The organism is Blautia pseudococcoides (assembly GCF_001689125.2).
Taxonomy (GTDB): domain Bacteria; phylum Bacillota; class Clostridia; order Lachnospirales; family Lachnospiraceae; genus Blautia; species Blautia pseudococcoides.
Genome location: NZ_CP015405.2, coordinates 4,242,501 through 4,357,843, shown reverse-complemented (window position 1 = coordinate 4,357,843; position 115,343 = coordinate 4,242,501). Strand labels below are relative to the sequence as shown.

85 protein-coding genes and 1 tRNA gene (2 of these 86 cut by a window edge) are annotated in these 115,343 nt (G+C 45.2%); 17 read left to right on the top strand and 69 right to left on the bottom strand.

The features are described 5' to 3' along the window. From rsmA to A4V09_RS20505, 9 genes are all read right to left on the bottom strand, one after another. Positions 1 to 376, bottom strand: the start of a protein-coding gene (gene rsmA / locus A4V09_RS20545; protein ID WP_065544893.1) for a 16S rRNA (adenine(1518)-N(6)/adenine(1519)-N(6))-dimethyltransferase RsmA. Its footprint begins 506 nt before the window's first position; the window shows 376 of its 882 coding nt (coding positions 1-376); it begins with the start codon at positions 374 to 376; the stop codon falls past the left edge of the window. A gap of 62 nt (positions 377 to 438) precedes the next feature. Next, positions 439 to 3,276, bottom strand: a complete 2,838-nt coding sequence (locus A4V09_RS20540; RefSeq protein WP_242963879.1) for a hypothetical protein — start codon at positions 3,274 to 3,276, stop codon at positions 439 to 441. A 605-nt stretch (positions 3,277 to 3,881) separates the two neighbouring features. Next, on the bottom strand, positions 3,882 to 6,344 hold the full coding sequence (locus tag A4V09_RS20535; protein WP_065543958.1) for a glycogen/starch/alpha-glucan phosphorylase: 2,463 nt from the start codon (positions 6,342 to 6,344) through the stop codon (positions 3,882 to 3,884). Positions 6,345 to 6,382: 38 nt separating this feature from the next. Further along, positions 6,383 to 9,499 (bottom strand): isoleucine--tRNA ligase, encoded by a 3,117-nt coding sequence (gene ileS, locus A4V09_RS20530; RefSeq protein WP_065544892.1) that lies wholly within the window; start codon positions 9,497 to 9,499, stop codon positions 6,383 to 6,385. Between the two features lie 433 nt (positions 9,500 to 9,932). After that, positions 9,933 to 10,160, bottom strand: a complete 228-nt coding sequence (locus tag A4V09_RS20525; protein ID WP_065543957.1) for a hypothetical protein — start codon at positions 10,158 to 10,160, stop codon at positions 9,933 to 9,935. Positions 10,161 to 10,170: 10 nt separating this feature from the next. Next, positions 10,171 to 10,881, bottom strand: coding sequence for a hypothetical protein (locus A4V09_RS20520; protein WP_065543956.1), 711 nt, complete (start codon positions 10,879 to 10,881; stop codon positions 10,171 to 10,173). 12 nt (positions 10,882 to 10,893) lie between these two features. Further along, entirely contained in the window at positions 10,894 to 11,553 is a 660-nt protein-coding gene (locus A4V09_RS20515; protein WP_065543955.1) for a hypothetical protein, read from the bottom strand. A 2-nt stretch (positions 11,554 to 11,555) separates the two neighbouring features. Beyond that, complete coding sequence (locus A4V09_RS20510) at positions 11,556 to 12,437, bottom strand: ABC transporter ATP-binding protein (protein ID WP_065543954.1); 882 nt, start codon at positions 12,435 to 12,437, stop codon at positions 11,556 to 11,558. Then, the gene (locus A4V09_RS20505; RefSeq protein WP_065543953.1) at positions 12,434 to 12,811 is read right to left on the bottom strand and encodes a GntR family transcriptional regulator; all 378 of its coding nucleotides are present in this window, start codon (positions 12,809 to 12,811) and stop codon (positions 12,434 to 12,436) included. The genes A4V09_RS20510 and A4V09_RS20505 overlap by 4 nt, the downstream gene beginning before the upstream one ends. Positions 12,812 to 12,992: 181 nt before the next feature. Between A4V09_RS20505 and A4V09_RS20500 the strand changes: the two genes are divergently transcribed. Next, entirely contained in the window at positions 12,993 to 14,489 is a 1,497-nt protein-coding gene (locus tag A4V09_RS20500; RefSeq protein WP_065543952.1) for a D-alanyl-D-alanine carboxypeptidase family protein, read from the top strand. 128 nt (positions 14,490 to 14,617) lie between these two features. Here A4V09_RS20500 and A4V09_RS20495 read toward each other — a convergent pair whose 3' ends face one another. Next, entirely contained in the window at positions 14,618 to 15,574 is a 957-nt protein-coding gene (locus A4V09_RS20495; protein WP_065543951.1) for a 3'-5' exonuclease, read from the bottom strand. 364 nt (positions 15,575 to 15,938) lie between these two features. On the opposite strand from A4V09_RS20495, the gene A4V09_RS20490 reads away from it, so the two are divergent. Next, on the top strand, positions 15,939 to 17,270 hold the full coding sequence (locus A4V09_RS20490; protein ID WP_065543950.1) for a uracil-xanthine permease family protein: 1,332 nt from the start codon (positions 15,939 to 15,941) through the stop codon (positions 17,268 to 17,270). Between the two features lie 76 nt (positions 17,271 to 17,346). On the opposite strand, the gene ftsH is transcribed toward A4V09_RS20490, so the two are convergent. The 24 genes from ftsH to recQ all read right to left on the bottom strand — a co-directional run bounded on the left by ftsH (position 17,347) and on the right by recQ (position 52,052). Then, complete coding sequence (ftsH, locus tag A4V09_RS20485) at positions 17,347 to 19,209, bottom strand: ATP-dependent zinc metalloprotease FtsH (protein WP_065544891.1); 1,863 nt, start codon at positions 19,207 to 19,209, stop codon at positions 17,347 to 17,349. Between the two features lie 163 nt (positions 19,210 to 19,372). Beyond that, complete coding sequence (locus A4V09_RS20480; RefSeq protein WP_065543949.1) at positions 19,373 to 20,152, bottom strand: hypothetical protein; 780 nt, start codon at positions 20,150 to 20,152, stop codon at positions 19,373 to 19,375. Between the two features lie 154 nt (positions 20,153 to 20,306). Continuing rightward, on the bottom strand, positions 20,307 to 21,755 hold the full coding sequence (gatB, locus tag A4V09_RS20475) for an Asp-tRNA(Asn)/Glu-tRNA(Gln) amidotransferase subunit GatB (RefSeq protein ID WP_065543948.1): 1,449 nt from the start codon (positions 21,753 to 21,755) through the stop codon (positions 20,307 to 20,309). After that, positions 21,755 to 23,224 carry an Asp-tRNA(Asn)/Glu-tRNA(Gln) amidotransferase subunit GatA gene (gene gatA, locus A4V09_RS20470; protein WP_065543947.1) on the bottom strand — a complete coding sequence of 490 codons (1,470 nt, stop codon included), beginning with the start codon at positions 23,222 to 23,224 and terminating at the stop codon, positions 21,755 to 21,757. Before gatA ends, gatB begins: the two co-directional genes overlap by 1 nt. Before the next feature lie 27 nt (positions 23,225 to 23,251). Further along, positions 23,252 to 23,548: an Asp-tRNA(Asn)/Glu-tRNA(Gln) amidotransferase subunit GatC gene (gene gatC / locus A4V09_RS20465; protein ID WP_065543946.1), complete on the bottom strand. Its 297-nt coding sequence runs from the start codon at positions 23,546 to 23,548 to the stop codon at positions 23,252 to 23,254. Between the two features lie 19 nt (positions 23,549 to 23,567). Next, the gene (gene aspS / locus A4V09_RS20460; RefSeq protein ID WP_065543945.1) at positions 23,568 to 24,899 is read right to left on the bottom strand and encodes an aspartate--tRNA(Asn) ligase; all 1,332 of its coding nucleotides are present in this window, start codon (positions 24,897 to 24,899) and stop codon (positions 23,568 to 23,570) included. Between the two features lie 85 nt (positions 24,900 to 24,984). Further along, complete coding sequence (locus A4V09_RS20455; RefSeq protein WP_065543944.1) at positions 24,985 to 26,199, bottom strand: LL-diaminopimelate aminotransferase; 1,215 nt, start codon at positions 26,197 to 26,199, stop codon at positions 24,985 to 24,987. A 52-nt stretch (positions 26,200 to 26,251) separates the two neighbouring features. After that, positions 26,252 to 26,803 (bottom strand): ANTAR domain-containing response regulator, encoded by a 552-nt coding sequence (locus A4V09_RS20450; RefSeq protein ID WP_065543943.1) that lies wholly within the window; start codon positions 26,801 to 26,803, stop codon positions 26,252 to 26,254. 18 nt (positions 26,804 to 26,821) lie between these two features. Then, a complete protein-coding gene (glnA, locus tag A4V09_RS20445) occupies positions 26,822 to 28,153 on the bottom strand; it encodes a type I glutamate--ammonia ligase (RefSeq protein ID WP_065543942.1) in 1,332 nt (443 codons plus the stop codon). 166 nt (positions 28,154 to 28,319) lie between these two features. Next, positions 28,320 to 28,517, bottom strand: coding sequence for an isocitrate/isopropylmalate family dehydrogenase (locus A4V09_RS26230; protein ID WP_157123564.1), 198 nt, complete (start codon positions 28,515 to 28,517; stop codon positions 28,320 to 28,322). Continuing rightward, positions 28,514 to 29,704 (bottom strand): type II secretion system protein, encoded by a 1,191-nt coding sequence (locus A4V09_RS20440; protein WP_065543941.1) that lies wholly within the window; start codon positions 29,702 to 29,704, stop codon positions 28,514 to 28,516. Before A4V09_RS20440 ends, A4V09_RS26230 begins: the two co-directional genes overlap by 4 nt. Positions 29,705 to 29,726: 22 nt before the next feature. Continuing rightward, a complete protein-coding gene (locus A4V09_RS20435) occupies positions 29,727 to 30,104 on the bottom strand; it encodes a type II secretion system protein (protein WP_065543940.1) in 378 nt (125 codons plus the stop codon). A 13-nt stretch (positions 30,105 to 30,117) separates the two neighbouring features. Then, a complete protein-coding gene (locus A4V09_RS20430; RefSeq protein ID WP_065543939.1) occupies positions 30,118 to 30,795 on the bottom strand; it encodes a hypothetical protein in 678 nt (225 codons plus the stop codon). 24 nt (positions 30,796 to 30,819) lie between these two features. Further along, positions 30,820 to 41,253, bottom strand: coding sequence for a prepilin-type N-terminal cleavage/methylation domain-containing protein (locus tag A4V09_RS20425; RefSeq protein ID WP_065543938.1), 10,434 nt, complete (start codon positions 41,251 to 41,253; stop codon positions 30,820 to 30,822). A gap of 131 nt (positions 41,254 to 41,384) precedes the next feature. Continuing rightward, positions 41,385 to 42,449, bottom strand: a complete 1,065-nt coding sequence (locus A4V09_RS20420) for a type IV pilus twitching motility protein PilT (protein ID WP_242963878.1) — start codon at positions 42,447 to 42,449, stop codon at positions 41,385 to 41,387. 80 nt (positions 42,450 to 42,529) lie between these two features. Next, on the bottom strand, positions 42,530 to 44,215 hold the full coding sequence (locus A4V09_RS20415) for a GspE/PulE family protein (protein WP_242963877.1): 1,686 nt from the start codon (positions 44,213 to 44,215) through the stop codon (positions 42,530 to 42,532). An 8-nt stretch (positions 44,216 to 44,223) separates the two neighbouring features. Further along, positions 44,224 to 44,940 (bottom strand): hypothetical protein, encoded by a 717-nt coding sequence (locus tag A4V09_RS20410; RefSeq protein WP_065543937.1) that lies wholly within the window; start codon positions 44,938 to 44,940, stop codon positions 44,224 to 44,226. Next, on the bottom strand, positions 44,937 to 46,418 hold the full coding sequence (locus A4V09_RS20405) for a type IV pilus biogenesis protein PilM (protein WP_065543936.1): 1,482 nt from the start codon (positions 46,416 to 46,418) through the stop codon (positions 44,937 to 44,939). The genes A4V09_RS20410 and A4V09_RS20405 overlap by 4 nt, the downstream gene beginning before the upstream one ends. 14 nt (positions 46,419 to 46,432) lie before the next feature. Continuing rightward, positions 46,433 to 47,632, bottom strand: a complete 1,200-nt coding sequence (locus A4V09_RS20400) for a type II secretion system F family protein (protein ID WP_065543935.1) — start codon at positions 47,630 to 47,632, stop codon at positions 46,433 to 46,435. A 55-nt stretch (positions 47,633 to 47,687) separates the two neighbouring features. Beyond that, the gene (locus A4V09_RS20395; protein WP_065543934.1) at positions 47,688 to 48,467 is read right to left on the bottom strand and encodes a prepilin peptidase; all 780 of its coding nucleotides are present in this window, start codon (positions 48,465 to 48,467) and stop codon (positions 47,688 to 47,690) included. A 170-nt stretch (positions 48,468 to 48,637) separates the two neighbouring features. Next, positions 48,638 to 49,081, bottom strand: a complete 444-nt coding sequence (locus tag A4V09_RS20390) for a hypothetical protein (protein WP_157123536.1) — start codon at positions 49,079 to 49,081, stop codon at positions 48,638 to 48,640. Positions 49,082 to 49,114: 33 nt separating this feature from the next. Next, positions 49,115 to 49,537 carry a prepilin-type N-terminal cleavage/methylation domain-containing protein gene (locus A4V09_RS20385; RefSeq protein WP_065543932.1) on the bottom strand — a complete coding sequence of 141 codons (423 nt, stop codon included), beginning with the start codon at positions 49,535 to 49,537 and terminating at the stop codon, positions 49,115 to 49,117. Between the two features lie 518 nt (positions 49,538 to 50,055). Then, positions 50,056 to 50,184 carry a hypothetical protein gene (locus tag A4V09_RS25815; protein ID WP_274537179.1) on the bottom strand — a complete coding sequence of 43 codons (129 nt, stop codon included), beginning with the start codon at positions 50,182 to 50,184 and terminating at the stop codon, positions 50,056 to 50,058. Beyond that, positions 50,181 to 52,052, bottom strand: a complete 1,872-nt coding sequence (recQ, locus tag A4V09_RS20380; RefSeq protein WP_065543931.1) for a DNA helicase RecQ — start codon at positions 52,050 to 52,052, stop codon at positions 50,181 to 50,183. Before recQ ends, A4V09_RS25815 begins: the two co-directional genes overlap by 4 nt. A 324-nt stretch (positions 52,053 to 52,376) precedes the next feature. On the opposite strand from recQ, the gene A4V09_RS20375 reads away from it, so the two are divergent. Next, on the top strand, positions 52,377 to 52,787 hold the full coding sequence (locus tag A4V09_RS20375; RefSeq protein ID WP_242963876.1) for a uroporphyrinogen decarboxylase family protein: 411 nt from the start codon (positions 52,377 to 52,379) through the stop codon (positions 52,785 to 52,787). 446 nt (positions 52,788 to 53,233) lie between these two features. On the opposite strand, the gene A4V09_RS20370 is transcribed toward A4V09_RS20375, so the two are convergent. The 4 genes from A4V09_RS20370 to A4V09_RS20355 form a co-directional block, all read right to left on the bottom strand. After that, positions 53,234 to 54,718: a glutamate synthase subunit beta gene (locus A4V09_RS20370; RefSeq protein WP_065543930.1), complete on the bottom strand. Its 1,485-nt coding sequence runs from the start codon at positions 54,716 to 54,718 to the stop codon at positions 53,234 to 53,236. 3 nt (positions 54,719 to 54,721) lie between these two features. After that, positions 54,722 to 59,263: a glutamate synthase large subunit gene (gltB, locus tag A4V09_RS20365; protein ID WP_065543929.1), complete on the bottom strand. Its 4,542-nt coding sequence runs from the start codon at positions 59,261 to 59,263 to the stop codon at positions 54,722 to 54,724. A 2-nt stretch (positions 59,264 to 59,265) separates the two neighbouring features. Continuing rightward, positions 59,266 to 60,882, bottom strand: coding sequence for a CTP synthase (gene pyrG / locus A4V09_RS20360; protein WP_065543928.1), 1,617 nt, complete (start codon positions 60,880 to 60,882; stop codon positions 59,266 to 59,268). 280 nt (positions 60,883 to 61,162) lie between these two features. Next, entirely contained in the window at positions 61,163 to 62,164 is a 1,002-nt protein-coding gene (locus A4V09_RS20355; protein WP_065543927.1) for a hypothetical protein, read from the bottom strand. A gap of 537 nt (positions 62,165 to 62,701) precedes the next feature. On the opposite strand from A4V09_RS20355, the gene A4V09_RS20345 reads away from it, so the two are divergent. The 3 genes from A4V09_RS20345 to A4V09_RS20335 all read left to right on the top strand — a co-directional run bounded on the left by A4V09_RS20345 (position 62,702) and on the right by A4V09_RS20335 (position 68,148). Then, positions 62,702 to 64,801 carry a glutamine synthetase III family protein gene (locus tag A4V09_RS20345; RefSeq protein WP_065543925.1) on the top strand — a complete coding sequence of 700 codons (2,100 nt, stop codon included), beginning with the start codon at positions 62,702 to 62,704 and terminating at the stop codon, positions 64,799 to 64,801. 13 nt (positions 64,802 to 64,814) lie between these two features. Beyond that, positions 64,815 to 66,230, top strand: a complete 1,416-nt coding sequence (gene purF / locus A4V09_RS20340) for an amidophosphoribosyltransferase (protein WP_065543924.1) — start codon at positions 64,815 to 64,817, stop codon at positions 66,228 to 66,230. 166 nt (positions 66,231 to 66,396) lie between these two features. Then, positions 66,397 to 68,148: an ammonium transporter gene (locus A4V09_RS20335; protein WP_065543923.1), complete on the top strand. Its 1,752-nt coding sequence runs from the start codon at positions 66,397 to 66,399 to the stop codon at positions 68,146 to 68,148. Positions 68,149 to 68,225: 77 nt separating this feature from the next. Here the strand turns inward: A4V09_RS20335 and A4V09_RS20330 are convergent, their stop codons facing one another. Next, positions 68,226 to 70,532, bottom strand: a complete 2,307-nt coding sequence (locus A4V09_RS20330) for an InlB B-repeat-containing protein (protein WP_065543922.1) — start codon at positions 70,530 to 70,532, stop codon at positions 68,226 to 68,228. A 293-nt stretch (positions 70,533 to 70,825) separates the two neighbouring features. Here A4V09_RS20330 and A4V09_RS20325 point away from each other — a divergent pair. Further along, positions 70,826 to 70,899 (top strand) — tRNA-Arg (locus A4V09_RS20325). A gap of 362 nt (positions 70,900 to 71,261) precedes the next feature. On the opposite strand, the gene A4V09_RS26225 is transcribed toward A4V09_RS20325, so the two are convergent. From A4V09_RS26225 to A4V09_RS20245, 16 genes are all read right to left on the bottom strand, one after another. Continuing rightward, entirely contained in the window at positions 71,262 to 72,746 is a 1,485-nt protein-coding gene (locus A4V09_RS26225) for a helix-turn-helix domain-containing protein (RefSeq protein ID WP_330396463.1), read from the bottom strand. Positions 72,747 to 73,138: 392 nt separating this feature from the next. Then, positions 73,139 to 74,425 (bottom strand): ABC transporter substrate-binding protein, encoded by a 1,287-nt coding sequence (locus A4V09_RS20310; protein ID WP_084043698.1) that lies wholly within the window; start codon positions 74,423 to 74,425, stop codon positions 73,139 to 73,141. 31 nt (positions 74,426 to 74,456) lie between these two features. After that, complete coding sequence (locus A4V09_RS20305; RefSeq protein WP_065543918.1) at positions 74,457 to 75,110, bottom strand: GDSL-type esterase/lipase family protein; 654 nt, start codon at positions 75,108 to 75,110, stop codon at positions 74,457 to 74,459. A 198-nt stretch (positions 75,111 to 75,308) separates the two neighbouring features. Further along, a complete protein-coding gene (locus A4V09_RS24675; protein ID WP_065543917.1) occupies positions 75,309 to 75,512 on the bottom strand; it encodes a hypothetical protein in 204 nt (67 codons plus the stop codon). 392 nt (positions 75,513 to 75,904) lie between these two features. Continuing rightward, positions 75,905 to 76,747: a carbohydrate ABC transporter permease gene (locus A4V09_RS20295; RefSeq protein WP_065543916.1), complete on the bottom strand. Its 843-nt coding sequence runs from the start codon at positions 76,745 to 76,747 to the stop codon at positions 75,905 to 75,907. Then, the gene (locus tag A4V09_RS20290; RefSeq protein WP_065543915.1) at positions 76,744 to 77,640 is read right to left on the bottom strand and encodes a carbohydrate ABC transporter permease; all 897 of its coding nucleotides are present in this window, start codon (positions 77,638 to 77,640) and stop codon (positions 76,744 to 76,746) included. Before A4V09_RS20290 ends, A4V09_RS20295 begins: the two co-directional genes overlap by 4 nt. Before the next feature lie 113 nt (positions 77,641 to 77,753). Further along, positions 77,754 to 79,076 carry an ABC transporter substrate-binding protein gene (locus A4V09_RS20285; RefSeq protein WP_065543914.1) on the bottom strand — a complete coding sequence of 441 codons (1,323 nt, stop codon included), beginning with the start codon at positions 79,074 to 79,076 and terminating at the stop codon, positions 77,754 to 77,756. 105 nt (positions 79,077 to 79,181) lie between these two features. Then, entirely contained in the window at positions 79,182 to 79,901 is a 720-nt protein-coding gene (locus A4V09_RS20280) for a response regulator transcription factor (protein WP_065543913.1), read from the bottom strand. Continuing rightward, the gene (locus A4V09_RS20275; RefSeq protein ID WP_065543912.1) at positions 79,873 to 81,642 is read right to left on the bottom strand and encodes a sensor histidine kinase; all 1,770 of its coding nucleotides are present in this window, start codon (positions 81,640 to 81,642) and stop codon (positions 79,873 to 79,875) included. Before A4V09_RS20275 ends, A4V09_RS20280 begins: the two co-directional genes overlap by 29 nt. Before the next feature lie 82 nt (positions 81,643 to 81,724). After that, a complete protein-coding gene (locus tag A4V09_RS20270) occupies positions 81,725 to 82,576 on the bottom strand; it encodes a sensor domain-containing diguanylate cyclase (RefSeq protein ID WP_065543911.1) in 852 nt (283 codons plus the stop codon). Next, positions 82,573 to 82,695, bottom strand: coding sequence for a hypothetical protein (locus A4V09_RS25810; RefSeq protein WP_274537178.1), 123 nt, complete (start codon positions 82,693 to 82,695; stop codon positions 82,573 to 82,575). Before A4V09_RS25810 ends, A4V09_RS20270 begins: the two co-directional genes overlap by 4 nt. Positions 82,696 to 82,897: 202 nt before the next feature. After that, complete coding sequence (locus A4V09_RS20265) at positions 82,898 to 83,773, bottom strand: DUF3881 family protein (RefSeq protein ID WP_065543910.1); 876 nt, start codon at positions 83,771 to 83,773, stop codon at positions 82,898 to 82,900. Positions 83,774 to 83,823: 50 nt separating this feature from the next. Further along, on the bottom strand, positions 83,824 to 85,101 hold the full coding sequence (gene serS / locus A4V09_RS20260) for a serine--tRNA ligase (protein ID WP_065543909.1): 1,278 nt from the start codon (positions 85,099 to 85,101) through the stop codon (positions 83,824 to 83,826). A gap of 87 nt (positions 85,102 to 85,188) precedes the next feature. Further along, a complete protein-coding gene (locus A4V09_RS20255; protein ID WP_065543908.1) occupies positions 85,189 to 85,716 on the bottom strand; it encodes a DUF4446 family protein in 528 nt (175 codons plus the stop codon). A 54-nt stretch (positions 85,717 to 85,770) separates the two neighbouring features. Further along, positions 85,771 to 86,694, bottom strand: a complete 924-nt coding sequence (locus A4V09_RS20250; protein WP_065543907.1) for a ParB/RepB/Spo0J family partition protein — start codon at positions 86,692 to 86,694, stop codon at positions 85,771 to 85,773. Then, a complete protein-coding gene (locus A4V09_RS20245; RefSeq protein ID WP_065543906.1) occupies positions 86,685 to 87,461 on the bottom strand; it encodes a ParA family protein in 777 nt (258 codons plus the stop codon). Before A4V09_RS20245 ends, A4V09_RS20250 begins: the two co-directional genes overlap by 10 nt. A 570-nt stretch (positions 87,462 to 88,031) precedes the next feature. Here A4V09_RS20245 and A4V09_RS20235 point away from each other — a divergent pair. Further along, on the top strand, positions 88,032 to 88,988 hold the full coding sequence (locus A4V09_RS20235; protein WP_065543904.1) for an alpha/beta fold hydrolase: 957 nt from the start codon (positions 88,032 to 88,034) through the stop codon (positions 88,986 to 88,988). Positions 88,989 to 89,129: 141 nt separating this feature from the next. Here A4V09_RS20235 and A4V09_RS20230 read toward each other — a convergent pair whose 3' ends face one another. Genes A4V09_RS20230 through A4V09_RS20215 form a run of 4 tightly spaced genes read right to left on the bottom strand, consistent with a single transcriptional unit; the run spans position 89,130 to position 94,056 of the window. Next, positions 89,130 to 90,713: a DUF4340 domain-containing protein gene (locus A4V09_RS20230; RefSeq protein ID WP_065543903.1), complete on the bottom strand. Its 1,584-nt coding sequence runs from the start codon at positions 90,711 to 90,713 to the stop codon at positions 89,130 to 89,132. Further along, positions 90,714 to 92,213, bottom strand: a complete 1,500-nt coding sequence (locus A4V09_RS20225) for a GldG family protein (RefSeq protein ID WP_242963875.1) — start codon at positions 92,211 to 92,213, stop codon at positions 90,714 to 90,716. 33 nt (positions 92,214 to 92,246) lie between these two features. Beyond that, positions 92,247 to 93,110: an ABC transporter permease gene (locus A4V09_RS20220; RefSeq protein WP_065543902.1), complete on the bottom strand. Its 864-nt coding sequence runs from the start codon at positions 93,108 to 93,110 to the stop codon at positions 92,247 to 92,249. Beyond that, positions 93,094 to 94,056 carry an ABC transporter ATP-binding protein gene (locus tag A4V09_RS20215; RefSeq protein WP_065543901.1) on the bottom strand — a complete coding sequence of 321 codons (963 nt, stop codon included), beginning with the start codon at positions 94,054 to 94,056 and terminating at the stop codon, positions 93,094 to 93,096. Before A4V09_RS20215 ends, A4V09_RS20220 begins: the two co-directional genes overlap by 17 nt. Positions 94,057 to 94,516: 460 nt before the next feature. Between A4V09_RS20215 and A4V09_RS20210 the strand changes: the two genes are divergently transcribed. Next, positions 94,517 to 94,873 (top strand): MGMT family protein, encoded by a 357-nt coding sequence (locus A4V09_RS20210; protein WP_065543900.1) that lies wholly within the window; start codon positions 94,517 to 94,519, stop codon positions 94,871 to 94,873. Between the two features lie 32 nt (positions 94,874 to 94,905). Next, entirely contained in the window at positions 94,906 to 95,304 is a 399-nt protein-coding gene (locus A4V09_RS20205; protein WP_084043696.1) for a hypothetical protein, read from the top strand. A gap of 131 nt (positions 95,305 to 95,435) precedes the next feature. Here A4V09_RS20205 and A4V09_RS20200 read toward each other — a convergent pair whose 3' ends face one another. From A4V09_RS20200 to rpmH, 10 genes are all read right to left on the bottom strand, one after another. Further along, positions 95,436 to 97,190, bottom strand: a complete 1,755-nt coding sequence (locus tag A4V09_RS20200; protein ID WP_065543898.1) for a cobaltochelatase CobT-related protein — start codon at positions 97,188 to 97,190, stop codon at positions 95,436 to 95,438. A gap of 44 nt (positions 97,191 to 97,234) precedes the next feature. Continuing rightward, positions 97,235 to 98,122: an AAA family ATPase gene (locus A4V09_RS20195; protein ID WP_065543897.1), complete on the bottom strand. Its 888-nt coding sequence runs from the start codon at positions 98,120 to 98,122 to the stop codon at positions 97,235 to 97,237. A gap of 10 nt (positions 98,123 to 98,132) precedes the next feature. Then, on the bottom strand, positions 98,133 to 98,882 hold the full coding sequence (gene rsmG / locus A4V09_RS20190) for a 16S rRNA (guanine(527)-N(7))-methyltransferase RsmG (RefSeq protein ID WP_084043695.1): 750 nt from the start codon (positions 98,880 to 98,882) through the stop codon (positions 98,133 to 98,135). Then, positions 98,879 to 100,783, bottom strand: a complete 1,905-nt coding sequence (gene mnmG / locus A4V09_RS20185; RefSeq protein ID WP_065543896.1) for a tRNA uridine-5-carboxymethylaminomethyl(34) synthesis enzyme MnmG — start codon at positions 100,781 to 100,783, stop codon at positions 98,879 to 98,881. Before mnmG ends, rsmG begins: the two co-directional genes overlap by 4 nt. Before the next feature lie 163 nt (positions 100,784 to 100,946). Beyond that, positions 100,947 to 102,320, bottom strand: coding sequence for a tRNA uridine-5-carboxymethylaminomethyl(34) synthesis GTPase MnmE (gene mnmE / locus A4V09_RS20180; protein ID WP_065543895.1), 1,374 nt, complete (start codon positions 102,318 to 102,320; stop codon positions 100,947 to 100,949). Positions 102,321 to 102,467: 147 nt separating this feature from the next. Next, the gene (gene jag, locus A4V09_RS20175) at positions 102,468 to 103,301 is read right to left on the bottom strand and encodes an RNA-binding cell elongation regulator Jag/EloR (RefSeq protein ID WP_065543894.1); all 834 of its coding nucleotides are present in this window, start codon (positions 103,299 to 103,301) and stop codon (positions 102,468 to 102,470) included. Between the two features lie 18 nt (positions 103,302 to 103,319). Continuing rightward, complete coding sequence (locus A4V09_RS20170) at positions 103,320 to 104,591, bottom strand: YidC/Oxa1 family membrane protein insertase (RefSeq protein ID WP_084043694.1); 1,272 nt, start codon at positions 104,589 to 104,591, stop codon at positions 103,320 to 103,322. 106 nt (positions 104,592 to 104,697) lie between these two features. After that, complete coding sequence (gene yidD, locus A4V09_RS20165; RefSeq protein WP_081960513.1) at positions 104,698 to 104,907, bottom strand: membrane protein insertion efficiency factor YidD; 210 nt, start codon at positions 104,905 to 104,907, stop codon at positions 104,698 to 104,700. Further along, on the bottom strand, positions 104,888 to 105,250 hold the full coding sequence (rnpA, locus tag A4V09_RS20160; protein ID WP_065543893.1) for a ribonuclease P protein component: 363 nt from the start codon (positions 105,248 to 105,250) through the stop codon (positions 104,888 to 104,890). Before rnpA ends, yidD begins: the two co-directional genes overlap by 20 nt. Before the next feature lie 191 nt (positions 105,251 to 105,441). Continuing rightward, positions 105,442 to 105,576: a 50S ribosomal protein L34 gene (rpmH, locus tag A4V09_RS20155; RefSeq protein WP_065543892.1), complete on the bottom strand. Its 135-nt coding sequence runs from the start codon at positions 105,574 to 105,576 to the stop codon at positions 105,442 to 105,444. Between the two features lie 733 nt (positions 105,577 to 106,309). Here rpmH and dnaA point away from each other — a divergent pair. The 7 genes from dnaA to A4V09_RS20120 all read left to right on the top strand — a co-directional run. Next, positions 106,310 to 107,665 (top strand): chromosomal replication initiator protein DnaA, encoded by a 1,356-nt coding sequence (gene dnaA / locus A4V09_RS20150; protein ID WP_065543891.1) that lies wholly within the window; start codon positions 106,310 to 106,312, stop codon positions 107,663 to 107,665. Between the two features lie 310 nt (positions 107,666 to 107,975). After that, positions 107,976 to 109,088 carry a DNA polymerase III subunit beta gene (gene dnaN / locus A4V09_RS20145; RefSeq protein WP_065543890.1) on the top strand — a complete coding sequence of 371 codons (1,113 nt, stop codon included), beginning with the start codon at positions 107,976 to 107,978 and terminating at the stop codon, positions 109,086 to 109,088. Between the two features lie 32 nt (positions 109,089 to 109,120). Beyond that, positions 109,121 to 109,330 carry an RNA-binding S4 domain-containing protein gene (locus tag A4V09_RS20140; RefSeq protein ID WP_065543889.1) on the top strand — a complete coding sequence of 70 codons (210 nt, stop codon included), beginning with the start codon at positions 109,121 to 109,123 and terminating at the stop codon, positions 109,328 to 109,330. Positions 109,331 to 109,391: 61 nt separating this feature from the next. Next, a complete protein-coding gene (gene recF / locus A4V09_RS20135; protein WP_065543888.1) occupies positions 109,392 to 110,471 on the top strand; it encodes a DNA replication/repair protein RecF in 1,080 nt (359 codons plus the stop codon). A 50-nt stretch (positions 110,472 to 110,521) separates the two neighbouring features. Next, the gene (gyrB, locus tag A4V09_RS20130; protein WP_065543887.1) at positions 110,522 to 112,450 is read left to right on the top strand and encodes a DNA topoisomerase (ATP-hydrolyzing) subunit B; all 1,929 of its coding nucleotides are present in this window, start codon (positions 110,522 to 110,524) and stop codon (positions 112,448 to 112,450) included. Positions 112,451 to 112,484: 34 nt separating this feature from the next. Beyond that, positions 112,485 to 114,989 carry a DNA gyrase subunit A gene (gyrA, locus tag A4V09_RS20125; protein ID WP_065543886.1) on the top strand — a complete coding sequence of 835 codons (2,505 nt, stop codon included), beginning with the start codon at positions 112,485 to 112,487 and terminating at the stop codon, positions 114,987 to 114,989. Position 114,990: 1 nt separating this feature from the next. Next, positions 114,991 to 115,343, top strand: the 5' portion of a protein-coding gene (locus A4V09_RS20120; RefSeq protein ID WP_065543885.1) for an LptM family lipoprotein. 235 nt of this gene lie beyond the right edge of the window; 353 of the gene's 588 nt are visible here — the first part of the coding sequence; its start codon is at positions 114,991 to 114,993; the stop codon falls past the right edge of the window.

Genomic DNA, 115,343 nt, shown 5'->3' with positions numbered 1-115,343 from the left:
CTACAACTTTGATGGGTTTTCCTGCGTTGTGTTCCTCTGCCAGTTTTTTGATATCGACTTTCAGAATGTCTTCATTTAATATGGTCACATTCGGAAATTCCTGAAGCGTGTCTTCCAGAATGGGAATCAGCGTCTTGTCGATTTCAACCGCATATACCTTTCCCGCCGCCTGTGCCAGGTATTGGGTCATGGTTCCGATACCGGGGCCGATCTCCAGGACGAAGTCCTCCTTCGTGATATGTGCAGCATCTATTATTTTGTCGAGTACATGGGTGTCGATCAAAAAGTTCTGCCCGTATTTCTTTTGAAAAACAAAGTCATATTTCTGCAGGACTTCAATCGTCCCTTTTGGGTTTCCCAGATATGGGGCTGTCATCTTTTCATCTCCCGTCATAATTAAGGTTCCCCGGCAGGCATGTGCGCCTGCCGGGGATATTTTTATACATCAAAGTCTTTTTCGTAAAGCATAATGCGTCCGCTCTCATCCAAATGGCGCTTTGCCACTTTCTTGCCTGGGCGCCTTCCGCCTCTGGAGGCGCGTTTGATCGCGTTGTCCATCATCTCTTTTACCTGTCCCACAGATACGGGATCGTCTTCATCCTGGTTGTCGCCAATCAGGGTATACAGGGCCAGAACAGCCATGTCATCAATCTTATATCCCATCTCTTTGGAGTATGTCTTAGCAAAGGATACCAGCTCGTCATTGGTGAAGACCGGAATGACCACACGGGAATCGAATTTTTCCATAAAGTCAGGATATGTCTTTTCCAGACTCTGAATGCCGGGTTTTAAATCTTCCAGAATAACAGTCAGACGGTTTGTCCTGAACTCCATTGCCTTGGAGAGTTTTTCTATTACATCTTCCTTCAGGGATGAGGCATTCTCTACCACCAGAAATCCGCCTGCAAGCTTGTCTACCACATAGGCCGGGTCTTTTGCGTTCATCTTCTCTGCATCCAGATAGGCGATCTTGGCACCTTCCATGTGGCGTTCCTTACAGATGGCTTTTATAAGGCCTTCGGACAAGCGGGTTTTGCCTGCGCCTTCACGGCCTGTAATAACTATATTTCCGGATTTTGATGTCCTCTCACATGCCGATTCCTGGGCAATGTCAAGGGCTTCTGTGATCTGCTGGGTCAGCCCGGGTATGGGAGCAAAATAGGTGAAGAGACGTTTCTGTTCCTCCGGGGTAAGGTGATGTCTCAGAATGGACGCCGTGGCTGTTCCAGCCGGAGACAGGGACGCCTCTGCCGGCATGCGCTTATCCTCGGCAACCGTATGGATATATTCATTCTCTGACTCGTCAGGCTCAGACTGTACAGGACTTTCCGGTTCCATTACAGCTGATTCCAGTGCCTTCTGAAGGTCAATGGTCATTCCTCCAAGTCCTGCCCGTACCTCTTCCACAGGTATCTCAATGGTTCTGCCGTCCAGGTTGTCCGGTTCTGTGGTTATGGCAGCCTCTGCCATGATAGCTTCCATGGAAAGCTGCTGCAGAAGTTCCTCCTCTTCCGCTTCCCCGGAAATCGGCTGTGCAGATTCCTGATGCGCTTCCTCCGCCTGTGTGTATCTCTCCTCTGTCTCAGAAACAGACGGCAGGGCGCCGACTGTATATTCTTTGACGGATTCTTCAGCAGCTTCCGAAACCGGCTTTGGTTCCCGGTCATGCTGGTATATGGTCTGAGGTTCAATGCTGCCGGCTGAGGCTGTATCCGCATCATCACTTCTGACCGTGGCTGTTTCCGTCTCACTGACTTCATTCGCTGTAGCGGCCTGCACAGCAGATCCTCCCGGTGCATCCTCCGGCACAACAGCTCCTGCTTCCACCACTGACGGCATACCTTCTGATGCAGCGGCTCCCGCTTCCACCACTGACGGCGTACCTTCTGATGCAGCAGCTTTGTTCTCCGTATCTGACGGCGTACCTTCTGATGCAGCAGCTTTGTTCCCCCCATCTGACGGCGTACCTTCCGATGCAGCAGCTTTGTTCTCCGCCACTGACGGCGTACCTTCTGATGCAGCAGCTTTGTTCCCCCCATCTGTCGGCGTATTCTCTGCCGCAATTGTTTCCGCTGCGCTGATCGGCGTCACTCCACTGGAAACCTTGGCAACAGCCTGGGCCAGCTCTCCGGCTGTCTCAGCCAGGATGGCATCCAAATCCACCTCCGGAGCAGGTTCAGCGGCGGCCTGTACTGCCTGAGGCCTTGGCGCCTCAACCGGCCTTGCTGCCGGCTGCCTTATAGCTGCGGCTGCGATGCTTCCGGATGCGGGATTGTCCGGTTCCAGTTCCTTCACCACGTAATCCTCAGTGTCATCCTCCATGCTGTAGTCCCGGGTATCTTCAGCAGCGGGATCTGCTGTCTCCTCCGCCTGGGCTTGGGTCTCTTCCTCTTCCTTCGGTCCTCCGGAGAATACATCCCGGATGCCCTTCGCAATTTTATCCTGTAAAACCCCTGTAGTCTCAAAAATCGGTGAAAATACGGATACTTCCTCCGGTGCCTTTCCAGTTGCCCTGGAGCGGACTGACTCGATATGGGGCATTTCATCTGTAATTTGTTCCGACACGCCTGCGCCGACGGACTGACTGACAAGCTTTGACGCTGCCTGAGTGGCTGCGGTTATTGTGGCTGCTGCCGCTGCCGCTGCGCTCTCCGGTGACGGTTCCACATAACGGTTTCTGTACTTTTCCTCCTGGCTTGGGGAAAGCGGAGCATATTTCATTTTCAGCTCCATGGCTTTTATCACGTATTTGCCTTCACTGAACCAGAGAATCAAGTCATCGCATTCTTCCACACATTTGTCCTTCATGCCGGCCTTGGCATACAGCCTTGCCAGCTCATAGGACCAGCGCTCCGTATACTCACGTCCCTTGTACTCTTCCAGAATTGCCATCTGTTCCTGGATGGGTGAACGTCTTCCTCTGTAAATCTTGTACTTTAATATGTAGCGTGAGTTATCATTCGGGGAAATCTCTACAAACTGATTGTAATATTCCACTGCCTCATCAAAATCCCCCATTTTGACCGCCAGCTCAACCAGCCGGTATATTACTGTTTTTCCTATAGGTGCCCTCTGATGTGCCAGTATGAGCAGCCTGCGGCTGTCTTCATACCGTTTATTCGCCTCATAAATCTCGCCGACCATACAGAGTGTTCTTGCACTTCGCACCCTGCGCCAGTCAATCGTATCGACAATCTCCAGAGCCCCCTTATAGTCCTGCCTGTCAACCAGATCGTTGATCACGTCCAGTTTGGCACGGTATTCGTTCTTGTCCACTGTTTTCACCTCTGTTAGTATATTCTTCCATTTCGAGTAGTCTTCAGACATTATTACGGTAGGGTATATTTCTCCATAATTATTTTCAGTGTACCATAGACCAAAAAGGATGTCAAAAGAAATGATTGGCACGTAGTTTTGACAAATACACCAATTATTACATGTCAGATATATTTTAACATCAAATTCAGAAATCATTTTAATAATTTCTATTCTGTCGGTATTTTAAGCCAATAACGGCAAGTAGAAATCTGACATAAACAGAACCCTCTACTGTATCCACGTCGAACTGCTTACCCTTCCCGCATAAACGCACAGCCGGGTCTGGCCATAAGCTTCCCTGTACGGACGTTTAGGAGCGCTTAGAGAATCTTACGAGATCCACACGCTAGTAAGCACTTAGTGAAGAACCCTAAGGCGATGAACTTCGTGCGGGTTGCGTGTTAGCTCGGAAGTTCTCTGCTCCCGTCCGTACAGGGAAGCTTATGGCCAGACCCGGCGTCCGCATACACCAATACCAAAAGGGAGCCGTCCCATGAACCTCTCAATTCATCAGGACAGCTCCCTCACATCATCACCCTGCACTCACCAGGATAACACTATCTCTATTTATCAATCGTAACCTTATCCAGATGCCAGATCTCATCCACATACTGCTGTATCGTCCTGTCAGATGTAAACTTACCGGAGCATGCTGTATTCAGCAGTGCCTTCTCAGCCCATCCCGCTTCATCCTTATAAGCCTCTTCCACACGCTTCTGTGCTTCCGCATAAGCCTTAAAGTCAGCCAGAATAAAGTAAGTATCTGCCCTGTCACTGCTCTTTGTATTCAGCAGTGAATCATAGATATCACGGAACAGCTCAAAGTCACCATTGGAATACGTTCCGTTGATCAACTGCATCAGCACATTACGGATATCCGGGTCGTTGTTAAAATACTGCATAGGATCGTATCCGCCGTGGTTCTCAAAGTTGATAACTTCATCTGAGGACAGACCGAAGATAAATGCATTCTCCTGGCCTACTTCCTCCACGATCTCCACGTTGGCACCGTCCATAGTACCGATGGTAACCGCTCCGTTCAGCATAAACTTCATGTTTCCGGTTCCAGACGCCTCTTTACTTGCAGTAGAAATCTGCTCAGATACATCTGCTGCCGCAAAGATCATCTCCGCATTGGATACGCGGTAGTTCTCAATAAATACAACTTTCAATTTGCCATTGATGGATTTATCGTTGTTCACCACATCTGCAACTGCATTGATCAGCTTGATAGTCAGTTTTGCGCGCACATATCCTGCTGCGGCTTTTGCGCCGAAAATAAAGGTTCTGGGATAGAAATCCATTTCCGGATGCTCTTTGATCTGGTTGTACAGATACATAACATGCAGAATATTCATAAGCTGGCGTTTGTACTCATGCAGACGTTTTACCTGTACATCAAAGATGGAACGTGGGTCAACCTCAATGCCGTTGTTCTCCATGATGTATTTTGCAAGGCGCACTTTGTTCTGATATTTAATGTTCATGAACTCCTGCTGTGCCCTCTTATCATCTGCATATACTTTCAGCTTGGAAAGCTGTGCCAGGTCGGTGATCCAGCCGTCTCCGATATGGTCTGTCACCCAGTCTGCCAGCAGCGGGTTGCCATGGAGCAGGAAACGTCTCTGTGTGATACCGTTGGTCTTGTTGTTGAATTTATTGGGATACATCTCATAGAAATCCTTTAATTCCTGCTTTTTCAGGATTTCCGTATGGAGCCTTGCAACACCGTTCACAGAGTATCCGCCTGCGATAGCAAGGTGTGCCATCTTCACCTGTCCGTCATAGATGATGGCCATTTTGCGGACTTTTTCCTGATTTCCCGGATATTTGTTGTTGATTTCCTGGATAAATCTGCGGTTGATCTCCTCAATGATCTGATAAATACGGGGAAGCAGTTTGGAGAACAGCTCAATAGGCCACTTTTCCAATGCTTCTGCCATAATGGTGTGGTTGGTATAGGCACAGGTATGGGTTGTGATCTCCCATGCCTCCTCCCAGGTCATCCCTTCCTCGTCCAGAAGGATACGCATCAGCTCCGCCACAGTCATGGTCGGATGGGTATCATTTAACTGGAAGGTGACTTTCTTCGGCAGGTCATGCAGGTCATTGTGAGATTTTTTATATTTCTCAATGGCAGCCTGGATACTTGCGGAGATGAAGAAATACTGCTGTTTCAGACGCAGCTCTTTACCTGCATAGTGATTGTCATTGGGATAAAGGACATCACAGATGTTCTTTGCAAGGTTCTCCTGCTCAACTGCTTTTCTGTAATCGCCCTTGTCAAACAGGTCAAGCTGGAATTCGCTGATGGCCTGTGCATCCCAGATCCTCAGGGTATTGACGATCTTATTGTTGTAACCCACGATAGGCATATCGTAAGGAATAGCCAGTACGGACTGGTATCCCTCCTGTACGAAATTGTTTCTGCCTGTGGCAGGGTCATATACTACCTTTACATATCCTCCGAATTTTACTTCTTTGGCGTATTCCGGACGGCGAAGCTCGAATGGGTAGCCGTCTTTCAGCCAGTTATCCGGTACTTCCACCTGGAATCCGTTCTCTATCTTCTGTTTGAACAGACCATAATGGTAACGGATACCGCAGCCGTAAGCACAGTAGCCAAGGGTTGCCAGGGAATCCAGGAAACATGCTGCCAGTCTTCCCAGACCGCCGTTTCCAAGAGCCGGGTCCGGCTCCTGGTCCTCGATCACATTTAAATCAAAGCCCAGTTCCTCCAGAGCTTCTTTCACTTCATTGTATGCGCACAGATTGATCAGGTTGTTGCCCAGCGCACGGCCCATAAGAAACTCCATGGACAGGTAGTATACAATCTTCGGGTCATCCTTCTCATACTGTTTTTGTGTCAATAACCAGTTGTCAATGATAACGTCTTTGACCGCAAGGGAAACTGCCTGGAAAATCTGCTCCTGGCTTGCCTCCTCAATGGTCTTTCTGTAAAGCATCTTTACATTTTCCTTGACGCTTTTCTTAAATTCTTCTTTTTTAAAATTATTATCTAACATTTTCTCCTCCTCCGGAACTGACCGGCCGGGAAGATTCCTTATGAAATCTTCTCCACGCCTAATGTCACGCTTTCAGAATTGATCTTCCAATCCTTTGTATAGCCGCTTACTTCATTGTAGTTGACGTCTTCTGCCAGTACCTCTGCCTTGATGTCCGCCTCGTGAGCGCGGAAGATGCCCTCAATCACCTGGTTTCCTGTAAGGGAGATCCTGATTTTATCCATTACCTCGAAACCAGCCTCTTTACGCATGGTCTGGACTTTGCTGATGATCTCTCTCACAAAGCCCTCTTCAATTAATTCCGGAGTCAGGTTTGTATCGAGTACAACCGTGATGTCATTGTCTGATTCGGAAACATATCCTTCCATCTGCGCAGTGTCAATGAGTAAGTCACTTTCTAATAATACTATTTCCTGACCGTCTATGTCAAGTTTCAGCTCACCGCCGGCCTTCAGCTCATCCATGGCTGCATTGCCGTCAATGGCTGACAGGGCTGCCCTGATACTGTTCAGATGCTTGCCGTACTTAGGTCCCACGGTCTTTAACTGCGGCTTGAAGCTGTAGGATGTGAAATCCCTCACATCGTCTGTGAAGCTCATTTTCTTCACATTCAGCTCATCCTCTATGATCTCCTGATAGAAGCCAGAGAGCTGGAAGGCTGCCTTCACGAACATTTTACCGATTGGCTGGCGGTTCTTGATGTTTGCCGCATTTCTGCATGCACGGCCCATGACTACGATCTCCAGAAGATTTTCCATGTCCGCTTCCAGTTCTTCATCAATCCATGCCTTATTGGACTCCGGGAAATCACACAGATGGATACTTTCCGGTGCATCCTTATCAATGCTTCTCACAAGGTTCTGGTAAATATCCTCTGTCATAAACGGAATCATAGGCGCTGCAGCTTTCGCAACAGTCACAAGGGCTGTGTACAGGGTCATATAAGCATTTATCTTATCCTGCTCCATACCTTTTGCCCAGAAACGCTCACGGCTCCTTCTCACATACCAGTTACTCATCTCATCCACAAACTCCTGCAGCGCGCGGGCTGTTTCAGGGATGCGGTAGTTTGCCAGGTTGTCATCCACGGTTTTCACCAGGGTATTCAATTTTGACAGCAGCCATTTATCCATGACCGGAAGCTTGTCGTATTCCAGTTTGTATTTTGCAGCGTCGAAGTTGTCGATATTTGCATACAGCACAAAGAACGCGTAGGTGTTCCACAGTGTTCCCATGAATTTACGCTGTCCTTCCTGTACAGCCTTTCCGTGGAAACGGTTTGGCAGCCAGGGTGCGCTGTTTACATAGAAATACCAGCGGATGGCATCAGCCCCGTAAGTATCCAGAGCCTCAAACGGGTCTACGGCGTTGCCCTTTGATTTGCTCATCTTCTGTCCGTTCTCATCCTGCACATGGCCCAGAACGATAACGTTCTTAAAGGGAGCCTTGTTGAAGATCAGGGTGGAGATAGCCAGCAGGGAGTAGAACCATCCTCTTGTCTGGTCCACAGCCTCGGAGATGAAATCTGCCGGGAACTGCTGCTCAAACAGGTCTTTATTCTCAAATGGATAGTGATGCTGTGCAAAGGGCATGGAACCGGAGTCAAACCAGCAGTCGATCACCTCAGGCACACGGTGCATCTCTTTGCCGCATTTCGGGCAGCGGATGGTGACATTGTCAATGTATGGCCTGTGCAGCTCAATGTCATCCGGACAGTTGTCGGACATTGCCTTTAACTCTTCTTTGCTTCCGATGGAGTGCATATGTCCGCATTCACATTCCCACACATTCAGCGGGGTTCCCCAGTAGCGGTTACGGCTGATACCCCAGTCCTGTACATTCTCCAGCCAGTCTCCAAAACGGCCCTTGCCGATGCTCTCCGGAATCCAGTTGATGGTGTTATTGTTGCGGATCAAGTCCTCCTTCACGGCTGTCATGTTGATGAACCAGGACTCTCTCGCATAGTAGATAAGCGGAGTGTCACATCTCCAGCAGTGAGGATAGCTGTGTTCAAATACAGGCGCGTCTAAAAGCAGACCGCGTTTTTCCAGGTCCACAAGCACTTCTTTATCTGCTTTTTTGCAGAAGGTGCCTGCCCATGGGGTCTCCTTTGTCATCTCACCTTTTTCATCTACTAACTGTAAGAACGGCAGGTCGTATGCTCTTCCCACCTTGCTGTCATCTTCACCAAAGGCAGGTGCAATATGGACCACACCGGTACCGTCTGTCAGCGTTACATAAGTATCGCACGTTACATAATATGCTTTCTTCTTCAGTTCTACGAAAGGGAAGAGAGGTTCATACTCTTTGTACTCCAGATCTTTTCCTGTATAGTGCTCCAGGATTTGGTGATTTCCCTCGCCCAGAACTTTATCAAGAAGCGCCTCTGCCATGTAATATGTGTATTCACCGGATTTTACTTTTACATAAGTCTCGTTTGGATTCACACACAGTGCCACATTGGACGGAAGTGTCCATGGTGTTGTGGTCCATGCTAAAATATAGGCATCCTCGCCTTTTACTTTGAAGCGGGCGATCGCGGAGCGTTCTTTTACGTCCTTATATCCCTGGGCAACCTCATGGCTGGAGAGGGGGGTTCCACAGCGCGGGCAGTAAGGAACGATTTTATAGCCCTTGTACAAAAGACCCTTGTCCCAGATTTGTTTTAATGCCCACCATTCGGACTCAATAAAATCATCGTGGTAGGTGACATACGGATTGTCCATGTCTGCCCAGAATCCTACGGTACCTGAGAAATCCTCCCACATTCCTTTGTATTTCCAGACAGACTCTTTGCAGTGATTGATGAACGGCTCCAGGCCATACTCCTCAATCTGCTCCTTTCCGTCCAGTCCCAGCATTTTTTCCACTTCCAGCTCCACCGGAAGGCCGTGGGTATCCCACCCTGCTTTTCTCGGCACCATACAGCCTTTCATGGTGCGGTATCTGGGGATCATATCTTTGATAACACGTGTCAGAACATGGCCGATATGGGGCTTTCCATTGGCTGTGGGCGGGCCGTCATAGAAAGTGTAGGTCTCACCTTCTTTTCTGTGTTCCATGCTCTTTTTAAAAATTTCGTTGTCTTCCCAGAATTTCTCGATGTTTTTTTCTCTTTCCACAAAATTCATGTTCGTGGGGACTTTCTGATACATGTTTAATTCTCCTTTCTCTGTGCCTGGGGGATTTTTATATGAACCCTGCCCGGAGGGCTTTATTGTTGGATCGGGATGTCCCTGGACTTCCCGGTACAATAATAAAAGGCCTCCGCCCTGCAACAGGACGAAAGCCTCAGCTATCGTTTAACCACCTCTCACACATACTATCATACGCGTTCCTTTTAACGGGGGAAATCCGGCATCCCTTACTTATATTTCAGGCAGCGGCTCCGGAGTGATATTCTTCTGCTGATACTCATACCGGGCTTGCACCTTCCCCGGCTCGCTGTGGTTTTCTCATGCAGAACACTGTCTCCATCATCGTCTTTGTCGTTATCAAATTTCATTATAAATAGATAGGGAAGAAAATGTCAAGGGATATGGGAGAATTTCTAACATTTTGTCTTTCCGTCATCTCCGCCAATGGCTATTATTTCAAATCCTCCGGATCAGCATTATAAATAATCTCTGTTGCATCAATATCCATTCGTTCTGCATTATTGGTCAACGTTGCCCATTCCTCTTCGCTGCCGCCATAATAAATTTTTTTAACATCGTGTAAATATGTATAGAAACCATTATTCTCATCTGTAGTTTTCAGCGATTTTGGAAGATATAGATATTCTGCTCCACAGCTATTGAATGTATTCTTAGGCATAGTAACAATCCTACCACTGCACTGCCTGTTTCCGAAACAACAGATAAGCGGTCACAGTGAAAATAACCCCTGCCCCCACCAGCATACTGATCTGTACCGGAAGCTGGAAACCCGCGAACCATTGTCCCCATGCATTCCCTATGCGGTCCAGGATATTTCTGTCCCTGCTGTCTGTGGCACCCGGTATGGTCCAGCAGCCGAGAAGCCAGGCTGCCAGGATAATGATCTTTCCTCTTCTGAACTGTCTGACTACCGCAGCCCCCAGTACTCCACATCCGGTCAACACTGCAGACAGGCCCACGACCCAGGGCAGTGTGAATTTTGTCAGCACGGGGATGCTCTCCTTTATTTTTTCCGGGAACAGAATGGCGTACACCCCTGTCTCCACCCTAATGAGCACAAACAGCCCAGCCACCAGCAGCAAAGTCATCATAAAGTAAGTGATCACCGCTGACGGCACATAATACCGTCTTGTCTTTCCCATACTGACTGCCACATCAAATCCCATACACATGCCGAATATATTTCCAAACAACACCATGAACAGCACTCCTAACGTGGCTATCATGCTGCCTATCAGAAAATAACTTTTCTCATGACCAAAAATCTGTATACAGATCATAATCGCCATACCCAGTACACACAATCCAATCTCCGTGGCAAGATAAACACTTATGTCACAAAGCTCCAGTTTTACCTGGCCTTTTATTGATTTCCACATAATTCTCCTCCTCTACCGGACCTCAAGACCTGCAAGCAGGCGCCTTGAAATGAAAATATCCAATACCCATACCACTGCCGCGGCTATGGCTGCGTATAAAAGAATGTTGGCAAACTCAAAATTAAAAGAAATGCTTTTCTTGAGATCCATGGCTACAAATACCCCAAGAGCCCCACCGCCTGCCGCGAAAAACATTACCATGATCATCATGCCTATCTTGTGAAACCGCAGATAAATAAGTCCCACAACCTCCCCCAGAGACACAACGAGTATCATAGCACAGAATGCGATCGCCACCAGTTCCAGTCTCACATCCCCATTCATAAACTGCCAGCCGCCAATCTGGAACAGCAGTATAGTGATGACAGCCATAAGCACGGCAATTATAAACTTCATGGTCTGCATTCCTATCAATACATCTATACGCCTGCAGTTCAGGCACATGGCGGCAGGTATATAGCTTGAATAGACACTGGAGGAAGTTACTGACCCGATAAAGATACTGACAAAGATCATTTTGGCAGGCAGATCAGAAACCACCTGGCCACCCGATGAATCAGAAAGCCCCATGTGGATCTGCCCTCCGGTCAGCAGTGTGATCCCCAGCACTACCACAATGGACATTCCTATAACCTGTAACGCTGATTCAATGAACATTCTCCATTTTTTCATTGCTACACCTCCCCGCCGCACATTGCCACAAATATTTTCTGGAGATTCATAGGCTGTACCGTAACATTCTCCGTGCTCTCCAGCCTCTGTCCCGGCTCCAGCTTTACAGTCACACTTTTACTCCTTCCGATGCTCTCCTCCCTGTATTTGACAAGCCCTGCTGTTGCCCCATCCACATCCTCCCCTTTCCCGCTGACATGCACACAGCTTTCCAGAAGTTCCTGGGTGTTTTCCTTCAGAAGCATCCTGCCGTTGTGCAGGATAATAACCTCCTCAAACAAGTCTGCTGCCTCCTCGATAATGTGGGTGGATATGACAAAGGTACGCCCTGTCTCTGTATACTCCTCCAGCAGGATTCTGTAAAACTGCTCTCTCGCCACCACATCAAGTCCTGCCACGGGTTCATCCAGCAGAGTAAATTCCGCCTTGCTGGCAAGCGCCACAATTATGGTGATCATAGAGGTCATGCCCTTTGAGAGCTTGGAAATTCTTTTTTTCCTGTCCAAATGGAAAATGTCCAGCAGATGTTCCGCCATCTCCTTATCCCAATGAGGCATATATGTCTCTGCCATTTTGAGATAATCTTTTATCTTCAGCCCGCCGATCCCGCCGGCATTCACATTTGCATTTATCTCCCTTGAAAAGCAAAGATGAGAAAGGGAGGACTCATTCTCCCAGACCGGCTGTCCGGCCAATGTGACCGTTCCGTGTGTGGCCGGATTCTGAGCCGTCAGAATAGATAAAAGTGTTGTCTTGCCCGCGCCGTTTCTTCCGATCAGTCCATATATCTTCCCTTTCTCCAGGGTAAGGCTTACGTTATCCAATGCCTTTTTATCTTTATACCGTTTTACCAGATTCTCACATTTTAAAACCATCTCACTCATTTTACTTCCTCCCCTTTTCCAGCTGCTATCATATCTATCAGCTCCTCCTTGGTAATTCCCAGGCTTGCTGCTTCTGTCAGAAGGCTCCTGATATAGTCATCAAAAAACCTGTTTTTTCTTTTCTTTACAATACTCTGCTTTGCTCCCGCTGCAACAAACATTCCAATCCCCCTTTTCTTGTACAAAGTACCTTCATCCACCAGAAGATTCACACCCTTAGCCGCCGTTGCCGGGTTAATGGCGTAGAGCTTTGCCAGCTCGTTGGTACTGGGCACCCGCTCCTCTTCCAGCAGGATGTCACGGATAATGTCATTTTCTATCATCTCCTTGATCTGTAAATATATGGACTTTTCCTGACTCAGTAATTCCTGCAAGTATCCCACTCCTCTCTTTCAAGAATATGTATCGTGCATTGGTCATATGGTTCATTACTTGTGTAATTAACCATAACACTAATACACTATTTTGTCAATAGCTTTGTTTGGGAAAAGGGCTTGTAACCGGGGAAAAAATCTCTTATAATGATTAAAGCCTTTAAGAAATGAGGATTTTATTGTGAAAAGACCCAGATTATGGATAAACGCCCTGGTCCTGTCCTCCTGCCTGCTCCTTGGCAGCGGCCGGACCACCATATACGGAGCACAGCAGAACACAGCGCAGGCTCCTGCCGGCCCAAATGCGGCTGAAACGCCAAAGGACCCAAACGCCCCGCCTGACAGCTACAACTGGGAAGTCCAGTCCGATGCCACTCCCGGTTGGCCCACAGGCCCTCAGGTAGCGGCGGAAACTGCCATCCTCATGGATGCAGAGACAGGTGAGATACTCTATGCCAAAGGTATTGATGAAAAACGCTATCCGGCCAGTACCACAAAAATCATGACCGCCCTGGTGGCAATCGAAAACAGCGCCCTTACAGATCAGGTCACCTTCTCAGCCGAAGCTGTAAACGGCATTGAACCCGGCAGCACACATATCGGCGTCAAACCGGGTGAAATACTTACAATGGAACAAAGTCTGTACGCCATCCTTCTGGCTTCTGCCAATGAAGTCTCCTCCGGTGTGGCAGAATTCGTGGGCGGCAGTATCCCTGACTTTGTAAATATGATGAATGCCAGGGCTGAGGAGCTGGGCTGCAAAAATACCCATTTTGTCAACGCCAACGGCCTCCACGACCCGGAACATTACACCACAGCCAGGGACCTCGCCAACATTGCCAGGGAAGCGTTCAAGAATGAAACCTTCCGCAGTATCATTGGCGAAGAATACTACATTGAACCCAAGACAAACATCACAGATGAAGAACGCTGGCTGAACAACCATCACAAAATGCTGGTAACAGGGGATCTGCATTATGACGGCTGCCTGGGAGGGAAGACCGGATATACCAGTGATGCGGGAAATACCCTGGTGACCTATGCCCAGAGAAACGGCATGTACCTTATCTCCGTTGTTCTGGCCGACAATGCCGTCTATCAATACCCGGACACTGCAGCACTGCTCGACTATGGCTTCTCCAATTTTCACAAGGCGGTTCTTGCCCAGAAGGGGGAAGTCCAGTGCCTGAAGCCTCTGCCCATTGAACGCTATCTATATAACCTGACAAAATCCAAAATGATGACGCGCTTTACAGATACCGTGACGGTAGACCTGCCCGCAGACCTGCCTGTTGAGGATCTGACCAGGAAGACCAGCTTAGATAAGAAGAACCAGACCACAGAGTACTATCTGGGGGAACAGCTCCTGGCTGTCAGCCATGCGGAAGTCTGTCCAACCCTTACACTGTCGGAATTTCTGGAAACAGCCAAAAGTTCCCCTGCCAATACAGCCAGGGCGGCAGCTCAAAGCAGCGCCTCTGCCGGCCGAACGCCTAAGACCTCATCCTCTTCCCTGGGCGATTTTTTTCAGGAACTCAAATATAATTTCCAGAACATGCCCAAATGGAAATATCCGGCGCTTATTTTCCTGGTAACTGCGGTGATCTTCTATATTGTGCTTCTAATCATAAAAATCAAGAGACACCGGAGAAAGAGAAGCAAAAAGAATAAAAAATGATGAGTGATGTGAAGACAGGCACCCACATTCTACTGGGCAAAGGCCCGGAGATGCCGGACAATGACCAATAGCAAAACCCCATCGGAAGGCCGCCGATTCCCGGCAGCTTTCCGATGGGGTTTTTCCTTCTAATAATAATCCTGATGTCTCTTTGCGCGTCTCTTTTTTCTCAGCACATCCCGTTTCTGTCTTACTTCCTCTGCCTCTTCCTCGCTGATCTTCTTTACGGTCTTGACCACATAATAGTTCCCCTCATCTGTCCTTTTTAGTCTTGCCTTGCCGCGGAAGTAACCGTGTTCAGGGCAGAAGGCCAGGCACATGTGGGTCTTGGGATTAAGGGAAAACCAGCGAATCTTCTTCTTGGCGGTTTTTCCGCAGAAAAAGCAACGTGTACTCACCACTTCACGGTCTTTCATGGTCTCCTCTTTTGTAGGAAATTCCCTGGAGATGTATTTAGAATAGTCATCAAATACCGTGTGGATCTCCTCGCTTTTTGACTTGGGATTCTGATAGCAGTCAATAGAAAAGAACTTTCTCACTGTGTCCATGGGCAGACGTGCGAATATCCCGGCGGTGTAGACAGCATCGTTCAGGGCCCTGTGGAAGTTTTCTCCTTTGCTAAGCTCCATATAGTCAATGGCGTATTCCAGGGAACGGCTGGTCTTGTCACCCTCACATGCAATGCCGAACAGCTTCTGCACATCATAATAGCGGAGAGGACCTTCCAAAAGGTAAGTCAGCCTGTAGTATTTCATATTACGCTGCAGCTCCACCAGATCGGAGGGGCCCCAGGTACAGAACATCACATCTTCTCCACACCAGTTCAGGAACCTGCGGACCGCCTTTGAGAATGGTACCCCGTTTTCCAGTGTCTGTTTATCAATATGTAGTATTTCTTTTGTGCGGTAGTGCAGCCTGTGGTACACAGAAGGCTTGACAATCTCATGAAACTGGTCCGTCATATTTCTGTTCTCATCCAGCTTCACCGCTCCTATCTCGATAATCTCAAAGGGCAGCCGTTTATTCTCCCTGTCCTTTCCGTAGGGGCACTGATTCCATTCCAAATCAAATACAATATAGTTCATAATTAAGTCCTGCAGCTCTCTTTTATATTTGTTCCTGTCTCTTGGAAAGCGTTACCGTCCACTCAGTGTCCGGTAACCGGAAAGCATCTTTTTTGATTTTACCATTATTCTCTGTAAGGTGCAACATGGCATTCTCAATCATATTATACAAAAATTTTTAGATTATCTAAAATATTTTGTATTTTTCCATTGACTATAGTCCGCCCATTTGCTAATATTATAGTAATCTAACATATCGTGTTTCATAAAATGTTTCCAGGGACAGCAATTTGACCACAAGAGTGGGGCGGACAGATAACAGGAAGGAAATTTCAAACACTCCGGGCCATGATGTTTCGGAAAATCAAATGGGGGTAATTACATAATGAAAGGAATGGAAATCGGTAAAGGAAGTATCTTTGAACTGGAAGGCATTCCCGCGTTCCGGCAGGTACTGCCGCTGGCACTGCAGCATGTAGTCGCCATGATCGTTGGCTGTGTTACACCGGCCATTATTGTTTCAGGTGCTGTTAGCGGAGGAGGTATGTCTCAGGGAGACAAGGTCATCCTTATCCAGGCAGCTCTTTTTGTGTCCGCAATTTCCACACTGCTCCAGCTTTTTCCTCTGGGCACCAAAAGCGGATTCCACATCGGTTCCTCCCTGCCGGTCATCATGGGCGTCAGCTTTGCCTATGTGCCCAGTATGCAGGCCATTGCCGAGGGGTATGGTGTTGCGACCATACTTGGATCTCAGATCGCGGGCGGCTGTGTAGCTATTGTTGTGGGACTGCTTGTCCGGAAGATCAGGGTGTTCTTTCCACCTCTGATCACCGGGACTGTTGTGTTTACCATCGGCCTGTCCCTGTATCCCACTGCCATCAACTATATGGCAGGCGGTACCAGCAGCGAGACCTACGGTTCCTGGCAGAACTGGGCAGTAGCCATATTTACTCTTGTGGTCGTAACTGTACTGAACCACTTTGGAAAAGGCATTGTGAAGCTGGCTTCTATCCTGATCGGTATGGTTGCCGGATACGTGGTCTCCGCCTTTTTCGGCATGGTCAGTTTCAGCAGCGTGGCATCCGCCAGCGTGTTCCAGCTCCCGCAGGTTATGCATTTCGGCATTAATTTTGAGGTGTCATCCTGTGTAGCCATCGGCCTTCTCTTTGCCATCAACTCCGTCCAGGCCATCGGTGACTTCACGGCAACGACTGTGGGCGGGCTTGGCAGACAACCCAGTGACAAAGAGCTGCAGGGCGGCATTGTGGGATACGGGATTATGAATATTATCAGTGCCGTGTTCGGCGGACTTCCCACAGCTACCTACAGCCAGAATGTAGGTATTGTGGCAACCACGAAGGTGGTGAACCGTTGTGTTCTGGGGCTGGCAGCCATTATCCTGGGTGTGGCGGGACTGATTCCCAAGTTTTCCGCACTGCTCACCACCATTCCCCAGTGCGTTCTGGGCGGCGCTACTGTATCTGTGTTTGCCTCCATTGCAATGACAGGTATGAAGCTCATCACCTCTGAGGATATGAACTACAGGAACACTTCCATTGTAGGCCTGGCAGCTGCACTTGGAATGGGAATTTCCCAGGCAGCTGCAGCCCTTGCCACCTTCCCAAGCTGGGTAACCATGATTTTCGGCAAATCTCCGGTTGTGCTGGCGACCCTGATCGCTATACTGCTGAATATCATCCTGCCCAAAGAAGAATAAGTAAAACCGGCCCCTGTTGTTATATACCGGACAGCTATATTCGCTGTTCCGCGTATAACAACAGGGGCCGGTTTATTTATTCTGCTGCCTGTGGTTCCCGGTTTTCCTCTATTTGAGGAAGCGGGGTATGGAGGATCCTCATAAACTCTTCTCCTGTTATGGTCTCATTCTCAAACAGGTGTTTTGCCAGCTCATGCAGTTTTCCCATATTCTCCTGCAGGATCTTATATGCCTTCTCATGCTGTTCTCTCACCAGTTCCACCACCCTTTTATCAATGAGGGTCTGGGTTTCAAAGGAACATGCCAGGGAGGTATCACCACCAAGATACTGGTTTGTCACATTTTCCATGGCTACCATATCAAACTCGTCGCTCATACCAAACCGGGTGATCATGCCTCTTGCCAATTTGGTCGCCTGCTCGATATCATTGGACGCACCCGTTGTAACGGAATGGAAAATCAATTCCTCCGCCGCACGCCCGCCTGTAAACGTAGCGATCTTATTTTCCAGTTCCTCTTTTGACATAAGGAAATGTTCCCCATCCTCCACCTGCATAGTGTATCCCAAGGCTCCCGAAGTTCTGGGTATGATGGTGATCTTATGGACAGGTGCGGAATCTGTCTGCATGGCAGCTACCAGCGCATGGCCAATCTCATGGTAGGAAACGATCAGTTTCTCTTTCTCGGAAAGCACACGGTTCTTCTTCTGGTATCCTGCAATGACCACCTCAATGCTCTCCTCCATATCTGCCTGTGTGGCAAACTTTCTTCTGTCACGAACAGCCCTCAATGCCGCTTCATTTACAATATTAGCCAGTTCCGCTCCCGATGCGCCGGATGCAGCCTTGGCAATTTCACGGAAATCCACGTTGTCGGATATTTTGATTTTTTTGGCATGGACTTTCAGGATCTCCTCACGCCCCTGCAGATCAGGAAGTTCCACAGGGATACGCCTGTCAAAACGACCCGGACGGAGCAGAGCCGCATCCAGGGAATCGGGACGGTTCGTTGCCGCCAGGATCACGACACCTTTGGAACCGTCAAATCCGTCCATCTCGGTCAGAAGCTGGTTCAGTGTCTGCTCACGCTCATCGTTGCCGCTGATGTTGCCGTCACGCTTCTTACCAATGGTATCAATCTCATCAATAAATACGATACAGGGTGCTTTTTCATTGGCCTGCTTAAACAGATCACGTACTTTGGCAGCACCCATACCAACGAACATCTCCACAAATTCAGAGCCCGATATGGAGAAAAAGGGAACGTTGGCCTCGCCTGCCACGGCTTTTGCCAGAAGCGTCTTACCTGTTCCCGGAGGGCCTACCAGAAGGGCGCCTTTCGGCATGGATGCACCGATTTCCCGGTACCTTTCAGGGTTATGGAGATAGTCCACGATCTCTGTCAGCAGATCCTTTGCCTCGTCCTCCCCGGCTACGTCTGAGAACATAATGCCATTGGTAGATTTTACATAGACCTTGGCATTGCTCTTTCCAAAACTCATGGCCCCGGCTCCCCCGCCCATGCCTGACATCATCTTCTTACTCAGCCAGTTACCGATGAATAAGAAAATAGCAATGGGGATGATCCAGGACAGCAGGAAGGTGAGGATTGGGGACTGCCTTGTGGGAATCTCCTTGGCGAATTTCACATCCGCTTTATCCAGCCGTTCAACCTCCTGCAGATCATTAATTCTTCCCGTCTTGTAAACCTGTGTCTTATCGCCGTCTTTCACGGTATAATAAATGGTGTCATCATCCAGTTTTACCTCATCTATCTTGCCGCCGTCCAAATCATTTAAAAATTCATCATATCTGACTTCCTTGATACTCCGCTCCGCGATCGAGGGCACAAGCAGGGTATTCAGCAGAATCAGAACGACTATGACAATGGCATAGTAGAACATAATTGGTTTTTTAGGTTTTTTGTCTTTCACTTCCATCTGTTTTTCCTCCATGATTTCCTGATCCATTGGGAAATCTATGGTTTAAGTATGCCACTTTTTTGTGAATTATTCAATGAATTGGCTATGTTTATTCTATAAAAAATATATGAAGTGCTGCTGTTCACCGTTTCCACACAGCACAGTCCCTTGTTCCGCCCTCCTATTTATCGTCACCGGTCAGCCGCAGCACAGCCTGTATTTCATCCACGTCCATGTCCAGAAAGGCAGCCAGTTCATCCACACTGTATTTGACCTCCTCGTCTTCCAGAAGTTCTTTGATCTTTGTCTCCAGATCACGTACTTTCTCCACAAGGATATCATCCCCCTGCTTCCGGTCCGTCTGCTCTTCCAGCATGAGCAGAATGGCATTTCTGATCTCCCCGCAGAGGAATGCGTGGATGTCCTGGGCCTCATGAAGCATTTCAATGGCACTCAGCAGACCGATATTTCCCTCTGCTATCATATCACCGATAAAGACTTCCCTGTGTTTCAGCTCTCTTGCCGTTGTTACTACCTGAGACATATACAGCTCTGCCAGACGTTTTTTTGCCGCATCCTCATGGTTCAATACCCCTTTATAAAGGCTTTCCCTCTCCCCGGGCTTCTCTTTGGGTATATCAGAAAGTATGCTCTCGTAATCCTCCAGATATTCCAGTTCTTCCTGGGATAACGCAGCTTTTTCTTCTTTTTCCCCACTGTCCTCATTCCCGCCTGGATCAATTTCTCCTTGTTCCGAAGGTGCGTCTGCTGTCTGCCTCTTCTTTCCCTCCACCTGGATTCCCTGAACAGCCAGGTATTCATATACTTTCTGTATCTGACCTTCTGTGAGCCCGTTTCCGGCAAAAAGTTCTTCCACTGTATCTGCGTGTATCTTTTTTCCGTTTCTTACAGCCAGCTCCAGTGTTTCTTTGAGCTTTTCCTGAAATTCCCTGATCTCCATAACTGTCTCCTTTTCTTTCCGTCCACATGCCGCGTTCAGAATACAAACGCGGAATGACTGCAGCGGCTGTGCTGCTGTTTTATCCTATTACCCGGATAGTCTTAAAGACAGTATAAGCGATTAAAAATAAGTTGTAAAGTTCTACTCTGCAGGATCACAGTTTTTCACTCAAAAGCCGGTTCACCGTCTGTGGGTCTGCCTTTCCTTTCATCTCTTTCATAACCTGGCCTACAAGAAAACCTAGAACCTTTGTTTTCCCGGTTTGGTATTCCTCCACTGTCTTGGGATTCCCGGCCAGCACTTTATCCACCACACGCTCCAGCGCGCCTGTGTCTGTGACAGACTTCAGACCGTTTTCTTCTATATAAGAAACCGGGTCTATATCTTTGTCAAACATGATCTCAAACACCTTTTTTGCCGTCCGGTTGTTCACCTCCCCCTTTTCACAGACTGCGATCAGGCCCGCCAGATGCCCGGGTGTGAAGCGGATCTCTTCTGTTTCCATTCCTCTGTCTTTTAATAGCCTCAGGGTCTCACCGATAAACCAATTGGCTGCCTTTTTAGGCCCGCCGGCAATCTTTTTCTCTTCCAGAAGGCTGACTGTCTGTTCAAACAAATCTGCCAGGTATCTGGACTGTGTTAAAAGCCAGGCGTCATAGGCAGACAAACCCAATTCTTTCTCATAGCGCCCTGCCTTTTCCTCCTGAAGCTCGGGCTGCCGCTCTTTTATCCGTTTTGTCCACGCCTCACTGATCACAACAGGAGGCAGATCAGGGTCAGGAAAATACCTGTAATCCTTGGCATCCTCTTTTGAACGCATAGCATAAGAATATTCCTTATTGTCATCCCATCTTCTTGTCTCCTGCTGCACGCATTTCCCCTCTTCCAAAAGCTCAATCTGGCGTTCACGCTCCCCTTCAATAGCTCTGGCAATGGCCTTAAAGGAGTTTAAGTTCTTCATCTCCGTTCTGGTGCCCAGTTCACTGCTCCCGGCCTCCCGCACAGACAGATTCACATCCGCCCGCATAGATCCCTCCTGAAGTTTACAGTCCGAGACACCAAGGTACTGGCAGATCAAGCGCAGTTTTTCCAGATAAGCAATAACCTCCTCAGAACTCCTCATATCCGGTTCAGATACGATCTCCACCAACGGTACACCGCTTCTGTTGTAGTCCACAAGGGAACAGTCTTCCCAGGCATCATGGATCAGCTTTCCGGCATCCTCCTCCATGTGCATCTCATGGATCCTGATCTTTTTCTTCACGGATGCCGTCTCAATTTCCAGAAATCCGCCGTAACAGATGGGGAGATATAACTGGGAGATCTGGTAGTTCTGTGGATTGTCCGGGTAAAAATAATTCTTACGGTCGAATTTACAGGTGCGGTTTACCCGGCAGTTGGCAGCCAGCCCAAGGGCCAGGGCATACTCTACCACCTGTTTGTTCAGGACAGGCAGGGACCCGGGCATTCCGGTACATACCGGACAAGTATGGGTATTGGGCGCCCCACCGAATTTTGCAGAGCACCCGCAGAATATTTTTGCAGCCGTAGCAAGCTCCACATGCACCTCCAGGCCAATGACTGTCTCATATTGCTTTCCCATTATTTTACCCCCTTTCCGTGTGCTTTGGGAAACTCTCCCCTGATCTGTTCATAGGCATATGCGGCCTGTATGATTTTTTTCTCCTGAAAACAATCCCCGATAAACTGCAGTCCCACAGGCATGCCACTGCTGTCCCTGCCGCAGGGAACACTTATGGCAGGAAGGCCTGCCAGATTAACCCCTGCTGTATAAATGTCACTCAGATACATGTTCAGCGGTTCCGAAAGGCTGCTCCCAACCTTTGGCGCGGTAGAAGGAGCCGCAGGCGCAAGCAGCATATCATACTTAACAAAAGCCTGGTCAAACGCTTTCTTTATCATTGCCTTTACTTTCAGGGCTTTCAGGTAATACGCATCATAGTAGCCGGAACTCAGCACAAAAGAACCAAGCAGGATCCGGCGCTTCACCTCTTCCCCGAAGCCCTCAGCCCTGGTTCTTTTATACATGTGGTGAAGTCCCTCAAACACCTCTGTCCTGTAACCATATTTTACGCCATCGAAACGGGCCAGGTTGGAGCTTGCCTCCGCTGAGGCGATAATATAATAAGCAGGGATCACATAATCCACCAGGCCCAGGGAGAAGAATTCCACAATGGCACCGTTTCTTGTCATCAGGTGCACCGCATCCACAAGCGCCCTCTTCACATCCTTCTCCAGACCTTCCGCCAGATATTCCCTGGGAATCCCAATCTTCATTCCACGCAAATCCTTTTTCAAATATCCGGTAAACTGCAGATCCTTCCGCATCACGGAAGTGCTGTCTTTTGGGTCATACCCTGCCACAGTCTCCAGCAGTGCCGCACAGTCGGACACATCCTTTCCCACCGGTCCAATCTGGTCCAGGGATGAGGCATATGCTATAAGGCCATATCTGGATACGGTTCCGTAGGTGGGCTTTATTCCCACCACACCGCAGTAAGCGGCCGGCTGACGGATAGAACCGCCTGTATCACTTCCTAATGCGGCGAACACTTCATCCGCTGCCACCGCCGCGCAGGAGCCTCCTGACGAACCGCCCGGCACTTTGTCTGTATCCCAGGGATTTCTGGTAATGCCATAGGCTGAGGTCTCTGAGGTGCTGCCCATGGCAAATTCATCCATGTTGGTTTTGCCAATGACGATCATTCCCGCATCTTCCATTCTGCGTACAGCCTCCGCATCGTATGGCGGAACAAAATTTTCCAGAATCCTGGACGCGCAGGTGGTCTTTCTGTCCCTGGTACAAATATTGTCTTTTACCGCCACAGGAACACCGGCGAGAGGGCCTGTATATTTTCCTGTTTTTATACCGCTCTCTACCTCTTTCACCCTGTCATATATTTTCTTTTCATCTGTCTCCAGAAAGGCGTGGAGTGTGCTGTCCACCTTTCCGATCTGGTCCAGAGATGCTTTCACCGCTTCCCTGACGCCTGCCTCTCTGCTCTTAATGGCCCGGCCCAGAGTGAGGGCTGTCATTTCTTTGATCTCCATATCCCTAACCTCCATCTTCAACCGCTGTCACTGCACTGTTTTCGGTACCTGGTACTGGCCGTCCTTGCTCCTGGGCGCATTTTTTATCATGGCCTCACGGTCGTTCCCGTTTGTTACAATATCCTCCCGGAAAACATTTTCCACCGGAAAGGTGTGGGAAAGCGGTTGGATTCCCTCTGTGTCCAGCTCATTTAATTTATCTACATAATCCAGCATCTCCTGCATTTTTTCCCTGGCGGCTTCCCGCTCCTGGGGTTTGAGGGCCAGTTTTGCCAAAATTTCCACATTTTCCATAACGGTATCATCTATGATCTGTTTTGCCATAACAATATTCTCCTTTTCTCTACGGTTCCAGCCGGTTCATATCTCTTGGGAAAAGACAGGCTTCCCTCACGTTATCTTCACCTAAAAGCTGCATGGTAAGCCTCTCCAGGCCAATACCCAGGCCCCCATGGGGTGGCATACCGTACTTGAAGGTATCCAGATACTGCTCCATCCCCTCCCGGCTCATGCCTCTTCTCTCCAATTTCCCGGTCAGCATATTGTAGTCATGGATACGCTGTCCCCCGGTTGTCACCTCCAGACCTTTAAACAGCAGATCAAAGCTCAGGGTAAACCGTTCATCCTCCGGGTCATCCATTGCATAAAAGGGCCTTTTTTTGGAGGGATAATGTGTGACGAACACAAAATCCGAATCATATTCCTCTTTGAAGTACCGACCGATCAGTTCCTCCTCCTCCGGCTCCAGATCAAACGGATTTTTAATTTTCCTGCGGTATTTTTCAGACACCAGCTCTTTTGCTTCGGTAAAACGGACACAGAGAATTTTATCGGTTCCCGGCAGCCTGATCCCCAGAATCTTCAGCTCTTTGGCGTATTCTTTTTTCAGCAGCTCCATTGTATACCGGAGAAACCCTGTCTCCATGGCACAGATATCCATAAAGCTGTCAATATACCCCATTTCAAGATCCAGGCTGGTATATTCGTTCAGATGCCGCCTTGTGTTATGCTTCTCCGCACGGAACACAGGGCCCGTCTCAAACACCCTGTCAAATACCCCCACCATTATCTGTTTATAAAACTGTGGGCTCTGCTCCAGAATGGCGGGCTTGTGGAAATAACTGAATTTAAAAAGGCTGGAACCGCCCTCCGCCCCTTTTGATCCTATTTTCGGAGTATGTACTTCCGTAAATCCCTGGCTGTATAAAAATTCACGAAAGGCCCTGCACACACCCTCCTGAATCTTAAAACGGGCCCTTTCCTTTATATTCCGCAGAGATATGGGGCGCAGGTTCAGTTTAGTCTCCAGAGATGTGTTCAGCTTCCATTTGTCTATGGCAAGCGGAAGAGGCGCGGCGGGAGATGACAGGATCTCAACCTTTGAAAGCCGCAGTTCCTTTCCATGCGGCGCTCTTTCCTCCTCATGAATGGTACCTGAGACACGGACACAGTCTCCTTCCTTCAAATGGCAAATGGAAAGATCTGTCTTCCCCTCCTCCCATACCGCCTGCAGCAGACCGTCTCTTTTTCTCAGGATCACAAAGGCGATCTCTCCCATATTTCTGATACTGTGAACAGTTCCCTCCACCAGGATTTCCCGGTCTGATTCTTTAACTTCCAGTATCTGCGGAAGCTCCAGTGTTTCCTTTTTTAAAATACCTGCTGCAAATTCCATATCACAGTTCTCCTTTTTCTATAAATTAAAAAAGTCCCGGGGATATCCAGAAAAATCCAGATACCTGGGGACAGGATATTATTGATCACATCTTTGTGATCCGTTCGATCGCTTTCACTGTATTTTCATAGGTTCCGAAGGCTGACAGTCTAAAATAGCCTTCTCCGTGTGCTCCAAAACCGCTGCCGGGTGTTCCCACCACATTTGCTTTGCTGAGAAGTTCATCAAAGAACTCCCAGGAACTTAACCGGCCGGGTGTTTTCAGCCACACATACGGGGCATTGATGCCGCCGGATACGGAGTATCCTGCATTTTTCAAGCCTTCGCAAATCACCTTCGCGTTTTTCATATAATAGTCCACCTGGGCTCTCAACTGCTCTTTTCCTTCCGGGGAGTAAACAGCTTCCCCGGCCCGTTGTACAATATACGGCGCGCCATTATACTTGGTCCCATGCCTTCTGGACCAGAGGTCATGCAGGGATACACTGCCGCATTTCAGATCTTTTGGCACTACTGTGTAGCCAAGACGGACTCCGGTGAACCCGGCATTTTTTGAAAAACTGTGAAGTTCGATGGCACAATGTCTCGCACCTTTGCATTCATACACGCTGTGAGGTACGTCTTTTTCTGTTATATATGCTTCATATGCTGCATCGTAAATGATCACCGCGCCCACGCGGTTGGCATAATCCACCCATTCCTGCAGCTCTGCTCTTGTGATCCCTGCTCCTGTGGGATTATTCGGGAAACACAGATAAATAATATTCGGAGTTTCCTTTGGAAGTTCAGGGACAAAATGATTGTCCTCCACACAGGGCATGTAGATCATACCGTCATAATTCTGTGCGTCCGGATTATAATTACCTGTTCTGCCTGCCATGACATTCGTGTCTACATACACAGGATATACCGGGTCGCAGACAGCGATCTTATTATCCGGTCCGAAAATTTCCTGGATATTTCCGGAGTCACATTTTGCTCCATCTGATACAAAAATCTCATCTGCTTCAATATCACAGCCACGATTTCGGTAATCATTGTCCGCAATGGCATTTCTCAGAAAATCGTAACCTTTATCCGGAGCGTAGCCATGGAATGTCTCCGCATTTGCCATATCATCCACTGCGCTGTGAAGTGCCTTTATAATAGCCGGTGCCAAAGGCTGTGTGACATCACCGATCCCCAGCCGGATCATGTCTGCATTAGGGTTTTGATGCTGATAGTCAGCCACTTTTTTTGCTATATTGGAAAACAGGTAGCTGCCCTGAAGTTTCAGATAATTATTGTTGATCGTAAACATATCACATTTCTCCTTTATGACGATTTGGTACAGGCTTTGCTGCCGTTCCTCTTTATACTTCATCGTAGATAAGCGTCAGTATCATCTGCGCTGTCTCTACCATGCCGGTAGCACTGTCCATGCTGCATTTTTGTATATAACGGTATGCCTCTTCCTCTGTGAGATGGTTTCTGTCCATCAGAAGGAGCTTCGCGTTTGTAATATAGTTCTGGTCCCGCTCACACCGCGGTTTTGGCTTTTTCTTTACTTTTTTTTGTCTGCGCTCAATCTGGTAAAGCTGCATTTCCACAGTGTTTACCAGTTCATAAATACGGATAGGCATGGTGACTGCCATGATCCCTGATCCTGCCGAGCTGACCACATTTGCAGAACCGATAAGCAGCATTTCAAAAAATCCGGGCAGACATTCTGCCAACTCCCGGTAATACATGTCGGGCAGCTTATAACCGCTGATCACCAGTCCTGCGGGATGTTTGTTCACTTCGATCAAAGCCTGGGCGGCAGTTGTACATGCTACGGTATTTTCAAATCCATGCTGTATGAGGATTTTCCGTATTTTCTTTGCATCTTCCGGTTTCGGTAACACGATAATGATGATGCTCATGCACTGCCTCCTGTTCCTTTATACACGGTACAGATATTGTTCGATCTCCCACTCAGAAACCTGTTCCATGTAACTCTCCCACTCTTTTTTCTTCGCTTTCACATAGCACTTTGTAAAAGTATCGCCCAACACGGCTCTCATGAGAGGGTCCCTGTTAAATTCCTCCAGTGCCTCGCTGAGATTTTCCGGCAGGGTATCAATGCCTGCGTTCTCCTTCTCCTCCCTGGAGAGTTTCCGGATATTTTCTTTCAGCTCTTTTGGAGCCTGCAGGTTCTTTTCGATCCCATCCAGACCTGCCGCCAGACACAGTGCAAATACCAGATATGGATTGGAGGAAGAATCCGGGCTTCTCAGCTCCAGCCTTGCTCCTTCGTCCCGCTGGGTCTGTACCCGTACCAATGCGGTGCGCTGCTTGGATGACCAGGTAATGTCTGAGGGTGCTTCAAAACCGGGGGCTAATCTTTTATAGGAATTAACAAGCGGGTTACACAGGGCGGTCATACCTTTGATATGCGCAAAAATGCCTGCCAGGAAGGAATATCCCCCGCGGCTCAGTCCCAGGTCATCAGACGGGTCTGAAAAGATGTTCTTTCCGTCTTTCATCAGGTACATGTTCACATGCATACCGGAACCGTTGACGCCTGCTTTTGGTTTGGGCATGAAGGTGGCGTGAAGGCCGTGGCGCTTTGCTATGGTTCTCACAGCCACCTTGAAGGTCATTACTTTATCGGCGGTCTCCGGGGCATCGGAGAACCGGAAATCAATTTCATGCTGTCCGGGGGCTATTTCGTGGTGGGAGGATTCAATTTCATATCCCATCTCCTCAAGAGTCAGCACCATGTCTCGTCTGGCATTCTCACCCAGATCCACAGGACTTAGATCCATGTATCCCGCCTTTTCATGTGTTGTGGTTGTGGGCATACCGTTATCGTCTGTGTGGAAAAGGAAAAACTCGCATTCCGGGTTCACCATAAGGGAATATCCCATCTCCGCGGCTTTCGCTGCAACACGGTTCAAAATGAATCGGGGGCTTTCTTTATAGGGTGTACCGTCTTCCTGATAAATATCACAGATAAACCGGGCCACTTTTCCCTGCTGGGGGCGCCAGGGAAGGATTGTAAAGGTGGACAGGTCGGGATGCAGATACATATCTGCCTCCTCGTTCCGGATAAAACCTCCGATGGAGGACGCGTCTATGACGCAGCGGTTATCCATGGCTTTTTCTAACTTGCTGGATGGGATCGCAATATTTTTTAATGTCCCGAACATATCGGTGAACTGCAGGCGGATGAATTCTACGTCCTCTTCCTCTGCCATGCGCAGGATTGCTTCCCTGGTGTAGTTTTGCATTGTATTATCTCCTCTCTTGATGGATGATAGGAATGGAACCGGATACGGGTGCTTAGGAGGCGGGCGATGGGTCCGGTTTTGGTAAAATTGTCTGGTTTGTGATCTTTGGATAAAAAATGGGCGTGCTTATCCAGAGTACCCTCCGAATAAGAACGCCCTTGTTCTTTCATTTATGGTTGGTATTATAGCAAGGGAAGTTAGAATTGTCAATATAAGGATTTAATCTTCTCTCCCCCAGATAATCCAGCATCTGACTTCCTGACCAGACAGCCGCGGCAGGGTTCGCCACATTTTTCCCCGCAACATCCGGTGCTGAACCGTGAACGAGAGGACTCCAGGAGGCGCCAAATGCTTCAGGTTCTATTCCCGTGTCCGGATCGCGGGCCCATCTTTTATCCTGTCATTGACAATTTTTATCCAGGACTCTGGTTGGATGCCGGGGTTTTTCACTTCTTCATCATATCCTTTATAAGCATAATATTCCCCGCCCCATATACATAGATCACCATGCTTCACATTAGTTTTAATATCATCGTCACTTGAATACTCATGGATCGTCCCTGTCAATTCAAACTCTAAATTATTACCGTTGGCTATGTAATCCGCAGGTGTCTTATAATTCCAATTGTTCAGGTCTCTTTCTCCTACCATGACATAATACTTATCAACATCACCATATGAATACTTGAAAATATTACCCGGCTTAAGAACTATTATTTTATTTTCATTATCTGCAAAATCTTCCGCTGTCGGCCAATAATCATTTTTCACTACAATATCTGTATCCGGATAAGTTTGGCTATTTTCTGGTGGGTCTGGTGTTGGCGTCTCACCACCCGATTCAGCTTTCCCAGGACCTTTAATTTTCTCAAAATCATCTTTATCCTGGAAGTTATAACACTCCACATATCTTGTAGTCGAATAACTGCCAAACTTTTTGTGGTCTATCTCTAAATGAATTCTAATTACATTTTCGGGATATATTATACCATCGGGATCCGCTAATGAAAATTCCAACTTAGTAATTTTATAATCAAGATACATTTTTTTATCAAAAGTCCAGTCTATCGGCTCATAAACTAATTTCTTATTACTATCATTCAAAACAGATTCAACCCGGTAATAATGAATAACCAATTGCTTATCACCACCTGTATCTGGCTTTGTATTTGTTATGTAGATGTGACTCCCACTTCCATTATACAAATCTATCTTGGACATATCGTCCTCGATCTGCAATGTATATTTTGTATTTAATTCCTCATTTTCAATGTTCACTCGTTCGATATTCACCTGAGCTGCAGATATAGTTCCGGCTATTTTATCCATAAGTGTATCCGATACCTGCCTGCCATAATTAATGCTTTGGATTTTATAATAAACGTTCATAGCAGAGGAAATAACTTGGGTGGAAAGCAATATAAATAAACTGATAAGCGCAAATGTCACTATCAATTCAATTAATGTAACCCCCTTTTTACTATTGAAGGTCTTTTTTAATTTTAGTACCGTATATTTATTATATCTTTCTTTATGTCTGCCGCGGTTCATATCAATCCCCTATGAATACTTTTTATTTCCCAGTTGACGCTTCTGGCACTTCAAACGTGTACATTACAAACCCTGTACCCCAATCGTTTACGTTATATTTTAATCCGGATTCTCTGCTCAAGTTGAGTTCTACATAAGATGCACCATTTAGTACAGTTGCCTGCTCCTTGTCAATCTCCAAATATAAGTCCATAGAAGAGGTTTTCATATTGTTTAAATTTTCATATTTATAATATTGTTCATTAAACTTTTCTGTATTAGCCAACACCTTCCGAGAAGAATTTAACATATGCACTGAAACTGATACCACCTTTGAAAACATTGCAGTGATCAATACAACAACTAAAAATGCAACTAAAGTCTCTATCATTGTCGTTCCGCTCTTTCTGTTCTTCATCATTTCATCACACCTTCTACTCCCGCTCACTTAATTCCCAGCTCCATATCTCACCTTCATCAATTGTATTTCCGTCCGGATCAATATTCTTTTTTTCAAATTCCTGCCCACCGGAAAGTGCATCATAATCATCCTCATCTTCCTTTGGTAATTCTTTACTGTCTGTGACATTAAGTTCAAAATAGGAGGTAATTGTTGTTTTGGCTTTTCCCTTTTCACTTGTAACAGATACTACCAGTTGAGTTCCATTCTTATCACTGACCTCATCTTCACTTATCCAATACATTAATACAGACATCCCATCTGTCAGTTCCTTGTTTAAATTAGCTGTAAATCCTACGTTAAAATGCCGATAAGCATACTCCGCCATATGCCCTCTCTCATCATTGTTAAAATATTTCCAACTATTTTGCCATACATTAAATCTTAAATAAAACCACAAAGGGTATTTTTCTGCCGCTCCGCTCTTGTAGGCCTCTGTTGACGGGATTGTAATTTCATATTCTAATTCCTTGCTCAGAGATTGGGCCAGTTCGCGGCATTGGGCGGAATCCTGCTGTCTTCTGGCTGTAGAATACAGAGAAAAAGACACCAGCAGCAAGGCCAGGCTAAGCATCATAAGTACCGCCATTATGGCTATGGCAATAATAAGCCCAGAACCATTTTTATTATTTCTTAACGACCTCTTTTTCATAGCTGGTGTCCTTTCCTAATAAGCTTATATTGGCAATATAGATACAGAAGAGTCAAAAACAGCCTCTATCTGTTCATGATTAAACGTAAACAAAACATTTGGGAACGGAGTTGTAACCGTAAATTCCATTCCATTCTCTGTCGCTGTTGCTGTTAAGTTTATATCAGTTGATAGTTCATAAGATGATTCATTTATTGTCACCTGTGAGACAAGCGTTATAAGTCTGGCAGGTTCTCCCTTACGGATATACTCCTGTCCACCATCCCCTGTCTGATAACACCAGGATCCACTCGAATCCCTCCATATCTTTATTGATGCAGGACCGGTTCCAATCTCTATTTCATATCCCTCTAACTTAGCATCGGTCTCCTGATCATACGTCCAGCATAGTTTTGTTGCCTGGATAGAAACCATCCCACGGTCTTCAAAACCACTGCTCTCCGTTACATATGCATCCATACTGCTGTCCTGTTGTTCCACTTCCGGACGCGGTATTGTTAAGTCAGGCAATATTGCAGGCTGTGTCCATTCACTCCATCTGCCCAGCCCTTGTTCTGATACAATTTCTGCAGCCCGCACAGAAATATATTTCCCTGCATATTGGGCATATATGTCCTCCCGGAGAGGCAGAAGTATACTTACAGGATCAATACCTGCACCATAAGCACTTATATACCTCTTATCAAGAACTGAACCATCTTCAGGGTTCGTGATCTCTATCTGATAAACCCTTCTGTTTTTTCCCGTATCCGTAATTTGGTATGCGATATCCCTGTAGGAAGAAACTTCGCATAACAAATCTATCATTGGTTCCGGCGCATAATCCGTTAATGTGGTGGTGTCTGTAAGCCAGAGATCCGGCTCCTGTTTATAACGGAACCAAAGTGATATCGGTGAGTTTTCATACCTTGTAAGATTTCCATCATCCTCAGACCCTGAAACTACAGCCTGTACGGATACCTGTGATGTAAATAAATTCTTATCATATACAGATCCATTGATTTTTTCAGCATCTAAAAGGACAAATGTAAATACCGGAATATTCTCCTCTGTGCTTTCTTCCCATTCTATAAAGGAACGAACCTCAATAGGCTCTGTGGCATCCGAAGATTCCCATGCATTTTCTGTAAATGGAAGTTCCGCAAAATCCCCTTTATAAATGGTAGTCCAATACACAGCCGTATCATCTTGCCAGCAGGCCGGGGCTTCATTTTGAATATTCCCTATCCCAACATCCTGTGCCGATGAGTTACAGTACACATGATATCCTCCATCACCTGACGGCTCCAGGTAAATCCAATCTACTCCATATGCGGTATAATGAACATCCTGATCAATATCAGTATCAGAAGCAGCCCTTATTCTTTGTATACGATATCCATCTGCAAAAAGGCGCCCCTCAAACTTTAACGATTTGTGTTCCACGGGAATATGTGTCACAAGATTATCCAGTGTCCATCCTCCGTGATTATCATAATATATTGTTTTTATCCCTTCAGACTGCTGTGTTTCTTCCACCTGAACCCTTGGTATATGAATCCATTTGTAATTTACAGTTTTTTCTGTGGCATCATCCTCATCAGACCACCAGGAACTAATATTACTTTCCGATATACTCCTGAGTGCTATTTTCAGCCATTTCCCTGCATACTCAGTATTAATTCCTTTTAATACATATGAAGAACTGCTGAAATTTCCATTCATAACTGTCTGTGACTCTTTCGTGACCAGCGTTTTGATCAATCCGCTGCCTGAATTCCAGTAATCCGAAGTACTGTCTCCCTGAGGTGCATCTCCTGGTGTTTTTGCGGATGTATCTGCTATATCCTCCTCAACAGGTTCCTCATATACAGCCATTGCAATCTGATATTTTCCTTGATAGAGATTTTCATGCTCATCCTCTAAAGATAAAGAAATCCCTTCTTCGGTAAATTGGTTCTTCGTCATATATGTATCTGTTTTTCCATCCTCATGTTTTTTATATTGAGGCGTAGATTCTATCCCGGAAACGTCAGGCACTATAAGACGGCTGGGCAATGTCATTTCTCTCACTACACCATCAGGACCATTTCGATAAACAGTATTGCCAAGCGCTGACAATGCACGGACAGAAATTTCCAATAATTCGCCCCTCTCATAATCATTTAAATCCAGCATTCTGGTTATAGTATTTTTTTCCTTATCTCCTTCTTCCATATTGAATGTCCATATCTCTGTAAGATTTTTTGATATGGTAAGTTCAGGTGTTTGCGTCCAGCCCAATTCCATTCTTTTTTCTACTGTCCCACCGTTTTTATTTTCCTTCCACACATAAACCGCGTTTTGGTTTCCAGCCTCCTCTGTTACATCTCCGCCTTTGCTTTCATATGACTGCTTATACTTTTCAAGGTCTTTATCAAAGTCATCTTTTTTATCATACTTTGATGTAGCTTCATTATCCCTACTTGAGCGGTTGACCGTTATCTCATATCCACCTATATGCCCGCGTTCTGCAGTAGGTACCTGATTCCAGGTAATATCATAACTAAGAGAGTTTTTCTCTACCTCACTATCATTTTTATGAAGAAGGACTGTGGGCCTTGATACTTGTGAAAGTTTCAAATGTATATCAAATGATTGTTCGCTTCTGGAAGGAAATTTCAGAGTCTTATTATTTCCGTCAGTGGCACCCACGTGTGCTACTGATAATACAATATTTGGATAATTCCACACCTCCTCGTTGTCCTGGAATGTATAAGTCCAGTAGGCGTTCCCTTCTGCATGATAACTGTCCGGTGTTTCACTATTTACAGTGACTGCCTTTAACAGTACCTTTGTTCCATCATTCGTAACACCCCGCAACTGCAGATCATATATTGCATTTTTATCTGCTTTTCCTTCATCCCATACAAAATTATATGATTTCCCATCGCTCCTAAGAGGATATATTTTACTTATAACAGGGGATGGCTGGATAGCTCTGTCATATGCCGGATTTGCTGCCGTTACCTTGCTCTTATCATCTGAAACAACGTAATTACGGCTCTTAACCTGCCTGCTGTAATCATTGTTGGCAAGAATAGCACTATAGATCACTTCATATGTCCCATCACTATTACGCCTTATAACATATCCTGCTTTTAAAGAAATCTTTGTATTATCTGAACCTGTTGTAAAAATAGGACTATTCTGTCTTTCTTTGTCCAGAAGATCACCGTTTTTCATATAAGATATCAATTCGGTCTCAGTTATTCCATTTTTCACCGGGTGGCCATACCAACAGACATATGACTGGTTCTGCCAGGGATATGTACGCACCGTTATATTTTTATAGTCCAATAAATCTTCCGGTAGATTATTCAGATTACTCGTCATAGTTCCTGAATTCTGTGTTACATGGGAGACGCCTGCTGCAACTGCAATATCGCAAGTTAATACTTGGTTCTCTGCCATATCATTAAATCTGTAATCCTTTACTACTAATTCGGAATTCATATATAATTCTGTCACATTATTTGCTTTTGTCATATTTATCTGGTTGTATAAATTTCCGGTCCTATCTCCATAGAATTCCGAAAAAACAGATGTCACATAATTATTATTTTTCAGCGCGTTTACTCCATAAAACGCACATTGCAAAGTTACACGACCGGATTCAGAATAATCACCTGCAGCCACCGCATATGCAGTTATTATCTGATTTTCATTTATATTTTGCAGAGATGTATTTGCTACAGATTTTCCATTAGCAGTGTTAATTGAAAAACTATTTCCATTAGATAAACTTATATTTATCTTTGTAGCTTTGCTTCCTGAATAATCCTCCTTATTATCCAGAACAGCCACAAAACTCTGGGCATTACACCCACCGTTTTGTCCGTATGCAGCCAGCTCTATATGTATTTTAGGCTCTGGTAATGGTTCTTTTACAGACGTCTCCGCCTTCACCCAGGCAGATGCCCCTGGCTGACGCCTGCCACTGTCCGGTCCGTATATTTCTTTTTTATAATCCTCTTCATTATATTTTCCACTGACCGTTCTTACATATGCCTCCATCTTATATCCATAATATTCAACAGGAATCTGCATACCGTAAAACTCAATACCATAAGAAATATCCATAGGATCTTCAAAATTGCTGAAAACTTCCCGGTCATTATCCTTTGTATCAATCACCCTGTATACCAATTGATCCTTATCATAAGTGCTGTTTTTGTGTCCCCATTTCACTACTAAAACACCTGACTTATTCTGCATTGTCAGACCTGTCGGTGAATCCGGTGAATCTAATGCTGCAGTCTTACCTCTATAATACTCAACAATTTTAGGGTCTATTTCCTCGTAAATAAGCTGACGTGGACCTTTTTCTTCCTCAATAAAAGTAAACTTGGAAGCGTCATTAAAGCTATTTTGAGGGTTATTCACTAATCCTGTCAGTTGAAATTTTTTATTAGAATTGTAAATAGTATATAACCCCGATTGGGCATTTACAGTTAATTTAACTCCAGCGGATGATCTCCCAGAGAAATAATAAGATTCTTCAATGGTGCCACCGCTTTTTGCCAAACCACCCTTATTTGTGATACTAAAGGCATCCTGTATTCTCTTGTAACTTGTCTGGGGTACAATACCATAAAAACCGGAATCAGAACTATTACCATAGTTTCTGCAGCGATAAAAATATGTATTTGCACTGTTTATTACCGCCCCTATTCCTCCTGCTGTGCTGCCTTTTATACAGCCTTCATTAACACAGTCAGAATATTTAATAGTAATTGTCTTTAATGGATTGGTATGTCCCGTAATTCCTCCTGCTTGGTCAACACTTGTAATATCACCGAAATTTTTACATGCTGTAAATATAGAGATTGGCATATCCATGGTTATATCATTTGCATAAAATGAGGCAACTAAACCTGCCGCTATAGATGTACCACCCACTTTACCGGCCTCTATATCCCCATAGTTTACGCACTTCTCAAAAGATGCCCCTTTATATTTTACACGCCCAATAGCGCCCCCAACGAGAATCCCTTTTACATCACCGTAATTCTCATAATAAGCTATTTTCATGGCTCCATTCTCGTTGTTTTCCATTCGGCCTATTAAGCCGCCACCAGTGACATTTGAACTGTTTTTATTAACACTGACATCCGCATAATTAGCCACATAACTTATGTCTCTGCCAGAGGAACTGTATCCCATAATACCACCGGTTCCTGCATCATTAGTATAGTACGTGGATTCTACAGACCATTTCTTTCCTGTAGACAGCAATTCCTCTCTGCTTCCGGTAACCACGGCGCCTTTTACATTATTGCCGACAATACCACCGGTATGGCCTGCACGATTAATCACTTTTACTTCTTTCTGAGACATGCTAGCGTTATCGCAATCCATGATCTTACCATAATTCCATCCCACCAGGCCGCCTACATATCCCATAGCCACGTTGCCATTTTGAAATCCCGATTCAATTGTGGTGTTCTTTGCCAAACCTATATAAGAATAACTAATATTACCGTTCTCATTATTCTTGCCGGTTATCCCTCCCATGTTTACCAAATTGTCTGCAGAACCATTGGCCTTTAACATCCCATCATAACTGCATTTTAAAATACTCGATTCATTCACTCCGGCTATACCGCCATACCCCGTATCCGTACTGCCCATATTACCGGTTATATCTGCAGCCACAGTGCATTTTTCAATAAAACCATAGTTAGCCCCTGTAATACCTCCCATATTAGCATAGGTGGCATTGTTACCGGCAAATCCTATCATAACATCTGCCAATTCCGCACCACTGATTTGGCTTTCCGTGTTGTTGATCCCTGCTACTCCCCCTAAATTACTTTTAGAAGTATAGGAATACACGTTTGCATTTTGAACTGCGTTACTGCCTAACCTGATTTCCCCGCTGTTGATTCCTGCTATTCCGCCTATATTGCTGGAACCGCTGTTATCCATATTCTCAACGGTAATATCACGTATTGTACAGTTTTCAATTAAACCTTTTTTATTATTTCTCCCTACCAACCCACCGATATTTTCATTTCCACTGAATGTGATCCTGCCTTCTACTTTACTCCCCGTAATCTTTCCATTGTTTTCCGCGGCAATGCCTCCGCAGTCTCCATTAGATGCTGTTACAATCTGGGTATCAGTACAATTTTTTATACTACTATTATTAAATGAAACGATACCACCTGCTACACCTGACTTTGTAGACGATATGATGCCGTTATTCCAGCATTCCTCTATGACCCCTGATGATTCACCACCGATTCCACCTACGGTTCCGTTAACAGCAGTAACCGACGCATTATTTGTAAGCCCTTGCATGGGGTGATCCATATTACTACCTGCAAATCCTCCTACAACTTTGTTGCCATTTACACTGCCGGATAGAGCAAAACTATAGTCATTATTCAGGTTTCCATGGTTTTTACCCGTAACGCCGCCAATATAATCACCTGATGAACTGACACTGGCAATAGCCAGATCATTGATCTTTACATCCTCAGGCCTTCTCTCATTAAGCAAGATAACACCACTATCATAATTATAACCAGCCACACCACCTACATAATCCCCAGTGGCAACTACATTGGCCTGGAACAGGTATGGTGTCTTAATGGTGCCATAATTTTCTGATACAATCCCACCTACATAATCTTTACCTGTAATCGTCTTATCCGTAAATCTACAATCCTCCACAGTTCCCTTATTTAATCCTGCAATGCCTCCAACATAACTACGATCAGCACTTCCAATACTGGATACACTGCACTTCTTAATTAAGCCCTCATTAACCTCACAGATACCTCCCAGATATGTTCCCTGCGCTGTCACATCCCCCACATCCTGATTACTACAGTTATCCACTATCACATACTTTTCGACCTTACCAATAACCCCTCCAGCATAAGAAAATGAAAATTCTTCCTCTACAGATTCGTTGCCTTCAGGCCTCTTCTCAGAGTTTGTAATCCCTTTTCTTGCTGTCACCGGTGTCTTATTTACAACATTAGCGATCGTAAGCCTGGTATCCGGAGTATTATACCCTACTACACCTCCCACATAGATATCCGCATTTAGACTTCCAAATTTGATCAATTGATCGGAGTTATCCTCCAAACCTTCTATCGTAAGGCGGTTCTCCGTTTCTTCGCCTGATACATCGGATATTTCTTGTACAACCTCTTCTAAAATATTCCCAGACGCTTCCATCTCCTCTATAATCTCTTTTGCTAAGGCTCCAGTCTTATCCCTATCTTTTTCCTCATCTGCATTGCCCTGTAAAAGCTGATTATAACCTATAAACCCACCTGTAAAAGCGGTTGCGTCTACATTCCCCAAAAAATTGTCTGAATTAAATTCAGCCCGGATGTTTTCATTTGATGCTACAATATTTCCTCCTATTATGCCACTGACACAATAATTACCTGTAACTACATTCGGGTTCGATACTAATACCTGATCCTCCAACAACGCTTTAGATGCATTCAGCCCCACGTATCCGCCTACAAAAGTACCCGACCCTTTAATATATCCTCCTGCAAGTGTATAGTCTTCCACTCTTGCTTCCACATCATTATATCCTACAATTCCGCCCACATAATTGTTTCCTGCAATATAACTGACTAGCGGAATTGTTTTCCTGAAATAGTCCTGACCCGGTTCTGCTGCCCTGATACTTCCATTATTATAACCTGCAATTCCACCTGCATAGTCGCCATGCAGGGTCTGTGCATCCGTGATCTTCCTTGCTGTATTATCTGAGGTTACCTCACTGCTGCAATTCTCAATGATGCCTGTGTTGACACCTGTGATACCCCCCACATAATCTCCACTGGCGGCAATAATTCCTTTATTTATCCAATTTGATATTTTTTTACTTTCATCTCTCTCAAGATCGGGGATTTGAATGCCGGCGTTTTCGCCTAAGCTGCCGCTGTTACATCCACTTATTCCACCCACATAGCTGTTACCAATTACATTTGCTTCGTTTACATTTTCTTTTCCATCCAGCGATACAGCCTTGCTTTCATTATATCCAACGATTCCACCCACAAACTGAAATCCAAAGATAAATCCTTCTCTGTTTTTTTCCTGTTCCGTATTGCAGTTTTCTATCAGGCTGTTTCTGTTATATCCCGCAATCCCTCCAACGTACACTCCGTTTAATTTTGCAGTAAGAATCTCTTCATTACCCTTTTGAAGCAAATTCTCTATTTCTAAAGATGTATATTGGGGCGAACTGGTACAATTCTTTATTTGCAGCTGCTTCTCATCGTCAGTCTTATTATCGCATAGTCCTGTGATCCCCCCGATATACTTAGCTGTAGCCGCATTAGTCTGACCTTTTTCATTAAACGGCACAGCTTCCACAATTCCATAATTGGTGCAGTTTTTGACCAAAATGCTGTTAGTTTCATCTGCCTGAAAACGACCTGCAATACCACCGGCGTACGTGACTCCTGTCACAGCTGCACGGTTGACAAGCGCCTTAAGTTCTGCTGGACCAGCATTGCTTTTTGTTATCTGTTCTCCTGTGATTCCACCAACATTAGATACACCTGACACAATGCTTGGACTTTTCTCCTCTTCACTATTATTGACTGTAAGCTCTGATAACTGCCCTGCATTTTTTCCAGAAAAAGTCCCTACTGAATTTGTGCCATTCACTGTAATTTGATCCAATATAAGCTTATGTATTGCCCCGTTATTTTGAATAAATAAACCGACAGGCCCATTTTTTACATTTTGGATCGTTCCTGCAATATCTGTTGTACCATAAGAACCCACTTTACTATTAGAACTTTCCAGCAGCGTCATACCGCTTATAGAGTATGCTTTATCCCCTTTACTTTCTAAGGTTGATGTAGACTTTAATTGTATAATGGAAGGGAACGCCGTATTTGCCTCCTTTATGGGAGAAACAGATGATAATTTTCCTTCTTTTTTCTCTTTCTTATAAACCCGGTCTGTATCATACAGATTTCCTTCTGATATAAATTTTTTCCAGTCAATATTATTGGCAAGCTGATATACATTATGTATCACTTGCATTTCTTTTTTTTCCTCTGTTTTATCTTCCAGATAACGAATATTATATAAATGTCTTATACTTGTTAAGGAATATGTATATGTACTGCTGTCGTCATTATTTTCTGTGTCTTTATAAGAAGCAAAATACGTGTTTGTACTATTGCTCTGCTTCTTTGCTGTCGGTTTATAGTAAGCACCTGAACCTTTAACCGTACAGAAAATGTCTTCCGTATTTACACCAAAACGATGAAAGCTGTAGGAATTCTTAAATGTCTCATAGACATCAGACGTACCCTTAGGATCTTCCGCGTTAATTAAATCAATTGCATAATTATAACATGCACTGGACGCACTCAAGTCCACTGCATCTAAAATCACTCTTACAGTCTCATTTTCCTCCAGCCAGGCCAAAACAGGGAATTCCCTGGATTCCAGCCGCTTCCCGGTATTATTGTATTTACTCACTTTACATATGACCGGTTCCCTGCTCTCAGCATCTTTTCTCTGCAGCTTTGTTCCGTCCAGCTGGATGACCAGCTTTTTATCTTTAGTATCCTTATGGCATATTGTAATTTCATATGTCATTGCTGTAAGAGCTTCTTTTACCTTGCTGAGCCTGAAGGACAGGTTCAAAGTATCCCCGTTATTTAACTTAACATCAGTCAGTGATGGCTTCTGCGCTTTTGTACTAGTAGCTTTTGACAATGTGTCAACACCATAATACCCCACTAGATTCTTTTTACGGACACTATATTCCCGGTTAGTAATATCAACGGTTCCCTTTTTATTTACATTGCCATATTCAAACTTTTCATTTTTATTACTATACAGAACAGAAAAGACCTGTCCGTCTTCCGGAGTGAATTCCACACAAACAGCCGCATTCAGTATAGAAGAATCATATACATATGGTAAAAGCAGATCGTATAATGCAATAATTTCAACATCTGGTTTATCTCCATTGCCAGTCTTGTACTCCTGATATTGTCTGAATGTCTGAGCATCGCCTTTAAGATAACAGATCTCACCTCTGTATTTCTCTTTGTCAGTTTTTCCCTGGCTGGCTGGCCATAAGGAATCAAGGCTATATTTCCCGCCCTCGTCATTCACTAATTCATTCACCTTTACCTGATTTCTATAGTCTTCATTTTCATATAGAACTTGCTGCAGCACGCCAAGCTGCCCATTCTCACTATATTCCGTCAAATGATTCTGCGCTGCACTAAACAACGTCTTCGCATACTCATTCTGCTCCTTAAACTGCGACCACCGGATCCACGTCATCACGCCAAACACTGCCCCTCCAGCCAGTATCAGCACAATACAAATGACCACAATAAGTTCAACCAGCGTATATCCACCCTGGTTTCTGTTCCTGTCTGTTCTATTTTTGTGAATTTTCCTGTACAATACCCCTTTTTCCATCTGATCCACTCATTCCTTATTCAAGCCCACATCTGGTATCCCTGCAGAAACGTTTGTTAATACAAATACGCACACTGCTTCTGCCAGTCAACTACCGGACTGCCCGCACCGGCCACCGGCCGGACATGATCCTAGAAATACTGTTCCAAATCCCTTTTATCATTAGTATACTGGACCGCCGTCTCCTTTGTTATATACCCTTCCCGCACAAGTCTCATCAGATCCATATTCAGCGTATGCATACCCGAAGCACCGCCTGACTGCATCATACTACTCATCTGATGGCTCTTATTCTCACGGATCAGATTCGTGATCGCATCAGTACCTAGAAGAATCTCTGTTCCTGGGATCCTTCCTCTGCCATCCGGCACAGGCATCAGACACTGGGTGATAACACCCTTTAAAACTCCTGCCAGCTGTGTTCTTGCCTGATTCTGGCTTTCTGAAGGACACGCGTCAATCACACGCTCAATCGTCTGTGCCGCACCTGTGGTATGGAGCGTTGACAGCACCAGATGTCCTGTCTCAGCCGCAGTCAGCGCAGCCATGATGGTCTCATAGTCACGCATCTCTCCCACCAAGATAATGTCCGGGTCTTCACGCAGTGCACTTCGCAGCGCAGATGCAAAATCAATCACATCTCTTCCTGTCTCTCTCTGGTGTATCAGAGCCATTTTACTCTCATACGTGTACTCAACCGGATCTTCTATGGTTATGATATGCTCTGCCCTTGTCTGGTTAATGTGTTCGATCATTGCTGCCAATGTGGTTGACTTACCGCTTCCCGTAGGCCCTGTGACCAGGATCAGCCCTCTGGGTTCCTCAGCCAGTTTGTACAGAAGCTGGGGCATATGCAGTTCCTCCAAAGTGGGGATATGATTATTCAGCAGACGTATAGTAGCTGCAATCTTCCCCTGCTGCCGGAACACATTCACCCTCTGCCTGTTGTGGTCCGGAGTTTCCAGCGCAAAGTCAATATCATATCCCTCTGCCAGACGTTCCTTCTGTCTCTCATCCAAAAGGCCATACAGCATAAGCTCTGTCTCATGGTCATCCGGCTGTGCAAGTGTCTGTTCCAGCTTTCCATGAACACGCATCATAAGCGGCATTCCCGCAGAAATATGAAGGTCAGAAGCATTCTCCTCCCTTCCCATCATTATTAATTGATTCAGATCATACATTACTTTGCCCTCCATTTTCATTTCTGCCGAAATCCTGTTCTGCATTTAACAGTCTGCATATACACTGACCAAACAACCGCACTGTTTCCGCCTGTCTATTTGTAATACGCTACCTTTTTCAGTTCTTCCACACTTGTGACCCCCTCCTGAACCATACTCAGTCCGGCATCCTTCAGTGTCTTCATATTTTGCTTCTCAACAGCATAATCCTGTATGGCCTCCGCAGAAGCCCCCTCCATGATCATCTTACGGACAGTCCTGTCTATCAGCAGCACTTCATGGATCGCGATCCTTCCTCTATATCCCGTATAGTTACACTGTGGACATCCCTTAGGATGCATGATTTTCTTGATATCCGGCCCCACGACCTGTCTCTCCTCCGCAGTGGGAGCGGTCTCCTCCCCGCAGTCAGGACATATTTTCCTCATAAGTCTCTGCGCGATGATCCCTACCAGCGAGTTAGCAACCATATAAGGCTGCAGCCCCATATCCTCCAGTCTGATGATCGAAGACGACGCATCATTCGTATGAAGCGTGGAAAACACCAGATGACCGGTAATTGCCGAACGGACTGAAATGGATGCAGTCTCCACATCCCTGGTTTCACCTACCATGATAATATCGGGGTCCTGACGCAGCAACGCCCGCAGACCAATCTCAAAAGTCAGTCCAGACTGATTGTTTACCTGCATCTGGTTGATTTTAGGCAGGTTCTTTTCCACCGGGTCCTCTATGGTGGAAATATTCACTGCACGTTTAGACAGCCCTGTAAGTATCATATACAGTGTGGTGGTTTTTCCGGAGCCTGTAGGTCCTGTAAAATAAATGATCCCATTTGGAGACCCCAGCATACTCTTCAATTTCTTGTAATCACCCTCGTGCATACCAAAAGTTTCCGGATAATCTATGTTGGAGTTATTGGCAAGCAGTCTGAGCACGGCCTTTTCCCCAAACACTGTGGGAATCACAGACACTCGGATATTCACATATTCTCCTGCCACCCTCATTCTGAAATGCCCGTCCTGGGGAACTCTCCGCTCTGCAATATCCATGTTGCCTAAAATCTTGATCCTCGCGATCAAAGACGCATGCAGGTTTTTCTGCAGTGTCACAAATTCTACGATCACACCGTCAATACGCATACGGACTGTAGTCTTATCCTCAAATGGTTCGATATGGATATCTGACGCATTTGTATTATATGCCCTGTCGATCAAACGGCTGAGCAGGTTGATAATGGGAGTGTCATCATCTCCCTCCTCGTCTATATTAAACTCATCCGTAAGGGCCAGATCCTCGAACTGTTCATTTGCCACACTTGCAGCTTTTCTGGCTTCCACCTCACTGTAGTAATAACCAATGGCATTTTTCAGGCTGCTTCGGCCGCTTAGGCAGATTTCAAGCTGCATACCCGTGAGCTGTCGGATATCCTCAATAGCATAGAAATTAAGCGGGTCATACAGAACAATGGTCAGTACACCTTCCGCCTGTTTTACAGCCAGCATCTCATATTTTTCCGCTAGCTGCCTGGGAATCTTCTGTACAGCTTCCACATCCACCTCAATTGTGGAAATATCAATGATCCGCACCTGAAGAAGTGTGGACAGTGCCTCCAAAAGCTGCTCCTCTGAAATAAATCCCATATCCGTCAAGGCAGCTCCCAGACGTACCCCTTTATGCTCTTTCTGATAAGCCAGGGCTGCGCTTATCTGTTCTTCCGTGACATATCCGTATTCTTTCAAAACGTCTCCGATACGAACATTTCTGATATTATTGTCCATGATAACTCCTACTGCTCCTCTGCCTCACTGTTTCCTTCTGTCCCGGTTTCTGTCTCCATATTTTCAAGAGCTTCCCCTAAAAGCCGCTCCTGCACATACATCTCAACATCCTGATACATATATATTTCAACTGACATACTCAATGTGTATTCACTGCTGCCTTCCTTCTGGTTCTTCTGCCATGAAAAATCAGTCACCCTCTGTCTGGGCTTCTGACTGACGGTGACATCCAGCATGGCCTGCAGATTTTCCCTGGAGCCAGTCATGTTCATAGTAAGACTGGCTGTATACATACCGTCAAAGGGTGTCTCCTCACTGTTTTCCTGCTCCGCGCCAAATATAATATCTCCGTAGTTCAGAATCGTGGTATACGCTGTAAAGTCAGGCATTTTAATGTCCATATCTGAAACCTGTATGCCGCAGTTTACTGCTGTGTTGGTCATCATACGGTCAATCTCCACACTTTTCATCACAGGGTAATACTTTTCCTGCATGGCAGCCAGTTCCGTTTCCGCCTTTTCCATTCTGTTTTTCATCCCGGGCAGTGCTGTCACTTTCATTTCTTTCTCCTGCTTTTCCACCTCTGCCTCCGCGATCTCTTCCCCCAGCTTCTGCGTATTTTCCATCAGAGGCATCAGAATCCCTGCGATCAGGCCGAACATAATAAGAAAAACGGCCAATACCAGCAATATTTTTTTGTCTCTCTCCGTTACTTTCAGTGTCATTCCTCTGCTACCTCCTGCTGTACCGGGGCCATCGTGCAGTTCACTTTCACACTCCAGTCTCCGTCCTGGTTCTGTGAGTATCCGGTGTAATCCACAGACGCAAAGATCTCCTTTTCCATAAGCAGCGCAATAAACTGGTTGATCTGCTCCACATCCCCTGCACTGGTATTAAAGCTCAGTATTCCCGTTGTGGAATCATAGGAGCTGATCTGCGCAGATACCAGTCCTTCTGCGCAGGCTACGATGGTATACTCCACTGTGCTGTCCACAAGAGGATATTCCTCCAGTTCCACGCCAAGGGATTCCATGCCTGTGTGGATGGCTGATATAGCTGACATTCTTTCCTGGGCCGCATCATATTCCTGACACGCTTCAAGGACAGAAGCACTTTGATTAAAATCCTCCAATGCTTTCAATTCATTGGTCAGCATAATTTTTCTCACCAGCAGCACAAGAGATACCAGAACTAACACGCCTATAATTACCCCCACCGGAACTGTGATCTTTCTTCTGGCTTTTCTTCTCTCTATCTGTTCCGGTGTATATTTAATCTGAGCCGCCACATTTGTTTTCGGATCTGTCTTCAGCATTCCGCCAATAGCCAGTGCAAAATTGGCAAAGCTGATATATGGGTCATTTGTCTTGGCGTATGTAAAATATTTGCTGCTTTCCAGTTTATCCACACCCAGATCCGCATTGATCTGGGCTATGCTGTCCTCATAAACAATGTAGTCCTCATCTGACAACCCCGCAACATACACATCCGTTATCTTCTGCGGTATATTCTGCGCCTTTGCAAACTGGATCAGATTACTGACAGCCCTGGCTGTCTCCACCGCATATCCGGGTGTCCCCGGCTCTGAGAAGAGTCTCTTTTTGTTAAAGGTCTCATACCTGCCTTCAACTAAGAGCGCATTGGTCAGGTTCATCTCATCCACAAACTGGACAATACAGGTTTTTCCTTTGAGCTGCTCCATCTTATCCAAAAGCCGTATCATGGACCCATTGGCACATTCAATTCCGGACAGCTTCACACCCAGCTTCGCAAACAACTCAACAAACTGTATGGCATAATCCCTGGGTGCTGCCATGGCAAATACCTTCCGTATCTTTGCCTTTTTATCCTCCCCATGTAACTGAAAATAGCCGTAAACCGGACTGGATATTCTCCCCACATCCGTAAATTCACGGCTCAGGTATTCCATCATTTTCTTTTCATTCAATACCGGTACCTGCACAACCTTCGCCGTAAACTGGTTGCTGTCCAGCACCAGATAGACATCTTTTTTGGGCAGGTTCTGCACCTCCCACTGTTCCCGCAGCAGTTCAAGCAGGCTTTCCTCATCCACAATAGCCCCGTTCACCAGACATCCTGTGGTGTCAATTGTATAGTACATCCCCCGGACACTCACTTTTCCGGAGGAATAATCACCTGTCACTATCCTTATGTATTTATTCGATAAATATACGGTCAGCATGTTGTTTCCCCTTTCTAAGACATTCCTGCAATGGAATCATAAGAACCATAAAGTGCACTGAATACAGATACCATAACAAATGCCACGATCACGCCCATAACCAAAAGCATGATCGGCTCAACATAAGAAACCATTTTTGCAATTGCCATATCTGCATCATATTCCATAAAATCTGCAGTTGAGGACAACATGGTATCCAGACTTCCCGTCTCCTCCCCCACCCGTATGGAGTCGGACAGTTTTCTTACAAATCCATCTACCAAATCCAGGCCGTCACTCAGATTATTACCTGCTCTTACAAAGGGGATCACCTGATCAAACTGGGCATCTATATAATCATTTCCGATTGTCTTCCTTGCGATCTGCAGCGCTGAGACAATGGGGATACCCGCGGAATACAGAGAACTCAATGTCCTTGCAAACCTCGATGTACAGATTGTCTTCTGCAGCTTTCCAAACAGAGGTACTTTCAGTTTAAACCTGTGCCACTGCAGGCGCACCTTCGGAATAAACAGCAGTGCTCTGACACCTACAATGAGAAGTATCACCACTACCAGCACTATGATCCAGTGGTTCTGCAGGAGATCACTGAACCCCATGAGAATCCTGGTAGACAGGGGCAGCTCTTCCATCTGGGCGAACAGCTCTTCAAACTGGGGAAGCACAAATTTAGTAAGTATCAGTACAACTGCTACCACCATAATCCCCAATATCTTAGGATATGTCATAGAACTGGATATTTTTGAGTTCAGTTTGTGGCTCTTCTCATAATGTTCTGCCATCTGCATAGATACTTTATCCAAATTACCGCTGGTCTCTGCTGAGCGGTACATATAAATCATCAAAGGCGGAAACGCCCCGTTCTGTGCCTCCATGGCATCTGAGAGCGCAATACCCTGCCGAATCTGTCTGAGTAAATCCTCATAGATTCCCCGCTGTTTCTGGCTGACCGCCTCACCGCTGGCTATAATATTCAGGGCTCTGACAAGCGTAACGCCGGAAGCGATCAGTGTACCCAGCTGCCTTGAAAAATCCGCCAGAACTTTAGGCTTGAACTGCTTTACGCCTTTTGCATTCTTCATTTCTTTGGCATTCAGTAAAAAAGCGTCCTGTTCATGCAGTTTCTGCTGCAGCTCCGTGTCATCAGCTACGTTCATGATGCCCTTTATTACTTTACCATCCAGTGTCCTTGCCTTATATTTAAACTGTGCCATAAAAAGGCCTCCCAATATGTAGTTGAAAAGTACAGTATCCCCATACCTTTAGCCGTTATATTTTCAAAAATCCCAAATACCATGAAATAATCTGTTCTCCCCATAAAAGGCCGATTACCATCCCCATACAGAGAAAGGGTCCAAACGCGAAATGGTCCTTCCTGCTTTTCTTCTTCCCAAGCAGCAGTCCGATCCCCCATATTCCTCCCAGTAAAATAGCAAGGAACGCGGAAACCAGTGTGATTTTCCATCCCAAAAATGCTCCGCATGCGCCCATCAGCTTAATATCCCCGCCGCCGAATGCCCCCGGTACTGCCAGTGTCAGAAGAAGCATGGGGATACTCACGCAGACAACCCCCATGAGCCTGGAGACAAGGGATATTTCCGGCATTGTAAAACATGCTGCCACAGCCAATATGTATATGGCGATCCAGCTCCCGTCCTCAATTTCCATGGTGTCTATGTCCATAAACGACACTACTGTCAGAATACAGAAAAACAGGAACACGGTCAATGCCACAGCCGGATTTTCCTTATAATACCAAGCGCAGAACAGCGCGGCTCCGCCGCCAAAAAGTTCTATGAGTGTATCCCTGACACCAATTTTCTTTTTACAGTAACGGCACTTTCCACCCAGGAAAACGTAACTGAACAGCGGAATCAAATCCAAAGCCCCCAATTGATGACTGCAGGATGGGCAGAGAGAATGTCCTCTCACAAAATCCATTTTTCTGGGAACACGGTAGATGATCACGTTCAGAAAAGAAAAAATACACGTTCCCGAAAAAAATATCAATACAGCAATGAATGCCTGATAACTATTATATACGTCCATATCAGCCTCTTTGTTCCGAATTATTTTTTTAGAAGGACGAACTTCTCTTGGTGATACACGAATATTCATCCTCTTAAAAAGACAATTCCGAATTAAATTTCACGTTTGCCCCCGGAAATGACAAAAAGGGATTTCACCTGGCTCATACCAAACGAAATCCCCTCCTGTTATTAGTTTTTATAATGCCGGGTCTTCCGGTAAATTGTCCATATTCCGGAATCCTTATCATCTGCTTCGTAGATTACTAAGTATTTTCCCTCCTGATATGTCATGCTCAGCACACGGCATTTGGCTTTATCCCAAGATACAAGATGAATTTCACCTTCCACACCGGAATAACTCTTCACTTCCTCTTCCGCCTCCTCCGCCATTCCACTTTCACGTGAACTGTCCAGAAGCGGTTCATCTAAACCATTGTACTGTATAGAGAGCAGTTCTGTGTTCAGGAGCACATTTTTGGCACTTCGCAGTGCAGACCGCATTTGTATGGATTGATCCCAATACCATAGCGCTGGTGCAAGAACAGCTATGCTGATTAGGAGCGTTAGCAGGGAGATTTTTAGTAGTCTGCGGAATTTTGTTTTGCGGGTGAGAGTTTCATAATCTGTTTGCATTTTTAATTATGAAACCTCCTTATGTTCATTCAATTAATCCATACAAGTTCCAGACCAGCCTACATCTTTCGTCCAAATTGCATTAAATTTCCCATTAAAGTATGAAAAATATGTAACTTCTCCATCAGTAACCGTATAATTTGCTTCATTTTTATTTTTAGGAACTACTTGTGTAGCGCCTGCTGCAACACTTGTAACTGTTGCACCTGCGGCTGTTGTCGGCAAAGTGACTGTTATATTCTCTGTTGAATATAAATCAGCAATCTGTGCCTGTAAGTCTACTAAAATAGTACCTGCATCTGCCTTACAATTGGCCTTTTGTGATTTTTCAACATATTTCAGAACATTAGGTACCATTACCGCTGACAGCACCAAAATAATAACAATAACAACAATCAATTCCACCAGAGTAAAACCTTTTTTATTTTTCCGGTTTTCCCTTAATTTTTTCACCATATGTGAATTCCTCCATTAACTTTATTTTCCATCCACATACCTGCACCTGAATGTGGATGATACATGCGGATAAAATAGCAAACCTGCATTTACTCTTCGTATAATCATATTGCAAGCCACTGCTTGTATGCCGCATTTACCCGAACTCTTGCATTGATTTATTATATAATTTTTGACTACTTTTGTCAACAAAACCATTAACAATCAAATTAATTCTTTCTTAATTTTTGCAAATTTGTAATATTCACTTTAATATTTATCTTATCGTCTCTTTTGTATGTCATAAAGGTTAATTGAATTTAATTAAATATCCAAAGCCTTTTTTCACAACCAATTTTTCTCCTACTTTTCCCCCTCCTTTATCATCTCCAGCAGTGCCCTCTGTGCATTCTTTGAATAATACAGAACCTCATACTCATTCCCTTTTTCGCTTACCCGCATCTCTGCTGTAATCCTATTTTCTTTCCCTTTTCTCCCCCGATTCCCTATGTTTCGGGATATCCTTCATCCAGCAGCTTTTACTGCACTGCCTTATTGGTAAGACGCTTCACAGCGCTTTCATCACGCAGTTCATTTATCTGAGAGACCAGTTCACTCAGCGTCATCTTATCGGCAGACAAAAACCTCTGTTCCTTATCCTCTGTCAAACACTATCCCCGTCATCCGGCACATTATCCCTGATACAGGCCACAAAGCGCTCCCCGTACTTTTCATATTTAAATTCTCCCACCCCTGTAACCGACAACATTGCGTTTCTGGTTCTCGGCTTTAATATACACATATGGGTCAAGGTCTTGTCGGAGAAAACAATATAAGGCGGGACCTTCTCCTCCCTTGCAATTTCTGTCCGAAGCCCCCGCAGCACTTCAAAGAGCTGTTCCTCTTCCTCCGTAAATTCCGCTCCTGCAAACCCGGCGGCAGGCCCTTTCCTGCTCTTCTTCTTTTTCTTCTCACCGGATGTATGTTCCTGCTCTTTTGCCATTTTCATAGTGATCTGTACCCCGTCAGCCAGCACCTCCTCCGATTTAACGGTCAGCTTTACAACTGCGTACTCATCATTGGTAACGGTAAGATACTCATTTAATAGCAGATAATTGATAACCTGTCTCAGCCTATAGGTGGGCACTTTTGCCAGCTCCCCATAATTGGGATTCTCATTCATCCTGTAATTTCTTATCTTCGCCGTATTTGCCCCGTGTACCGTGTCTATAATAACCGTAGTTCCATATCTCTGTCTGCTGCTTTTCACACACCCGATCAGGGCCTTTGCAATCTCTGTCACATCCACAGTCTCAAACTGGCTCAGACAGTTAGAACAATTCCCGCAGTAATTCTCCCCATATTCTCCGAAATACCGCAGTATGTAATCCCGCAGGCATTCATTCGTAAAACAATAATACGTCATCTTACGAAGTCTCTCCCTGTCCCGCTCTGCCACCATCTCCTGTGTCACCTGGTCAAGCTCCTGGTTATCCTGGCTGTTGTCAATGAACAGTTGGTTTGTCACCACATCCTGCCCCCCATAGAGCAAAATACACTCCGACGGCTCCCCGTCACGTCCTGCACGGCCAGCCTCCTGGTAATAACTCTCCATGTTTTTCGGCATATTATAATGCACCACAAATCTTACGTTTGACTTGTCAATTCCCATGCCAAACGCATTTGTGGCCACGATGATCTGATACCTGTCATATATAAAATCATCCTGATTCCGCTTCCTCTCCCCGTCACCAAGCCCTGCATGATAACGGGTCACGGAAAACCCATCCTCCCGCAGCCTTCCGCATACTTCCTCCACACCTTTCCTGGTCAGACAGTATACAATGCCGCATTCACCGGGATGCATTTCCAGATAATTTTTCAGCACTTCATATTTATTCTTTGGAGCCTGCACTCCAAAATATAGGTTCGGCCTGTCAAACCCTGTTGTCAATACCTCCGGATCCTCCAGGAGCAGAATATCCATAATATCATCCCGCACCTCTTTGGTGGCCGTAGCCGTAAATGCGCTCACTACGGGCCGTTTCGGCAGTTTTTTAATAAACTCCACAATCTTCAGATAACTGGGCCTGAAATCCTGTCCCCACTGGGAAACACAATGTGCCTCATCCACCGCCACCATCACAATATTTGCATGAAGGGCAAAATCCAAAAACTCCTCTGTCACCAGCCGCTCCGGCGCCACATAGATAATGGGGTATCTCCCCTGTCTCGCATAATCCAGCGCTTTATAATATTGCCCCACTGTCAGCGAACTGTTCAGAAACGCCGCATGGATCCCCGCCTGATTCAAAGAACCCACCTGGTCCTTCATCAGGGAAATGAGAGGCGAGATCACCAGGGTGATCCCATCCATAAGCATGGCAGGCACCTGGTAACAAAGGGATTTTCCCGCTCCTGTGGGCATGATCCCTAGCACATCCCTCCCCGACAGAATGCTGTCTATCAGCAGTTCCTGCCCATCCCGGAAGGTATCATAGCCAAAGTATTTTTTCAGTATTTGATATTTATCCATACTGCCTCCTTCTTTTAACTGTATACTATATCTAAAAGTATAGAACCATTTATTTTCCTTCGTTGTCTGCCCGCAAACCATATCATTTACACCATAAAAATGCAAGCAAAATCCATTGATCTCATTTACATTCCCCTGCAATTTAGTATAATAAAGATATAAACTTTGCACGAAACCATTTATACACATTCTACTGCCAAATGGACAGGGTTTTCCACAAAAAGCAGAAAAAATGTGGGAAAGGGGTCTTTATGACCAACGAAACATGCCCCACTTCCGGTTAAACGTGTCTTCTTCCCGCTCCACAAAGGGATGGACGGCTTCATGAGTCCCCGGCAGTATGAAAAACTATACTGGAAACCACTGAAAAAGATCATGCTTGCCCTCATAGATATGGGAGTCACCCCCTTTATCTACACAGAAGGAAAATACAACAGCCGTCTGGAACAGCTTGCGGACGTACCAGCCGGAAAAGTTATCTATCATTTTGAGAGTGTGGATATGGCCCAGGCCAAGAAAACCCTTGGAAATACTGCCTGTATATCCGGAAATCTGCCCATCTATCTGCTGGAATACGGAACAAAACAGCAGGTCATAGATGCCTGCAAATCACTCATAGATACCTGTGCCCCGGGCGGCGGATATATCTTTGATACAAATGGAAGTATTGATAATGCGAAACGCGAAAACATAGAAGCGATGTATGACACCGTACTTAACTACGGCAGAAAATAAACTGAAACATCTGGTGTCCTGGGAGACTGCTGCCTCCCAGGATTCTGCATAGAGATATAGAATTTATTAGTAACATGCAATAGATTCTGTCTGAGGCAGAAATTTGGCATAATTACTTTTACTGCATTTAATCGTTTGATTTGAATATGCATGTTTCTTCTGATCTCCTAATATCCACAATCAGACCTGGACAATTGTTATTGACTTAATAATTGATCCCCATTTAGCTTTTCCCCCATACTTTCTCCCTCCTGGATAAACGTTTTCCTTTTTAATGATTGCTTTAAAAATGTGGGAATTTTTATTTTCAGAACGAAAATAATTCTATGCAGAAAATGCATTAAATAATGAATATATCATACCACAAACCAGACAAACATGCAACGAAAAAATACCATACCAGACATGTTTTTATGCCTGGTACAGCGTTTTCAAAGTTTACATTTTTACAAATTAGAATACCCCATCAAAGATGCATCCACCTCCTCAGCCGCCTTCCGCCCTTCCCGGATCGCCCAGACAACCAATGACTGTCCCCTGTGCATATCCCCAGCCGCGAAGATACCGGGTATACTGGTCTCATATCCCTCCGGTTTGGTGGCTACATTCGTTCTCTCATTCACAGACACCTTAAACGAATCCGTCACATATTTCTGACTTCCCAGAAATCCTGCCGCAATGAGCACAAGCTGGGCATCAATCACCTCTTCGCTCCCTTTTACAGGAACCATATTCATGCGCCCTGTCTTTTCATCCCGTTTACTCTCCAGTTTTACGGTCTTTGCTTTCTGCACATTCCCCTTTTCATCCTTGATGAACTCCGTCACTGTAGTCTGATAAATCCTGGGATCATGCCCGAACACTGCAATTGCCTCCTCCTGTCCGTAATCTGTCTTGCAGACACGGGGCCACTGAGGCCAGGGGTTACTGTCAGCCCTTGTATCGGGAGCTTTCGGCATCATTTCAAGCTGCGTTACCGATTTTGCCCCCAATCGGAGGGCTGTTCCCACACAGTCATTTCCCGTGTCACCACCCCCGATCACCAGCACATGTTTTCCCTTGGCAGATACAAACTTATGATCCTTTAGACCCGGATCCAGCAGACTCCTGGTCACAGAAGCAAGAAAATCAACAGCAAAATAAATATGATGAGCATCCCTCCCCGGGACTTTGATATCCCTGGGGTTGGAAGCCCCGCAGCAGAGTACGATCCGGTCAAACCCCTTCTGTAACTCAGCCGCCTTTATATCTTTTCCAACATCCACACCTGTTTTAAAAACAACGCCCTCTTCCTCCATAAGTCCCACTCTTCTGTCGATCACTGCCTTATCCAGTTTCATATTAGGTATGCCGTAACGCAGCAGCCCTCCGATTCTGTCATTCCTTTCAAACACAGTGACCTGATGCCCTCTTCTGTTGAGCTGCTGCGCCGCTGCCATGCCGGAAGGGCCGCTGCCTATAACAGCCACCTTCTTTCCTGTCCTCACCTTTGGAACCTGTGGTTTTACCCATCCTCTCTCAAAAGCAGTCTCAATAATGGCAAGTTCATTTTCCTTGGTTCCCACAGGCTCCCCGTTTAAGTTACAGGTACATGCAGCTTCGCAGAGTGCAGGGCACACCCTTGCTGTAAATTCCGGAAAACTGTGTGTTTTGGAGAGACGCAGATATGCCTGTTCCCAGTTTCCCGTGTATACCAGATCATTTGTCTCCGGTACCAGATTATGCAGCGGGCACCCCGAAACCATGCCCCCCAGCACATCCCCTGACTGGCAGAACGGGACGCCGCACTCCATGCAGCGTGCTCCCTGTTTCCGCTGTTCTTCTATGGGCAGATATTTTTTAAACTCTCTGAAATGCTTGATCCTTTCTTTTGGTTCCTCCATTTGGGCACTTACTCTGTTGTATTCTAAAAATCCTGTCGGCTTTCCCATCTCCTACTCTGCCCCTTTCTGATTAAAATTCTCATTAAACGCTTCTAACTGTGCCTGCTCCGGCGACATTCCCTGCTCCTCCAGCCTTGCAGCAAGAGTGGTCATCCTCTTATAGTCATCCGGAATGATCTTCTTGAACTTGGGCAGATAATCCTGAAATCCTGCAAGCACTTCCTGTCCCTTCCGGGAACCGGTGGCTTCCACATGGGCTTCGATCATATGATGCAATTCCTGGATATCAAGCTTTGTCTCCACCTTCTCTATAGATATCATTTCCTTATTCAGATTCTTATACAGATCATTCTTTTCATCCAGCACATAAGCGATACCACCGCTCATTCCTGCTGCAAAGTTCTTGCCTGTTTTCCCAAGCACAACCACACGGCCTCCGGTCATATATTCACAGCCGTGCTCCCCCACACCTTCCACTACGGCACAGGCCCCGGAGTTGCGGACAGCAAAGCGCTCGCCTGCCACACCTCCGATATAGGCTGTTCCGCTGGTTGCTCCATATAGAGCCACATTTCCCGTGATGATATTTTCATCCGCCTTGTAATTTCTCTTCTTTGGCGGATATACTACGATCTTTCCTCCTGAAAGGCCTTTGCCCATGTAGTCATTACAGTCTCCGCACAGAGACAGGGTAAGTCCCCTGGGTATAAATGCCCCGAAGCTCTGTCCCCCGGCGCCGGTACAGGAAACCGAGATCGTATCCTCCGGCAGTCCGTCCTTATGCTGCCTTGTGATCTCCGCACCCAGCATGGTTCCAAATGCCCTGTCTGTGTTGGTCACCAAAACCTCCACACCGGCTTTCCCGCCTTCCTCCACTGCTTTTTTCAGCTTCTTCAGCAGTACCTTTTCATCCTTTGTTTCTTCCAGTCTGAAATCATATACCTGGGCCGGGTCAAATGTAACCTTTGTATTTTTTCCTGCATATGGATTATTCAGAACTGCCTGCAGGTCAATCTGAGAGGCTTTAAGGTTCTCAGCATTTTCCTTCACTTTCAGCAAGTCCGTGCGCCCCACCATCTCGTCCAGTGTACGGATGCCCAGCTTTGCCATGTATTCCCGCAGTTCTTGTGCAATAAACCGCATAAAATTAACCACATACTCCGGTTTTCCCTTAAACCGTTTTCTAAGCTCCGGATTCTGGGTAGCCACTCCCACAGGGCATGTATCCAAGTTGCAGACGCGCATCATAACACATCCCATAGTCACCAGGGGTGCTGTTGCAAATCCAAATTCTTCAGCGCCCAGCAGCGCAGCCACTGCCACGTCACGTCCGCTCATTAATTTTCCGTCCGTCTCGATCATAACACGGCTGCGCAGTCCATTCATGAGAAGCGTCTGGTGCGTCTCAGCCAAACCCAGCTCCCAGGGAAGCCCCGCATTGTGGATGGAACTTTGAGGCGCCGCTCCCGTACCGCCGTCATACCCGGAAATGAGGATAACCTGCGCACCGGCCTTTGCCACACCCGCTGCCACGGTACCCACTCCTGCTTCAGATACCAGTTTCACGGAAATCCTGGCATATTTATTGGCATTTTTCAGGTCATAGATCAGCTCTGCCAAATCCTCAATAGAATAAATATCATGATGAGGCGGCGGTGAGATCAGGCTTACACCAGGCGTTGAATGTCTGGTCTTTGCGATCCACGGATAGACCTTTTTGGCCGGCAGATGCCCTCCTTCCCCGGGTTTTGCGCCCTGGGCCATCTTAATCTGGATCTCTTTCGCGCTGACCAGGTAACGGCTGGTCACACCAAAACGCCCGGAGGCCACCTGCTTGATGGCAGAGCAGCGGTCCACGGCATTTCCCGCACTGTCCAGACGCTCATCGCTTTCTCCGCCCTCACCTGTATTGGATTTGCCGTGCAGTATATTCATAGCAACGGCAAGTGTCTCGTGGGCTTCCCGGGATATGGAACCATAGGACATAGCGCCAGTTTTAAAGCGCTTTACGATCTCATCGACACTCTCTACTTCTTCGATGGGGATACCTTCTTTCGGATATTCAAAATCCATCAGGCTGCGCAGATAACCGCTTTGCTCCCTGTCCACCAGTTCTGTATATTGTTTAAACATGCGGTAGTCCCCTCTTTTTGTGGACTCCTGCAGCATATGGATAGTCCGGGGGTCATAGCGGTGTTTCTCCCCCTCACGCCTCATTTTGTGGATTCCCATACTCTCCAGTTCCAGGCTGCTGGGCAGTCCGAGAGGGTCAAATGCTTTAGAATGCCGCACGTCTACGTCATCTGCTATATCTTCTAAGGAAATGCCGCCCACACGGCTTACCGTTCCCGCAAAGTATTTATTGATCACTTCCTCTGAAACACCGATCGCTTCAAATATCTTGGAACCCTGATAGGACTGTATGGTGGAAATTCCCATTTTTGACGCGATCTTTACGATTCCGTGCAGAATGGCATTGTTGTAGTCATCCACCGCCGCATAGTAATCCTTATCCAGCAGTTTGTTGTGGATCAGTTCTTTTATAGTATCCTGGGCAAGATAAGGATTTACCCCACATGCCCCATATCCCAGAAGCGCTGCAAAATGATGCACCTCCCTGGGTTCTCCGGATTCCAGGATAATGGCAAGAGAAGTTCTTTTCTTTGTCTTCACCAGGTACTGATGCACTGCAGACACTGCCAGAAGCGACGGGATAGGCATATGGTTTTCATCAATCCCCCTGTCACTGAGCACCAGAATATTGGCGCCGTCCTTGTAAGCTTTATCCACTTCCACAAACAGCCTGTCAATAGCTCTGTCCAGACGTGTACTCTTGTAATAAGTTATGGGAACCACAACAGCCTTAAAGCCATCCACATTTATATTTTTGATCTTCAGCATATCTGTGTTGGTCAAAATGGGATTGTTCACTTTCAACACCTGGCAGTTTTCCGGCCGTTCCCTCAGCAGGTTACCGTCTTTCCCTACATACACCGTTGTACTGGTCACAATCTCCTCCCGGATGGCATCAATGGGGGGATTTGTAACCTGCGCAAACAACTGCTTAAAATAATTAAACAGGGGCAGATGCTTTTCAGAAAGCACTGCAAGGGGTGTATCTGTCCCCATTGCCGCAATTCCCTCAGAACCGTTCAGTGCCATACTGTAAATAGAATTTCTGTACTCTTCATAGGTATACCCAAAAGCTTTCTGCATCCTGGTAAGGGCTTCCCCCACATATTCCTCCACGCGGATATTGGGAATCTTCAAGTCATGCAGCTCCACCAGATTACTGTCCAGCCACTCACCGTACGGCTGTTTTCCCGCATAAATTTCCTTTAACTCATCATCGTTGAAAATCTGTCCTTTAACAGTATCCACAAGCAGGATCTTTCCGGGATGCAGACGCTCCTTCAGCACGATCTCCTCCTCCGGCACAGACATAACCCCCACCTCTGAGGACAAGATCACATCTCCGTTTTTTGTAATATAATATCTGGACGGGCGCAGCCCGTTCCGGTCAAGCACAGCCCCCATCACATCGCCGTCGGAAAAAAGAATGGAGGCGGGGCCGTCCCACGGTTCCATCATGGTCGCATAATACTGATAAAAATCCCTTCTCTCCTGGGAAAGTGTACTATTATTTGCCCAAGGTTCAGGAATTGTCACCATGACTGCCAGAGGCAGATCCATGCCGTTCATCACCAGGAATTCCAGCGTATTGTCCAGCATAGCGGAGTCTGAGCCTCTGGTGTCCACCACAGGAAGCACCTTGTGAAGCTGATCCTTCAGATGATCGGAGGCCATCGTCTCCTCCCTTGCCTGCATCTTGTCCGCATTTCCCCGGATCGTGTTGATCTCCCCGTTATGTACAATAAAACGGTTGGGATGTGCGCGCTCCCAGCTTGGGTTTGTATTGGTACTGAAACGGGAATGCACCATGGCTATGGCAGATTCATAATCCCCGTCCTGCAGATCCATAAAAAATGTGCGGAGCTGGTTTACCAAAAACATCCCTTTATACACAATGGTCCGGCTGGACATGGACGCCACATATGTATTGTCATTACTCTGCTCGAATACACGGCGGGCAATATACAGCCTTCTGTCAAAGGAAAGCCCCTTTTCCACGTTCTCAGGTTTTTTAATGAACGCCTGCACAATATTTGGCATACATCTCAACGCCTTATCCCCCAGTACCTCTGAACATACAGGAACCTTACGGAATCCCAGAAATTCCAGGCCTTCCTTCTCCACAATGATTTCAAACATCTTCTTCGCCTGGTTGCATTTCAGTTCGTCCTGCGGAAAAAACAGCATGGCAATACCATATTCACGTTCTCCTCCAATATGGATGTCCGCTTTTTTGCAGGCTTTAGCAAAAAATCTATGCGAGATCTGAAGCAGGATGCCAACACCGTCACCGGTCTTTCCCTCCGCATCCTTACCCGCCCTGTGTTCCAGGTTTTCCACGATTTTCAGAGCATTCTCCACAGTTTTATGGCTCCTGATACCTTTACTGTTTACAACGGCTCCAATACCGCAGTTGTCATGTTCAAACTGCTGTCGGTACAATCCCTCATTTTTTCTCATAGTCAAAAACCTCTCTCTTTCTTATACTTAACAGCCGCGCTTACCAGACCTGCGAACAGAGGATGTGCATGGTTCGGTCTGGATTTTAATTCCGGATGGCCCTGTGTTCCCATAAAAAAAGGATGGCCTGTCAATTCAATCATCTCCACAATTCTGCCGTCAGGTGAAACACCTGCCAGCGTCATCCCTTTCTCCTCAAGCCTTTCTCTGTAGTCATTATTTACCTCATAGCGGTGTCTGTGGCGCTCTGTAATCTCTTCTTTTCCGTATAATGCATAGGATTTACTTCCCTTTTTCAGCCTGCACGGATAGGAACCCAGTCTCAAGGTACCGCCCAAATCTTCCACTCCATTCTGCTCCGGCATCAGGGCAATGACCGGATGCAGCGTATGAGGATCCAGTTCCATGCTGTTGGCATCATGATAGTCCAGCACATTGCGGGCAAACTCAATAATTGCTGCCTGCATTCCAAGGCAGATACCCAAAAAAGGGATTTGGTTTTCCCTGGCATACTTCACTGCCAGGATTTTCCCTTCCGTCCCCCTGGTTCCAAAACCGCCTGGAACCAGAATTCCGTCCAGCCCGCCAAGCAGTTCCCCGCAGCTGCTTTCTGTGATAAACTCAGAATCCACCCAGCGCACCTTCACACTGGCATGGGCGGCAATCCCGCCATGCTTTAATGCCTCCGCCACACTCAAATAGGCATCATGAAGCTGTATATATTTACCTACGACAGCGATCTCAACCTCTGTATTCGGATTCCGCAGATCCGCCACCATGGATTTCCAATCCTCCAGGTCCGGTTCCGGGCACGGCAGGCGGAGACAATCACACACCACCTGAGCCAGATTTTCCTTTTCCATTGCCAAGGGTGCTTCATATAGATATTCCACATCCAGATTTTGAAGTACATGACTCTCCGGTACATTGCAAAACAGTGCAATTTTATCCTTTAATTCCTGAGACAAGGGGTATTCCGACCTGCATACCAGAATATCCGGCTGCAGCCCCATACCCTGAAGTTCTTTCACACTTGCCTGGGTAGGCTTTGTCTTCAATTCACCGGAAGCCTTCAGGTATGGAATCAAAGTCACATGAATTAATACGGCATTCTCATGCCCCACATCATGCTGAAACTGCCGGATCGCCTCCAGAAACGGCTGGCTCTCAATATCGCCTGCAGTCCCTCCCACTTCGATAATGGCGATCCGTTCCTCATCCGGTTCCTTGGCCCGGTAAAAACATGCCTTTATCTCATTGGTAATATGAGGGATCACCTGCACTGTTCCGCCGCCATAATCTCCATGACGCTCTTTGTGCAGAACAGACCAGTATATTTTACCTGTAGTCACATTAGAGTTCCTGTCCAGGCTCTCATCAATAAATCTCTCATAATGCCCCAAATCCAAATCCGTTTCTGTCCCATCATCGGTCACGAACACTTCTCCGTGCTGAATCGGATTCATGGTTCCGGGGTCTACGTTAATATAAGGATCAAACTTCTGCATAGTTACTTTGTACCCTCTGGCTTTCAGAAGACGTCCAAGGGACGCCGCAGTGATTCCTTTTCCCAGTCCCGACACTACGCCGCCTGTAACAAATACATATTTTACTGCCATCACATTTTCCTCCTGCGTTACCTGGCTATGAAAAACTTACAGCATTTTCCACATACCAAAAAGGCGTCGGCAACCCCAATATAAGGTTAGCCGACGCCATTGTCGTTGTTTTACTCTATATGCTTTTGTCCTCTGCACACTTCAAAAGAAGCACTGCAAAAAATTATGGAATTACTATATCTCATTTCCGCGCATTTGTAAATCCCCTAATTTATTTTTTTGTTCAAAGGGCTTTCTAAATTCCAAAACTTGCTCCCTGGCATAGCATACATAAAATTTCCTATATTCCAAACTTGTCAAAAAGTTTCTTCTGATATTCCCAATCTGTTACTGCCCTCCGGATTTCTTTATAAGCCTCCTCCTGGCATGGTTGCTGTAACAATACTTCAATCAATTGGTTTACTCGTACTTCTCCACGTTTTATTCCTTGTTCTATTCCTTGTAATATTCCACGTTCTTCCCTTTCTTCCATCATTTCCTCAATGGCCGTACACATATCCACCTCTCCCTTCTCATTTTCTTTCAGCTCTTTCAAGGCTGGAACATTCAGGAATTTTGACACCAGCCAGCCTTTTTTTGCATCCAGATGCATGAATTCATCCTTTCTGGTCTCCAGAAATTCCTTCATCCCTTCTTTATCTTTCAGCAGCGGGAGCAATTCAAAGACCTCCCGAAGCCCCGTCCTGAAATTACTGCTCTCCACTGTACTTGCGCACACCAGGTTGATCCGGTAATCCTGGATACACTCCATCCACGGTTTCAGTTCCGGCGGGATATCCAGCATATCATGAAGACTCAGCGGTCCATCCCAGCTCTGCTCCTCCCCATAATAAAAAACGATCGTGATTCCCGGCAGCAGCCTGTCTTCCCTCTTCATCCCGGAAAGATATTCCGACCCTTTCTTTAATTTTCCTTCCCCCTTTCTCTCCCTCACAATATGCTCAACCTGCCCCGTATAATCAATGGCATCGTAAAGCATACAGCGGACAGGCATGGCATAATGTACCGTCCTCTGTCCCTCTGCCGCCAGTATAACGGCCAGGCAGCTATCTCCTATCACAGACAGCTTCTGCACATCCCGGATTCTCCGGAGTATCACCCGCCTTCCGCCCTCTCTTCCTGCGCGCACCACCTTTTTCTCATTTTCTTGTTCCAGCATATCCGGCCTGATCACCTGCTTTCCGCCGAACAAGGCGCCGTTAAATAAATCCGCAAAAATCTCGTTATCTGACAGCCCCTCATAGACTTCCTCATCCACTGCTGTCAGTACAATTCCTTTCATAGACCTCCTTCCCGGATAAAAAAGCAAAGATTGAGATATCAGAGCACAGCACACTTAGCAATTGATTTGGCAATTGTATTCTATACCATAAATATAATATAAAAAGCATCTTATATCAACTATTACTTTGCTAGCCATCCCAAAGCTCTGTCATTCCCGCTATTTCATCCGTCCATATTCAATTTTATACTTTCCGGAACTTTCGGCAGATCTGCCGCAGATTAAATGAATTGCTTTCCAGATAAACCGATTATACCCTCCTCCCCCCAACCTGTCAATCCCGCAAAATTCCACAAAAACAAACCACATTCTACCAACCTTTTTCTGCCCGTCTGGGAACACCGAAAAAAAACAAGGCCCCTGCCCCCTCCCGAAACATTTTTCAAAAAACCTATTGACATTTCTCCATTTCCGTGCAATACTACAGTCCATAAAGCAAAGGCGCTTTGGATGACTCCATCCAAGGTGCCTTTTTTGTTTTATTTTTATCAGCCCAATCAAAAACCCCAAATAAATTTTGAAAGGAGTGCTGTGAATATGTCTAAAGATATTCCTACACTATATGGTAGCCTGGTCTTCAGTGACAAAGTGATGCGCAACAAACTCCCGAAGGACGTATATAAAGCCCTTCACAAGACAATCCAAAACGGAACCCACCTGGAACTGGATGTTGCCAATTCCGTAGCTGTAGCCATGAAAGAATGGGCCGTAGAGAACGGAGCCACACATTTCACCCATTGGTTCCAGCCCATGACCGGCTACACCGCAGAGAAACACGACAGCTTCATCTCACCCAACGGCAGCGGTGAGATCATCATGGAATTCTCCGGCAAAGAACTGGTAAAAGGAGAACCTGATGCATCCAGCTTTCCATCCGGCGGTCTGCGTGCCACCTTTGAAGCGAGAGGTTATACGAACTGGGATCCTACATCACCGGCATTTATCAAGGACAATACCCTTTACATACCAACAGCCTTCTGCTCCTTCAGCGGAGAAGCATTGGATAAAAAAACACCGCTCCTTCGTTCTATGGAAACACTGAATAAAGAAGCAGTTAAAATGCTTCATCTTCTGGGCAGCAAAGAGGTTTCAAGCGTGTCCACCACCGTTGGCCCGGAACAGGAATACTTCCTTGTCCCAAAAGAGCTCTACGAAAAAAGACGCGACCTTATCTTCACAGGCAGAACCCTGTTCGGAGCACCTGCCCCCAAAGGCCAGGAAATGGAAGACCACTACTTTGGTGCTCTGAAGCCCAGAATCGCAGCCTATATGCACGACCTGGATGAAGAACTCTGGAAACTGGGTATTCCGGCCAAGACAAAACACAACGAGGTGGCGCCTGCCCAGCACGAGCTGGCCCCCATCTTCGATTCCACCAATGTAGCGGTTGACCACAACCAGCTCACCATGGAAATCATGAAGAAGACAGCGGAAAAACACGGCCTTGTCTGCCTCCTCCACGAAAAACCCTTTGACGGTATTAATGGAAGCGGCAAGCACAACAACTGGTCCATGTGCACCAACACCGGCACCAACCTGCTGGAACCGGGCAAAACACCTGCTGAGAACACACAGTTCCTGGTATTCCTCATGGCGGTTATCAAAGCGGTGGATGACTACGCAGACCTAATGAGAGTATCCGCTGCCAGCGCCGGCAATGACCACCGTCTGGGCGGTAACGAGGCGCCCCCGGCAATTGTTTCCATCTTCATCGGCGACGAGCTGGAAAGCGTGCTGAAATCCATTGAGGAGGACGCCTACTTTGGAAAGGCACATCCGGTACAGCTGGAAACGGGCGCACACGTACTGCCTCACTTTACCAAGGACACAACCGACAGAAACCGTACTTCACCCTTTGCCTTTACCGGCAATAAGTTTGAATTCCGTATGCTGGGTTCCGCTGCATCTGTGGCTAACCCTAACATGGTGCTGAACACTGCTGTTGCGGAAGCATTAGCACAGTTCTATAATGAATTGAAAGACACTGCACCGGAGGAAATGGAACATGCGGTCCATGAATTGATCAAACGCGCTATCAAAAAACATAAAAAAGTCATCTTCAACGGCAACGGATACACAGAAGAATGGGTAAAAGAGGCGGCAGCAAGAGGCCTTTATAATCTGGCCTCCACACCCGAAGCCCTGCCCCGTTTTATTGCAGAGAAGAATCTGGATCTATTTATCAAACACGACGTGTTTACAAAGGAGGAAATCTACTCCCGCTATGAGATCCTTCTGGAAACCTACTCCAAAACAGTTGCCATAGAGTCCAAAACCTTGCAGGAAATGCTTATAAAGGATTTCCTCCCGGCAGTCAACAGCTACGCGGCTTCCGCTGCGAAACAGGCTGCTGACAAAAAAGCCCTGATCCCCGGACTTTCCACTGATTCCGAGGAGGCCCTGGTATGCCGTCTGACTGAAATATCAAATACTATCACCGCCGGTACAGCCGCACTGAAGAGTGCAACCTCCGAAGCGGAATCCGTTACAGATATGCAGAAACAGGCTGAATTATTCCTTACAAAAGTGCTTCCCCTCATGGAAGAACTGAAAACTGCAGCTAACGAAGCAGAGACAAAAATTCCTGATGAACTGCTTCCTTATCCAACCTATGACCAGTTATTGTTCTATATCTGAGGAAGATGACTCCATGGAATCACAGTCTGCTATGAAAATAAAAGAGGCCTGCGGGGTATACGGCATCTTTCATCCCAACGGGGAAGATGCTGCGTCATCCATCTACTATGGACTCTGTTCTTTACAGCACCGGGGTCAGGAATCCTGCGGTATTGCCGTGTGCGATACCAAAGGCCCCAAAGGCAATATGAACGCATACAAAGGAATGGGGCTGGTCGGTGAGGTCTTCAAGGCTGAAATACTTGAGGGGCTTCACGGAAATCTAGGCATCGGCCACGTTCGTTATTCCACTACAGGGGCTACCACCCTTTCAAACGCGCAGCCTCTGGTTCTGAATTATATAAAGGGAACACTTGCTCTGGCCCATAACGGGAACCTGGTGAACACTCAAGACCTTAGGTGTGAGCTGGAACAGACCGGAGCAATATTCCATACAACCACGGATTCGGAAGTGATCGCTTACTGCATCGCCAGGGAGAGAGTAAACACACACAATGTAGAAGAAGCCATTCTGCATACGGCAAAAAAGATACGCGGAGCCTATGGTCTGGTCATTGCCAGCCCGCGCAAACTGATCGGCGTCCGGGACCCTCTTGGCCTGAAACCTCTCTGCCTTGGAAAACGTGGCTCATCTTATATTATTGCTTCCGAGAGCTGCGCCCTCTCAGCAACCGGCGCAGAATTCATCCGTGATATCCGCCCTGGTGAAATCATCACCATAACAGCGGATGGCATCACCTCCAACTGCCAGCTATGCCACAAGACACATGCTCACTGCATTTTTGAGTACATCTATTTCGCGCGGCTGGACAGTACCCTGGACGGCGTCAACATCTACGATGCCCGCATCCGCGCAGGTGCCGCCCTTGCGGCATCCTATCCTGCGGATGCAGATCTTGTGACCGGTGTTCCCGACTCTGGGATCCCGGCAGCAAAAGGCTATTCGGAAGCGTCAGGGATTCCATTTGCGTTAGCCTTTTATAAAAACAGCTATGTGGGAAGAACTTTTATCAAACCGACACAAAAGGAACGTGAATCAAGCGTAAGGCTTAAACTAAACGTTTTAGAATCTGTTGTCCGCGGAAAACGAATCATACTTGTTGACGACTCCATCGTCCGCGGTACAACCATGGCGAACCTCATCCGTATGCTGAAAAATGCCGGAGCTAAAAGCGTTCATGTCCGTGTCAGTTCTCCACCGTTTCTGTATCCTTGTTACTTTGGAACGGATATTCCATCCAACAAACAGTTAATTGCTTCTTCCCACACGGCTGACGAGATCTGTGCCATGATTGGCGCTGACTCCCTGGGCTATATGAGACTGGAGGATCTGCCGTCCATGGCAGATCACCTTCCTCTCTGCAAAGCCTGTTTTGACAGCCAATATCCCATGGATCTCACAGGCTGCACAGAGGATAACAAACAATAGGCTGCACACATTGCAGACTTTCTATTGTCACAACAGTAATTTTTCTTTATGCAAAGGTGCGTATTTTTTGAGTCTCCCATAGCTCTCAAGTACGCGCCCTTTTTGTTTGCAATAAGCATTAAGAAAGTATGAGGAGTTTCAGCTTGAAAAAGGAAGGAGAGATTTTATGAGTGATTTTTCATCTGTTAACACAATCTGGGTGCTTTTAGGCGCCGCAATGGTCTTCTTTATGCAGGCAGGTTTTGCCATGGTGGAGACTGGTTTTACCCGGGCAAAAAATGCCGGCAATATTATTATGAAAAACCTGATGGATTTCTGTATCGGAACACCTGCCTTCTGGCTGGTTGGTTTTGGAGTCATGTTTGGTGCAGGCAACGGCTTCTTTGGTTCCGTGGCTGGTATTGCCTCCGAATCCAATTATGGTGCGGGGATGCTTCCCGACGGTGTCCCGTTCTGGGCTTTTCTGATTTTCCAGACCGTTTTCTGCGCAACTTCTGCAACCATAGTCTCAGGTGCTATGGCAGAAAGAACAAAGTATTCCTCTTACTGTATTTACAGCCTTCTCATCAGCCTTGTGGTATATCCCATATCGGGCCATTGGATCTGGGGCGGCGGCTGGTTAGCTGAAATGGGATTCCATGATTTCGCAGGTTCTTGTGCTGTCCATATGGTAGGCGGCGTCGCTGCCCTTGTAGGTGCCAAGATCCTTGGCCCCCGTATGGGAAAATATTCCAAATGCGGTAAATCAAGAGCTATTCCCGGACACAACCTGACAGTAGGTGCCTTAGGTGTATTTATCCTCTGGTTTGCCTGGTTTGGATTCAACGGCTGTTCCACGGTTTCCATGGAAGGGAATGCCATTGTATCTGCAGCTAAAATATTTGTCACAACCAATCTGGCTGCCGCGGTGGCCACAATCACTGTTATGTGTATCACTTGGATACTGTATAAAAAACCGGATGTTTCCATGTCCCTGAATGGCGCCCTTGCAGGACTTGTAGCCATCACAGCCGGATGTGATACCGTTTCTACAGTATCTGCTGCCATCATAGGTATCCTGGCAGGGTTTGTAGTGGTATTTGGAATTGAGTTTATTGACAAGACCTGCAAGATTGATGACCCAGTAGGTGCAGTGGGAGTACACGGCATGTGCGGCGCACTGGGAACCCTCTGCGTAGGCCTTTTCTCAGACGGTGCAGGTACAGAGGCCAAAGGTCTTTTTACCGGCGGCGGCTTCCAGCAGTTAGGTGTTCAATTTATCGGTTTTATTGCAACCGCCGCCTGGGTCGTGGTAACTATGATCATCATATTCCAGGCGATCAAACATACCGTTGGCCTCCGGGTTTCCCCTGACGAGGAAATAGCCGGACTGGATGTAAGAGAACACGGCCTTGCAAGCAGCTACGCCGATTTTGTCACACAGGATTCCATGAGTACGGTTCCCCATGTAATGGGAACCGCAAAGAACTATACTCCTGCTGCAGAAGGCGCATCCGCCACGCAGGCTCCGGCTGAGGCCTGCAGGAATATACTAAAAGAAGGCACCACGGTCCACAAGCTAACCAAAGTTGTGATTATCACACGGCGCAGCAAGCTGGAAGATTTTATGCACGCCATGAATGAAATCGGCGTTACGGGAATCACCATCACAAATGTACTCGGCTGCGGAATCCAGAAAGGTTCAACCACTTATTACCGAGGTGTTGAAATGGATATGAACCTGCTTCCCAAAGTCAAGATTGAAATTGTGGTCAGCCTTGTTCCCGTACAGAAGGTTATTGACACAGCAAAAGCAATACTTCATACCGGACAGATCGGTGACGGCAAAGTATTTGTATACGACATAGAAAATGTAGTAAAAATCCGTACCGGAGAAGAAGGTTTCCTTGCCCTGCAGGATACTTCCTCCGAAGAATAAACATAAACCACGATATAAAAAAGAGGCCCTGCCGGACGGTATATCCGGCGGGGCCTCCTTATATTACTTATTTTCTGTTATCTCTGGTTCATTTTCTTTCTCTTTGCAGAAATCACAACTGCCAGCACAGCACCAGCGGAGAGAACTGCCAGCATCAGATAACCTGCCATATTCATAGTATCTCCTGTCTTCGGAACTGTCTTAGTGAGAGTCTTAAATGTAACAGAGATCTTGTGGTTGGCATTTACATTTTCAAATGTGTACTTGTTGTTTTTCACTGAAACGGCCTTGCCGTCCACTGTCACCTGGGAGATCTGATATCCCTTGTTTGGAGTAAATGTAAATACTGCATCATTTCCTTCCATTACCTTTACGCTGCCGGAAGGAGAAATCTTACCATTGGAACCTGCGGAAGCTGTAATCGTATATTGTTCCTTTACACTGAACGGTACCGTGATCGTCTTTTTCTCAGCGGTCATAGCTGTCCAGCCTTTTTCTGAATACTCCTGCAGGCTGAAAACAACTTCAAGTTCCATCTTGCCTGCCTTATTCAGTGTAAGTTTTGCAGTGTACGGGGCTTTCTTCCAGGTGCCTTTTGCGGAGCTTCCCCATTTCCAGCTCTCGGGAACCCATCTGGTATCCTGTACTTCCGGTTTCTGATTATCTGTACCTTTTCCATTGGCTGCAATGTTTACAACAGCATTCTTATCATAGACACCATTTACCTCAATACCTGTCACACCGGATCCTTCAAACGCGATTATGGTTTTTGCGGAAGAGCTGCCGCTTACTTTACTTTCCATTGCCTCGTCGGGGTTATACTTAACTCTCGTAACAAAAGAGTATCTTGTATTTGCCTTCAATCCGCTGAAAACTTCACTGTCCTGCCATTTACCCGGATTTCCGTTCTCAAGCATTGCATATTCCTGTCCGTTTACAGCCCTGAGTGTAATGCTGTTCTCTGTCCTTCCAATGCATACCGGGGCTTCAGGAGCTGCTGCCGCTGCCTTTTTGGTTGTAACTTTCAAAACGTCACTGATAGGGCCTTCCATCTGCTCCTTCTCATCAAAATTGACACGTGTGACAAATCTGTATTCCTTGCCTGCTGTCAATCCCTTGAATTCACCTTCGCTGTTCCAGCTGATCTTACCGTTATCCAGATATACACCGTAATCCAGACCTGCTGTTGATGTATCAAGCTTGATCATGGTGTCTGTCTTCTCTGCCAGCTTAGGCGCTGCTTTCGGTTTCTCTGCCGCTGCTTTTAAGGTGTGAATCTCTGTCGGCTGGCTCCAGTCACTGTCCGTATATGAAGGTTGTGCTTTATCATTTCCTTTTACCATGATATAAGCCAGGTAATCCGTATCCGGTGTCAGACCTGAAAATTCTCCGGTATCACTGGTCAATTCTGCTGCCTTCGCATTATTATCCTTTAACACCATCTTATAACTGTAAGTATACGAACCAGCATCGCCATCGGGCTTCAGTACAACACTTGTGTCAGTCACTTTGTCATACAGAGGCGGCTTTGGTGTCTGGGCCTTCTGCGGGGTGTTTTTGTCATTCATCTGATTTTCTGAATCGTTGTTCTTCCCTGCATTGGTTTTAGATTCATCGGTTTTGGATTCATCGCTCTTAGTATCTTCACCCTTCGGTTCATCTTTCTTAGCCTCATCTGTCTTTTGGCTGTTATTATCGTCCGTTACCGCGTCTCCTGCCGTGTTCTTATCGACACCCTGTGTACCTTCGGTCTTATCCGTGGTATCTTCCGTACCTGACGGGGTACTTACCTCTGTGTTCTCTTCCTGTTTCTTGCTGTCATCCGGCTTCTGGGGTTCTTCCGGCACATCTGCCTTATTACCTTCTGCCCCAGCCTCTGTCTGATCTGTCTCCTGAGGTTTTTGCTGCTCTGCGTTCATGCCTTCATCCTGAGGTTTATCTGCCTTTGGGGGCTCCTCAGCTTTGGGACTTTCTGTATTTACTCCTTCCTGTTTTGGAGTCTCCGCCTGCACTGCTGCAACATCTGTTTTTATCTTCAGTATATCGGTATCCTGTACCGTTTCCGCATCTTTCGTCTTCTGGGCAAATACATACTCCGTGTCTGCTTTCAGTCCTGTAAATGATACTGTCTTTGCCGTCTTATCATATTGTTTATCATCCGCCCATTTCCATGTGCTTCCATCTTCCTGAATGCCATACACATATCCGTCTTTTGTCTTCAGGATCACACTGTCCGCTGTTTTCTTGGACAGTTCCGGTTTTACTGCTGTCTCTGTGCTCTTGCCCGCCCCCTCCTCGGCAGCGGAAACAAATACCGTTCCCATGGAAAATACCATTATAAAAGTAAGAAACATAGCCAGCATTCTTTTCACTTTGCGCTTCATAATCTTTCACCTCTTTCATTCTTTATTTGCTTGTGAATAACCATTCCCTTTCTGTACTACTATTATAGCAAATCGTTGTTGCAATGAATAGTCTATTAACAAACATTAAGAAAACTTTGTCGATATTTCCCAAATATGGAGTGTAATAACTGGCAGTTATTTTTATAATGGTAACAGTTCAGGCGGATGTACTGTTACCATTTATCTTCAGAATAAGCCAGAAAAAAAAGAGCTGGTGTCTTGACATTTTCCTTTAGGTAGTATAGAATTATAGGGTCGCAAGAAGATATTATGTTTCTGTAGCTCAGCTGGATAGAGCGACCGCCTCCTAAGCGGTAGGTCGGGTGTTCGAATCACCTCAGGAACGTTGAAAAAGGTGTTGAAAACCCAGGTTTTCAACACCTTTTTCAATTATATCTCATATTTTTAGTCTAATCCCACCCTATTCACTACACGGTCAGCCTCCTTATCATTCCCCTCCAGGCAGCGAAGCACATTTTCAGCAGGAATTTTATAAAGCAGATATTCCGTTGTTGTTGAGTGAAAGCGCTGTGCGGTGTGATGATCACATTTTCCCTGCCCGCCAAAGGACATGTATTCATATCCGGCGTCTCCGAGGAGAGCACATACCATATGGCGGTAATTCCCATATCATACGCCGAACACAATGGATTATACCATGCCATTAAGACGGGAGATCCTGCATTGCTGATGCTATTTTCCTAATTCTCATTCATCAAATAAAACCTTCACTGCCCCCATTCCGCAGTTGATATCAAAGAAGTTCTCCGCGTTGTTGTTCACCTTATAAGTGCCTCCCATGCCTCCCAACCGGTTTTCTCCGACTCTGACATCACCCATACCTACCTTGACTCTGTAGCCATATTCGGAAGGTGCCACAAGGCTGGCTGCAATCTCACCCATGCCGCAGTCCAGTTTGCATCTGCCCCGCATCTGTCCTTCCAGCATCACTTTTCCCATACCGCATTTGATCTTGGCGTCACCACTATAATAATCAGCCAGCACGATCTCACCGGCTCCCAGGTCCAGGCTGCTGGAATCTGTCAGTATTCCTCTGCCCACCAATTTGCCTGCACCCAGTTTTATTTTCACATCCTTGAAATGATATCCTCTGGGTATAATGATGATTATTTTTCGTTCTGAAAAAATATTTGTAAGGTTGCTCAGTAAAAACAGGTCCTTATATCCTCTGTCTTTTATCTTCCAGACCCCGTCCCTTACCTCCTCTCTGCAGTCACCGTTTGGATAACAGGATAGGTCAAGCGCGAACTCATCACCCTCACGGATAATGGCGTCCGCCATGCCGATGTCAATATGCAGGGAATGGATCATCACATTATTCTCCCGGAAAACCTTTCTGATTTCAAGGGTGCCGTTTTTCCAGTTTTCCTCCCATTTCCTTCTGTTGGATGAATCCTGGTGCATTCCGCTCTCCCCAGCTCTGTCTGCTTCCCGATTTACATTCTCCTGTGTTCTTTGGCCCTCTGTATCAGATGGTCCGGCCTGAGTCCCCTGTCCGGTCTGGCTCTGCCAGTCGGCGGACTCCTCTGCTTTTGCCTGGTCCTCTGCCTTAGCCTGAGCCGCCTCTCCAGTCTGTGACTCAGCTTTTACCTGTTCCTCTGTTTTACTCTGAACCTGCGCTCCGCCTGCATCTGCTGCGCCTGCCTGGACGCCCGCTTTACCCAAACCCCCGGCTCCACCTGCATCTGCTGCGCTTGTCTGGCTGGCTGCTTTCACATAACCATTGGCTCCGCCTGTCTCTTCTTCTCCCGTCCTGCTGTCTTCTTCTGGTTCGTTCTGCCATTCAACGCCAACCTGCCATTCCGGTCCAACCCGGTTCTGCGTTTCTTTAGAAGATTCCGTTCTCCCCTCTGCAGCCGTCTGCCCCGGGAACCCCTTTTCCCGGTCTGCTTCCGCATTCTGGTTCGGAGTCACATCACATCCGGTGAGCTGACCGCCTCCCAGCAACATATCTGTACTGACATTAAATATATCTGCCAGGGGAACCAGCATCATAATATCCGGACAGGAGAGACCGCTTTCCCATTTACTCACCGCCTGTGCTGAAATTCCCAGCTTCTCTGCAAGCTGCGCCTGTGTCAGTCCTTTTAACTTTCTTAAAAATGAAATCCTGTCTCCAAATAATTCCGGAAGACGGATATTTGCTGTTTTCATAGTTGTATTCTCATCCATACTTTTCACCCATTCAGCTTTCCTGTTTCAGAAATTTATAAGTAACTTTATGCTATCGTTCACTACCCATCGCTTTCCCACACTGTGATCATAAGTCTCACAATTGTATGAAGATTATCTGATAAAACGGCGCGTCGTCTTTTTTAAGATACTAACAGCATATCCGTAATCTAAGCACATTTACAAGCAACCGTCGGTTGATTTTTAATCTTTTTTCAAAATTCAACCATTAGTTGACCGCCTCTGCCACTCATTATAACAAAGTCTCTGTCTTACGGAAAGAAAAAAGCAATATATATGCAGCCCACATACTTCCATCTGTATAAAGAACCATATGAAATGGCAGGCGGACTTATACAATCCGCCTGCCATAATCTTTTCCTGATGATCTTTCAACCTGCCGTACACAATTCTTCTATAAACTGCTCCGGGGATATACTTCCCCCGCCCAGCTCCTCAGAGCTTTTCATAAACCTCTCGGCTCTGCGCCTGTCCAGATAAAATTCCCAATACTGCATCCTGGTTTCTGCCGTATCCGCAATCTCCCGTATCTGCCAATAAATCTCTTCCTCAGGCTTTTGCGCACGGCCGGTATCCCACACCGGAATCCCTGCCCCCCTCTCGTATAACCTGACGGCAAAATTCTGTAGAATTTCCTCCAAAGCCTGTACGGTCTCCCTGGGATAAGCTGCTGCCTTGTTCACAGCAAAAGCGTCGCTGATCCCTCCAAGAATCTGCCCGGCATTCTGCAGTCCGGGAAACGGCACTGCAGATAACTTTCCATAGAGGGGACTGTTCTCCTGCATAATATTCCCGGCAAGATCACTTTTTGCCAGATACATGGGAATCTTGCTAAGATAAAAATCATTTTCCACATCCTGAGTACTTCTCGGAAACCATGGATCTCCAAAAGCCCCCATATCCCTGAGCTGGCAGAACTTGCCCACACCATCTGCAAAAGCGGCGATCTCCTCCCCGGTCCCCTCCTGCTGCAGCACTCTTGCGCATACGTCATCTCCAGCCGCCCCTATACATATGCTTTCCAGGTAAAGCCTGAAACCTGTATCCGTGTCACCTGAACAGGCAAAGGGCGTGATACCTCTGGAAATAAATTCCCGGCACACCTCCAGCAGGCCATCCCAGTCTGATGGAACCCGGCATCCATATGATTCAAACATTTCCATGTTTATAAACAGGACAGCTATATTTTCTGAAAACCCAAGGCCGTAAATCCCGCCCTCATAAGTCAGACCTCTTACAGCATCCTCATGGAGCCTGCTGTCAATATCCTCTGACAGATACTCATTCATCTTTAGTAGTTTGCCTGAACTGGCTGCCCCCTGGAGATAACGGTCTCCAAAACAAAAATAAATATCCGGAGTATCATTGGATGCAATGGCGGACGGCAGTTTTTCCCTATACAACTCCATCTCTGTTCCTTCTGCCCAAACCTGTACCTCATCATGGGTGCTGTTATACGCTTCCACAGCCTCAAGAAAAGATTTCTTATACGCCTCCCCCTCATTTTCCCATGGATACCACAGCCGCAGATTTATCACGTTCTTCTCCTCACGGCTTCTCTTTTCCTCAAACCTTGGAAAGAACCGTAAGCAGAGTAGTATGATCGCTGCCAATAGAAACAAAAACCCCAATAAAATAATTTTCTGCCGTTTTTCCACCTGCTATCACCCATGCTGTCCTTTAATAAACTCAGATTTTCAGTATCTCCTCAATACATTTTGCTGCGGCTGTTCCCAAGTTCCTGTGTCCCTCCCCGGTCAGATGGATACAGTCTTTTACTGAAACCTCTGCAGTCTTGCCGGCATCCAGCAAACAGACGCCGTCCATATCTTTCAAAGCTGCCTCATAAGCAGCATAAAGAGCCTTGCTTTTCTTCACAGATTCCTCATCATACATACCGTAAAAATCAGATTCCGCAATTTCGTCCCGCACCGGTGCCGGGACGATCACCAATACTTCCGGTCTTTTGCCCACCCAGTAGGTATCCGGATTCCGCACCATTCTCACAAGGTTCGCCATACCTGCTGCGATCTCCTTTACGCTGGGGGTAAAAATGTGCCGGACATCGTTTGTCCCCAGCATAAGGACCACCAGATCCAAAGGCTGATGGCTCTGCAGGCTGCAGCCCAGAAATTTTCTCCCGTTTCTGTCCGGAGATGTTGGGTCGTCAAACATAATAGTGCGCCCGCAGAGTCCCTCCTCGATTATCTTTGCTCTTCCCAGCAGGCATTTCTGCAAAACCCCGGTCCATCTCACATCATCTCCATACCGGAAGTTTTCCCCCTCCGGTTTAGGATTATGCCCCCAGGTATTAGAATCACCATAACACAATATCCGTTTCATATTGCTTAAATTCCTCCCAATCGTAGCTTTTCTTCTGACTTCTGCGGTTCATCCAGTGGTATAACAGTTTTGTCGTACTATAGTGATACTTCACCAGCGGCTGTATATTATACGTTACTCCGTAGTACCTATAGTGCCCTGTCAGTTTGCGGTTTAGTCTCGGCATCAATACTTTCAATGGGCTTGAACGGTTGTACTTCAACCACTCTTTCCCGCCTGGTTTTCTCCGCAATAGAATGTAAATCCTAAGAAATCAAAGGTCTCGGTCTTTCCCTCTCCTCTGCGCTTCCTTCTTTCTTCCGCATATCTTCCGAACTCCAAAAGCCGGCTGTATTGCTCCTTCGTCACCTCATGGATCCCTACTGCTTTCCTGCCATTTAATTCCTTATGGCAGGAGAGCAATAGCTCTTCTTATCCTCCCGTCCCTGAGTACAGTAAATGTATCCTCAGAAAGAGTGTTATTATGTGCAGGCCTTCCCTCCGCCGTCATTACCGGTTTCTTTGGTACTATGCCCGCATCCGGCTGCCTGCGGTGGCCCTCAGACCCCGCCAGAGCCGCGGCACACTCGTGATATCTCGTGCCGCGATGCTGCCTTCCACATGGATAAACTGCGTCGTCCTCTGAGACTTTGTGAAGTTTCGGGGCTCTATAGCATTGCAGCCCTGCTCCCTTGCTGTCTACGCTTAGCCCTGTCTGTTACCAGACAGCACTCAAGACTTGCTAACGGCGGCTCGCTGCGCTTTGCCGTGCGGGTGTTCCACCCCCTAGACTATCCGCCCTTTTCTGGGCGCACCTATCCTTTCACAGCTCCCAATGTCATTCCTTCTATAAATTTATCACTTGCAAAAATAAATGCAAGAAGCAGAGGAATAAAACTTATCATAGATGCTGCCATTATGGTTCCTGTCAGAGTTCCGTTTAAGTCCTTCATGGATGCAATTCCCAGGGGAAGTGTTTTCATCATGGTTTCATTTACTGTGATCAGCGGCCATGTCAGACTTCCCCACTGCTGGGTAAAGTTAAAGATCCCCAGAAGACTTAACTGGGGCACTGTTATGGGAAGTACAATCTTAAAAAAAGTCCCGTAATTGCTGCATCCGTCTATTTTCGCTGCTTCTAAGAGCGAATCCGGAATATCCTTCATAAACTGTGTCATCATATAAACACCAAAAGCACTGGCCACACCGGGAAAGATCAGGGACTTATATGTATTCACCCATCCCAGTTTAGAAACGATCAGAAAAAGAGGGATCAAGGTAGTCACGCTGGGAATGATCTGGGTGGCGACCACTACGTTAAACAAAACCTTAGAGCCCGGAAACCGTCTTTTCGCAAAGGCGTATCCTGCCATGGATGCCACCAGAACCACAAGCACCGTATTACTTCCCGCCACAAAAATACTGTTCATCATCCACCGCAGATACGCCCCTCCCTGCATTTTCAAAACTTCTGTATAATTATCCAGAGAACCGCCGCGGGGCCAGAATTTCGGCGGATAACTGATAATCGCGTTAGTGTCCAGCATGGAAGATACAATGAGCTGCCAGAAAGGAAAGGCAATGATAACTACCAGCAGAAATAACATAAATGCCTTTAGAAAGAAAAAAAAGCTTTTCTTCACCCTATATTTGTTCATACGTTTTCCCCCCTTCTCTTTGTCTGTTCCTTTTCCCTCAGAAGCAGGTTTTCCAGTCCGTATATAAGCAGGATCACAAGAAGGAATACCAGTGAGGCTGCTGCCCCGAATCCGACCCTGTAATATTTAAAGCTGTACTGGTATATTTCATATATTACAGTCTGGGTGGCGCCAAGAGGTCCTCCGTTTGTCAGCATATATACGGATTCAAATATCTGAAACTGCCAGATCGTGTTCATAGTGACACATAAAATAATGGCGTTTCTGATAAGGGGCAGGACCACATAAATTGTCTCCTGGACCACATTTGCCCCGTCAATCCTGGAGGACTCCAGACAGTCCGCCGGAAGGGAACGCATTGCGGACATATAAACAAAGATAAAAAAGGTGCCGCCCTTCCAAAGCTCCAGTATCATAACTGCCATTTTCGCGCTGAATCTGCCGTTGAGCCAACTGATGGGCTTCATGCCCAATACCTGGAAAAGCAGGTTCAGAGGCCCGTTATTCGATAAAATATAGGAGATCAGAACACTGGCAACAACCATAGAAATCAGCATGGGAAGAAAATAGATCACTTCGCACACATGGCTGAACCGTGTTTTTTTCTTGATCAAAAGTGCAAAAAAGATTCCCAGGAACTGACTTACCGGAACTTCAATGAGCATATAGATGAACGTATTCTTAAACGCGTTCTGGAAGTCCGGTGTCTGCAGCACATCCTTAAAGTTCTTCAGCCCCACCCAGTCAAATTGCGCCTGCAGGAAATTTCCGTCATGCAGGCTGAGATAAAAAACGTATCCTATAGGTATCACGGTAAAAACAATAAAGAATACCGCAAACGGCAGCAAAAAGCTATAGGATACCGCATATTCTTTGAGTCTTTTCTTATTCATAAATACACCATCCTCCTAAATGACCAAAGGACTTTTGCAATGCAGATACATCCCCACTGCAAAAGCCCCTTTTTTATCCGGCCTTTCACGGACTGCTTTACAGCCCTTACCGCTTATTCTCCGCTGATCGCCTTCATAGAGTCATACATGGACTGGACGGCGTCTGCAGGTGATTTCTCACCCCTCGCAACATTTTCATACATGATCTTCAGGTTCTGAAGCATTGCATTGGCATAATCAGAAGCGGGGCTTACCTGTAATTTCTTGATTCCCTCCGCTGCTACAGCCATGATCTCATCCCCCTCATACATCATGTCATTGGTGGCAAGCTGCGGGGAGAAGAACCCCACTTCAGAAAGATATATTTTCTCAACTTCCGGTCTGGTGATAAACTCAACAAACTTCCATGCCTCATCCGGATATTTTGTCTGGCTGGAGATTGACAGCATTCCTATATTGGCAAAATTCCACTTGGCGTGTTCCTCATCACCGGCCGGACCCTGCGGAAGAGCAAATGCGCCAAGATTAATGTCCGACGCCTCCTTGATGATGTTGGTATAGTGGATCTGCTGCGGGAACATGGCTACCTCTCCGTTATAGAAATATGCCCGCTCCTCATCCCTGTTAGTATATTTTTCAAGAGGCAGAACCACCTGGTCCTCATGGTAAAGCTGGTCAAAGAAAGTTAATCCCTCTACTCCCTGGTCATTATTAAATCCGATATTTGTCAGGTTTTTATTCCACATATCCGCTCCGGCCTGAATAATATAACTAAGCGGCTGCCAGTAATCATCCATCTCAAACATCATGCCCCACTGGTCAGTCTCACCATTGCCGTCCTTATCCTGCGTAAGCTTTTTAGCTGTCTCTCTCAGTTCCTCCCAGGTCGTGGGCACCTGGGTGATGCCTGCCTCCTCAAACATATCTTTGTTATAAAACATGACAGAATTCAATGCCACAAAGGGTATGCCCATCAATTTTCCATCCTGGGAACAATACTCCAGGGCTGATTCCGGATAACCGGCCAATTTCTCATCCTCCGCATAATCATCCAAGGAAAGAAGATATCCATTCTTGGCATACAGCGGGAACTGTTCTGTCTGAAAACTGATGTCCGGGCCGCTTCCTGCTGAAAATGCTGCTGTCTCTTTCTCAACCACGGAATCCCATGCCACATTCAGAAACTCTACCTCAATATGGGGATTTTCTTTGTTGAAGTCCTCGATCATGCCTGCCCATATGTCATCCTCACGGTCTGAATGGGGAGATTTCCAAAACGTCAGTTTCACTTTTTCCCCTGACTCCTTGTCTGAGGACTCTGTACTCTTATCCTCTTTGCTCTCTGACGGTGTGTTTCCCCCTGCACCCCCGCCGCAGCCTGCCAGCAGACCTATTGCCATACTTGCACATAAAAACATAGCCGTTTTTCTTCTCATTCTCTTTTCCTCCCTTATACTTACTATAGCTTTCTATTCCTTTTCTCTTGCTACAGTTATAGTATAGAGGATACCCCCCATCACTTTGAACACAGTATTTTTACATCAATCCTCACATATTTTACTTTTTTTATAATCATTAACTGATATTCCCATATATTTCCGAAAACACCGGCCAAAATAGTCCGGATTCGGAATCCCCACCTTCTCCGCGATCTCATACACCTTCCAATTGCCTGACTTGAGATAATCACAGGCGTGTTTGATCCGGATCTTATTTAAATATTCCACAAACGGTACCCCCGTCTTTTTTCTGAATGTACGGCTCAGATAACTGGAATTTAAATAATACTTCTCCGCCACCTTGGAAAGCGACAGGCTGCTCTGCGCGTAATTCTCCTCCATGTAATCCCGTATCTGGTCAATGACATCCTTTGCGCCCTCCTCCACGGTCTCGATCTGCCTGCCCACCCGGAGAAGCGCATCCTTCACCTCCTGACGCTTTAAAGGCTTCAGGATAAAATCCACTGCACCGGCGCGAAGGGCCTTCTGCGCATATTTGAAATCATCATACGCGGTGACAATGATCACCTTTACTGCAGGATACTTTTCCATTATCTCCTCCGCCAGGGCGATCCCATCCATGATAGGCATTTTAATATCCGTAACTACCAGGTCCGGCATCTCCTCCTGCATACGAAACAGCGCCTCCCTGCCGTTTTGTGCCTCACCCACGATCTTCATATGAAACTCTTCCCAGTTCACAATGATCCTGAGCAGATTTCTGGTACCCACTTCATCCTCCACAAGCATTACTTTGATCATGTCCCTCATCTCCTTCATAGCAAACCGGCACCCGCAGCACAATGGTCGTCCCTCTTCCCTTTTTACTATTGATGGTATAATCAATATCTGATCCGTAAAAGATCCGCATTCGCTCTATGGTACCCCTCAGGCCAAAACTTTTTTCGTTTGTGCTTATATTCTCTCTGTTCAGTTCCCTTATTTTGTCTTTCTCCATGCCTACACCGTCATCCTCAACCGTAAATTTCAGGTACCCGCCTTCCTCCACCCCCTCCACATACACCACACCTGGAGTTTCCTTATGGCGTATTCCATGGTTTACAGAATTTTCCACCAGGGGCTGCAGCACCATCTTTAAAATAAATGTCCCCTGTATCTCCGGTTCTACATTAAGCACATAATGCAGGGAGTCCCCATACCTTAGCTTCTGCAGTTCCAGATAGTCTTTTACCATCTCTGCCTCCTCCTTCACAGAGATCATTTCTCTTCCCTTACTCAGCAGTATCCTGTAATAACTGCCAAAAGCCTCAAGAGCATCATATACCTCCTCATTTTTTCCGCTCAGTGCAAGATAGCTCATGGCGTCAATGGTATTATAGAGAAAATGCGGTTTCATCTGTTCCTGCAGTGCATTCAGCTCTGCCTTTCTCTTTATTTTTTCCTCCTCATAGACTTTCCCGATCAGGGCGTCGATCTCATCCACCATCTTGTTATAAGTGCTTTCCAGGATCTCCATCTCTCCAAAAGACCGGTGCCAGTTTTCATGAACCCTGATTTTTTCAAACTTTCTTCCGCTCATGCGGTTCATCGAGCCTGCCATCTCCTCCAGAGGGTCTGCCACATAACGCTTCATGATAAAGTAACCGGTGCCGCAAAACAAAGCCAGAAATATCATAGCCATAGCAAAGATGATCCCGCCGATCCCTGACTGCTCCAATCCATTTTCTATCTGCACCCCTGCCAGCACCTTCCAGCTTATATAGTCTATATCCTGCTGCGCCAGATACAATCTGCTGCTGTTCTTATGGCTTTTCAGTGACTCTTTTACCTTAGGCAGGGGCATCTCTGCCTGTGATGTGACAATCTTTCCCGTATCGTCCAGAACATATATAACAGGCACGCTTTTTTCATCCAGACCGCTGTAGCTGTCCGTAAAAGCATTTAAATCCATATTTATCATCAAAATCCCCACAGGCCTGTAATCGGTAGGATTGTTGATCACCCGGATAAGGGACACTGTGGTCTCCGCCCTGCTCTGTGTCAGGACCCGGTCCGCATTTAATATTAAGCAGTAGGACCCCGCCAGTTCCCTGACCTCCTCATACCAGTTTGTCTTTCTGATCTCTTCCGTGCGCAGTGTTCTCACATGGTTTTTATCAATACTGCAGCCGTGGCTTTCCATATCCCACATATAAATACCATTGATATGCGTCTCTGTATCCACAAGTGAGGTAAACTGATGCAGGCTTTCCTTCTGCATTTTTTCATCCTTCATCTCCAGCGCCTTCGTAATGTCGCTGCTGGACAATATGATCCTGGAATAATACGCCGTGTTATCTATGAGGGTTGAAATATTTTTGCTGACTGTATTCAAGGTCTGAGCTGAAAGCGCCCTGGCGGAATCCATGGCATTTTTGTCACTGACCCGGTAAAATATAAAAAATATAATACTCCATGATACCAAAAGCAATGCCATATACAAAAATGCCAGCTTTACAGAGATTCTTGCCTTTCCAAGAACTTTCCCCTTCTCTCTTTTCATCGTCTCCTCCAATCAGTGCTCCTATCCTTTTATGAATCAGAAATGACAGGTACCATAAACGATACCTGTCATTCAGCAAAGACTACTTGTCTTTTGCCAGCTCATATCTGATTTCCTTCATGTTACTTTCAAATTTTCTGAAGGAACCCTTTCCATTCATTTTCGCATTGAAAAGCGCAATATCAGCCTTTCTGTAAAGTTCATCAAACTCCCTGCCCTGTTCCGGTATCATAACATAACCTGCTGACACAGAAAATACAATCTCGTGCTCCCCGTCACTTCGGACCGTTATCATACTTTTCACCACTTTTTGAAGCCTTACGTGTACATCCTTATCCTTGATGCGCTTACAAAATATAAGGAATTCATCGCCTCCTATACGGCACAAGATATCATCACTTCTGAAAAATCCTTTCAGTTTCCCGGCATTCCGGGAAATCATCTCATCTCCGTATGCATGGCCGAACACATCATTGGCCAGTTTAAAGTTGTCCAGGTCAAACATAATGATGGCTGCGGATTCTTCCCTGTCCTCCATTTCTGCCAGGTATCTCTTGATCCGCGGTATTGCTGTCTGGCGGTTAAACAGCCCTGTCAGGGCATCCACCTGGGCAATCTTAATAAGACGCAGCTCCTGGTTCTTCTGTTCTGTTACATCCAGGTAGTACCCCACTGCTTTTATGGGAATGCCCTCAATATCACAGATGGATTCACCTGCCGCCTTGATCCACATGACTTCCCCATCTGCCTTTATCAGCGGAAACACACACTCCACACCTGTGTCAGATGCAGTGCTGCACAGTTCTTTGATGGCATTTATGAAATAATCCCTGTATTCTTCCGGAACACGTGCTTTATCCAGAAAACAGTACGGAAAATTTCTGATCAGACGGGAGGTGTCCTTCCGGGTGAATCGTTTGTTCTGCCATATCACCAAACATCCGGGTAAGACTGCCTGTGGGCAGCGCAGGAGTCCTCATTGTAGCTGACAATCCTGTAATCACCATCTATAATATATATCTTACTGTTTTCATTTCCCGATAGCTTCTCCATAAGACCTCCAACGCGTCTCCTGCACCGTTAATATCTCCATTATAGTGCTGAATGCACATAAACGTCAATGTGTTTGATTCCTATTTATGCAATTCCACCAATCACTGCGGGTCATATTGTTCTCAGTCATACACAGCACGGGCCTGAAAGTATTTACAAAAAAGGTACCGGACATCGTCCGATACCTTTCACTCTTTCTGTTTTAGAAATGAATGCTTCCCTGGAGCCAGATAACACCTTTAAAACGGCGTCCCACCTCAGGCTCCCCCATCAAATCATTGGTGCTGATACACACATCAATCTCTAAATCATTGCAGGAAATTCTAAGCTCATATACTTCTTCATTTGTCATAACGTTTCTTACTCTGGAACAGTCCAGGATTTCACCCATGACATTATACAGATCACATTCCATCCCGTAGGGCATAAAGTATGTATCTACAATAGAGTACACATCTTCATTGGGGATTCTCCCAGAAATCATGGAATAAATATCAATATCCTCCATGGTCAGATTTTCCATGGCATCCTCATCCCCATTCCGGGCTGCCGCTATCATGCGGTTGCGGTTAATGGTATTTTCTTTATCTTCTTTTTCCTGCTTCTCATCCTTTGTGACAGGGAGAAGAATCTTTCCCTCCTTAGCCAGGGCCGCAAGGGTTATGGCATAGGAGCCTCTGGAGTAATTCCCATGGCTTCTCTCTGTGAGGTATTCCCCTGCATTCTGCAGATAAAATATAATGGTAACTCCAATTCTCACGTCATCACAGGCACCTGCGTAAGATTCTTTTCCTGCATGTTTTTCGATTACCACATCCTCCTGGGTAGTAATCCCGGTGCCGCGGAAATACGGAAAATAATATTCCATTTGAAATTCATTATTCTCATCATATTCTCCGCAGACCGTTATCCCAAAATCACAGCCATAGGTTTTAGAGATTTCCGCAAACAGATGATTTTTTCTGTCTTCTACCACTGTCTTCTCATCATAATGTAAAATTACATCATTAAGAATCCGGTCCACCTCTTTTTTTCCGTTTATCCCGGAAAACCCAATGGATTTCAAATAACTGTGCAAATAAATACCTCCGTCTGGTTAAGGTTTACATAATTTTGTTTACATAATATTTATTTAATCTCTGTCATCCCGCCCATATAAGGTCTCAGAGCTTCCGGAATCCTTACAGAACCATCTGCCTGGAGATTATTTTCCAAAAATGCGATAAGCATTCTGGGTGGAGCGACAACTGTATTATTCAAGGTATGCGCCAAATACTTGCCATCTTTCCCATTTATACGGATTTTTAATCTTCTGGCCTGGGCATCCCCCAAATTGGAGCAGCTTCCCACCTCAAAATATTTTTTCTGTCTCGGGGACCACGCCTCCACATCTACGGATTTCACCTTCAGATCAGCTAAATCTCCGGAGCAGCATTCCAGTGTACGCACTGGTATATCCAGGGAACGGAATAAATCTACGGTATTCTGCCATAATTTTTCAAACCACGCTTTGCTCTCCTCTGGTTTGCAGACAACGATCATCTCCTGCTTCTCAAACTGGTGGATTCGGTACACACCGCGCTCTTCCAGTCCGTGTGCTCCTTTTTCTTTTCTGAAGCATGGGGAATAACTGGTCAGAGTCTTTGGCAGTTCTTCCTCCGGTATGATGGTGTCTATAAATTTACCGATCATAGAATGCTCACTGGTTCCTATCAGATAGAGGTCTTCACCCTCAATTTTATACATCATGGCATCCATCTCTGCAAAACTCATAACACCTGTGACCACATCGCTGCGAATCATAAATGGGGGGACACAGTAGGTAAAGCCTCTGTTGATCATAAAATCCCTGGCATAAGATATAACAGCAGAGTGCAGCCTTGCAATATCGCCCATTAAATAATAAAATCCATTTCCAGCCACTTTTCTGGCGCTGTCCAGATCAAGACCGCTGAAGCTCTCCATGATCTCCGCGTGATATGGAATCTCGAAATCAGGGACCACCGGTTCGCCGTACTTCCGGACCTCAACATTTTCCGTATCATCTTTCCCAATGGGCACAGTGGGGTCAATAATATTGGGAATGGTCATCATAATGGTTTTGATTTTTTCTTCTACTTCTCTCTCCTCATTGGAAAGACGCTCTACAGTCTCAGCATTGGCTGTGACTTTCTTTTTTACTTCCTCTGCTTCCTCTTTCTTTCCTTCCTTCATCAGGCCGCCAATCATTTTGGAAATTCTATTTCTTTCAGCTCTTAAAGCCTCAACTTCCTTTTTGATATCACGGTTTCTTTTGTCCAGTTCTACCACTTCGTCCACCAGTTGTAATTTATTGTCCTGGAACTTATTTTTAATATTTTGTTTTACAAGATCCGGGTTTTCTCTTAAAAATTTAATGTCTAACATCTCAGTTCTCCTTTTGGTCTCACAAGTTTGTTTACATAAGATAAATTGTAACGGGTCCTATCCTCATAGTTACAATTATGCTCTTTATTAATCTTCTAATTCAGTTTCCTGCAAAATACCGAAGTTTACAGCCTGTCTCAATGCCTCTACCTCTTCATCACTCAATACTACATAGGATTCCCCATTTACTATCTCTTTAATATAGAGAAAGCAATTTTCTCTGCTATGTATGGCATTCAACAGAAAACCAGTATTATTTTTATCAAGCATGGCAAGTACAAAACTAAGTTTTCCTCCCATATCCTCAAAGGCATCATATTTTACAATGCCGTATTTGTTCAGGGACTTGTCCATGACTTTCCATATTTTCTCAATTTCCTCCCCGTTATTATCTGTGGAGCGTACCAGTTTTTCAATTAAATCAAATTTTCTTTTAAACAGCCGTTCAAGGGATTGTCCATCCTTTCCCTTCATGAACAGCGAATATTTTCTGTTTAGCCGGTTCAGTCCCAATGAAAGGTTAAATACACAGATCAGCAGTATGATCACTACTATCAGCAGTAAAACCATCAATATTCCGGAGTGAGACTGAAGACTTTCTAATAAACTACTCATCTGTTGTTCACAACTCCCTTATTTTTCTAATCGTATAACTGTTCATTCTTGCAGTTACCTGATTGTTTCCAGTAGTTCCACAATACGTTCCAGTTCATCCTTGGAGTAATATTCTATTTCTATTTTCCCCTTATCATTGTTCTTCCGGTGTATTGCTACCTTTGAACCAATAATTTGTTTTATTTTTTCCTCCAGGTTCTGATAAACCAGATTCTGCGCTTCGTCCACAGGCTTTTCCGGTTTTTCCGGCACGGGATTCAGGATTTCTTTTACCAGTTTTTCCGTTTCCCTGACACTTAATTTTTCATCGAATACTTTGGTTGCTGCTACAACCTGAATTTCGGCATCCTCTATTGCCAGAAGCGCCCTGGCATGTCCTGTTGTGATCATCTCGTCAATGAGCATCTGCTGCACACGCTCGTCCAGCTTTAAAAGACGCATGGAATTGGTCACTGCAGTACGGCTTTTAGATACTCTCTCTGCAATGGCATCCTGTTTCAGATGAAATTCCTCCATGAGACGCTTGTAGGCCACTGCCTCCTCGATCGGGTTTAAATCCTCCCTCTGGATATTCTCAATAAGCGAGATTTCTACTGCCTCTTGATCTGAAAACTCTTTGATGATAACAGGAACTTCTTTGACGCCTGCCAATTTTGATGCTCTCCATCTACGTTCACCGGCAATAATTTCATAGTAATCGCCTTTTTTCTGTACAAGAAGAGGCTGTAAAATTCCAAACTGTTTTATTGACTCTGCCAGCTCCAACAAAGCATCTTCTCCGAACTGTTTCCTGGGCTGTTCCCTGTTTGGTTCTATCATTGACATTTTAATGAGCTGTACAGATCTTTCATCCTTTATGTCAACTTCCTTTGTATTCTCAGCAGGTGCCGGGGCAGGGCTTTTCTTTTTGACCTTAGCACTGGTATCCGGAATCATGGAATCAAGTCCTTTTCCAAGTCCACCTTTTCTTACTGCCATTCTTCATCCCCCTTATGTAAAACTTCCTCTGCAAGAAGCTTGTAGCTCTCTGCTCCTACAGATCTTTTATCGTACATTGTAATTGGCAGTCCATAACTGGGTGCCTCAGCAAGCCGCACATTTCTCGGTATGATTGTTTTATAGATTGATTGGTTCAGATTGCTTTTTACATTTTCTACCACCTGCAGGGAAAGATTTGTCCTTGCATCATACATGGTAAACACTACGCCTTCAATAACAAGTGAAGGATTTAAACGTTCCTGCACTAACTCTATGGTATGGATGAGCTGTGTAAGTCCTTCCAGAGCATAGTACTCGCACTGAATGGGCACTAGAACGGAATCTGCGGTTGTCATTGCATTGATCGTCAAAATGTTAAGTGATGGAGGGCAATCCATAATGATGAAATCATACTTGTCTTTTATGCTGTCAATATGTTTTTTTAATAAAAATTCTCTGTCTTCTACTCCTACCAGTTCAATCTCTGCTCCGGCCAGGTTTACATTGGACGGGATGATTGATAGGTTTTCAAATACGTTTTCAATCAGGCAGTCAGATAAATCGCAGTCCCCAAGAAGCAGTTCGTATAATGTGGCGTCTAAGTTTTCTTTTTCTACGCCAACACCGCTTGTGGTGTTTCCCTGAGGGTCGATATCTATAATGAGGACTTTTTGGCTCATTTCTGCCAGGCAGACGGAAAGATTAATGGCTGTTGTGGATTTGCCTACGCCGCCTTTTTGGTTTGCTATAGCTATAATTCTTCCCAATTATACTCTCCTCTTTTCATCTGTGTGGAAAAGTTTTTGATATTTTTTGATTGTGATATACGTGTTTATTATAGCATTAATTCAGGAGTATTTCTACAAGAATGTTTCACGTGAAACATTTTTTTATTGGGAATTTATTGGTTATATTGTATATGGATAAAATAGAAGGGCGGACGGTGAAGAAGGAGGTGGAGGGCGTGGGGAATGTTTCACGTGAAACATTTAGCAAAAAATTTATGTTTCAGTTTGAGGATACCAATCTATGTTTCATTTTTATTATTAGATATAGGTTTTTTTATGAGGTTTTATTCGTAATTGTAAAAATGTTGAGTAGTTACTTTAGTTATGGACAATTAGTAGATTTTTTGCTTAGTAGGCCGACCATGTAATTTTTTTCATACTTCTGGGAATACATTTTAAAAAGCTATTGATGAGTAACTGATGTGTTATTGATAGATTATTGATTATAGCTGTCAGGGTTATGAAGAGTTGCTATTATTTTAAACTTGTATAATTGCCTTTAATGTTTTATAATATTAGTATATTATTTCTAGGGAGGTGGACCGTTTTATGAAGAAATCCAGGCATAAAATAATCACGGCTAGTATACTTTTTTCTATTGCTACGGGTATTATTTATGTGATTAATCGCCTTATATTTGGAACGGCTGTATTGAAGGAAATGTTGAAGTCCACAGCTAACAATTATTATAATTGGAGATTCGGGAAGATATATTATAAGAAAATCGGTTCCGGATCACCGGTTTTGTTGGTGCATGATTTGACTGTCTATAGCTCAGCTTATGAATGGAATCGGATAGTGGATAAGTTGGCTGAAAACCATACGGTTTATACGATTGATCTTCTGGGATGCGGGCGATCAGATAAACAGAGAATAACTTATACAAATTATTTGTATGTGCAGCTTATATCTGACTTTATAAAGAATGTCATTCATGAGCGGACAGATGTGATAGCTAGTGGATATTCCGGTTCTTTTGCTTTGATGGCTTGTCATAATGAGACGGATTTGTTTGGCAAAATCGTGATGATCAATCCACCGTCTTTGAATGCTTTGAATAAGATTCCTGATAAAAAGAGTAAATTGTATAAGTTTTTACTGGAAGTACCTGTGTTTGGAACATTAGTTTATAATATGATCACTTGTCAGAGTAATATTCAATTGTTATTTACTGAGCAGTATTTGTATAATCCTTTTAATATGACAGCAGAGTGGCTGGACACTTACTATGAAGCTGCTCATAAGGGTATGAGTAGTTCCAGGTACTTGTTGTCCAGTATGATTGGCAGGTATACCAACAATAATATTAACCATGCTTTGAGAGCCATTGACCAGAGTATTTTTATTATTGAGGGGGAGGCTGAAAGAGAAGGTAAGGATGTTATCAGCCAGTATACCGAATGTAATCCTGCTATTGAAGCAATCAGCCTAAAAGGTGCGAAACATCTGCCACATATGGAAACGCCGGATAAACTTATGGAACAATTAAGTATATTTCTTGATTAAATGTTTCACGTGAAACATAAAAGGGAGAACTGTGATATAGATATCGCAGTTCTCCCTTTTATTTATAATAATAGAAAACTGATAAAGTTTAATTTCTATTATTTTATGGATAAGTTACTGTACTTGATTTATTGATGTTGATCATGATTCTTTATTTTGTTTTTCTAAAAACGCGTCAAAAGCTTCTGTCAGCTCTTTTACTTTCATTTTATTTACCAGAGATGCATTTCCTTTGCTGTCTTTTACAAGATAAAAACTAGAATCATATGCGTAATACTCAACTGCAACATCAACACCATTTTCTTTGAAGAAGTGAACTTTCATTTCGGGTGTGCTTTCTGTGTCCGGCACTGTGTCTAACCACTCTTGGCATTCCATGCTGCTAATCAAACTGTAGAACTGAGAGAAATCCTCTAATTCTATTTCGTTTCCATTCATATAATAGGTTGTAACCGTAGTGGTTTCTTTGTCTTCTGAATCGGTATCCTCCTTATCATCTTTATTGTTATCTTTGCTATCTTCTTTACCGTCATCTTCTACCGGCTGTTCTTCTGTTTTTTTAGTAAATTCATAAGTATTTTCGTCTTTTTCTATAGTAACTTTATCTAAATCAGCAAATATATAATCTGAGACATAGGTACTTAGAAATTGATTTACCTGCGCATTTAAAAAGGCTTCAACAGTAGAAGAACTTAATGTGTAAACGCCTGACTGGCTTTGAAGTTTTGCATAATAACTGCCATCATCTTTTTGACTTCCTATTAACAATGTTTCCTGTTTATCAACTGTTATTTTTTCTTCTGTATCCGTATCATTTTCCGAATCACTGTTTAAGTCAGTGTTGGCACTATCCTCTCCCGTTTCATTGTCAAAGTCTGTATCAGTGCTATTTTTTTCAGCATCGTCAGAAGATTTAGTCTCTGTAACTTGATAATTTATATTCATGACTGTTGGATCATCCAGCCCATACTGGCTTAAATCATCGGTGTTTTGAGTTATAAATTCTGACCAGGACATACTTGTTATTGGATTGGTAAACTCAGAAACCTGGGAACTTCCCGCATCTTTCTTCGTTCCATCCCAATTTGTTACAGCCCATCCCGTACTGGAACTGCTGTCTTTAGTCACAGTGAATGTCTGGCTATCTTTCTCAATAGATACACCTGTGATATTTGATATAGTTGGAAAAGCCTCTTTTTCTGCTAAATCACTAATATTGAACTGCAAAGCTGTGACAATAGTAGATGACACCATATAAACTTTTTTATTATCTTCATTTACCGTCATATAGCTGCTGCTTGTTACGGAGTTTGTATCTCCAAACTGAAGCGTTTGCTCATTTCCATCTTTATCTTTGAGATTCACAGTGACCGCAGGGCTGTCTAAACCGTATTCGGCTATATCTTCTGGTTCTTTCAGGATTCTGTCAGCCGCTATTTTTTCAAATTTGTTTATGATCTCTTCAAATGCCGACTGATCCAGAGGAAAGTTATTATCTGCATCATACTTCCAGATGTCGTCTGTTTTTGTAAATGTATAATCTGCGTCGCCAGTTTTAAATATTGCTTGGCTGAGATCATTTACATCAGTTTCAAACGCTGTCTCTGTTGATTTCTCCGTATCCTTACTATCCTCTTTGCTGCTGTTATGAAGAACTATATAAAACACCAGCAGCAATGCCAATACTACTATGCCTGCAATTAGTGCTGTATTTTTTTTCTTCATTTACTGTTTTCTCCTCTTCATCCAGATTCCACCGCCTAAGATCACTAGAAATGCAGGTACTATTGCCATAACAAATATGCTCCAGAAGCTGGCATCCGCTGCAGGTATGGTCAAAGTAGTGGTATCTAAGCTCTTGCTCGGAATAGAAATTGCGCTTCCCTCTTCGTTTGCGCACATCCAGTTGACGGAGGCGGAAACCAGTTCAAAGTTTGCACCTGATACCATTGCGTCCATACTATCATTAAAGAGTGCCTCTGAGGAATAGTATACAATCTGGGTTTGTTTATCATCATCCAAATCCTCGCTGATCGCTACACCAACATTAAAAGGCCCATCAATGTCTCCACTTTCTTTCTCCATGGTTTGCATATTTTCCACATTTACTTTGCTGTATGCACTGTCTGATGTGGTTAAAATGTTTTGTATGGTCAAACTATCTCTATAATTGTCCACCGTCTCAATTCCCTGGGCCAAAGGCATGAGAATATAACGGCTTCCGGAAGAAAGATTAGAGGTGATCTCATTACTTTCTATATTCGGAAGTAAATATGACGGGTTTTGAGAGATATAGTGATTAGTATCGGATTCCAGTATGATACCATCCACGGTTTTCACGCCGTAATTTTCCAAAACTGAGGCAAAATTCGGCATCTCATCCCCTGTATAATTGGATACAATCAATGCTTTGCCACCATTTTCAAGATAGGATATGATTTTTTGTGCCTCGTCCTCTGAAATATCTTTTGCCGGCGCAAATATAAACAGACAGTCCGCATCTTCTGGAACGGTATCCATTGTAAGCAGATTCAAAGATTGGATATCAATATTTGCTTTTTGTATCATATCCTTTAAAGAATCACTCATTGATGACTCATCATGACCTTCTAAGGTATACATTACAGGCATATTATCTGATGTTACATAATTGATCGCGCTGGTGAGCTGTCCTTCCCCATCAAAGCCGGTCACCTCACTGGAATATGTCTGATAATTTACAGATGTTTCATACATAGAGTTGTAATCCACCACTTTGTTTTTATCACCGGAAACCACAATTACACTGTTGTTGTTTACCCCCTCTGTGGTGTACTGGGAAGTAAATTTAGGATTGACAGCGGGGTCTTTTTTTTCTACTTTTACATGGTCACTGCTTTCCTCGTAGCGCTCCAGCAGTTTTTCTATATCGCTGCTCTCAGAACCGCTCTGTGCTATATAATATAGGGTGACATCCTTATCCAGATTCTTTAACAGCTTTTTTGTCTGATCGCCGATACTGTACATTTTCTGTGTACTTAAATCTATTTCCCTGAATTTTGAGGGTAGTTCCTGGATCAACAAATTCACTACTACTAAAATTGCCACGAAAACCGCAACAACTCCCATACTGTACGTTCCATGCCTCAGATTTTTCTTGTTTTTTCGTCTGTTTTCTTTACTATTACTAATAATCTTCTTAATATCAATTTTTTTCTTACTAATATTACTTTTTGATTCTTTCATATCTGCATTTTCTCCTTTCATCGACCTCCAAAATCAGCTCCAACGCCGTTTTTGTATGGATTGAATTGTCAGAAATACAAAAATGCATATTATGGAAAGCATATATACGATTCCTGTCACATCCAGTATACCGCCTACAAAGTTATCAAAATGATTTGCAATTGCAAATAAATCCAATAGCTTTTGAATAGCGCCCTCAAAAAGTGATGATTTTACAAAATACAGGACCAGCGTGATCCCTACCAGAATAACACCTACTACTCCAGTGAGAACCGCATCCCTTGTCATCTGATATACAATAAATGCAATCACAAGTGCAATCACCACAAATGCCAGCATGGAGCTCACCGCGGTCTGTGAAAAGAAGGACTCAATGCCATTCATTACATAGCTGCAGAAAAGAACACCAAAAGTCAAAACCGCTGCGATCACCTGGCTCTCTGTAACAGAGGACAGGAAAAGCCCTACTGCAATATTGGCACAGCCAAGGAAGAAAAAACCAATAACAGCCGTGTAGGCCATAGGGTAAGACACCGTACCGTATTTACCCATGATAAGAGGATAACAAGCGGCGATGATAACAGGGATAACATAGATCGTTATCATACCCAGATACTTTCCCAGCACGATTTTCCAAACCGCTACCGGAGAAGTAAACAAAAGCTGGTCGGTCTTATTTTTCTTTTCTTCCGCCAGTATTTTCATGGTCAGAACCGGTGTGATGATCAGAAATATAAACGTGGCTGAACTTAAAGTAGCTCCAAAATCAGGTGTTGCATAGTTTAAGTTATATGCAGTGAAATAAATTCCTAATATTAATAATATAAATGCCATGAACACATAACCAACCATGGACGTAAGATAACTCTTCACTTCTTTTTTATAGATTGCCAGCATCTTCTTTTTCCTCCCCGCTATCCGTCAGTTTTAAGAATACCTCTTCAAGTGTCATATTCGTTGACTGCATCTTTAAGATAGGATACTTTACTTCTGCCAAAGCAAAGAAGATATTTTCCCTCACATCCTGGTCCCCTGCTATTTTGACAGTAAAGTCACAGGCACCATTTACCACAGATTCATGATAAATAAGCTCTTCAATATTATCTACAACATCCAATGCCTTTCTGATGTCCTCCTCAGGTCCCTTTACCGTAAGTTCCAGAGAGTTTGCACCCGTCATAACTTTACTTAGATTTTCCGGTGAATCACTGGCAACCAGTCTGCCATGATCAATGATCAGCACATAGTCACATACAGCGCTAACCTCTGATAGGATATGAGAACTGAGGATCACGGTATGTTTTTCACCCAAACTTTTGATCAAATCCCTGATCTCAATGATCTGCTTAGGGTCAAGACCCACGGTAGGTTCATCCAAAATTATAATTTCCGGATATCCCAAAAGAGCCTGCGCCAGACCAACTCTCTGCTTGTACCCCTTTGACAGGTTTTTTATCAGCCTGTTTTTCATTTCATCCAGCTTTGTAGTTGACATAACTTCTGCTATGTTCTTTCCTATCTCTGCTATTGGAATGGATTTCAGCTCCGCAACGAATTTCAGGTACTCCATAACCGTCATATCCTGATATAAAGGCGGCAGTTCAGGCAGATAACCAATACACTTTTTAGCCTTTTCCGGTTCCTCCAGAATATTGTGCCCGTCAATCAGAATATCTCCCTCTGTGGACGCAATATAACCTGTGATCATGTTCATGGTAGTGGATTTTCCCGCTCCATTCGGCCCCAGAAATCCATAAATCTTACCTTTCTCCACAGTAAAATCCAGATGGTCTACAGCCACATGATTTCCGTACTTCTTCACCAGATTCCTAACTTCGATCAAAATGTTCCCTCCTTTAATTTTTTGCTTCCATATTCTTATAATAACAATTCAGCACCTTCACAATTACCTGCAAAACTCCATAGGAGTTCACTTTCTGCCATGGTATCATGCTTGCTGCGGGATATTTTTACTTTCTTACAGACAGCATAGTAAATGCACCGGCTTACTGAATCGTTACTTATGACTTTCTAATTTTAATTATTAATTGTGATAAAAATTAGGTAAGACTGTGATTTTTCTGTGAAACATTACCAGACCTTTTTCATCCAAATACCATAATCTCACACATTTATACAAAATTCCATAATTTCCGTCCCTCCGGCAAGTTTCCTATAACACCCCATTCTCTTCTCATTTACCCGGATCCGCCACTACAGGATGCCATCCTCCCTCATTGACATTTCCCCCAAATTATCGTATGCTCAAAAAAAACAAAGCTATCCCCAAGGAAAGGTACACCATGGACTTTTACAAAAGAGTAGAATATGTATGTAAACAAATCCCCCGGGGCAGAGCCGCCACCTACGGACAGATTGCCCTATTATGCGGCATGCCCTCCCATTCCCGCCAGGTAGGTTATGCCCTCAACAAAAAAATCAAATCCCCGGACATACCTGCCCACCGCATAGTCAACCACAAAGGTTACCTCTCAGGTTCAGCCTCCTTCACATACCCAGACACCCAGGAATCCCTCCTAAAAAAAGAAGGCATCCCTGTAACCCCAGAGCACACCATTGACCTAAAAAAATACGCCTGGCGCCACACCCTGGACGACGCCATACGCTTCCGCACCTACTTTGCCGCCCACAACCTTTAAACCTGCACGACCTCATACCAATAGAGACAAACATGACAAGAAAAAAAGCCGACGGAATCCTTTACAAAACCGGACTTTACAAAGAGCTGGGAACCTACGGTGGGCCCCACCCGATCGGCAGCTACCGCATGGACATGATGGTCTGCAACAACCTGGACATCCTCATGGACGAACTCTGGAACTTTGACCTCTGGTTCTTCGACCGGGAAACCATCACCAAAGCCCAGGCCTACTGCGACTCCATAACCACCCGCTGCCACCAAAATCCCTCCCTAAAAACCGCAATCACAACAATAAAAAAAGACCTCCTAACCAAAGGTCTCTACCACTACGATAAATACACCAGCATGGACGTCTATCACGCCGTCCTAACCGAAAACATCACCACCACCCAAGCCTTCCTAGAAACCAACCCCCTAACCACCCACTAACACATCCCCCCTAACTACCCAACACCTCCCCGCAGCAATCCCTCTCCCCATACCCGCCTCCACCCACCCGCAGCACCACACAACCTCCCGCAGCCACAGCCCCCAGGGGCGTAAGGAAGACCCGCCCCCTTTTACACATCCAGCAACTGCCTTTTCAAATACCTCCCCACCACATTAGCAAAATTACTAATATCCCGTATATAAGCAAAATCCTTCCCAAATATCTTCTTCTCCGCCTGCAGATCCTCTTCCTCCCCCGCAAAAACTCCAAGCACCGCAATCCTCTTATTCCTCAGTTTCCGGACCTCCGTAGCGGTATCCCTCACGGCAAACTCCGTGCAATAGGCCTCTTTCTTCCTATCCCGCAGACTTCCCGCGATCACATCATTTGGACGTCCGTCACTGAGCACGATCAATATCTTATTCTCTTCCTTGCGTTTCTCCAGACTATCTGCTGCCGCCCGCACAGCCAGCCCGTCCCGGTTATTGGCAGACCCGTAAAACTCAAAGATCCTCTCATTTGCAGCCCTGTCATCCTCATAATCCCTGAACCGCTGCATGATGGTAAAATCCCCAAACGTACAAAACCCCATAACCCTCTGGGGAATCCTGACAATACTCAGTGCCTCACTGATAATATACCCCTGGAGCGCCACAAGAGCCTGTCTGCCCTGCTGGGAGCCGCTGGCATCAATTAACACCTCCACCACAAAATCCGTGTTATCCCGTATGATCTCCCGCTCAAACAGCCTTCTGTTGTCTGTACGCCCCAGATTCCACAGCTTTCGCGCACAAATATTGCCATACTCACTGGACACTGCTTCCTTTTCATTCCTGGTTAGAAGCGCCCGCTTCAGTGTATTTGCCAACATTTGTACATTTTGTCTGGTCACCATCTGGTTCAGATCCAGCACTTTAAGATTTTCATCCCTGACCTTTTTTACATACTCCGCTTTAGCGCTCTCCTGCACCCACCCATGCAGAAGACCGTCTGTGAAATGCAGCCGGCTGTCCTCATGATTTCCTCTGCATAGCTGGCTGTTCTGATGCTTCTGTTCCTGTGCGGCAAGATAACTCTTTCCATAATTACGTTCCACATACTCTTCCATCCGGGAGGACGATTCCTCATCCAGCACGATCACATTTGCCTTGTGCCGGCTCACCAAATCTTCCTCCTCCATGAGTTCATCCGTAAAAAGATTTACCTTATGTTCATCATGGCTCTCCTCAGATTCCTCCTCCAGATATTCTTTATCCGTATACTCTTTATTCTCTTCCCCGGAATCCATAAGCTCCTGGCTAAGCCCTTTAAACTTTTTCGTAAATCCCTTTGCGTATGCCCTTTCATATACCGCGCTGAGGCAATCCGTGATCTGTGAAGTACACTCTGCATCTTCCAGTGTACCTATAAGGCCGATCAATCCCTGATTCCTCTCATCCGCCTCTGTCCCATCCAGCATAAACCGCAGATAGCAAGCCTCCACATAGCCCCAATCCGTATGTGTAAGCCTCATGCTGTCCATTTCCAGCGTATCCCTCATGGCTCTTCTCCGTATGGAGACCACACCGCGCCGCTCTTTTTCCAGCTTCTTATATACAGCACAGTCTATACACAGCCTTCCCAACGCCAGAAGTACAGACGGCTCCCATCCCGCATACACTCTTTTTGTTATGTAAGCCTCATACTCTTCCACGTTGAAATACCGGGCAAATCCCCCTTCCCGGACAGCATCATAAAAGGCAATGTATTTTGATTTCTGCCAGGCCTCCTGGTCCACCTCAATATCCAGTTCATAGTCCTGGCTGACCGTCCACATCAGGTTCCTGATTCTGTTCTGGATATCCAGACGGTTTGCCTCTGCTTCCCATCTATCTTCATTTTCCATAAAGTACATCTCCTTTAATGAAGCAGCCAAACACTTCGGCCAGGCTAAAATACATCGCTGCGGGTCCACTCCTCAGGTATCCGGGTCATGACAATATCAGCGATCAGTTCTCTCTCAAATGCGTCAAAACATTTATCTGTAATTCCCATATCAATGGCATCAACCGGGTTAAGGCCGCCCTTTATCAGCTTCAGCGCCCCAATCAGCCCGCGCATATCCACCGCTTTTGTTGATATCTCTCCATTTTTCGCCTTGAGCTGCAAATCCAGGAAAAGCCCGGTAAACTGTTCAAGTGCCGCGTCCTTTAGATCAGAAAATGCGCTTCTCAATATTCCCATGAGTCTGTCCTCTGTCATAGAGGGCATATTGATCACCATAAACCTGGAGACCAAGGCCTCATTCAGTTCCTTTGTCCCTGCATACCCATAATTCATAGTGGCGATAAAACGTGTGGCCGGGTCAAGGTCAATCTTGTCATATCCCGGCACGTCGATCACCCTCCTGTAATCCAGCGTTGCGTGAAGGACTGACACCGCATCATTTTTTGCCATATTAATTTCATCCAGTATCCCAAAACCTCCATACCTGGCACACTGGTAAATAGGACCTTTTCTCAGCTTTACCTCATTGCCCACAAAGGTATCCGTACCGATCAAAGTGCTGCTGTCCGTATTCACATGAAAGGAAACATTATAGAGAGGCCTGCCGAAAAACCATGCCAGATTTTCAGCCAGTACATTTTTTCCTGTAGCCTTGTCACCGCAGAGAAGCACATTTTCTCCCTCCAAAATGGCGGTCACAGCCTTCTCCAGGATCTCCTCCCCAAAGAAAGGCATGGAAGGCTCTGTGATCCTGTTTTTCACCTTGTCCGCAACAGGATATTCCTTCTTAAACAGTTCTACTCTCTTTTTCAGGCTTTCTTTTAATTCCATTCTGCTCACCTCACAAAATAGGCTCCTTCGCCGGGGTACCCGCTTTCCGCGGATATCTTTTCGGTGTAGGCTTTGCCTTCTGAATCACCACAAGGGAACGCTCCATATCTGTACCCGGAAGGAGAAATTCTTCTGTCTTCTCCACCTTTCCCCCAAGTACGGAAACTGCCTTTTTCCCTTCCAAAAGTTCCTCTTGCATTTTGCCTGACTTATAAGCCACAAAGAAACCGCCCTGCTTCACGTAAGGCATACAATACTCACTGATGGTACATAGCCTGGCAACAGCCCTGGTCACACTCAGATCATACTGCTCCCTGTGCTCCTGCCTTCTTGCTCCATCCTCCGCACGTCCATGAACCGTGTGTATGCCTTCAAGTCCCAGTTCACCTATGACAGCATCCAGAAATTTAAGACGTTTGTTCAGAGAATCCAGGAGTGTTACCTGAAGATGGGGAAACATGATCTTGAGGGGAATTCCGGGAAATCCCGCCCCTGTTCCCACATCTATACAGGATTTTATATTCTCCATATCCAGCGCTTTTACAATGGAAATGCTGTCCACAAAATGTTTGGTCAAAACCTCCTGGAATTCCGTGATCCCTGTCAGGTTCATGACTTTATTCCATTCCACCAGCATCTCATAATAGCGCACAAACTGCTGCTTCTGCCCTTCTGTAAGCGTAAGGCCAAATTCCTGTGATCCATTCTCCAAAATATCTAAACAATACGTCTCCTGTACCTGATTTGTCACTTCACTCATACATCCACCTCCTTATGCACTCCGCCTTTCCTGTAAGATTCCATATATACAAGAAGTACCGATATATCTGCCGGGGACACGCCGGCGATTCTGGATGCCTGCCCAACCGATACCGGACGGTATTCCTTTAACTTCTGTTTTGCCTCGATCCTCAGCCCGTTTACCCCGTCATAGTCCAAATCCTTTGGAAGACGTTTTGTCTCCAGTTTTTTAAACTGCTCCACCTGCTTTAACTGCCTGCGGATATATCCGTCGTACTTAATATTGATATTTACCTGCTCCGCCACATCCTGGGGAAGCTGCGGCCTTTTTTTATCCAGAGGAGCAAGGACCCGGTAGGAAAGTTCCGGACGGCGTATCAGCTCTGCCAGAGAAGAACCATTTTTCAACAGCGTACTGCCGTAAGATTCCAGAAGCTCCTGCACTTCTTTGGATGCACCCACAAAGGTATTTTCCACACGTGCAGCTTCCTCCTCTATCTTCTGTTTCTTCCAGAGTACATATTCATACTCCTTTTTGCTCACCAGTCCCACCTTATATCCTTTTTCCCTGAGGCGGAGGTCTGCATTATCCTGCCTTAAAAGCAGCCTGTACTCGGCACGGCTTGTCATCATCCTGTATGGCTCATGGTTTTCCTTTGTCACCAGATCATCAATGAGAACACCTATATAGGATTCAGAGCGGTCCAGGATCAGCATATCCCGGCCCAGCACTTCCATAGCTGCATTGATTCCTGCCACAAGCCCCTGGGCTGCTGCCTCCTCATAGCCGGAACTGCCGTTGAACTGCCCGCCTGAGAAAAGCCCTTTTATCTCCTTGAATTCCAGGGTTGGATAAAGCTGCCTTGCGTTGATACAGTCGTACTCAATGGCATAGGCATTTCTCACAATCTTCGCCTGTTCCAGTCCCGGTACCGAGCGATACATCTCATACTGTACATCCTCGGGCAGGGAACTGGACATTCCGCCCACGTACATCTCATTGGTATAAAGTCCTTCCGGTTCCAGAAATACCTGGTGCCTGTTCTTGTCCGCAAACTTTACCACCTTATCCTCAATTGAAGGACAATACCTGGGTCCTGTACCCTCGATCATACCGGAATACAGAGGCGAACGGTCCAGGTTGTTCTTAATGATCTCATGTGTCTTTTCATTGGTGTAAGTAAGCCAGCAGGATGCCTGTTCAATCTGTACATCCTCAGGGTTTGTGGAGAAAGAAAAGGGAACCACTCTCTCATCCCCGAACTGTTCCTCCATTTTTGAAAAATCAATGCTTCTCTTATCAATTCTGGCAGGTGTCCCTGTCTTAAACCGATACATCTCAACTCCCAGCTTTTTCAGGGAATCTGTCAGGTGATTGGCGGCCTGAAGGCCATTAGGCCCTGTATAGCTGCTCACATCACCGTAAATGCATCTGGCTTTCAGATATGTTCCTGTACAGAGCACCACTGCCTTTGTCAGATAAGTGGCACCTGAATAAGTTTTAACGCCCTTGATCTTATGTTCCTCAGCAAGGATTTCCGTTACCTCAGCCTGCTTTACGGTCAGATGTTCCGTATTTTCCAGTACCCTTCGCATACGTCTGGTGTACTCCTGCTTATCCGCCTGGGCACGCAGAGAATGGACAGCCGGTCCCTTGGATACATTGAGCATCTTTGACTGGATAAATGTCTTGTCAATATTTTTTCCCATCTCACCCCCAAGGGCATCAATCTCTCTCACCAGATGACCTTTGGAACTTCCGCCTATGTTTGGGTTGCAGGGCATCAGCGCAATGCTGTCCACACTCACGGTAAACATAATAGTATCCAGACCAAGCCTTGCACAGGCCAGCGCTGCCTCACAGCCGGCATGGCCGGCGCCAACTATGGCTACATCATAATTCTCAACCAGATTATTCATTCTAATGGCATCCTTTCCCGTAACTATTCATCAGGTCTGTGCATTTACTGTACTGAATAGTTACTTTTTCTCAAAATCTATTCACATGAACCTCTTGTATTTAACCCGTTATCCACATTTATTTTCGATCTCCTCTATTTTTGTGGATAACACCTCCGGATTTCTATTTTCCTGTGCAGAACTTTGAAAATATTTCATTCACCAGGTCTTCTCCAACAAACTCCCCTATAATGCTGCCCAGACTCTCATAAGCATTCATAAGGTCAATAGAAAAGAAATCCTCAGGCATCTGCATAGCAATACTGTTTTCCACCAGTTCAAGACTTTTCTTTGCGTCCTCCAAAGCCGTCTTGTGACGGATATTTGTAATATACACCTCATCGTTAAAAGACAGCTCCCCTTCAAAGAACATCTCTTTGATCTTCTGCTCCAGCACATCAATACCCTGCTTCTCCTTGGCGGAGACCGGTATCACTGGATGGTTCATCCGCTTCCTAAGACTTTCCTCTGAGACTACAGTCTCTAAGTCCGTCTTATTCAGAAGGATCACAGCCTTTTTATCCTCCAGCATAGAGATGATCTCCTCGTCATTCTCGTCCAGCGGTATAGAAGAATCCACCACGTAAAGGATCAGATCCGCATCTTTTGCATACTCTTTTGCTCTCCCCACACCAATCTGCTCCACCCGGTCTTCTGTATCCCTGATCCCGGCGGTATCTATCATGCGGAGAGAAATTCCGTGCAGTACAATGGCCTCCTCCAGAATATCTCTGGTGGTTCCTGCAATATCCGTCACAATGGCCCTCTCTTCTCCCACCAGAAGGTTCATAAGGGAGGATTTCCCTGCATTGGGCTTGCCCAAAATAACGGTCTTGATCCCTTCCTTCATCATTTTTCCTTCCCCGGCAGTTTCCAGAAGCCTTTCAATTCTGGACTTCTGTACCGCCACTTCTTTTTCCAGGGTTTCCCCATACCCGTCTATACTGATATGCTCCGGGTCATCCAGCGCAGACTCTATATAAGCGATCTGATAAATGATACGCTCTCTGATTTCTTTGATCACTTTCTGTACAGAACCCTTCAACTGGTTCAGAGAACTTTTCAGTGCATACTCATTTTTAGCATTAATGACATCAATTACCGCCTCCGCCTGGGACAGGTCAATTCTTCCGTTTAAGAATGCCCTCTTAGTATATTCCCCTGGCTCTGCCGGGCGGGCACCGTATTTGATCACAGTCTCCAACACCCTCTTCATAGCCAGAATGCCGCCATGGCAGTCTATTTCTACGGTATCTTCGCCCGTATAACTTTTCGGACCGTCCATGAGCATGACCAGCACCTCGTCAATCTCCTCCTCCCCATCATAGATAAATCCGTAATGGATGGTGTGGGACGGCTCCTTCTCAATCTGTTTTCTGCCCCCTTTGGAGCGGTAAACCTTCTTTACGATTTTACGGCTTTCGGGACCGCTCATGCGGATGATTCCGATTCCCGACGCGGTCATAGCCGTGGCAATTGCTGCGATTGTATCAGCCATTTTTCTCAACTCCTCTGATTCTATCTCAACTTTAACACAGGTAACGTAAACTTATAGTCAAAAAAAATATTCCAGGCAAAAGCGCAGAGAAAAATATTCTCCATTATTCACGCTTTCACCTAGAATAATCATAATTCCTTATATATATTATTTTTTCAGCTTTACAACCACATGGCGGTAAGGTTCATTTCCCTCACTGTAAGTCTCCACATAACGGTTGCCCTGTAATGCAGAATGGATGATCCTTCTCTCATAGGGATTCATAGGCTCCAGAGATACAGGTTTTCTGGTCTTTCTGACTTTGTAGGCAATGCTCTTTGCCAGATTTTCCAGAGTCTCTTTTCTCCTGTTTCTGTAATCCTCAGTATCCAGCTTCACACGGATATATCCCTGTCTTCCCTTGTTCACAACAAGGCTTGTGAGATACTGCAGAGAGTCCAGCGTCTGTCCTCTCTTGCCGATAAGAATGCCCATATCCTCGCCTAAAAATTCAATTTCCAGGTTACCTTCCGCACTCTTATACTCCATCTTGATTTCAACTTCAAGCTCCATGGCTTTGAACACGCCATTTAAGAACTTTTCCGCATCTGCTTTTACGGCTGTGATTTCTTCTTCTGTTCTCTCAACGACCTTCCGCTCTTCGTGCTGCGGTTTTACATCCTCTTTGTGAGCCTCTGTTCTTCTTACTTCCTTTTTCGGTTCCCTCTTAGGCTCTCTTTTCGGCTCGTTCTTAAACTCTTTTTTTACTTCTTTTCTCTCTTCTTTTACCGGAACAGCCTCTTCAATTACTGGTTCTTCTGGTAAGGATACTTCTTTTCTGCGTACATTAATTCTGGCCGGTTTGGCTCCGAACCCCAAAAATCCTGAACTGCCTTCAAATAAAACCTGAATCTCCAGATTTTCACTGGAAGTCTCAAAATCCAGACAAGCTTTTGTGATCGCTTCGTCTACAGTTTTTGCAGAAAATTCTTTGAATTCCATACTTCTTCCCCCTTACCGCTACTTCTTCTTGGATTTGTTTTTCTGATCAAATTGAGCAACCATATTTGCCTTTGAAGCCAGGCTTCCCGGTTTTGCGTTCTGTGAATTCTTGTAGTATTCCGTAGATTTCTGCACTGCGGCATTTCTGTCTTCAGCAGAGATCTTCTTTGGTTCCTCGATGTTTTTTACATTCATCTTTGCCTGCTGTGTGATCTTCTGCGGCGGAAGTCCTGCTTTTGCACGCTTCTTAGCCATCTTCTCCTGGTTCTTCTTGATAAAGTCATCCATATTCATATTGTCCAGATGTCTGTTGATGACAAGCTGCTGAACACAACGGATCACAGAACCGGCAATCCAGTAGATACCAATACCTACAGGGAAGGAAAAACAGATAAAAGCGGAAAACAGCGGCATGAAGGTATTCATCCCCTTCATTGTGGCATTCATCTGGCTGTTTGTATCGTCTGTTGCTGCTGTTGGCATTAATTTTAAGTTCAGCATCTGAGTCAGCCAGGATAACAATGGGATCATGATCGCCGCAAGGATCAAAAGATAAGTGTGGTCACTCCATCCTGTCTTGATCAAAGAAAGTGGTGTATCCGCAATATTCAGGCCAAGAAAATTCTGCATAGGATGAATCTTATTGGCAGTATCACTTAACGTCTGCGCAAAGCCGCTGAACTTGTCCACTTCTCCAAGGTCTGCCCACTGTGACGGAGACAGACTGTATAAAAAGTCGATGACATGGTTATCATTGATTCCCTTGCCGTTTGTAGGCCAACTGTAACTTCTGATACCATGATCTTTAATAAAATCGCTGATAATACCTACATATCCGTCAACATTTGTAATTTTTACAACTGCTGTATCGAACATGTTTCTGATTCCTCCAATGTATCCCGGCATCTTTATGATAACCTGATACAGAGCAAAGAATATAGGCATCTGAATGACCATCTGCAGACAACTTCCTGTGGGAGATACGCCGTATTTCTCATATACAGCCATGGTCTCTTCCTGCATTTTCGCCTGTGAGGCCTGATCTTTTTTTGCTTTATATTTCTTACTGATCTTCTGTAATTCCGGGGACATGACAGCATTCATCTTAGAGAACTTCTGCTGCTTGATCTGCAGCGGCGTCATGAACATATAAATGATAATTGTAAATAAAATAATACAGAGGCCAAGATTTGTGACCCCGATACTGTAAATGCCGTTCATCAGCCAGCCCATTACCTCAGCCACCCATTTTACAATCGGCATTGTACTCTTTGTTAGCAACGCAACCAAAATATTTTCCTCCTTATAGCCGGTTTGTCACCTTCATCTCTCAAGCATACCGCCTTTGTAACAAAAGGGCGGTGCATAATTATCTCCTAACAAGATAAAACAATACTTATGGTACCGGATCGTATCCGCCTTTTGAAAATGGATTACATCTTAAAATTCTCCAGCAAGCCAATAAACTACCTTTTACTGCACCATATTTCTCAATTGCTTCTAATCCATACTGAGAACACGTGGGTATATAGGGACAACGGGTTCTCTTTAACGGGGATAAATATTTCTGATAAAGCCGAATCATCTTAATCAATACTGTTTTCATTCTCTTCACTTCTTATGGTCTTTGTGAACTTACCTAAATGCAAAAGCGCACTCTCCATGGAATGGAATCCCTGATCCTTTCCATTTACCCTGACTACTACAACAATATCATATCCGCACTTGAATTTTTCTTCGTTCAATCGGTAGCTTTCTCTGAGAAGCCTGGTCAAATGATGTCTTACGACACTGTTTCCTACCTTTTTACTTACGGATATACCAATTCTGTTCTTGTCCAACTGATTCTTTAACACATACATAACTAAGTACCGATTTGCAAATGATGTTCCCTTTTTATAAACCAGCTGAAAATCTCTGTTTTTCTTTAACGATTCCGAATATTTCATAAACCATCCTTTAATGAAAGAAGAGGTTACTATTCAATCAGGTCAGCGCATTCACTGCGCTGACCGTATATAAGAGTTACGGCATCAGGTATCGGCCCCATCGCCAAGCGATTTTAATGGGCAAATACCCGTAATTATTCAGGTAACTGAATAATTACAAGAAGAGAAGAAAAGACCACATATCTGCGGTCTTAAGCTGATAATCTTTTTCTTCCTTTTAATCTTCTTGCAGCTAAAACTTTTCTTCCGGCCTTAGTGCTCATTCTTGCTCTGAATCCATGAACTTTGGATCTGCTTCTCTTTTTTGGCTGAAATGTCATTTTCATATTCCAGGCACCTCCTTTAAACCAAATATCTATCTATTATTCAGATAGTATTCCTATAATTATGCATGATAGAAAACATCATTTCAATTATATTCGGAAACCCTTGATTCGTCAAGATATATTTTATTTTTTTCTTTAAATATATTTATCACGGAAATAGGCTGAAATCCGAGTATTCACCTGTTTTCCACATTCCGGTTTTCCGTTCTGTGGAAAGATTTCCCGGGACGCTTCTGCTAAAATGATTATCCCCACAGTTATTCACACGATTCTAGTTTACGTAATGTTATCCACAAATTGTGGATAACTTGTGGATAACTTTTCCGTTTTCCCCACACTTTTTTGCCCTTTTCGACAAAAAAACCTTAATTTATCACGATTTTCGCCATGTGGAAGATGTAAATGGAGTTATACACATTTCTCACATCTTCCTTTTTCCACAATGTTTTTAACTTTGTAATCCTCATTTTCCACACAGTATTATCCACATTATTAACATAACCTTGTGGATTTCTGTTTAGAATTATTTTTTCATTGCTAAAAATTCTATTTTATTATAATATATAGATAATAATACGTTTTTTGCAATAGAAAGTCCGCAGGCGCGTACTTTCTATTGTTGTGTGCTTTGAAACAAGGGAAAAAAGAACGTCTTTTTCAACATGATCATCAATCCCTCTCCATATTGCACAAGTCTGGAAAGGAAACGCGAAAACAAACGGGAGAATTCAAAATGCATTTAATACAGGAAAAATGGACAGACATATTAAATATGATAAAAACGGAGCATCAGTTATCTGATGTCTCTTTTAATACCTGGCTGAAATCCCTGACAGTCCACAAAGTGGAAGGGGATACCGTTACCATCATAGTCCCCACAGGCCAGATTGGCATTAATTATATTGCCAACAAATATCTTCTTCCATTAAAAGTGGCAATTGCTGAAACTGCGGGAGAAGACTACGAAATTGCTTTGATCTTACCGGATGACGTGCCGCCGGAAACGGCGGATACCCCCGTATCATCCGCTGCCGTGAATGAAAGTATTGAAAAAGCCAACTTAAACCCTAAGTATACCTTTGACACCTTTGTAGTCGGAAGCAATAACAAACTGGCACACGCAGCTTCCGTTGCAGTGGCGGAATCTCCCGGTGAGGTGTATAACCCTCTCTTTATATATGGAGGAGTTGGTCTGGGAAAAACCCATCTTATGCATTCCATCGCACATTTTGTGCTTCAGAAAAGACCGCAGTCCAAGGTACTGTATGTGACCAGTGAATATTTTACCAATGAACTGATTGAATCAATCCGTAACGGCAATAATACAACTATGTCCAAGTTTCGTGAGAAATACCGGAATATAGATGTACTTTTGATCGACGATATACAGTTTATTATAGGAAAGGAATCCACCCAGGAAGAATTTTTCCACACCTTCAATGCTCTCCACGGAGCGAAAAAACAAATCATCATCTCCTCGGATAAGCCCCCCAAAGATATGGAAATCCTGGAGGACCGGCTTCGTTCCCGATTTGAATGGGGATTGATCGTGGACATCTCCTCACCTGATTTTGAAACCCGAATGGCGATCCTTAGAAAAAAGGAGGAGCTGGACGGCTATCAGATTGATGATCAGGTCATTGAATATATTGCACAGAACGTAAAGTCAAATATCCGTGAGCTGGAGGGTTCCCTGAATAAGATCATGGCATATGCAAATCTGGAGAACCGGGAGATCAACCTGGCTCTGGCGGAAAAAGTATTGAAAGACATCATATCGCCAAACCAGAAAAGGACCATAACACCGGAACTCATTATTAATATAGTAGCAGAACACTTTGATCTCACTCCCTCTGACCTGACCGGAAACAAGAGGAGTTCCAAAATTGCATATCCAAGACAGATTGTTATGTACCTGTGCCGCCAGATGACAGAAACCACCCTGAAAATTATCGGTGACAGCCTGGGTGGACGAGACCATACGACCATCATGAGCGGCATAAATAAAATAGAGCGGGAAGTTGAGGAGAACGACGACACAAGAGAAATCATTGATATATTGAAGAAAAAAATCAATCCTGCCAAGTGATCCTCAAGCTATGCACACACACTTTCCTGCAGTATTTGATTATCCACAACCTTAGGTGAATATAAAGTGACTTACATGTGGATAAGTGTTGATAACGTGAACCCCGTTTTTTACCCATGATTCTATCAACAGCTTATTCACTTTAACTTCAGCTTTAACCCACAAAGTTATCCATACTATGAAAGCCGCAATTCCTGCGGGTTTCGAGGGTTATTCACAAATTCACATCCCCTAAGGCTACGACTGCGGATTCCTTAATATTATTTTATAGATAAAGCCACTTTTGCAAAGAAAGGAAGTTATACACATCATGAAATTAATTTGTCCTAAATCAGAATTATTAAAAAGTGTAAATATTGTCATGAAAGCCGTACCGGGAAAAACAACAATGCCCATTCTGGAATGTATTCTTATTGATGCATCAGCCAATGAAATCAGATTTACATCCAATGACATGGAACTGGGAATTGAAACCATTGTTGACGGTACTATAGAAGAAAAGGGTATTATCGCTCTGGATGCTAAGATTTTTTCTGAGATCGTAAGAAAGCTTCCGGATAATAATGTTACCATAACAACAGATGAGAAACTAAACACTCTGATTACCTGCGAAAAAGCAAAATTCAATATTCCGGGAAAGTCCGGTGAGGATTTTTCTTATCTTCCGTTCATTGAAAAAAATGACTGTGTACGGATTTCACAGTTTACTTTAAAAGAAATTATCCGTCAGACTATTTTTTCCATAGCAGCAAACGAAAACAATAAGCTGATGACAGGTGAACTTTTTCAGATTGAAAACAATATGCTGCGTGTGGTTTCCCTTGACGGACACCGTATTTCCATCAGAAAAATTGCGCTGAAAGAAGAGTGCGCAGATAAGAAAGTGGTTGTTCCCGGTAAGACACTGAATGAAATCAGTAAAATTTTATCCGGTGAAATGGAAGATATGGTAGAAATCTATCTTGCGGAAAACCATATCTTGTTTGAATTTGATAATACCAAGGTAGTATCCCGTCTGATCGAGGGCGATTACTTTAAGATTGACCAGATGTTATCCAGTGACTACGAAACAAAAGTCAAGATTAATAAACGTGAATTTTTAGATTGTATTGACAGAGCAACCCTTCTTGTAAAAGAGGGAGATAAAAAACCCATTATCATTCATATTGAGGATGGCTCCATGGAACTGCGGATTGATTCTCAGATTGGTTCTATGAAAGAGGACATTGACATTGAAAAAGAGGGAAAAGATATTCTCATTGGTTTCAATCCCAAATTTCTGATTGATGCGCTGAAGGTGATTGATGATGAGGAAGTCTGTATTTATCTGATGAATCCCAAAGCGCCCTGCTTTATCCGGGATGAGGAGGAGCAGTATATTTATCTGATCCTTCCTGTAAACTTTAATGCTGTCAGCAGATAAAAACGGGTTTGAAAGCCGTTAGGAGAGAAAGAATGGAAATCATAAAATTAAAAGATGAGTTTATTAAGTTGGGCCAGGCCCTGAAAGCCGCAAATCTTGTGGAGGACGGGGTGGAAGCCAAATATGTGATACAGGACGGTCTTGTAAAAGTCAATGGTGAGACCGATACCAGACGAGGCCGCAAACTTTACGATGGGGATCTGGTGGCTTATGACGGTCAGGAGATCAAAATAGTAAAATGAATTTACTATTACCGTTTCTGTCACGTGAAGTTTTCAGCGCCCCCCAACAACAGGTGTTTACATGTATATTGAGTCTATAGAACTGAAGAATTACAGGAATTACAATCTTTTATCCCTGCAGTTTGACAAGGGAACAAATATTCTCTATGGGGATAACGCCCAGGGAAAGACCAACATCTTGGAGGCTGTATATCTGTGTGGCACCACAAAATCACACAGAGGCAGTAAGGACAGAGAGATGATCCGGTTTGAACAGGATGAATCCCATATCAGGATGTTTGTGAATAAGGACGGCATATCCCACAAGATTGATATGCATCTGAAAAAAAATAAAGCTAAGGGCATAGCCATTGACGGTATCCCCATCCGAAGGGCCAGTGAGCTGTTCGGAATTGTCAACATTGTATTTTTCTCGCCGGAGGATCTGAATATTATTAAAAACGGTCCTGGTGAGAGGAGAAGGTTTATTGATTCCGAGTTATGTCAACTTAATAAGGTGTATTTATCTGATCTATCCAGTTACAACCATGTCCTGAACCAGAGAAACAAGTTGTTAAAGGATATTGGATCTAGCAGCGGCCTGGCGGCCACACTGGATGTGTGGGATGAACAATTGGTACGTTACGGAAAATCCATCATTGAAAGCCGTCATGAATTTGTCCGCGATATAAATGATATTATCGGAGAGATACATAGCAGCATAACAGGCGGAAAAGAAAAAATAGAACTGGTTTACGAACCGAATGTAAGGAGCGATGAGTTCTATGAACAGTTGGGAAGAAACCGGGAAAAGGATTTCAAATTCAGGAATACATCATCCGGACCCCACAGGGATGATTTATGTGTTAGAATAAATGAGATTGATATTCGCAAGTTTGGTTCACAGGGACAGCAGCGCACAGCTGCCCTATCCCTGAAGTTATCGGAAATCTATCTGGTGGAGAAAAAGATAAAGGATGTTCCAATCCTTCTTCTGGATGATGTTTTGTCGGAACTGGACGCCAACAGGCAGAATTATCTGCTGGACAGTATCCGGGATGTGCAGACTATGATAACTTGTACAGGTTTGGATGATTTTGTAAACAAAAGATTTGAAATCAATAAATTGTTTAAAGTGGTGGAGGGGACAGTTGCCCCCTGAGACGACCAGCGGAAAACCGGTGAGCATTGCCGGTAAACAGGAGGAAATGCATGAGCACAGAATTTAAAACAGAGTATGGAGCAGATCAGATTCAGATACTTGAGGGATTAGAGGCTGTTAGGAAAAGGCCCGGTATGTATATCGGCAGCACCTCCGCCAGAGGTCTGCACCACCTGGTATATGAAATTGTAGATAATGCGGTAGATGAGGCCCTGGCCGGATACTGCGATACTATAGAAGTATTTATAAATGAAGACAATTCCATTACTGTTACTGACAACGGACGTGGTATTCCCGTAGGTATCAACCATAAAGCAGGGATCCCGGCCGTGGAGGTAGTTTTTACCATCCTCCATGCAGGCGGCAAGTTCGGCGGCGGGGGATATAAGGTTTCCGGCGGTCTTCACGGCGTTGGCGCATCTGTTGTAAATGCCCTCTCCACATGGCTGGAGGTAACCATTTATCACGAAGGAAAGGTCTACCGTCAGCGCTATGAGCGGGGTAAAACCATATATAAACTGAAGGTCATCGGTGACTGTGACCCGGATAAGACAGGAACCATGGTCACCTTCCTTCCGGATGCGGAAATCTTTGAGGAGACTATATTTGATTTCAGTACCCTGAAACACAGATTTCGTGAAATGGCATTTTTGACAAGAGGACTGAAGATCATTGCTGTAGATAAGCGGGATGAAGAGCCAAAGGAAGTGATCTTCCATTACGAGGGCGGTATCAAGGAGTTTGTTCAGTATTTGAACAGAAGTAATTCCTCCCTCTATGAAGATATTCTCTACTTTGAGGGGACAAAAGACGGTGTGGTTGTGGAAGTAGCTATGCAGCACAATGATTCCTATACAGAAAATACCTATGGTTTTGTAAATAATATCACGACGCCGGAGGGCGGCACGCATATTGTGGGATTTAGAAATGCCCTTACCAAAACCTTTAATGAATATGCCAGAAAAAATAAAATCTTAAAAGAAAGCGAGTCAAATCTTTCCGGTGAGGATATCCGTGAAGGTCTGACTGCTATTATCAGTGTTAAGATTGAGGACCCCCAGTTTGAGGGACAGACAAAACAGAAACTTGGAAACAGTGAGGCCAGGGGGGCTGTTGACAATGTTGTGAGCAGCCAGCTTGAAATCTATCTGGAGCAGAACCCTTCTGTTGCCAAAACAATCATAGAAAAATCCGTACTTTCCCAGCGTGCCAGGGATGCAGCCAGAAAGGCCAGAGAACTGACAAGGAGGAAGTCTGCGTTAGAAGGAATGTCACTTCCGGGAAAACTGGCAGATTGTATGGACAAAGACCCCTCAAAATGTGAGATCTACATCGTAGAGGGAGATTCTGCCGGGGGCTCTGCGAAAACCGCAAGAAGCCGTGCGACACAGGCGATCCTTCCGCTGAGAGGTAAAATCCTTAATGTGGAGAAGGCAAGACTGGACAAAATATACGCCAATGCCGAGATCAAAGCTATGATCACAGCTTTCGGAACCGGTATTCACGAGGATTTTGATATCAGCAAGCTTCGTTATGGAAAAATCATCATCATGACAGATGCCGATGTGGACGGCGCTCATATTGCAACTCTTCTGCTGACGTTTTTATACAGATTTATGCCGGAGCTGATCAAACAGGGCCATGTATATCTGGCTCAGCCGCCTCTCTTTAAAATTGAGAAAAATAAGAAAGTTTTTTATGCCTATTCTGAGAAAGAACAGGATTTGATATTAAATGAAATCGGACGTGACGGCAATAACAGGATCCAGCGTTACAAAGGTCTGGGAGAGATGGATGCAGAACAGCTTTGGGAGACAACCATGGATCCGGAACGCAGGATACTTCTGAGAGTTACCATGGATGAAGAGGCATCTTCTGAAATTGATCTTACATTTACAACCCTTATGGGAGATAAAGTGGAGCCTAGACGTGAATTCATAGAAGAAAATGCAAAATATGTTAAGAATCTGGATATATAAGCGGCCGACGGAAGCGGAGTTAAGGAGAAGCTAAATGGAAGATAATATTTTTGATAAAGTCCAGGAAGTGGACTTACAGAAAAAAATGGAGGAGTCCTACATTGAGTATGCCATGAGTGTTATTGCATCCAGGGCATTGCCGGATGTCAGGGACGGTATGAAGCCGGTACAGCGAAGAATACTGTACTCCATGATAGAATTAAACAACGGCCCCGACAAACCTCACAGAAAATGTGCACGTATCGTAGGTGATACAATGGGTAAGTATCACCCTCATGGTGACAGTTCTATCTACGGAGCTTTGGTCAACATGGCACAAGAATGGTCAACCAGGTATCCTCTGGTGGATGGGCATGGAAACTTTGGTTCTGTGGATGGTGACGGTGCTGCTGCCATGCGTTATACAGAGGCCCGCCTGAGTAAAATTTCCATGGAAATGTTGGCGGATATTAATAAAAATACAGTTGATTTTGCTCCAAACTTTGATGAAACGGAAAAAGAACCCCTGGTTCTCCCCTCCAGATACCCAAACCTGCTGGTAAACGGTACATCAGGTATTGCAGTAGGTATGGCAACTAATATACCGCCCCATAATCTGAGGGAGGTTATTTCTGCTGTTGTAAGAATTATTGACAACATCATTGAAGAGGACAGGGAAACCGAGCTGGAGGAGATTCTGTCCATCATAAAAGGACCTGATTTCCCAACCGGAGCCATGATCCTTGGCACAAGGGGGATTGAGGAGGCTTACCGTACAGGCCGCGGAAAAGTTAAAGTGCGGGCAATTACAGACATAGAGACACTGCCCAGCGGCAAGAGCCAGATCATTGTTACAGAGCTGCCTTATATGGTCAATAAAGCACGTCTGATAGAGAAGATGGCAGAACTTGTAAGGGATAAGAAAATTGATGGAATCACGGCTATCAATGACCATTCCAACAGGGAAGGTATGCGTATCTGTATTGAACTGAGAAGAGATGCCAATGCCAATGTCATCCTGAACCAGCTGTACAAGCATACCCAGCTTCAGGATACATTCGGGGTTATTATGCTGGCACTGGTGAATAATCAGCCGAAGGTCATGAACCTTCTGGAAATGCTCAAATATTATCTGCGCCATCAGGAAGATGTTGTGACCAGAAGGACACAGTATGACCTGAACAAAGCACAGGAACGTGCACATATCTTGGAGGGTTTGTTAAAAGCCCTGGAACATATAGATGAGGTGATCCGTATTATCCGTGCGTCTAAGACAACACAGCAGGCAAAGGATTCTCTTATGGAGGCATTTGGCTTCTCTGAGGCCCAGGCCCAGGCTATTGTAGATATGAGGCTGCGTGCACTGACCGGTTTGGAGAGAGACCGGCTTCAGGGCGAGTATAATGAACTGGTGAAAAGGATCCGGGAGTTAATGGCTATTCTTGCGGACAGAAACCTTCTGCTCCGCGTTATTCGTGAGGAAATCCTGGGTATTTCCGATAAATACGGGGATGACAGAAGAACCTCCATCGGTTATGATGAATTTGATATTTCCATGGAAGACCTGATTCCAAAGGAAAATACAGTCATTGCCATGACAAAGTTAGGTTACATCAAACGTATGACCGTTGATAATTTCCGCAGCCAGAACAGGGGTGGAAAGGGAATCAAGGGTATGAGTACCATTGATGACGATTACATTGAGGAGCTTTTGATGACAACCACACATCATTTCCTCATGTTCTTTACTAATATGGGACGGGTTTACCGTATGAAGGCTTATGAGATTCCGGAGGCCAGCAGAACAGCAAGGGGAACTGCGATCATAAATCTGCTTTCCCTGCAGCCGGATGAGAAAATATCCGCGGTGATTCCTATTAATGAATTTAAACAGGGAAATTATCTGTTTATGGCAACGAAAAACGGCCTTGTGAAAAAAACGCCAATTGAGGATTACAGCAATGTGCGGAAAACAGGTCTTGCAGCTATTGCCCTGAGAGAGGATGATGAGCTGATCGAAGTCAAATTTACTGATAATAAGAAAGATATTATTCTTATCACTAAATTCGGCCAGTGTATCCGTTTCCACGAAACAGATGTTAGGAAGACCGGACGTGTATCTATGGGGGTACGTGGTATTAATCTGCTTGAAGAGGATGAAGTTATTGGTATGCAGCTCAACTGCCAGGGAGATTATCTGCTGATAGTCTCTGAACATGGTATGGGCAAGAGAACTTCTATAGGAGAATTTACCTGCCAAAACAGAGGCGGTAAAGGTGTTAAATGCTATAAGATCACAGAGAAGACAGGAAACGTGATCGGGGTAAAGGCGGTCAATGAGGAAAATGATATTCTTCTGATCACAACAGAGGGAATTGTCATCCGCCTGGAGTGCAGTGCAATTTCCATTCTGGGCAGAATAACATCCGGAGTAAAGCTTATGGACCTGAACGAGGGAGTGACGGTAGCCAGCATTGCGAAGGTAAGAGAGAAGGAAGAAAGTGAAGGTGAGGAATCCGCAGAGGCAGATTCCCAGACAGAAGAGAACCAAGGAGAGTAAAATGCGTAGATTAAAAGGGCTTCTATGTTGCGCTTTGGTGATAATGCTTATATTTTCTTTGAGCGGATGCGGCGTTAAGGTAAGCACAAAATCACCGGAGAGTGTTACAAAATCTATTGTAAATGCATATCAGAAAGGGGATACCGAGGCAGCAAAGAAATGCCTCGGCCAGGACCCTGACAAAAAATGTGCGGATGAGATCACGCAGGAAATAAAGTATAATATGAAACAGTTTAAGGCCTATGGTGCATCAGAGGTAAACTTCACCAAGTGCGAATCCCTGGGGAATTTTAATGGCTATGAACTGGTTTATGCTATTTACAATCTGGTGAAGAAGGATAAGGATGACAAAAA

Coding starts and splice junctions, on each gene's coding strand:
- A4V09_RS20535 (WP_065543958.1), bottom strand. CDS start 6,344: ATGTTAGATAATAATTTTAAAAAAGAAGAATTTAAGAAAAGCGTCAAG.
- ileS (WP_065544892.1), bottom strand. CDS start 9,499: ATGTATCAGAAAGTCCCCACGAACATGAATTTTGTGGAAAGAGAAAAA.
- A4V09_RS20525 (WP_065543957.1), bottom strand. CDS start 10,160: ATGCCTAAGAATACATTCAATAGCTGTGGAGCAGAATATCTATATCTT.
- A4V09_RS20520 (WP_065543956.1), bottom strand. CDS start 10,881: ATGTGGAAATCAATAAAAGGCCAGGTAAAACTGGAGCTTTGTGACATA.
- A4V09_RS20515 (WP_065543955.1), bottom strand. CDS start 11,553: ATGAAAAAATGGAGAATGTTCATTGAATCAGCGTTACAGGTTATAGGA.
- A4V09_RS20510 (WP_065543954.1), bottom strand. CDS start 12,437: ATGAGTGAGATGGTTTTAAAATGTGAGAATCTGGTAAAACGGTATAAA.
- A4V09_RS20495 (WP_065543951.1), bottom strand. CDS start 15,574: ATGAACTATATTGTATTTGATTTGGAATGGAATCAGTGCCCCTACGGA.
- A4V09_RS20490 (WP_065543950.1), top strand. CDS start 15,939: ATGAAAGGAATGGAAATCGGTAAAGGAAGTATCTTTGAACTGGAAGGC.
- ftsH (WP_065544891.1), bottom strand. CDS start 19,209: ATGGAAGTGAAAGACAAAAAACCTAAAAAACCAATTATGTTCTACTAT.
- A4V09_RS20480 (WP_065543949.1), bottom strand. CDS start 20,152: ATGGAGATCAGGGAATTTCAGGAAAAGCTCAAAGAAACACTGGAGCTG.
- gatB (WP_065543948.1), bottom strand. CDS start 21,755: ATGGGAAAGCAATATGAGACAGTCATTGGCCTGGAGGTGCATGTGGAG.
- gatA (WP_065543947.1), bottom strand. CDS start 23,224: ATGGAGATCAAAGAAATGACAGCCCTCACTCTGGGCCGGGCCATTAAG.
- gatC (WP_065543946.1), bottom strand. CDS start 23,548: ATGGCAAAACAGATCATAGATGATACCGTTATGGAAAATGTGGAAATT.
- aspS (WP_065543945.1), bottom strand. CDS start 24,899: ATGGAATTTGCAGCAGGTATTTTAAAAAAGGAAACACTGGAGCTTCCG.
- A4V09_RS20455 (WP_065543944.1), bottom strand. CDS start 26,199: ATGTTTACGATCAACAATAATTATCTGAAACTTCAGGGCAGCTACCTG.
- A4V09_RS20450 (WP_065543943.1), bottom strand. CDS start 26,803: ATGAGCATCATCATTATCGTGTTACCGAAACCGGAAGATGCAAAGAAA.
- glnA (WP_065543942.1), bottom strand. CDS start 28,153: ATGCAAAACTACACCAGGGAAGCAATCCTGCGCATGGCAGAGGAAGAG.
- A4V09_RS20440 (WP_065543941.1), bottom strand. CDS start 29,704: ATGAACCGCGGCAGACATAAAGAAAGATATAATAAATATACGGTACTA.
- A4V09_RS20435 (WP_065543940.1), bottom strand. CDS start 30,104: ATGATGAAGAACAGAAAGAGCGGAACGACAATGATAGAGACTTTAGTT.
- A4V09_RS20430 (WP_065543939.1), bottom strand. CDS start 30,795: ATGAAAAAGAGGTCGTTAAGAAATAATAAAAATGGTTCTGGGCTTATT.
- A4V09_RS20425 (WP_065543938.1), bottom strand. CDS start 41,253: ATGGAAAAAGGGGTATTGTACAGGAAAATTCACAAAAATAGAACAGAC.
- A4V09_RS20420 (WP_242963878.1), bottom strand. CDS start 42,449: ATGGAGGGCAAAGTAATGTATGATCTGAATCAATTAATAATGATGGGA.
- A4V09_RS20415 (WP_242963877.1), bottom strand. CDS start 44,215: ATGGACAATAATATCAGAAATGTTCGTATCGGAGACGTTTTGAAAGAA.
- A4V09_RS20410 (WP_065543937.1), bottom strand. CDS start 44,940: ATGACACTGAAAGTAACGGAGAGAGACAAAAAAATATTGCTGGTATTG.
- A4V09_RS20405 (WP_065543936.1), bottom strand. CDS start 46,418: ATGCTGACCGTATATTTATCGAATAAATACATAAGGATAGTGACAGGT.
- A4V09_RS20400 (WP_065543935.1), bottom strand. CDS start 47,632: ATGGCACAGTTTAAATATAAGGCAAGGACACTGGATGGTAAAGTAATA.
- A4V09_RS20395 (WP_065543934.1), bottom strand. CDS start 48,467: ATGGACGTATATAATAGTTATCAGGCATTCATTGCTGTATTGATATTT.
- A4V09_RS20390 (WP_157123536.1), bottom strand. CDS start 49,081: ATGCAAACAGATTATGAAACTCTCACCCGCAAAACAAAATTCCGCAGA.
- A4V09_RS20385 (WP_065543932.1), bottom strand. CDS start 49,537: ATGGTGAAAAAATTAAGGGAAAACCGGAAAAATAAAAAAGGTTTTACT.
- recQ (WP_065543931.1), bottom strand. CDS start 52,052: ATGGATAAATATCAAATACTGAAAAAATACTTTGGCTATGATACCTTC.
- A4V09_RS20375 (WP_242963876.1), top strand. CDS start 52,377: ATGAGTCCCCGGCAGTATGAAAAACTATACTGGAAACCACTGAAAAAG.
- A4V09_RS20370 (WP_065543930.1), bottom strand. CDS start 54,718: ATGGGAAAGCCGACAGGATTTTTAGAATACAACAGAGTAAGTGCCCAA.
- gltB (WP_065543929.1), bottom strand. CDS start 59,263: ATGAGAAAAAATGAGGGATTGTACCGACAGCAGTTTGAACATGACAAC.
- pyrG (WP_065543928.1), bottom strand. CDS start 60,882: ATGGCAGTAAAATATGTATTTGTTACAGGCGGCGTAGTGTCGGGACTG.
- A4V09_RS20355 (WP_065543927.1), bottom strand. CDS start 62,164: ATGAAAGGAATTGTACTGACAGCAGTGGATGAGGAAGTCTATGAGGGG.
- A4V09_RS20345 (WP_065543925.1), top strand. CDS start 62,702: ATGTCTAAAGATATTCCTACACTATATGGTAGCCTGGTCTTCAGTGAC.
- purF (WP_065543924.1), top strand. CDS start 64,815: ATGGAATCACAGTCTGCTATGAAAATAAAAGAGGCCTGCGGGGTATAC.
- A4V09_RS20335 (WP_065543923.1), top strand. CDS start 66,397: ATGAGTGATTTTTCATCTGTTAACACAATCTGGGTGCTTTTAGGCGCC.
- A4V09_RS20330 (WP_065543922.1), bottom strand. CDS start 70,532: ATGAAGCGCAAAGTGAAAAGAATGCTGGCTATGTTTCTTACTTTTATA.
- A4V09_RS26225 (WP_330396463.1), bottom strand. CDS start 72,746: ATGGATGAGAATACAACTATGAAAACAGCAAATATCCGTCTTCCGGAA.
- A4V09_RS20305 (WP_065543918.1), bottom strand. CDS start 75,110: ATGAAACGGATATTGTGTTATGGTGATTCTAATACCTGGGGGCATAAT.
- A4V09_RS20295 (WP_065543916.1), bottom strand. CDS start 76,747: ATGAACAAATATAGGGTGAAGAAAAGCTTTTTTTTCTTTCTAAAGGCA.
- A4V09_RS20290 (WP_065543915.1), bottom strand. CDS start 77,640: ATGAATAAGAAAAGACTCAAAGAATATGCGGTATCCTATAGCTTTTTG.
- A4V09_RS20285 (WP_065543914.1), bottom strand. CDS start 79,076: ATGAGAAGAAAAACGGCTATGTTTTTATGTGCAAGTATGGCAATAGGT.
- A4V09_RS20280 (WP_065543913.1), bottom strand. CDS start 79,901: ATGATCAAAGTAATGCTTGTGGAGGATGAAGTGGGTACCAGAAATCTG.
- A4V09_RS20275 (WP_065543912.1), bottom strand. CDS start 81,642: ATGAAAAGAGAGAAGGGGAAAGTTCTTGGAAAGGCAAGAATCTCTGTA.
- A4V09_RS25810 (WP_274537178.1), bottom strand. CDS start 82,695: ATGGAGAAGCTATCGGGAAATGAAAACAGTAAGATATATATTATAGAT.
- serS (WP_065543909.1), bottom strand. CDS start 85,101: ATGTTAGACATTAAATTTTTAAGAGAAAACCCGGATCTTGTAAAACAA.
- A4V09_RS20255 (WP_065543908.1), bottom strand. CDS start 85,716: ATGAGTAGTTTATTAGAAAGTCTTCAGTCTCACTCCGGAATATTGATG.
- A4V09_RS20250 (WP_065543907.1), bottom strand. CDS start 86,694: ATGGCAGTAAGAAAAGGTGGACTTGGAAAAGGACTTGATTCCATGATT.
- A4V09_RS20235 (WP_065543904.1), top strand. CDS start 88,032: ATGAAGAAATCCAGGCATAAAATAATCACGGCTAGTATACTTTTTTCT.
- A4V09_RS20230 (WP_065543903.1), bottom strand. CDS start 90,713: ATGAAGAAAAAAAATACAGCACTAATTGCAGGCATAGTAGTATTGGCA.
- A4V09_RS20225 (WP_242963875.1), bottom strand. CDS start 92,213: ATGAAAGAATCAAAAAGTAATATTAGTAAGAAAAAAATTGATATTAAG.
- A4V09_RS20220 (WP_065543902.1), bottom strand. CDS start 93,110: ATGCTGGCAATCTATAAAAAAGAAGTGAAGAGTTATCTTACGTCCATG.
- A4V09_RS20210 (WP_065543900.1), top strand. CDS start 94,517: ATGGACTTTTACAAAAGAGTAGAATATGTATGTAAACAAATCCCCCGG.
- A4V09_RS20205 (WP_084043696.1), top strand. CDS start 94,906: ATGACAAGAAAAAAAGCCGACGGAATCCTTTACAAAACCGGACTTTAC.
- A4V09_RS20200 (WP_065543898.1), bottom strand. CDS start 97,190: ATGGAAAATGAAGATAGATGGGAAGCAGAGGCAAACCGTCTGGATATC.
- A4V09_RS20195 (WP_065543897.1), bottom strand. CDS start 98,122: ATGGAATTAAAAGAAAGCCTGAAAAAGAGAGTAGAACTGTTTAAGAAG.
- rsmG (WP_084043695.1), bottom strand. CDS start 98,882: ATGAGTGAAGTGACAAATCAGGTACAGGAGACGTATTGTTTAGATATT.
- mnmG (WP_065543896.1), bottom strand. CDS start 100,783: ATGAATAATCTGGTTGAGAATTATGATGTAGCCATAGTTGGCGCCGGC.
- mnmE (WP_065543895.1), bottom strand. CDS start 102,320: ATGGCTGATACAATCGCAGCAATTGCCACGGCTATGACCGCGTCGGGA.
- jag (WP_065543894.1), bottom strand. CDS start 103,301: ATGGAATTCAAAGAATTTTCTGCAAAAACTGTAGACGAAGCGATCACA.
- yidD (WP_081960513.1), bottom strand. CDS start 104,907: ATGAAAACAGTATTGATTAAGATGATTCGGCTTTATCAGAAATATTTA.
- rnpA (WP_065543893.1), bottom strand. CDS start 105,250: ATGAAATATTCGGAATCGTTAAAGAAAAACAGAGATTTTCAGCTGGTT.
- rpmH (WP_065543892.1), bottom strand. CDS start 105,576: ATGAAAATGACATTTCAGCCAAAAAAGAGAAGCAGATCCAAAGTTCAT.
- dnaA (WP_065543891.1), top strand. CDS start 106,310: ATGCATTTAATACAGGAAAAATGGACAGACATATTAAATATGATAAAA.
- dnaN (WP_065543890.1), top strand. CDS start 107,976: ATGAAATTAATTTGTCCTAAATCAGAATTATTAAAAAGTGTAAATATT.
- A4V09_RS20140 (WP_065543889.1), top strand. CDS start 109,121: ATGGAAATCATAAAATTAAAAGATGAGTTTATTAAGTTGGGCCAGGCC.
- recF (WP_065543888.1), top strand. CDS start 109,392: ATGTATATTGAGTCTATAGAACTGAAGAATTACAGGAATTACAATCTT.
- gyrB (WP_065543887.1), top strand. CDS start 110,522: ATGAGCACAGAATTTAAAACAGAGTATGGAGCAGATCAGATTCAGATA.
- gyrA (WP_065543886.1), top strand. CDS start 112,485: ATGGAAGATAATATTTTTGATAAAGTCCAGGAAGTGGACTTACAGAAA.